102 protein-coding genes and 3 pseudogenes (2 of these 105 only partly in view) are annotated in these 115,343 nt (G+C 55.1%); 57 read left to right on the top strand and 48 right to left on the bottom strand.

Translation table 11 applies throughout. The features are described from left to right. The 10 genes from tssI to J9880_RS23470 all read left to right on the top strand — a co-directional run. On the top strand, window positions 1-364 hold the 3' portion of the coding sequence (gene tssI, locus J9880_RS23425; protein WP_232770544.1) for a type VI secretion system Vgr family protein. It extends 1,631 nt beyond the left edge of the window; the window shows 364 of its 1,995 coding nt (coding positions 1,632-1,995); its start codon lies off the left edge, out of view; it ends in the stop codon at window positions 362-364. A 12-nt stretch (window positions 365-376) separates the two neighbouring features. Next, window positions 377-1,618 carry a DUF2169 family type VI secretion system accessory protein gene (locus J9880_RS23430; RefSeq protein WP_232770545.1) on the top strand — a complete coding sequence of 414 codons (1,242 nt, stop codon included), beginning with the start codon at window positions 377-379 and terminating at the stop codon, window positions 1,616-1,618. A 1-nt stretch (window position 1,619) separates the two neighbouring features. After that, window positions 1,620-1,976 (top strand): DUF4150 domain-containing protein, encoded by a 357-nt coding sequence (locus J9880_RS23435; protein WP_232770546.1) that lies wholly within the window; start codon window positions 1,620-1,622, stop codon window positions 1,974-1,976. A 14-nt stretch (window positions 1,977-1,990) separates the two neighbouring features. Further along, on the top strand, window positions 1,991-6,247 hold the full coding sequence (locus J9880_RS23440; protein WP_232770547.1) for an RHS repeat-associated core domain-containing protein: 4,257 nt from the start codon (window positions 1,991-1,993) through the stop codon (window positions 6,245-6,247). Window positions 6,248-6,255: 8 nt separating this feature from the next. Then, on the top strand, window positions 6,256-6,615 hold the full coding sequence (locus tag J9880_RS23445) for a hypothetical protein (RefSeq protein WP_232770548.1): 360 nt from the start codon (window positions 6,256-6,258) through the stop codon (window positions 6,613-6,615). Window positions 6,616-6,693: 78 nt separating this feature from the next. Next, window positions 6,694-7,857, top strand: coding sequence for an RHS repeat domain-containing protein (locus tag J9880_RS23450; protein WP_232770549.1), 1,164 nt, complete (start codon window positions 6,694-6,696; stop codon window positions 7,855-7,857). Beyond that, window positions 7,838-8,065: a hypothetical protein gene (locus J9880_RS23455; protein WP_232770550.1), complete on the top strand. Its 228-nt coding sequence runs from the start codon at window positions 7,838-7,840 to the stop codon at window positions 8,063-8,065. The genes J9880_RS23450 and J9880_RS23455 overlap by 20 nt, the downstream gene beginning before the upstream one ends. Before the next feature lie 10 nt (window positions 8,066-8,075). After that, window positions 8,076-9,155, top strand: coding sequence for a PAAR domain-containing protein (locus tag J9880_RS23460; RefSeq protein WP_232770551.1), 1,080 nt, complete (start codon window positions 8,076-8,078; stop codon window positions 9,153-9,155). 401 nt (window positions 9,156-9,556) lie between these two features. Beyond that, window positions 9,557-9,970, top strand: coding sequence for a hypothetical protein (locus J9880_RS23465; protein ID WP_232770552.1), 414 nt, complete (start codon window positions 9,557-9,559; stop codon window positions 9,968-9,970). An 18-nt stretch (window positions 9,971-9,988) separates the two neighbouring features. Then, a complete protein-coding gene (locus tag J9880_RS23470) occupies window positions 9,989-10,651 on the top strand; it encodes a hypothetical protein (RefSeq protein ID WP_232770554.1) in 663 nt (220 codons plus the stop codon). Between the two features lie 135 nt (window positions 10,652-10,786). Here J9880_RS23470 and J9880_RS23475 read toward each other — a convergent pair. The 6 genes from J9880_RS23475 to rhaS (J9880_RS23500) form a co-directional block, all read right to left on the bottom strand. Next, window positions 10,787-11,898 (bottom strand): IS3 family transposase gene (locus J9880_RS23475; protein WP_232770556.1). Its coding sequence is split into 2 segments (ribosomal slippage): window positions 10,787-11,637 and window positions 11,637-11,898, totalling 1,113 coding nucleotides; the frame shifts between segments, so codons are not numbered across the junction. 260 nt (window positions 11,899-12,158) lie between these two features. Beyond that, a complete protein-coding gene (gene panE, locus J9880_RS23480) occupies window positions 12,159-13,082 on the bottom strand; it encodes a 2-dehydropantoate 2-reductase (protein ID WP_232770557.1) in 924 nt (307 codons plus the stop codon). Between the two features lie 189 nt (window positions 13,083-13,271). After that, window positions 13,272-14,294 (bottom strand): ABC transporter permease, encoded by a 1,023-nt coding sequence (locus J9880_RS23485; protein ID WP_095925443.1) that lies wholly within the window; start codon window positions 14,292-14,294, stop codon window positions 13,272-13,274. Continuing rightward, window positions 14,291-15,304: an ABC transporter permease gene (locus J9880_RS23490; protein WP_232770559.1), complete on the bottom strand. Its 1,014-nt coding sequence runs from the start codon at window positions 15,302-15,304 to the stop codon at window positions 14,291-14,293. Before J9880_RS23490 ends, J9880_RS23485 begins: the two co-directional genes overlap by 4 nt. Continuing rightward, window positions 15,301-16,815, bottom strand: coding sequence for a sugar ABC transporter ATP-binding protein (locus J9880_RS23495; RefSeq protein ID WP_232770561.1), 1,515 nt, complete (start codon window positions 16,813-16,815; stop codon window positions 15,301-15,303). Before J9880_RS23495 ends, J9880_RS23490 begins: the two co-directional genes overlap by 4 nt. Window positions 16,816-16,883: 68 nt before the next feature. Beyond that, window positions 16,884-17,876: a rhamnose ABC transporter substrate-binding protein gene (gene rhaS / locus J9880_RS23500; RefSeq protein ID WP_095925446.1), complete on the bottom strand. Its 993-nt coding sequence runs from the start codon at window positions 17,874-17,876 to the stop codon at window positions 16,884-16,886. Window positions 17,877-18,277: 401 nt separating this feature from the next. Between rhaS (J9880_RS23500) and rhaS (J9880_RS23505) the strand changes: the two genes are divergently transcribed. The 6 genes from rhaS (J9880_RS23505) (at window position 18,278) to J9880_RS23530 (ending at window position 28,166) form a co-directional block, all read left to right on the top strand. Further along, window positions 18,278-19,096: an HTH-type transcriptional activator RhaS gene (gene rhaS / locus J9880_RS23505; RefSeq protein WP_131693581.1), complete on the top strand. Its 819-nt coding sequence runs from the start codon at window positions 18,278-18,280 to the stop codon at window positions 19,094-19,096. A gap of 195 nt (window positions 19,097-19,291) precedes the next feature. Next, complete coding sequence (gene aldA, locus J9880_RS23510) at window positions 19,292-20,731, top strand: aldehyde dehydrogenase (protein ID WP_095925448.1); 1,440 nt, start codon at window positions 19,292-19,294, stop codon at window positions 20,729-20,731. Between the two features lie 55 nt (window positions 20,732-20,786). Beyond that, window positions 20,787-21,368, top strand: coding sequence for an LUD domain-containing protein (locus tag J9880_RS23515; RefSeq protein WP_131693580.1), 582 nt, complete (start codon window positions 20,787-20,789; stop codon window positions 21,366-21,368). Between the two features lie 141 nt (window positions 21,369-21,509). Next, the gene (locus tag J9880_RS23520; RefSeq protein ID WP_095925450.1) at window positions 21,510-22,586 is read left to right on the top strand and encodes a coiled-coil domain-containing protein; all 1,077 of its coding nucleotides are present in this window, start codon (window positions 21,510-21,512) and stop codon (window positions 22,584-22,586) included. A gap of 845 nt (window positions 22,587-23,431) precedes the next feature. Beyond that, window positions 23,432-25,585 carry a TonB-dependent receptor PqqU gene (gene pqqU / locus J9880_RS23525; protein ID WP_232770562.1) on the top strand — a complete coding sequence of 718 codons (2,154 nt, stop codon included), beginning with the start codon at window positions 23,432-23,434 and terminating at the stop codon, window positions 25,583-25,585. A gap of 181 nt (window positions 25,586-25,766) precedes the next feature. Further along, window positions 25,767-28,166, top strand: coding sequence for a glucose/quinate/shikimate family membrane-bound PQQ-dependent dehydrogenase (locus tag J9880_RS23530; protein WP_095925457.1), 2,400 nt, complete (start codon window positions 25,767-25,769; stop codon window positions 28,164-28,166). A 54-nt stretch (window positions 28,167-28,220) separates the two neighbouring features. On the opposite strand, the gene J9880_RS23535 is transcribed toward J9880_RS23530, so the two are convergent. Then, a complete protein-coding gene (locus J9880_RS23535) occupies window positions 28,221-28,679 on the bottom strand; it encodes an acyltransferase (protein WP_232770564.1) in 459 nt (152 codons plus the stop codon). A gap of 763 nt (window positions 28,680-29,442) precedes the next feature. Then, window positions 29,443-30,345 carry an AraC family transcriptional regulator gene (locus J9880_RS23540; protein ID WP_013578040.1) on the bottom strand — a complete coding sequence of 301 codons (903 nt, stop codon included), beginning with the start codon at window positions 30,343-30,345 and terminating at the stop codon, window positions 29,443-29,445. Between the two features lie 134 nt (window positions 30,346-30,479). Between J9880_RS23540 and J9880_RS23545 the strand changes: the two genes are divergently transcribed. Genes J9880_RS23545 through J9880_RS23560 form a run of 4 tightly spaced genes read left to right on the top strand, consistent with a single transcriptional unit; the run spans window position 30,480 to window position 32,741 of the window. Further along, window positions 30,480-30,947 carry an SDR family NAD(P)-dependent oxidoreductase gene (locus J9880_RS23545; protein WP_232770565.1) on the top strand — a complete coding sequence of 156 codons (468 nt, stop codon included), beginning with the start codon at window positions 30,480-30,482 and terminating at the stop codon, window positions 30,945-30,947. Window positions 30,948-30,964: 17 nt separating this feature from the next. Beyond that, a complete protein-coding gene (locus J9880_RS23550; RefSeq protein WP_013578042.1) occupies window positions 30,965-31,369 on the top strand; it encodes a VOC family protein in 405 nt (134 codons plus the stop codon). Further along, window positions 31,366-31,719, top strand: coding sequence for a saccharopine dehydrogenase NADP-binding domain-containing protein (locus J9880_RS23555; protein ID WP_232770566.1), 354 nt, complete (start codon window positions 31,366-31,368; stop codon window positions 31,717-31,719). Before J9880_RS23550 ends, J9880_RS23555 begins: the two co-directional genes overlap by 4 nt. Then, window positions 31,716-32,741 (top strand): saccharopine dehydrogenase family protein, encoded by a 1,026-nt coding sequence (locus J9880_RS23560; RefSeq protein WP_232770567.1) that lies wholly within the window; start codon window positions 31,716-31,718, stop codon window positions 32,739-32,741. Before J9880_RS23555 ends, J9880_RS23560 begins: the two co-directional genes overlap by 4 nt. Here J9880_RS23560 and J9880_RS23565 read toward each other — a convergent pair. Beyond that, window positions 32,714-33,649, bottom strand: coding sequence for a LysR family transcriptional regulator (locus J9880_RS23565; protein ID WP_095925462.1), 936 nt, complete (start codon window positions 33,647-33,649; stop codon window positions 32,714-32,716). The two genes, J9880_RS23560 and J9880_RS23565, sit on opposite strands and share 28 nt — an antisense overlap. A 111-nt stretch (window positions 33,650-33,760) precedes the next feature. Between J9880_RS23565 and J9880_RS23570 the strand changes: the two genes are divergently transcribed. Both J9880_RS23570 and J9880_RS23575 read left to right on the top strand, forming a co-directional pair. Further along, window positions 33,761-34,264 (top strand): GlcG/HbpS family heme-binding protein, encoded by a 504-nt coding sequence (locus J9880_RS23570; protein WP_037032748.1) that lies wholly within the window; start codon window positions 33,761-33,763, stop codon window positions 34,262-34,264. Window positions 34,265-34,328: 64 nt separating this feature from the next. Further along, window positions 34,329-35,009, top strand: coding sequence for an HAD-IA family hydrolase (locus J9880_RS23575; protein WP_232770568.1), 681 nt, complete (start codon window positions 34,329-34,331; stop codon window positions 35,007-35,009). 66 nt (window positions 35,010-35,075) lie between these two features. Here J9880_RS23575 and J9880_RS23580 read toward each other — a convergent pair whose 3' ends face one another. From J9880_RS23580 to J9880_RS23600, 5 genes are all read right to left on the bottom strand, one after another. Beyond that, window positions 35,076-35,720: a hypothetical protein gene (locus J9880_RS23580; RefSeq protein WP_232770569.1), complete on the bottom strand. Its 645-nt coding sequence runs from the start codon at window positions 35,718-35,720 to the stop codon at window positions 35,076-35,078. A 198-nt stretch (window positions 35,721-35,918) separates the two neighbouring features. Then, window positions 35,919-36,158 (bottom strand): DUF1272 domain-containing protein, encoded by a 240-nt coding sequence (locus tag J9880_RS23585; RefSeq protein ID WP_072012244.1) that lies wholly within the window; start codon window positions 36,156-36,158, stop codon window positions 35,919-35,921. Window positions 36,159-36,370: 212 nt separating this feature from the next. Next, window positions 36,371-36,742: a VOC family protein gene (locus J9880_RS23590; protein ID WP_232770577.1), complete on the bottom strand. Its 372-nt coding sequence runs from the start codon at window positions 36,740-36,742 to the stop codon at window positions 36,371-36,373. Between the two features lie 97 nt (window positions 36,743-36,839). Continuing rightward, window positions 36,840-37,529: a helix-turn-helix transcriptional regulator gene (locus J9880_RS23595; protein ID WP_013578048.1), complete on the bottom strand. Its 690-nt coding sequence runs from the start codon at window positions 37,527-37,529 to the stop codon at window positions 36,840-36,842. Window positions 37,530-37,568: 39 nt separating this feature from the next. Next, window positions 37,569-38,990 carry an MFS transporter gene (locus tag J9880_RS23600; protein WP_232770578.1) on the bottom strand — a complete coding sequence of 474 codons (1,422 nt, stop codon included), beginning with the start codon at window positions 38,988-38,990 and terminating at the stop codon, window positions 37,569-37,571. A gap of 134 nt (window positions 38,991-39,124) precedes the next feature. Here J9880_RS23600 and J9880_RS23605 point away from each other — a divergent pair, with 134 nt between their 5' ends. Beyond that, window positions 39,125-40,030 carry a LysR family transcriptional regulator gene (locus tag J9880_RS23605; RefSeq protein WP_232770580.1) on the top strand — a complete coding sequence of 302 codons (906 nt, stop codon included), beginning with the start codon at window positions 39,125-39,127 and terminating at the stop codon, window positions 40,028-40,030. Between the two features lie 4 nt (window positions 40,031-40,034). Here the strand turns inward: J9880_RS23605 and exoX are convergent, their stop codons facing one another. Further along, on the bottom strand, window positions 40,035-40,697 hold the full coding sequence (gene exoX / locus J9880_RS23610) for an exodeoxyribonuclease X (protein WP_095925467.1): 663 nt from the start codon (window positions 40,695-40,697) through the stop codon (window positions 40,035-40,037). Window positions 40,698-41,085: 388 nt separating this feature from the next. On the opposite strand from exoX, the gene J9880_RS23615 reads away from it, so the two are divergent. The 8 genes from J9880_RS23615 to J9880_RS23650 all read left to right on the top strand — a co-directional run bounded on the left by J9880_RS23615 (window position 41,086) and on the right by J9880_RS23650 (window position 48,470). After that, the gene (locus J9880_RS23615) at window positions 41,086-42,240 is read left to right on the top strand and encodes a mandelate racemase family protein (RefSeq protein WP_095925837.1); all 1,155 of its coding nucleotides are present in this window, start codon (window positions 41,086-41,088) and stop codon (window positions 42,238-42,240) included. Between the two features lie 99 nt (window positions 42,241-42,339). Continuing rightward, window positions 42,340-43,935 carry an ABC transporter substrate-binding protein gene (locus J9880_RS23620; protein ID WP_232770917.1) on the top strand — a complete coding sequence of 532 codons (1,596 nt, stop codon included), beginning with the start codon at window positions 42,340-42,342 and terminating at the stop codon, window positions 43,933-43,935. A 41-nt stretch (window positions 43,936-43,976) separates the two neighbouring features. Further along, the gene (locus tag J9880_RS23625) at window positions 43,977-44,993 is read left to right on the top strand and encodes an ABC transporter permease (RefSeq protein WP_232770918.1); all 1,017 of its coding nucleotides are present in this window, start codon (window positions 43,977-43,979) and stop codon (window positions 44,991-44,993) included. Continuing rightward, the gene (locus tag J9880_RS23630; RefSeq protein ID WP_095925468.1) at window positions 44,990-45,895 is read left to right on the top strand and encodes an ABC transporter permease; all 906 of its coding nucleotides are present in this window, start codon (window positions 44,990-44,992) and stop codon (window positions 45,893-45,895) included. The genes J9880_RS23625 and J9880_RS23630 overlap by 4 nt, the downstream gene beginning before the upstream one ends. Beyond that, window positions 45,867-46,733 carry an ABC transporter ATP-binding protein gene (locus tag J9880_RS23635; protein WP_095925840.1) on the top strand — a complete coding sequence of 289 codons (867 nt, stop codon included), beginning with the start codon at window positions 45,867-45,869 and terminating at the stop codon, window positions 46,731-46,733. Before J9880_RS23630 ends, J9880_RS23635 begins: the two co-directional genes overlap by 29 nt. 24 nt (window positions 46,734-46,757) lie before the next feature. Further along, window positions 46,758-47,528, top strand: a complete 771-nt coding sequence (locus J9880_RS23640; protein ID WP_232770919.1) for an ABC transporter ATP-binding protein — start codon at window positions 46,758-46,760, stop codon at window positions 47,526-47,528. Window positions 47,529-47,644: 116 nt separating this feature from the next. Beyond that, window positions 47,645-47,953, top strand: a complete 309-nt coding sequence (locus J9880_RS23645; RefSeq protein ID WP_131693634.1) for a type II toxin-antitoxin system TacA family antitoxin — start codon at window positions 47,645-47,647, stop codon at window positions 47,951-47,953. Continuing rightward, window positions 47,934-48,470 (top strand): GNAT family N-acetyltransferase, encoded by a 537-nt coding sequence (locus J9880_RS23650; RefSeq protein ID WP_131693572.1) that lies wholly within the window; start codon window positions 47,934-47,936, stop codon window positions 48,468-48,470. Before J9880_RS23645 ends, J9880_RS23650 begins: the two co-directional genes overlap by 20 nt. A gap of 32 nt (window positions 48,471-48,502) precedes the next feature. Here J9880_RS23650 and J9880_RS23655 read toward each other — a convergent pair whose 3' ends face one another. The 6 genes from J9880_RS23655 to J9880_RS23680 are packed head-to-tail and all read right to left on the bottom strand — an operon-like array spanning window position 48,503 to window position 55,637. Next, window positions 48,503-49,438: a DMT family transporter gene (locus J9880_RS23655; protein WP_232770582.1), complete on the bottom strand. Its 936-nt coding sequence runs from the start codon at window positions 49,436-49,438 to the stop codon at window positions 48,503-48,505. Further along, window positions 49,425-51,239, bottom strand: coding sequence for an ABC transporter permease subunit (locus J9880_RS23660; RefSeq protein WP_232770583.1), 1,815 nt, complete (start codon window positions 51,237-51,239; stop codon window positions 49,425-49,427). The genes J9880_RS23655 and J9880_RS23660 overlap by 14 nt, the downstream gene beginning before the upstream one ends. After that, on the bottom strand, window positions 51,239-52,747 hold the full coding sequence (locus tag J9880_RS23665; protein ID WP_232770584.1) for an ABC transporter substrate-binding protein: 1,509 nt from the start codon (window positions 52,745-52,747) through the stop codon (window positions 51,239-51,241). Before J9880_RS23665 ends, J9880_RS23660 begins: the two co-directional genes overlap by 1 nt. 13 nt (window positions 52,748-52,760) lie before the next feature. Beyond that, on the bottom strand, window positions 52,761-53,999 hold the full coding sequence (locus J9880_RS23670; RefSeq protein WP_095925472.1) for an MDR family MFS transporter: 1,239 nt from the start codon (window positions 53,997-53,999) through the stop codon (window positions 52,761-52,763). Window positions 54,000-54,003: 4 nt separating this feature from the next. Continuing rightward, a complete protein-coding gene (locus tag J9880_RS23675) occupies window positions 54,004-54,819 on the bottom strand; it encodes an ABC transporter ATP-binding protein (protein WP_095925842.1) in 816 nt (271 codons plus the stop codon). Then, window positions 54,819-55,637 (bottom strand): ATP-binding cassette domain-containing protein, encoded by an 819-nt coding sequence (locus J9880_RS23680; protein ID WP_133822478.1) that lies wholly within the window; start codon window positions 55,635-55,637, stop codon window positions 54,819-54,821. The genes J9880_RS23675 and J9880_RS23680 overlap by 1 nt, the downstream gene beginning before the upstream one ends. A gap of 271 nt (window positions 55,638-55,908) precedes the next feature. Between J9880_RS23680 and J9880_RS25155 the strand changes: the two are divergent. The 13 genes and pseudogenes from J9880_RS25155 to pduF form a co-directional block, all read left to right on the top strand. Beyond that, a pseudogene (locus J9880_RS25155) lies at window positions 55,909-57,024 on the top strand (1-propanol dehydrogenase PduQ); the annotation flags it as partial. Between the two features lie 90 nt (window positions 57,025-57,114). After that, window positions 57,115-57,630, top strand: a pseudogene (locus J9880_RS25160) (PduL/EutD family phosphate acyltransferase); the annotation flags it as partial. Further along, window positions 57,627-58,322 (top strand): flavoprotein, encoded by a 696-nt coding sequence (locus tag J9880_RS23695; protein WP_133822479.1) that lies wholly within the window; start codon window positions 57,627-57,629, stop codon window positions 58,320-58,322. The pseudogene J9880_RS25160 and the gene J9880_RS23695, both read left to right, overlap by 4 nt. Window positions 58,323-58,335: 13 nt before the next feature. Beyond that, complete coding sequence (locus tag J9880_RS23700; protein WP_095925475.1) at window positions 58,336-58,602, top strand: EutN/CcmL family microcompartment protein; 267 nt, start codon at window positions 58,336-58,338, stop codon at window positions 58,600-58,602. Between the two features lie 9 nt (window positions 58,603-58,611). Beyond that, complete coding sequence (locus J9880_RS23705; RefSeq protein WP_095925476.1) at window positions 58,612-59,103, top strand: GlcG/HbpS family heme-binding protein; 492 nt, start codon at window positions 58,612-58,614, stop codon at window positions 59,101-59,103. 11 nt (window positions 59,104-59,114) lie between these two features. Further along, a complete protein-coding gene (tdcD, locus tag J9880_RS23710; RefSeq protein WP_133822480.1) occupies window positions 59,115-60,329 on the top strand; it encodes a propionate kinase in 1,215 nt (404 codons plus the stop codon). A gap of 142 nt (window positions 60,330-60,471) precedes the next feature. Then, window positions 60,472-60,753, top strand: a complete 282-nt coding sequence (grpH, locus tag J9880_RS23715; RefSeq protein ID WP_095925478.1) for a propanediol utilization system shell hexameric protein GrpH — start codon at window positions 60,472-60,474, stop codon at window positions 60,751-60,753. A gap of 35 nt (window positions 60,754-60,788) precedes the next feature. Next, window positions 60,789-61,574 (top strand): propanediol utilization microcompartment protein PduB, encoded by a 786-nt coding sequence (gene pduB, locus J9880_RS23720; protein WP_131693563.1) that lies wholly within the window; start codon window positions 60,789-60,791, stop codon window positions 61,572-61,574. A gap of 42 nt (window positions 61,575-61,616) precedes the next feature. After that, entirely contained in the window at window positions 61,617-63,152 is a 1,536-nt protein-coding gene (locus J9880_RS23725) for an aldehyde dehydrogenase family protein (protein ID WP_131693562.1), read from the top strand. Between the two features lie 9 nt (window positions 63,153-63,161). Beyond that, window positions 63,162-63,467, top strand: a complete 306-nt coding sequence (locus J9880_RS23730; RefSeq protein WP_112289093.1) for a BMC domain-containing protein — start codon at window positions 63,162-63,164, stop codon at window positions 63,465-63,467. Between the two features lie 61 nt (window positions 63,468-63,528). Continuing rightward, a complete protein-coding gene (gene grpM / locus J9880_RS23735; RefSeq protein ID WP_232770586.1) occupies window positions 63,529-66,075 on the top strand; it encodes a glycyl radical protein in 2,547 nt (848 codons plus the stop codon). 77 nt (window positions 66,076-66,152) lie between these two features. Then, complete coding sequence (locus J9880_RS23740) at window positions 66,153-67,070, top strand: glycyl-radical enzyme activating protein (protein WP_095925483.1); 918 nt, start codon at window positions 66,153-66,155, stop codon at window positions 67,068-67,070. A 55-nt stretch (window positions 67,071-67,125) separates the two neighbouring features. Then, on the top strand, window positions 67,126-67,935 hold the full coding sequence (gene pduF, locus J9880_RS23745; protein WP_232770588.1) for a propanediol diffusion facilitator PduF: 810 nt from the start codon (window positions 67,126-67,128) through the stop codon (window positions 67,933-67,935). 66 nt (window positions 67,936-68,001) lie between these two features. Here the strand turns inward: pduF and J9880_RS23750 are convergent, their stop codons facing one another. From J9880_RS23750 to J9880_RS23785, 8 genes are all read right to left on the bottom strand, one after another. Further along, window positions 68,002-68,475 (bottom strand): BMC domain-containing protein, encoded by a 474-nt coding sequence (locus J9880_RS23750; protein WP_095925485.1) that lies wholly within the window; start codon window positions 68,473-68,475, stop codon window positions 68,002-68,004. A 47-nt stretch (window positions 68,476-68,522) separates the two neighbouring features. Continuing rightward, the gene (metK, locus tag J9880_RS23755; RefSeq protein WP_232770589.1) at window positions 68,523-69,668 is read right to left on the bottom strand and encodes a methionine adenosyltransferase; all 1,146 of its coding nucleotides are present in this window, start codon (window positions 69,666-69,668) and stop codon (window positions 68,523-68,525) included. A 134-nt stretch (window positions 69,669-69,802) separates the two neighbouring features. Further along, a complete protein-coding gene (locus tag J9880_RS23760) occupies window positions 69,803-70,840 on the bottom strand; it encodes a helix-turn-helix domain-containing protein (RefSeq protein WP_232770590.1) in 1,038 nt (345 codons plus the stop codon). A 17-nt stretch (window positions 70,841-70,857) separates the two neighbouring features. After that, window positions 70,858-72,087 (bottom strand): sensor histidine kinase, encoded by a 1,230-nt coding sequence (locus J9880_RS23765; protein WP_232770591.1) that lies wholly within the window; start codon window positions 72,085-72,087, stop codon window positions 70,858-70,860. Window positions 72,088-72,377: 290 nt separating this feature from the next. Further along, on the bottom strand, window positions 72,378-73,433 hold the full coding sequence (locus tag J9880_RS23770; protein WP_232770593.1) for a LacI family DNA-binding transcriptional regulator: 1,056 nt from the start codon (window positions 73,431-73,433) through the stop codon (window positions 72,378-72,380). Continuing rightward, window positions 73,434-74,843 (bottom strand): sucrose-6-phosphate hydrolase, encoded by a 1,410-nt coding sequence (locus tag J9880_RS23775; protein ID WP_095925490.1) that lies wholly within the window; start codon window positions 74,841-74,843, stop codon window positions 73,434-73,436. Further along, window positions 74,840-76,213, bottom strand: a complete 1,374-nt coding sequence (locus J9880_RS23780) for a sucrose-specific PTS transporter subunit IIBC (RefSeq protein ID WP_095925491.1) — start codon at window positions 76,211-76,213, stop codon at window positions 74,840-74,842. Before J9880_RS23780 ends, J9880_RS23775 begins: the two co-directional genes overlap by 4 nt. Before the next feature lie 72 nt (window positions 76,214-76,285). Beyond that, window positions 76,286-77,866, bottom strand: coding sequence for a carbohydrate porin (locus J9880_RS23785; protein ID WP_232770594.1), 1,581 nt, complete (start codon window positions 77,864-77,866; stop codon window positions 76,286-76,288). A 251-nt stretch (window positions 77,867-78,117) separates the two neighbouring features. On the opposite strand from J9880_RS23785, the gene J9880_RS23790 reads away from it, so the two are divergent. Beyond that, window positions 78,118-79,056, top strand: coding sequence for an aminoimidazole riboside kinase (locus J9880_RS23790; protein ID WP_131693553.1), 939 nt, complete (start codon window positions 78,118-78,120; stop codon window positions 79,054-79,056). A gap of 216 nt (window positions 79,057-79,272) precedes the next feature. Continuing rightward, window positions 79,273-81,696: an outer membrane protein assembly factor BamA gene (bamA, locus tag J9880_RS23795; protein ID WP_232770595.1), complete on the top strand. Its 2,424-nt coding sequence runs from the start codon at window positions 79,273-79,275 to the stop codon at window positions 81,694-81,696. Window positions 81,697-81,941: 245 nt separating this feature from the next. Here bamA and J9880_RS23800 read toward each other — a convergent pair. The 7 genes and pseudogenes from J9880_RS23800 to J9880_RS23830 all read right to left on the bottom strand — a co-directional run. Next, window positions 81,942-82,301, bottom strand: a pseudogene (locus tag J9880_RS23800) (methionine-R-sulfoxide reductase); the annotation flags it as partial. A 95-nt stretch (window positions 82,302-82,396) separates the two neighbouring features. After that, window positions 82,397-83,767, bottom strand: coding sequence for an efflux transporter outer membrane subunit (locus J9880_RS23805; RefSeq protein WP_232770920.1), 1,371 nt, complete (start codon window positions 83,765-83,767; stop codon window positions 82,397-82,399). A 5-nt stretch (window positions 83,768-83,772) separates the two neighbouring features. Then, a complete protein-coding gene (locus J9880_RS23810; protein ID WP_232770596.1) occupies window positions 83,773-86,883 on the bottom strand; it encodes an efflux RND transporter permease subunit in 3,111 nt (1,036 codons plus the stop codon). Next, window positions 86,883-88,022 (bottom strand): efflux RND transporter periplasmic adaptor subunit, encoded by a 1,140-nt coding sequence (locus tag J9880_RS23815; RefSeq protein ID WP_232770597.1) that lies wholly within the window; start codon window positions 88,020-88,022, stop codon window positions 86,883-86,885. The genes J9880_RS23810 and J9880_RS23815 overlap by 1 nt, the downstream gene beginning before the upstream one ends. 111 nt (window positions 88,023-88,133) lie before the next feature. After that, window positions 88,134-88,625 (bottom strand): PadR family transcriptional regulator, encoded by a 492-nt coding sequence (locus tag J9880_RS23820; protein WP_119824678.1) that lies wholly within the window; start codon window positions 88,623-88,625, stop codon window positions 88,134-88,136. A 288-nt stretch (window positions 88,626-88,913) separates the two neighbouring features. Continuing rightward, entirely contained in the window at window positions 88,914-89,951 is a 1,038-nt protein-coding gene (dctP, locus tag J9880_RS23825; protein ID WP_232770598.1) for a TRAP transporter substrate-binding protein DctP, read from the bottom strand. A 144-nt stretch (window positions 89,952-90,095) separates the two neighbouring features. Further along, window positions 90,096-92,513: a TonB-dependent receptor domain-containing protein gene (locus tag J9880_RS23830; RefSeq protein ID WP_131693550.1), complete on the bottom strand. Its 2,418-nt coding sequence runs from the start codon at window positions 92,511-92,513 to the stop codon at window positions 90,096-90,098. A gap of 370 nt (window positions 92,514-92,883) precedes the next feature. On the opposite strand from J9880_RS23830, the gene J9880_RS23835 reads away from it, so the two are divergent. From J9880_RS23835 to J9880_RS23845, 3 genes are all read left to right on the top strand, one after another. Next, window positions 92,884-93,696, top strand: coding sequence for a siderophore-interacting protein (locus tag J9880_RS23835; protein ID WP_133822493.1), 813 nt, complete (start codon window positions 92,884-92,886; stop codon window positions 93,694-93,696). A 192-nt stretch (window positions 93,697-93,888) separates the two neighbouring features. Continuing rightward, window positions 93,889-95,616 carry a tannase/feruloyl esterase family alpha/beta hydrolase gene (locus J9880_RS23840; protein WP_232770599.1) on the top strand — a complete coding sequence of 576 codons (1,728 nt, stop codon included), beginning with the start codon at window positions 93,889-93,891 and terminating at the stop codon, window positions 95,614-95,616. A 141-nt stretch (window positions 95,617-95,757) separates the two neighbouring features. Next, the gene (locus J9880_RS23845; protein WP_232770600.1) at window positions 95,758-96,303 is read left to right on the top strand and encodes a PadR family transcriptional regulator; all 546 of its coding nucleotides are present in this window, start codon (window positions 95,758-95,760) and stop codon (window positions 96,301-96,303) included. Window positions 96,304-96,370: 67 nt separating this feature from the next. Here the strand turns inward: J9880_RS23845 and map are convergent, their stop codons facing one another. From map to J9880_RS23870, 5 genes are all read right to left on the bottom strand, one after another. Further along, the gene (map, locus tag J9880_RS23850) at window positions 96,371-97,126 is read right to left on the bottom strand and encodes a type I methionyl aminopeptidase (protein WP_408637253.1); all 756 of its coding nucleotides are present in this window, start codon (window positions 97,124-97,126) and stop codon (window positions 96,371-96,373) included. A 37-nt stretch (window positions 97,127-97,163) separates the two neighbouring features. Further along, window positions 97,164-97,418, bottom strand: a complete 255-nt coding sequence (locus tag J9880_RS23855) for a ParD-like family protein (RefSeq protein ID WP_095925504.1) — start codon at window positions 97,416-97,418, stop codon at window positions 97,164-97,166. A 128-nt stretch (window positions 97,419-97,546) separates the two neighbouring features. Next, on the bottom strand, window positions 97,547-97,813 hold the full coding sequence (locus J9880_RS23860) for a pentapeptide MXKDX repeat protein (protein ID WP_095925505.1): 267 nt from the start codon (window positions 97,811-97,813) through the stop codon (window positions 97,547-97,549). 51 nt (window positions 97,814-97,864) lie between these two features. Next, on the bottom strand, window positions 97,865-98,668 hold the full coding sequence (locus tag J9880_RS23865; protein ID WP_095925506.1) for a molybdopterin-dependent oxidoreductase: 804 nt from the start codon (window positions 98,666-98,668) through the stop codon (window positions 97,865-97,867). 10 nt (window positions 98,669-98,678) lie between these two features. Continuing rightward, on the bottom strand, window positions 98,679-99,305 hold the full coding sequence (locus J9880_RS23870; protein WP_095925507.1) for a cytochrome b/b6 domain-containing protein: 627 nt from the start codon (window positions 99,303-99,305) through the stop codon (window positions 98,679-98,681). Between the two features lie 153 nt (window positions 99,306-99,458). On the opposite strand from J9880_RS23870, the gene J9880_RS23875 reads away from it, so the two are divergent. The 7 genes from J9880_RS23875 (at window position 99,459) to J9880_RS23905 (ending at window position 106,149) form a co-directional block, all read left to right on the top strand. Further along, complete coding sequence (locus J9880_RS23875) at window positions 99,459-100,181, top strand: response regulator transcription factor (protein WP_131693546.1); 723 nt, start codon at window positions 99,459-99,461, stop codon at window positions 100,179-100,181. Between the two features lie 3 nt (window positions 100,182-100,184). Next, complete coding sequence (locus tag J9880_RS23880; protein WP_119824666.1) at window positions 100,185-101,651, top strand: sensor histidine kinase; 1,467 nt, start codon at window positions 100,185-100,187, stop codon at window positions 101,649-101,651. A 246-nt stretch (window positions 101,652-101,897) separates the two neighbouring features. Continuing rightward, complete coding sequence (locus J9880_RS23885; RefSeq protein WP_232770601.1) at window positions 101,898-103,397, top strand: UbiD family decarboxylase; 1,500 nt, start codon at window positions 101,898-101,900, stop codon at window positions 103,395-103,397. Between the two features lie 53 nt (window positions 103,398-103,450). Further along, window positions 103,451-104,020, top strand: a complete 570-nt coding sequence (locus tag J9880_RS23890; RefSeq protein WP_131693544.1) for a UbiX family flavin prenyltransferase — start codon at window positions 103,451-103,453, stop codon at window positions 104,018-104,020. Between the two features lie 40 nt (window positions 104,021-104,060). Then, complete coding sequence (locus J9880_RS23895) at window positions 104,061-104,774, top strand: DUF554 domain-containing protein (RefSeq protein WP_131693543.1); 714 nt, start codon at window positions 104,061-104,063, stop codon at window positions 104,772-104,774. Between the two features lie 84 nt (window positions 104,775-104,858). After that, window positions 104,859-105,722 carry a LysR family transcriptional regulator gene (locus tag J9880_RS23900; RefSeq protein ID WP_095925513.1) on the top strand — a complete coding sequence of 288 codons (864 nt, stop codon included), beginning with the start codon at window positions 104,859-104,861 and terminating at the stop codon, window positions 105,720-105,722. Window positions 105,723-105,828: 106 nt separating this feature from the next. Further along, window positions 105,829-106,149 (top strand): DMT family transporter, encoded by a 321-nt coding sequence (locus J9880_RS23905; protein ID WP_119824660.1) that lies wholly within the window; start codon window positions 105,829-105,831, stop codon window positions 106,147-106,149. Window positions 106,150-106,224: 75 nt separating this feature from the next. On the opposite strand, the gene J9880_RS23910 is transcribed toward J9880_RS23905, so the two are convergent. The 5 genes from J9880_RS23910 to hutW form a co-directional block, all read right to left on the bottom strand. Beyond that, the gene (locus J9880_RS23910) at window positions 106,225-106,446 is read right to left on the bottom strand and encodes a YdgH/BhsA/McbA-like domain containing protein (protein WP_119824654.1); all 222 of its coding nucleotides are present in this window, start codon (window positions 106,444-106,446) and stop codon (window positions 106,225-106,227) included. A 195-nt stretch (window positions 106,447-106,641) separates the two neighbouring features. Then, a complete protein-coding gene (locus J9880_RS23915) occupies window positions 106,642-107,361 on the bottom strand; it encodes an HNH endonuclease (protein WP_232770602.1) in 720 nt (239 codons plus the stop codon). Between the two features lie 367 nt (window positions 107,362-107,728). After that, window positions 107,729-108,352 carry an NAD(P)-binding oxidoreductase gene (locus J9880_RS23920; protein ID WP_232770603.1) on the bottom strand — a complete coding sequence of 208 codons (624 nt, stop codon included), beginning with the start codon at window positions 108,350-108,352 and terminating at the stop codon, window positions 107,729-107,731. After that, window positions 108,349-108,861 carry a heme utilization cystosolic carrier protein HutX gene (gene hutX / locus J9880_RS23925; protein ID WP_095925517.1) on the bottom strand — a complete coding sequence of 171 codons (513 nt, stop codon included), beginning with the start codon at window positions 108,859-108,861 and terminating at the stop codon, window positions 108,349-108,351. Before hutX ends, J9880_RS23920 begins: the two co-directional genes overlap by 4 nt. Further along, entirely contained in the window at window positions 108,848-110,173 is a 1,326-nt protein-coding gene (gene hutW / locus J9880_RS23930; RefSeq protein WP_232770604.1) for a heme anaerobic degradation radical SAM methyltransferase ChuW/HutW, read from the bottom strand. Before hutW ends, hutX begins: the two co-directional genes overlap by 14 nt. A 235-nt stretch (window positions 110,174-110,408) precedes the next feature. Here hutW and J9880_RS23935 point away from each other — a divergent pair, with 235 nt between their 5' ends. After that, window positions 110,409-111,731, top strand: a complete 1,323-nt coding sequence (locus J9880_RS23935; RefSeq protein WP_232770606.1) for a HEAT repeat domain-containing protein — start codon at window positions 110,409-110,411, stop codon at window positions 111,729-111,731. A 1-nt stretch (window position 111,732) separates the two neighbouring features. Here J9880_RS23935 and J9880_RS23940 read toward each other — a convergent pair whose 3' ends face one another. Beyond that, complete coding sequence (locus J9880_RS23940; protein ID WP_232770607.1) at window positions 111,733-112,437, bottom strand: SDR family oxidoreductase; 705 nt, start codon at window positions 112,435-112,437, stop codon at window positions 111,733-111,735. Window positions 112,438-112,550: 113 nt separating this feature from the next. Next, window positions 112,551-115,343, bottom strand: the final stretch of a protein-coding gene (locus J9880_RS23945) for a GH36-type glycosyl hydrolase domain-containing protein (protein WP_408637243.1). It continues 5,748 nt past the right edge of the window; only the last 2,793 of its 8,541 coding nucleotides appear in the window; the start codon falls outside the window, past its right edge — the gene reads right to left on this strand; it ends in the stop codon at window positions 112,551-112,553.

Here is a 115,343-nt window from a genome sequence, read left to right on the forward strand (position 1 = left end):
TACGGTGATGCAGAATCAAAAAAATACCGTAAATCAGAACAAATTTGAATCCGTTACGTTAACCAGCACCGAGATGGTTGGCGGGGTTCGTACGCTGGGTGTAGTGGGAATGTATGACATCACGGTGGGCGCAGAAATGTTAACGGCAGTGGCTTTTGACCAGACGGAGATAGTCGGCATGAGTAAAAGCGTTGATGTCACCAATTCGCTGACTGTGAATGCAGGGGATGCGATAGCGCTGACCTGTGGAGCCAGCTCAATAACCATGGATAAAAGTGGGAAAGTGACGATCAAAGGGACTGAGTTCGTCTTTGAGGCCAGCGGGCCGGTACAAATCACCGGCAAAGATGTTGATCTGAACTGAAGGGAAACAGAAATGGAATTTCGTAATCTTACTCCCTTTGCTGCAATGCAGTACGCCATGGTTGATGTCAATGACGTTGAAAAAAACGCCGTTGTGATGAAAGTTGGCTATCAGTTACTGCCTGCAGATGGAGGCACTTATGTTGTCAGAGTCAGGGATGAGGATGCGGTACCCTTATGCCTTGAGGATGAATTTTCTGGCCAGTTGAATCTTTCATCGGTACTGCTTGAAAGTGATCTTGCGCCGTTCAAACCTGCCTGCGACGTTATTATTAATGCTTCGGCACAGACTCCCGGAGGGCAAGCCTGTACTGACCTCCCCGTCAGCGTCGTCATCAAGGATGCCAGCGGCGCGGTGGTATTCTCGAAAGAAGTATTGGTCACCGGCGAATGTTTCTTTCAACAGAATGCTGTGACACAGAAGTGGTCGTTAAGCGAACCTCAACCTTTTACGTCCTTGCCCCTGCGTTGGGAGAGCGCGTTTGGCGGTGAATGCCGGATCGAGGTGCACGAACAAACATCTCATTCCCTCCCTGACAAAAGCAAATTAACCCAACAACAGCGGGCTCAACATCCGCAGGCTCCGTATGCGCCTCTGGCACATGCTGTCGATGAAAATAACCCGCTGGGTATCGGTTTTATCACGCCATGGTATGCCAGAGCGAAGCAGCCTGAGCGTTATCCAGCCCCTCGTATCATCGACCCAAAACATCCCATCAGTGCAGACGATTTTGCCGCGCTCATCGCAGGTGATGCGGAAATGGCAGGGCCACAGTTTCGGCCAGCCGGATTGGGTTGTATAGGCAGAACATGGCTTCCACGTCGCGCCCTGGCGGGTTCTTATGATGAAGAATGGCTGGCGAAACGTCATCCCTATCTTCCTGCGGACTTTGATTTTGGATACTGGAATTGCGCGCCGGACGATCAGCAAATCGCCTATCCGAAACTTCCCCTCTCCGTGACCTTGCAGGGGCTTTCTTCGCAAGGTTTGCTGAGTTTCACCCTCCCGGACCATGTCGCCTTCATTCTGCTACGGATGGAAAATGGCATGTTGCTGCCACAGGGAATGCATCTGGATACGTTGCATATCGATGTTGACCACCTTGACGTCACCGTCTGCTGGCGCTGTCTGATTGCGACGTCAGCTCCTGTCCGGGTCATTGAGGCCCGCTACGAAACGGAACCTGCGCGTCTGCCAGAGAAAATTTACCCCATGATTACCCCTAAAACCTCTCCTGCAGTAAAGGCGATATGACATGGCTGAGAACTACATGGCACGGAAACAAAGCGACTGGATTGTCGTTGGCCTGGTTCCTGATGTATGCAAAACCCCGATAGGCCCGTCAATAGTGCCGGTACCTTATCCGGTGACGGCAAAACTTGGGAATGCAGTACAGGAAGTTCCCAATGTAAAAGCGAACAGTTGCCCTGTCGTGGTGCTGACGCAAAGTTTTATCCCTACAACAATCGGCGATAAACCGGGTGTGGCCAAAGGTGTCGGCAGCGCCACGGTTGAAGGAAATTGTTATCCGCTGGAACACAGTAATTCGGTACGCGCAGGTAAGCGCGCCGTATTGCGCCATGGCGATAAATTCTGGATGAACGGTAAATAAAACAAGGAGCGGTTATGTCAGAGGGAAGCGTAGAAATCATCGACGAGTCCGGCGACGGTGGCGGGGGGGCTGAACCCGCCACGCCCGCGACGACGGGCACCGGCAATACGATAGGCAAAATCACCCATGCCCCGAAGCCCGTGAATATTCCGGCCGCTGAGGCCAATCCCCCCGCCGTCCCCGAAACGCCGGCCGAGCAGGGGGTGTGGGATGAATTTACGGACTGGCTCAGCGAGGGTAAAGACGGCATACCCGACGCCATTGACCATCCGGAGATGGCGGCGCTGGGGGCGGGAAAAAGCCTGTGGAATACCGCCGTGGATTTAGGCGGGCTGATGGCGCAGGGCGCCTCTTATCAGGCGGCCGGGCAGATGATGCAAAATGCCGCCATTATGGGGGCCACGGGAAGCGCGGCGCAGGCGGAAGGGATGATGCAGGCGGCGCAGGATCTCAGTGACAGCGCCGCCGGCGTGAATTTCGATGCCGCGAAGGCCACCCTGAATACCCCCGCCGAGCATACCGGCGACGTGGCGATACAGCTGGCGATGACGGCAGCCGACGGTGTCGGCCTCGCCAGAGGGGCGGCCGCTTTGTTTGGCAGGCTTGCGGCGAAAAGGGCGGCCACGGTGGCGGTAAAGGGCGCGGAAAAAGAGGTCGCCCGTGTCGTGACGGAGCCCGGCGCCACGGTGACCACGCGAAAGGCTGAGGGCAAGACGGCGGCGGATAAGGATGCGGCCCCGTCGACCTCGGACAAAAAAGACGGCGATAACGCCGTGGAGAGCAGCACCTGTGAAGGCGACCCGGTTGACGTCGCCACCGGGGATTTACTGCAGATTTTACCGGTGACTGACCTGCCGGGCACGCTGCCGCTGACGCTGACCCGCGTGTACCGCTCGCGCTCGGAAGGGGGCGGCCTGTTTGGTGCCAAATGGCGGGATAACTGGTCGCAGTCGCTGCGCCTGGATGACGGTGAAATTCACTTCACCAACCATGAGGGCACGGTGCTGAGTTATTACGCGGCCGGGGATAAGGTGGACGCGCTCAATTTGCATCAGGCGCACTGCCGGTTATACGGCAGCCGTCAGGGCACGCTGTATATCCACGACCGCCATAGCGGGCAGACGCTGTGCTTTGCGCCGCAGCCGCAGGCCCTGCGTCCTCTCTCCGCCGTGCAGGACGCGGCCGGCAACCGCATTGTGTTTCACTACCGGGATGAGCGTCTGGTGCGTCTTGAGCACAGCGACGGCTATGACCTTACGCTGACGTATCAGGATAACCGCCTGCGCCATCTGCACCGGGTCGAAGGGGCGCAGCGGCAGTGGCTGGCGCACTGCGTTTACGATGAGGCGGGGATGCTGGCGGAGTGTGACACCTTCCAGTTCAGCCATCTGTGGCACGAATACGATGCGCAGGGGCACATGACCCGCTGGCACGACACCGATAAAAGCGATGTGCACTACCGCTATGACACCCGCGGGCGGGTCACGCAAACCCGGGGCGAAGGCGGCTACTTCTGCGACCGGTTTATCTATGACGACCTGCGCCGCACCACCACCTACCTCGACGGCGAGGGCGGACGCGCCGTGTTTGAATACAATACGGCGGGGCGCGTCACCCGGGCGACCGACGCGCTGGGGCGCGTGACGCAGACCCTGTGGGACCACGGCAACAGGGTGCGCGAGACCGACCCGCTCGGGCGTGAAACCCGCTACCGCTACAACGGGTTTGGCCAGGTGACGGAGGTCACCGGGGCGGCGGGGGATACGGTGCGCTATGACTACAACGACGCCGGTCAGGTTATCGCCCTCACGCAGCCCGGCGGCAAACGCTGGCAGTTTGTATGGAATGAACAGGGCCGGCTGCTGAGCCGGACCGACCCGCAGGGGCGGGTGCACCGCAGTGAATATGACGCCAGCGGGCAGTGCGTGAGTGAGCACCAGCCTGACGGCGCAACGTGGCGCTATGGTTACAACGCCCGGCATCAGCTGACCACGCTTATCTCCCCTGACGGGGCCACGACGCGGCTGGAGCAGGACCCGTTTGGCCGCGTGCAGAGCGTCACCGACCCGCTGGGCCATCTGACGCGGTACACCCATTCTGAGGCGCACGCCAGTGCGGCGGGCAGCGTGACGGCCATCGAGCTGCCGGACGGCGTGAGGCAGGAAGTCAGCTACGACGGCGAAAAGCGGCGGGCGACGACGACGGACGGCGGGGGCAAAACCACCCGTTATGTGTACGGGGCGTGTGACCTGCTGCTGGGGCTGACCCGTCCGGACGGTCAGACGCTGGGCTTTCAGTACGACTCCCTCACGCGGCTGAAGCAGGTCACACGCGCGGGCGGTGAGACGTATGAGCTTGAGCGGGACGCCGCGGGGCAGGTTATCCGCGAGACGGATTTTACCGGCCGCAGCGTGCAGTATGAGTACGATGCCGCGGGGCGGCGCACGGGGGCGCGGCATGCGGACGACCGGATTGTCCGCTGGCACTATTCCCTGCGCGACGAGCTGATACGTCAGGAGGTGTGGCAGGGCGGCGGGACGCAGTCCGCGCTGCTCGCCGTCACGCATTACGGGTATGACCGTCAGGGGCGGATGATACGGGCGCAGAACGATGACGCGCGGGTGGAGTTTGAGTTTGACGACGCGGGTCGTCTGGTGTGTGAGCGGCTGAACGGCGAGGCGGTGACGCACAGGTGGGACACGCGCAGCGACCGGCCGCTGTCGCGGGCGTTCCGGGGCCTGACGTTAGCCTTTGACTACGACATGGCCGGGCGGATAGCGCGGATGCAGGCGGGAGACCTGAGCCCGCTGGAGATAGAGTATGACGCGGGCGGTCGTGAACGCCTGCGCCACAGCGTGGCGGGTTTTGTGCAGTCGCAGGGGTATTCGGCGACGGGGATGTTACTGCAGCAGGCGGCGGGGCGCGACGGCGGGCAGTACCGGCACCTGCCGGGCGGCGACGGGGCGCAGATGAGCGGCAGCGCGGTGAACCGGCGCTGGGCCTATGACGGGGCGTACAACCTGCTGAGCCTGGGTGATGACCGCTGGGGGACGTCGCAGTTTGATTATGACAGTAACGACCAGATAACGCGGTCGGCGTCCGGCGGCATGATGGCGGTGGAGGAGCGGTTCCGTTACGACGCGAACCTGAACATCCGCGAGCAGAGCCGCCTGCCGCGCGGAGCGATGTCGTCGTTTGAGCAGGTGCAGCAGCGACAGGCGCAGGGTCGGGTGGTGAGCCGGGGAGAGGATGACTACCGGTACGACGCGGCGGGTAGGCTGACGGAGAAGTGCCGTTACCGCGACGGCTACCGGCCGCAGACGTGGCGCTACCGGTGGGATGCGCATGACCGGCTGAGTGAGCTGATGACGCCGTCGGGGGTGCGCTGGCGTTATAGCTACGACCCGTTCGGCCGCCGCATCCGCAAACAGAAGGTGGGTGCTGAAAACGCGGCTGACACGCGTCCCGCCGGGACGGAATACCGGTGGAGCGGGGACCAGATGATAGCGGAAACGCCGGTGTACGCGGACGGTACGGTGGCGTATGACGAAGGCATCCAGTGGCTGTACGCCCCGGGGTCGCTGACGCCGGCGGCGCGGTATCAAAAGGGTCAGCTTCACTACGTGGTGAGCGACCACATGGGGACGCCGCGCGAGCTGCTGACGGCGCAGGGCAAAGTGGCGTGGGCGGGCCGTCTGAGCACCTGGGGTGAGGTGACGGAGTGGCCGGTGGCGGCAAACGACGCGGACAAGCTGAGTTGCAACCTGCGCTTTGCGGGGCAGTACGCTGATGAAGAATCAGGGTTGCACTACAACCGTTTCCGTTACTATGATAACGGGGCGGGGCAATACCTGAGCCCGGACCCGATAGGGCTGGCGGGGGGAATTAATCCGTACGGGTATGTGCATAATCCGTTGAGTTGGGTTGATCCGCTGGGGTTGTGTAAAACTTCGGGAAGTGGTGGTCATTACTCAGGATCGGATAAACCTTGGACCAAGGGAGCTACACCAGACTCAATTTATACACACATCGATCCTAAAACAGGTAGAGCAGTTCAAAATGCAATATACGATTCAAATGGGAATGTAATTGGTCATGTTGATTTCAAAAATCATGGAATAGAATCTGGCCATTATCATGAATTTCCAATACCAGGAAATCCCGGATCCGGACATGGTGCAGGGAAACCGCATAATCCTCATTCAACTGTTCCACCTGGATGGGATACTCTTCCTCCAGGAATAGATCCGCAGACGCCAATAGGTCAGTGAGAAAATTTATGATCAATAATTTACTAAAAGAAATTACGAGCGGATATGATGGCCTTATTAGGAAGATTGAATTTCAATCTTTCAATAGCGTATCAGTCACTATTTCAGCAATGAAATTGAACAATGGTGAATGGATAAATATTGAGTTTCAGCTAGATAATCTAACGGAGTTCACCGTTAAACAAAAGGTTAACTGCTCAAATGTTGTTTTATCTGGTGGCATAGCATATATGAATATAAATAACATTCATTACATTGATTTCTCACCTTATTCTGAAGAGATGGAAGATGAGAACGACTTCAGGATGTCAGATCTATTTTTTGCTTCTGAATTTATATCTTATCAATTAGATTCTTATTCTGAATAAATAACATAGCCGAGTAAGATATTTATCTTCTCGGTTTATTTATTATTCAATTCCCGGGCGACCGACGCGCTGGGGCGCGTGACGCAGACCCTGTGGGACCACGGCAACAGGGTGCGCGAGACCGACCCGCTCGGACGCGAAACCCGCTACCGCTACAACGGGTTTGGCCAGGTGACGGAGGTCACCGGGGCGGCGGGGGATACGGTGCGCTATGACTACAACGACGCCGGTCAGGTTATCGCCCTCACGCAGCCCGGCGGCAAACGCTGGCAGTTTGTATGGAATGAACAGGGCCGGCTGCTGAGCCGGACCGACCCGCAGGGGCGGGTGCACCGCAGTGAATATGACGCCAGCGGGCAGTGCGTGAGTGAGCACCAGCCTGACGGCGCAACGTGGCGCTATGGTTACAACGCCCGGCATCAGCTGACCACGCTTATCTCCCCTGACGGGGCCACGACGCGGCTGGAGCAGGACCCGTTTGGCCGCGTGCAGAGCGTCACCGACCCGCTGGGCCATCTGACGCGGTACACCCATTCTGAGGCGCACGCCAGTGCGGCGGGCAGCGTGACGGCCATCGAGCTGCCGGACGGCGTGAGGCAGGAAGTCAGCTACGACGGCGAAAAGCGGCGGGCGACGACGACGGACGGCGGGGGCAAAACCACCCGTTATGTGTACGGGGCGTGTGACCTGCTGCTGGGGCTGACCCGTCCGGACGGACAGACGCTGGGCTTTCAGTATGACTCCCTCACGCGGCTGAAACAGGTCACCCGTGCGGGCGGTGAAACCTATAGCCTTGAGCGGGACGCCGCGGGGCAGGTTATCCGCGAGACGGATTTCACCGGGCGCAGCGTGCAGTATGAGTACGACGCCGCGGGGCGGCGCACGGGGGCACGGCATGCGGACGACCGGATTGTCCGCTGGCACTATTCCCTGCGCGACGAGCTGATACGTCAGGAGGTGTGGCAGGGCGGCGGGACGCAGCCGGCCCTGCTTGCCGTCACGCATTACGGGTATGACCGTCAGGGGCGGATGATACGGGCGCAGAACGATGACGCGCGGGTGGAGTTTGAGTTTGACGACGCGGTGACGCATCAGCGGGACACACGCAGCGACCGGCCGCTGTCGCGGGCGTTCCGGGGCCTGACGTTAGCCTTTGACTACGACATGGCTGGGCGGATAGCGCGGATGCAGGCGGGAGACCTGAGCCCGCTGGAGATAGAGTATGACTGTCAATGCCTGTAAAAATATTATTGAAACCGCAGGAGAAAAAATTGAGCTCATTTGCGGCAAAGCAAGTATCACCCTTACCAAGGATGGCAACATTGTATTGAAAGGTATCTCTATAAAAAATATTGCTGATACAGATTACGCAGTAGAGACGAAAACTCTCACTTCCGATGGTAGCATCGAACATGTTTTGACAGGTGCAATAGTAAAAATCAATCCATAAAAAGTATTTTATGGATTGGGAATTGGAATTTTTTTATAAAAGGATATTTATTTTAATGGGTAAACCCGCGGCTAGACAAACTATAGATATGGCGGCACATACCGGGCCGCTAAAAACAGGAAGTCACGACGTAACTATTGGGGGATTCCCTGCTGCCAGAGAAGGGGATGCTTTTATTTGTCATCTTCATGGGCCTGGAATTATCACTAAAGGTTCTCAAAGTGTAACAATTAATGGTGTGCCTGCGGCTCGAATGGGGGATAAAACAAGCTGTAATATAAAAGCACTACCACCGACAAAAGGTCGAAAACCACCTCAATACCATTATCTGACTCCAGCTAAAAAAGCTAATAAAGACGGCAGTATTAAAAACAGTTTACCCGATAACCTGTCCTTGCGAATACTGAGCGCATATTCAACACAATCCGACGAAGATTCTGATGGTTCCTTTGATCAAATCCGCGCGGGGCTTGTTCTCATGGAGTTTCAGATAAAAAATCATTGGGGTATTACTAAAGATGGAATCGATACAACGTGGGGAACATCTGTAGCAAAAGCAGAAGGGACTACAAATTACATTGATGAGGACGAAGTATATAGTGTATCGGCTAAAGGAAGAGCCACAGGTATATCAGGAAATGCAGGGATAAGTAGTGGTAAAGAAGGATCTGGAGATTATAGCAATGTAAAAGTTGAGGGTTCGGTAGGATACGCTGATGCGAAAGCAAGTGGCCAAATTATTACTGACCCTGCTCACCAAAAGTATGGGTACAGTTTTGTGGCCAGTGCAGAGGCTTCCGTCGCACATGGTGAAATCGAGGGGGGAGTAGAAACAAAATATTTTGCTGCGAAAGGAACTCTTGGTGGGTTGGCAGGTAGTATAGGGGCGGGGGGAGGCAGCACTATAATATTTGATTTTGATGATTTGATTTTTGAAGGAAGAGCTTCAGGAGAAATTGCCTTACTATTAGGTCTTAAAGGTGATGCGGAAATTAAGATTGGGCCTTTAAGAAATAAGGTTGATGTTGCTACGGTATCCTTAGCTGGTACAATATTATCAGGTTTGCCTAGTGTTATAATTGGAGGGTGATTAATATGTCTAAGATTAGAAATTGCATATTGGCGTTTAAGCCATTGTTAAATAATTTGATTTTTAGGTTTGTAATGGGTTTCCCATTAACTATTTTAGCGTTGAAAATATCTAGTGTATTTACTTCTGATGGGCATGATATTTTAGGGAAGATATTTTTAACTATTGGGGCTATTTTATTTTTGAATCTTATTATGTTGTCGTTAGTCAACCAAATGACAGATAGGGTCTATTCTTTTCATGAGGAACACAATTCAAATAATTTAGATAAAAACCCCATTAAATTCGCATTCAAGTATAGAAAAGTGATTTATCTTTACTTTAAGTGGTCGTTTATCATAAGTACTTCCATCGCTATTTTGTTGCTATGGTGTAACTAAATTTGCAAGTGGAGAGTTTTTGTGGAAAATAATAGTATTTTGAGTCAGCAACATATACACCCTTATCCGAAGAGCGTTTCTTACTCGTTAGAATATAAAAGAGACCACTTTTGGCGTTGTAGTTACACTTCTTCTATTTCCCAGGCGCAACATTATAAAATAGTACTTCCTTTGTACGTAAAACCCGTTTTTCTTAAACCAACTGCAATCCAGGGTTTGGGGCTAACCATGATTGGTTTATACAGAACAACCGAAGAAAAATCTTATCTGGAAGTGGTTGTGGCATATGAAAATTTAAGTAATGAGATTAATTGCAGTGACTGGCTTTATTACAAATTAGATTTAATGGGTGAGGAGGTTATCGATAAAAGGGAGTGGGTTGATGAGTCAGGTGGTTATAGTGATGTTTTGACGAAAAAAATATATAACAATTAAATAATGATCTCGCGTTTTATGGTTCAAAAAAATTATGATGTAGAAGAAAAAAGAGGGGTTTACTTGCTAATTAAAGCAACTTGCCATGAAAATAATTATACAGAACTAAATGAAGATATTCTGCAAAGTATTTCTTGGTTGTCTATTGAAGATGCCTATAATTGGAAAATGACAGAAACGCTAAAAAGTGTTAATGCTGAAATCCCTTCAAGAATTTATTTCTACTATCTCTCGTCTTGGGCCGTTCGGCGAGCAGAAGACCCTACAGTTAATCTTTCTCGTTATGTTATGTCCACTAACTTCAATGGTGATTTATTAAATGCCATGAATTTCTACTTTATGATATTGGATGATGATGTTACTCCACAGTTTGTAATGAATGCGTTATTTAATCGTTTGCGGAAAGGAATATCTACAAAATTTCCTGTTATTAAGCCAGTGGAAAAAATATTTAATGCAGAACTAGAAAGTCTATCGGAGGCAGAAGTTGATATTTTTGATAGTGATAGTCTACTTACTAGTCAAATAAAGATATATGTCGGAAATATTGGTGAGCTTTGGTTTTATTTTGAATCTATATCTCCTCCTTCAACACAGTACTTTTATCAATGGGCCGTTACTAAGCGAGCGTTGGAGATTGTCCTTCACTCATTCAATAACAGCAAGATGAGTTTAAATTAAGTGGAATAGTTTAGGCTGGTTGGTTTATGGCGGTTTGCCTCGAGGTCGCACCACCACCTACCTCGACGGCGAGGGCGGACGCGCCGTGTTTGAATACAATACGGCGGGGTGCGTCACCCTGTAAGCATACCCGTTTTAGTTCCACGCACTTTTTGAGACTTCCGTGTTTTCAGCCATCAGCCGGTACTCTTCCGGCGTCAGGTTGTTCAGCGATTCGTGAGGACGTTCGCTGTTATATTCCGTCAGCCAGCGCTCTGTGATTTCCCGGGCCTCATTCAGTGTTCTGAACAGGTAAAAATCCAGGATTTCTGTCCGGTACGTCCGGTTAAACCGTTCGATGAAGGCATTCTGTGTCGGCTTGCCAGGCTTGATAAATTCCAGCAACACACCATGTTCTTCAGCCCACTGTGCCAGCGTCAGTGAGACCAGTTCTGGTCCGTTGTCCATCCGCATTTTCAGCGGGTAGCCACGGTTTGCCACGATCCGCTCCAGTACCCGGACAACACGTTGAGCCGGGATATTCAGGTCGATTTCTATCGCCAGTACTTCCCGGTTAAAATCATCCACCACATTGAAGGTCCGGAAGCGTCTACCACAGACCAGCGCATCATGCATAAAGTCTATCGACCAGCTCTGGTTAAGTGCCTCAGGCGTCACCAGTGGCGACGGGTTGCGTACCGGCAGCCGCTGTTTTCCCTTACGACGAAAATTTAGTTTCAGCAGGCAGTAAATCCGGTGAACGCGTTTGTGGTTCCAGGTATTGCCCTGCCTGCGCAGCAGCTGGAACAGCTTCTTAAAACCGTAGCGCGGATAGCGTTCTGCCAGTTCAGTCAGCTCATGGATCACCAGTTCATCACGCCGGGTATCGGGCTGATAAAAATAGACCGTCCTGCTCAGCGATAACGTCCTGCAGGCCTGACGTAAACTCATGGCAAATTGCGCTGTCAGATAGCTGACGAGTTCACGCTTTATCGCTGGTTTTAAAGCTTTTTTTCGATGACGTCTTTAAGTGCCCGGCACTCAAGGCTGAGGTCAGCAAACATCTGTTTGAGCCTCCGGTTCTCGTCTTCCAGATCTTTGATTTTTTTAATATCGGCCGCTTCCATCCCGCCATACTTTGCCTTCCAGTTGTAATAGCTGGCTTCCGAAATAGCGGCTTCACGGCACACATCCTTGACGGTACGTCCGGCTTCGACGGACTTCAATACGGCGATGATCTGGTGTTCGGTGAATCGGATCTTACGCATAGCGATCTCCTCCGGGGACATAATCAGTATGTCGGAAGATCTCTAAAAGTGAATGGTTCGGATTACAGGGATGCTTACACTCCCTTAAAGAAATACTCTTGTTAATGTGCAGAGTAACCAAGCGAGTGTTGAAAGTCGCTGGCAGAAATTTAATAAAAGACGGGTGGCTTCATAACACTAAATCCTGAGATAACGTAGAACCGATACCTTGAAGTCAGGCAAAGAATCCACAGTATGAATAGCACCCGTCCAGAGAGAAATTATTCCTGCTTTAACTTTTCCTGATACACACACAGATGCGTATACGCCGCCTGCAACAACGGAATATTGATCCCGACACGCGTGGCGCGCTCGACCAGATCACCAATAATCTGATCGGCTTCAACCGGATTTCCCTGCGTCATATCGCGGTACATGGAGGAGGTCTGCGGCGAGTTTTTATCGGTTACCGATTCCCTGACTTTTGCCACGGCAGCGGCGCGTTCCGCGTAGCCAAAGGCTTTCATGGTGGTCAGTGCCTCGGTGACAATGGCCTGGGCGAACTCTGTGCCGCCCGGTGCAGAAGCCACCTGACCGATATTGCCACGCATGGAGCAGGTGATGGCGCCGAAGCTTGAGAGCAGCAGCCACTTCTCCCACAAATCCGTGATAATCGTTTCAGACAGCACGGCGTCGATATCGGCACGTTGAAATGCCTCGTCGACTTTCAGAATACGTTCGGTTTTTTCGCCGGACAGCTCGCCGTAAATAATCTGGTGCATTGGCGTCATCTGGTGAATATGCCCGTCGGCATCAAGCGTGGCGTTGATTTTACATAAGCCGCCGATCAGGGCGTGTTCACCGAAACGCAGACTCAGCGTCTCCATGTGTTTCATCCCGTTAAGTACCGGCATCACCATGGTGTTTTCACCGACAACCGGTGCGATATCTTTCATTGCCGCTTCCAGCCCGAAACTTTTTACCGTCAGCAAAATCAGGTCATAAGGCCCGGTCAGCTGCGATGCCTGTAAGACATTGGGCTGGAAATGGAAATCACCGTGCGGACTGTGAATGGTCAGCCCGTCCTGCTGAACGGCCTGCGCCCGTTTTTCACGTAAAAGAAACGTCACATCCTGCCCGGCCTGTGCCAGCCGCGCACCAAAATATCCGCCGGTCGCGCCAGCTCCCACCACCAGAATCCGCATATATTTTCCCCATTGTTCAAGACATTCAGAAATAAACCAGTAAGTTTTAAACTACGGGAGGAGGGCTGCGGGAAGCAAGCATTGCTGAAAAGAAATGAAATGTCAGTATGAATATGGCGGGTGTAAAGCCGGTACAAATGTGGGATGAGAATGTAACTCCCCCGCCCGAAGACGGGGGGAGTTACACCGCTATTTCCCCCGCGCCAGCACCTTGCGGTACAGCACCGGCAGTGAAATCACTACAATCAGCATCGCACCGACAATCACCGACATCACAATCCCCGGCACATTCAGCAGGCTGAGACCGAAGGTCAGCAGCCCCATCAGGAACGCTGCAATAATCACCCCGGTCATGCTGCCGGAACCGCCGAGCACGCTGACCCCGCCGAGCACCGCCATGGTGATCACGCTCAGTTCCCAGCCGAGCGCCAGCGTCGGACGCGTGCTGCCGAGCCGTGAAGTCAGCAGCACCGCTGCCAGTCCGGACATCACCCCGACCAGCACAAACAGCGTCAGGTTGTGGCGTTTCACATTAATACCGGAATACCATGCGGCGACCGGATTGTTGCCGATGGCATAGGTGCGACGGCCGAAGTTGGTTTTATGCAGCAGGAAATAGAACACTGCGCCGAGTACCAGGAACAGCGCGAACTCAAACGACAACGGCCCCCAGACATACCCCTGACCAAACCAGGCAAAACTGGCGGGATAGTGGTTAAGTGACTGGTCACCAAGCAACACATAGGTGATGCCGCGGAACAGGCTCATGGTCCCGATGGTAATGACGATAGAAGACAGATTCAGTCGTGTGACCAGCAGGCCGTTAATTAATCCGCACAGCAGCCCCACGCTCAGCCCGACGCCCACCAGTGCTGGCGTCGGTAACCCTGCCTGCGCGCAGAATCCCATAATGGTGGAACTCAGCGCCATGGTTGACGCGACCGACAAATCGATTTCGCGGGCGATAATCAGCATCGCCATCGGCAGGACGATGATGGCTTTTTCGGTGAAGTTAAAGGTCGCGTCCGACAGATTCCAGATATTGAGGAAATACGGCGAGGCGAAGGCGTTCACCACAAACACCAGCAGCGTCACCAGCAGCAGGAAACCTTCCCAGCACATCAGACGGCGGAAGAACGGCGTCACCGCCATCGGTGCGTTCCCGGCCGGAGAGGTCTGCGGCGTGTTGCGCGACGTTAAGGTCTTGTTCATGATCTTACCCCGGTATTAGTTCGCACAGGCTGGACGGCAGGGGAGTGGCGCAGGATCAGCCGTCCTTTACGTTTGTTGGCGCGTTCGTTGAGGATCACGGCGATGACAATCACGCCGCCGGAAATGGCCATCTGCCAGAACGGTGAGACTTCAATCACCGGCAGGGCGTTGTTGATGACGCCGAGGAACAGCGCGCCGAGCAGGCAGCCGACCACCGAGCCGATGCCGCCCATGGTGCTGATGCCGCCGATCACGCAGGCTGCGACGATCTGCAACTCGAAACCGTTGGCGACGTCTACGTAGGCGACGGCGAAACGTGAAATCCACAGATAGCCGCAGAATCCGGCCAGCGCGCCGGAAAGGCAGAAGCTGACGAACTGCATTTTGCCCGCGTTAATGCCGGTGTAATACGCTGCCGTGGCGTTACCGCCTGCGGTATATAAAGCGCGACCGGTGCGGCTGTAACGCAGGAAATAGGCCACCAGAATCAGAGCGGCAATCGCGCACCAGCCGAGCAGCGGCAGGCCGATAAAGGTGGCGCGCGGCAGACTGAGGAACTCCGGGCTCATCTGATGGGCGTTAATCCAGCCGCCGTTTGAGAGCAGGAAGATAATGCCGCGATAAATGCTCATGGTGCCGAGCGTCACCACAATCGGCGGAATACCGACTTTCCACACCAGCAACCCGTTAATCGCGCCCATCACCAGCCCGAGTACCGTCGCCAGTAAAATCAGCGACCACACCGGAATATGCGGATAGTGGAAGTTAAGCAGCGCGACGATCATCCCGGTCAGCGCCAGATTGGCGGCCATCGACAAATCGATCCCTTTGGTCAGCAACACCATCATCTGGCCGAGCGCCAGAATGATCAGAATCGAGGTGTCGTTAAACATCTCAAGCAGGTTGCCCGCGCCGACAAACTCCGGCGAACGCGCGCCGACGCCGAACACCATCAGCACGATGACCACCGCCAGCAGCAGCTCGCGGTATTTCAGCAGGTTTTTGATCATGCTGCCTCCTCGCCCGCGCCACTGGCCGCGCTGACAATCATTTCTGCGGTTGCCTCACCGGCATTGAATTCCGCCACCATCAGCCCTTCGTGCATCACGATGATGCGATCGGCCATGCCCATCACTTCCGGTAATTCTGACGACACCATAATCACTGCCAGCCCGCGCCCGACCAGTTCAGACATAAACTGATGTACCGCCGCTTTTGAGCCGATATCAATGCCTTTGGTCGGCTCATCGAGAATGATGATGTCCGGTCTGGTCGCCAGCCATTTGGCGATCACCACTTTTTGCTGATTGCCGCCCGACAGCGTGCCCACGGCCTGTTTCCAGCTGGAGGCTTTGACCTGCAACCGTCTGGCGTAATCATCGGCCAGCGCCCACTCTTTTTTGTCATTCAGCACGCCACGTGGATTGAGCTGGCTGAGCTGCGGCAGACTGATGTTCTGACTGATCGGCAAGTCAATGATTGCGCCTTGTTTCTGGCGCTCTTCCGGCACGTACACAATCCCCGCCCGGATGGCCTGAGAAGGGCGCGAAAAATGGTGTTCTTTGCCGTGGATCAGAATTTTTCCACCGGCGGGATGCGTGACGCCAAACAGCGCCTGCATCAGTTCGGTACGCCCCGCGCCGACCAGCCCGTAAAATCCGAGAATTTCGCCCTTGCGCAGCGAAAAATTAATGCCCGCAAACTCGGTCGGATGGCTGAGGTTTTGCACTTCCAGTACCGTCTCGCCCGGTTCACAGTTCACTTTCGGGTAAGCCTGACTGACTTCACGACCCACCATCATGGTCACCATCTGCTGTTCGCTGATGTCGCTGATTTTGCCGGAACCGACATAACTGCCGTCGCGCAAAACCGTGTAGTAATCGGAGATAGAGAAAATCTCGTCGAACTTGTGCGAGATAAACAGGATGGCTTTGCCTTCGCGTTTCAGGCGTTCAACTATCTGATAAAACTCAACGATTTCATGCTGAGAAAGTGCCGCCGTCGGCTCATCGAGGATCACCACCTGCGCATCAAATGACAGCGCACGGGCAATCGCCACCATATGGCGCTGCGCGATGCTTAACTCTTTCAGAATGGCGTGCGGATCAATATTCACTTCCAGGCGGGTCAGAATGTCGCGCGCCTGCTGATGCATCGCCGGCCAGTTCAGACGTCTGAACAGCCCGCGATAAAGATAATGGCCGACGAAAATATTCTCGGTGACGGAAAGCTCGTCAAACAGCACGGTTTCCTGATGGATCGCGGTGATCCCGACTTTATGCGCGGATTCCGGATTCGGCAGTTTGATCGGAATCGCTTTATAACGCAGTTCCCCTTCTTCCGGCTGATAAATGCCGGTCATGACTTTCACCAGCGTCGATTTTCCCGCGCCGTTTTCGCCAATCAGGGCGGTTACTTTCCCCGGATACAAATCCACGTGAACGTTATTTAACGCCCTGACACCCGGAAAGACTTTGCTGATGCCCTGTAAGGACAGCAGCGGCGTCGATGAATCAGTCATGTCGTTTCCCCTGTCTGGCTAAGCACAACAAAACGGCCAACCGGCGCACCGGTCAGCCGCATTCAGGATCAGAAGATTTTGGAGAATTTGTCGATGTTGCTGGCGTCATAAACAAAGGGTTCAGCCATGGCGCCGCTGCCGTCAGCATCCAGTTTCACCTTGCCTAAACGCCCCATGCTGGCTTCGGTTTTGGTGGCGGTGCCTTTGACCAGATCGTCGGCCAGATACGTTGCGGCGTAGCCCAGATCAATCGGGTTCCAGATGGCAAAGCTTTTAGTTGCGCCGGATTTCACCGCACCCGCCATTTCAGACGGCAGGCCCAGACCGGTCACGTACACTTTGCCGATTTTGCCCTGATCTTTCACCGCCTGCGCGGCCGCCACGATACCGACGGAAGAAGGGGAAATAATCACTTTCAGATCAGGATAGGATTTCAGCAGGCCAATGGTTTCACGGTAGCTTTTATCTGACAGATCATCGCCATAGGCGACGGTCACCAGATTGACGGAAGGATACTTAGGCAGCACCTTCTTCATCTCGGCAATCCACAGATTCTGGTTGGTGGAGGTCGGCGTGGCGCTGAGAATGGCCACATCGCCTTTCTCCACATTCAGGGCTTTCAGCGCGTCGGCGGCCAGTTTGACGTTGGTTTCACCAATCAGCGCGTTGTTAGACGGATTAAGGTGGATCTGGCGGCCGTCTTTGGCGACCCCGGAATCCCACGACACCACTTTGATGCCGCGCTGCATGGCTTTTTTCAGCACCGGCACCAGCGCATCCGGGTCATTGGCGGAGACCGCAATGGCATCGACGCCCTGCGCAATCAGGCCGTTCAGCACTTCGATCTGGGCTTCTGCGGTGGTGGTGGTCGGGCCGGTATAAATCACTTTTACATCGCCCAGTTCTTTGGCGGCCTGTTGTGCGCCGACGTTGGCCGCTTCAAAAAAACCGTTGCCCAGCGATTTTGCCACCAGCGCAATTTTCACTTCTGCCGATGCCGCGCCTGCCATAAGGATACTGCTCGCGATCAGGGTAAGGCTCAGTACGTGTTTTAATTTCATTGTGTGTACTCCGCATAAGTCCGCATAAAGTTTAACGACCAAAAAGTTGCCGACGCGCCAGGCGCATGATCACGACTCTAGGAGGTTGCTGACAGACTGACCTTTTCGCGAGTGCCAGTTGAGGGCGAACTATGGCAAAGAAGCAAAGGTTTAAGCGAACAACCTCACAAATTGATAACAATCTTGTTTCGGTCATGCCAAACGTTCCGAAAAACACAGATTACCGGTTTCTGAAAGCCGTACTGAAAACAGGCGTAAAGCTAAGCGGTACGCCGGATTGCGCCGGATTGCGTAAGGATATAAATGTTTTGTTCAAAAGCGGATGGCTGATCACAGTTTCAGCCCGATGGCTGCCCCGGTGCCGACTAAGATATTACGATAATGTTAATAAGGAGTCGGAAATGACCGTGTTACGCAGTAGTGAGTATTTTCCCTCAGGAGATTTCCCGGTCACCATTGAACCCCGTTATCCGCAGGAAACCTTTCCTGAACACCATCATCAGGATTTCAATGAAATCGTGCTGGTCGAGCGGGGAACGGGCACCCATGTGTTTAACGACCAGCCGCTGATCCTCAGCGCGGGCAGCGTGTGTTTTGTCCGCCACTGCGACCATCATCTTTATGAAGACACGGAAAACCTGCATCTGACCAATGTGCTGTACCGCAGCCCGAATGCCTTTCGCTTTCTGAACGGCGTCAGTGATCTGCTGCCTCAGGAAACCGATGGCATTTATCCGGCGCACTGGCGCATCAGCCCGAACCAGATTGTGCAGGCCAAAACGCTGATTGACCTGCTGGCGCGAAAACCTGCCACCCGGTTGCCGGAATCACAGGCGCAGCAGGAGTTGTATTTCATGCAGCTGTTATTGTTGCTGCGTAAAGGCAGCCGTGATGTCGGTTATCGTGGGCAGGGCGGCGATCTGAATAATGTGCTGGACTGGATGAACGAACATTACGATGAGGAAATCGACTGGCCGCAACTGGCGGCGCAGTTTTCCATGTCGCTGCGTACCTTGCACCGGCAGATGAAACAGCAAACCGGCTGTACGCCACTGAATTACCTTAACCGTCTGCGTCTCCTGAATGCCCGTAATATGCTGCGTTTCAGCGACAGCCCGATCACAGAAATCGCCCACAATTGCGGCTTCTGCGACAGCAATTACTTCTCCACCTTGTTCAAACGTGAATTTGGCTATGCGCCAAGAAGCGTTCGCCAGTAGCCCCTCCCCGTATTTTGCAAAATTGTTATGTCGGACAGTCCGAACATGACATTTTTGCCATTTCTCAAAATTAAATGGCAATCACGGAAAGGTAAAAACCAGACGGATAGAACAGGCTGTTAAAACTTCACAAAAAAGAACTTTTTTATTAACAACTCGTTCATCACCTCTATCCGTACCTGGGAGATCCTAGACATGAGCACAGTTCAGAAACGTATGTACATCAACGGCGAATTCGTTGAAAACACCGGCGGAAAGTGGATTGACGTTGTGAATCCGGCCACAGAACAGGTGATTTCACAAATCCCTGAAGGCTCAGCAGAAGACGCTAAAAAAGCCATTGATGCCGCCGAAGCGGCGCAACCCGGCTGGGAAGCGTTGCCAGCGGTTGAACGCGGCGTATGGCTGCACAAAATCGCCGCAGGCATCCGTGAGCGCGAAGCCGAACTGACCGAAACCATTATTGCGGAAGGCGGTAAAACCTACGGTCTGGCGCAAACCGAAGTGCTGTTCACCGCCGATTATCTCGATTACATGGCGGAATGGGCGCGCCGTTACGAAGGCGAAATCATTCAGAGCGACCGTCCGAACGAAAATATCTTTGTGTTCCGCAAAGCCATCGGCGTGACTACCGGTATTTTGCCGTGGAACTTCCCGTTCTTCCTGATTGCCCGCAAAGCCGCACCGGCGCTGATCACCGGTAACACCATCGTCATCAAACCGAGTGAAATCACACCGAACAATGCGGTGATCTTCGCAGAAATCATTCACAAAATCGGTCTGCCAAAAGGCGTGCTCAACATTGTCACCGGCTACGGCCCGACCGTCGGCCAGGAACTGGCAGCCAACCCGAAAGTCGGTATGGTCAGCCTGACCGGCAGCGTGGCCGCCGGTATCGCCACCATGACCGCCGCGGCGCAGAACGTCACCAAAGTCTCGCTGGAACTGGGCGGCAAAGCCCCGGCCATCGTGATGAATGACGCGGATCTGGATCTGGCGGTGAAAGCCATCGTCAGCTCCCGTGTGATCAACACCGGACAGGTGTGTAACTGTGCCGAACGTGTGTACGTGCAGGAAGGCGTCTACGACGAATTCATTTCCCGCATCAGCGAGGCGATGAAAAAAGTCACCTTCGGCAATACTGCCGAGCAAAAAGAACTGGATATGGGCCCGCTGATCAGCGGCGCAGCGTTACAGCGCGTGGAAGAGAAAGTGGCGAAAGCCGTGTCACAGGGTGCGAAAGTGCTGCTGGGCGGGAAACGTCACGGCGACAAAGGTTTCTTCTATCAGCCGACCGTGCTGGTGGATGTGAAACAGGATATGCCGATCATGCACGAAGAAGTGTTTGGCCCGGTGTTGCCGGTCGCCACCTTCAAAACGCTGGATGAAGCCATCGCGATGGCGAACGACAGCGAATATGGCCTGACGTCGTCGATTTACACCAGCAACATCAACACGGCGATGAAAGCCCTGAAACAGCTGAAATTCGGCGAAACCTACATCAACCGCGAAAACTTCGAGGCGATGCAGGGCTTCCATGCAGGCTGGCGTAAATCAGGCGTCGGCGGCGCAGACGGCAAACACGGCTTGCAGGAATACCTGCAAACGCATGTTGCCTACCTGCAATTCCATTAATCCGCAGTGACTGGCCGGAGCAGGGCAACCTGACTCCGGCCAGAAAGGACATATCATGAGCCGTCACGATTTCCTGACCGGTATTCGTCAGCATAAATTCATGCAAACGCTGTTCCCGCCACAGAGTGAAGAACCCCATCCTGTGGCGGATTTTGGCCGTGCGCTGACCCTGATGGGCGGCCTCTGGGATGAGACGTTTTTGCGGACACCCCGAAACGGTTACACCACCCTGAACGCCTATCTGCGCGGGTTGTATCCGGCCGATGCCCGGTTCTGTTCCGCCACGCCGGAAATCATTGCTGATGTGGATTTCAATGCGCGTAGCGATGCGGCATCGCTGAAAGAGGTGGATGTGGGGGTGGTACGCGCCTGCTTTGGCGTGGCAGAAACCGGCGCGGTGTTTCTCAGCGATCATCATTTATGCGTCAACACGCTCAGCGCGATGGCAAAAAATCTGGTGGTACTTCTCGACGTTAAACATATTATCGAACATCTGCATCTGGCCCACCGGCAGCCGCAACCTTTCAATGCCCGCTACACCATTATGATCACCGGCCCGGCGGCGATGGCCGACAGCGAAAGTGCGCTGATGCTGGGCGCCAAAGGCGTGAAAAGCCTGCGGGTGATCGCGATTTAAGTCCGAAAACCCATGGATCCTGCTGTACTCACTTCGTCTAAAATAACTCCTGTAAATAAAATAAATCCTATCTGATACAATCAGTAAATCGATGCATATCAGGCATATCCTGACTATTTTCTGTGAGTGAGCGCGACACCCATGAGCGTGATACAGAGCCTTATCAAACAAGCTTTTGGCACCGGTAACGGCCACGAAGCGGCGAGCTTTCTGGCCAGCGCATGTAACCGCATGAAGGCAATGGATAAAACGGCTATCGCCCGCGAAGTGGAAAGCGCGCTGAACGGCGTCAGTTTCAGCCGTCCTGATACAGAAAAGGCCAAAGTCAAAACGGTGTATAAAGACACCGCCGTCACCCTCGAAAAACTCGCTTCCCTGCAAAAACAGGTGCGCAGCCTGACGCATGAACTGGCCGTTGCGCGCAGTAAAACCGGTACGGGTCCCAATGAAGACACGGAGCGGATGAAAGACGAACTGTTCCGCCTGAACACGCGGATCAGCGACCTGCAACGTCAGTCAGAAATACAGAAAAAGCAGCATGCCGACGAACTGGCGCTGCTGCGCTCCCGCCAGCGGGCTACCGGAAATTCCAGCTCAGCCGAACTGGACGCCGCGAACCGCCTGATCGCCTATACCGGCAGCCAGATGGCCGCCATGGCTGCAGCACGCGATACTCTGCAACAGCGCGTCAGTGAGCTGGAAACCGAATATGACCGCCGGTTAAGTGAGGAAGAAGACAAACGCCACGCCGCCAACCGACGTGCCGACGGGAATTACGCTCTGCTCGGTCAGCAGAAAGAACTGACTGCAGAGGCAAACCGTAAAGTCACTCAGTTGCGGGCGAGCCTGAAACTGGAAGAGTACGAAGGGCAGTCGGTGAAGAGTGAAACGGCGAAACTGAAAAAACAGATCGCCGCACTGGAAGAGGAAAACAGCCGTCTGGCGGAACGCTCCCGTGATAACGAGGACGACTGTGAACGCCTGAGCAACGCACTCGAGCGTACCAGCAAGGAATTCGCCGCCTACAAGGCGCAAAAAGAACGCTTCTCCCGCTGGATCCACATTCCCAGCGCCATGATGGGCCTCGCCGTCGTTGCGCTGGTGATGTATACCGATGCCCAAACGGGACATTGGTTTGACAGCCTTACACCTGCCGCATTGCTGGGCACCGTCGTTTACGCGCTATCCCACACCATCGCCTGGAGCCGCAAGGCGTAGCGGGCGGCTGTCATTCCCTGCCTTTACTTCACGGCTACCGCAGCCGCCTGCTCGATCCGCATTGCCACATCCCGCCCCTGTGCTTCGAATTCCCCCCTGTTTGTGTGTCACTTGGGCGCGGCGCTCTGACAGAGGGATCACGTGACGATGACAAAACGTCATGATGCCTCTTGTCTGCCGGCGCTGTGAAAACGCTTTCCCGCCCGCTATTGTGGATATTTTGTACAGTCAGGTTATTTTCGGTTTAATATCTTTTGTAAAGACCGGGCAGTGGCAATACACAGAACTGATCGGATGAAAAAACAGCGTCGAATATTCCACTGTCTTAAAATTGTGGTCTATATTTATTCTGCAACCGGGGCTTTCGTCGGAGTTTCGAAAGTTGAAAGGGGAATGGAAAATCCGAAAGTCCGCCCTGGTAAATACGCAATTCTTGCCTGATGTGGTTTTTGTGAATACTTTGTTTATCAGTGCGTTAAATATTATGTAATCGCTTCCATTGTGCTGATGATAAAGCCTTGCCCGCAGGCGGGTGAAATTTCGAATGAAAGGCAGTTTTTATTTTATTGGTGAATAAAAACGTCGCATGAGGAATAAATCCACGGGTTTTGCGCGGAAATTAAAATTGAACGTGGCTTCCGATGCACACGAAGTGCGATATTTTGTTAAAAAGTTATATTTGTAAAGTTGCGTATGTACTAACAGGAAGAAAAAAACTATAGTGAGCCACCTCACGGCTCTCAATCAGATTGGTCGATTTATGTCTACTTCTAATGTCTAAAATTGAGAGATGCGTCGTCTTTTTTGACTCAACCTTTTAACGTAAAAACAAAAGAACTCATAAAGTGAACGCCAAAACCTCTGCTTTTATCATCACGTTTTTGTCATTTCTGAACCCTGTTTCAGTCAGTTACGCACAGTCAGCTACCGCGACGCCGAAAGGTGAGACGGGTGACGCATCCGATGCGTCGACGATGATGGTCATCAAACGGGCCAGCACCGGTGAGTTGTCTGAACTCGATACCCCGGCGGCCGTCAGCGTGATTGATGGTGAAGATTTCAGAAACAGCAAAGCGCAGGTCAATCTTTCCGAAAGCCTGGGCAGCGTCCCCGGTTTGCAGGTTCAGAACCGCCAGAACTATGCGCAGGACTTGCAGCTTTCCGTGCGCGGATTCGGCAGCCGTTCTATGTATGGCGTGCGCGGCGTGCGTATTTACGTTGATGGTATTCCGGCCACCATGCCGGACGGGCAGGGGCAGACCTCCAATATCGATCTCAACTCGGTGGAGCGCGTCGAAGTGCTGCGCGGGCCGTTCTCGGCGCTGTACGGCAATGCGTCCGGCGGCGTGGTGAACGTGGATACCCAGACCGGTTCTCAGCCTGCAAAACTGGAAGCAGGCACTTATTTTGGCAGTTACGGCTCGTTTCGTAACAGCGTGAAAGCCAGCGGCGCGACCGGCGACGGCACACACGCGGGTGATGTGAATTATCTGATTTCCGGCTTGCGCTTCACCACTGACGGCTACCGCGATCACAGCGGCACCCAGAAAAACCTCGGTAACGGCAAGCTCGGTGTGCGTATTGACGACGACAGCACCCTGACGCTGATGTTTAACAGCGTCTCCGTCGATGCCAACGATCCGGGCGGCCTGACAGAATCTGAATGGCATGATAACCCGACGCAGGCGAAACGCGCCGATCAGTACAACGCCCGTAAGAGTCTCGATCAGACACAAGTCGGCCTGCGCTATCAGCGTCAGATGGGCGAGAACGACGAGTTCAGCCTGATGACTTATCACGGCGAACGCCACACGACGCAGTACCAGACCATTCCGGCCGCGTCGCAGAAAAATCCGCTGAACGCAGGCGGCGTTATCGTTCTTGAACGTAAATATTCCGGCGTGGATACCCGCTGGACGCATCAGGGCGATCTCGGTTCTGTCCCGGTCACGCTGACCGGCGGGCTGGACTACGAAACCATGACCGAGCGCCGCTTCGGTTACGAAAACTTTAACAGCGAAGGCGATCTGGGCGTAAAAGGCGACGAACGCCGTAACGAAAAGAACGTGATGTGGAACCTCGATCCCTATCTGCAAACGACGTGGAACCTGACACCGCGCTGGACGCTGGATGTCGGTGCGCGTTACAGCACGGTCAGTTTCGATTCGCAGGATTACTACATCACCGGCAGCAACCCGGATGACAGCGGTTCGCGCCGTTATCACAAACTGCTGCCGATGGCCTCCCTGAACTACGCGGTGACGCCAGCGCTCAATACCTACATTTCTGCCGGTCGTGGATTTGAAACGCCGACCATCAATGAACTTTCTTACCGTACTGATGGCCAGTCCGGCCTGAATCTCGGTCTGGAACCGTCCACCAGCAATACCGTGGAACTGGGCAGCAAATGGCGCGTCGGCAATGGTCTGGTCACTGCGGCGGTCTTCCAGACCGATACCGACGACGAATTGATTGTTGCAGAAAGTGTCGGCGGACGTTCGAGTTATACCAACGCCGGCAAGACCCGCCGTCGCGGTCTGGAACTGTCGTTAGATCAGCAGATTGAAGAGAACTGGCGCGTGAAAATGGCCTGGACGTTGCTCGATGCCACCTTCCGTAATGAGACCTGTGGCGCGGGGGATTGCACGCCAGCGGGCAACCGTCTGCCGGGTATCGCCCGCAATATGGGCTACGCTTCCCTTGAGTGGGCACCGGTTGATGGCTGGCACGCCGGGGCAGATGTCCGTTACATGAGCGACATTGAAGTGAATGACGAAAACAGCGAACAGGCACCGGCGTATACCGTCGCCAGCGTGAACGCCGGTTACCGCTTCAACTGGGACAAAGTCACGCTCGACCTGTTTACCCGCGTCGACAACCTGTTCGACAGAAACTATGTCGGCTCGGTGATCGTCAACGAAGGCAACGGTCGTTATTTCGAACCGGCACCTGGCAGAAACTACGGTGGCGGCGCAACGCTTTCTTATAGTTTTGAGTAAATATCAGAAAGCCAGTTTTTCAGTCAGTAAGCACTATGAACCACGCGGTGTTGCCCGAACCTGCACGTTTTGAAACACGGCAACACATGCACGGAATGACACCCGGTGAGAACCGGATGTTCTTGAAGATTCGGGTCGTCCCTGAATCGACGATTATAAAAAATCAGTAAGGTCATCAACTATGGAAACGAAAGCCTCGTTATCACGCATCGTCGTCATAATTACCGCTTTGTTCGCCGCGTTAAGCGGGATTTATCTTCTTGTCGGCGGTATCTGGCTGGCAAAATTAGGTGGTTCTCTTTATTACATTATTGCCGGTGTTATCTCGCTGGTTACCGCGTGGCTGCTGTACCGCCGTCGCTCGTCTGCACTGCTGTTGTACGCAGTCTTCCTGCTCGGCACCACTATCTGGTCCGTATGGGAAGTGGGCACTGATTTCTGGGCACTGACGCCGCGTCTTGACGTCACCTTCTTCCTGGGCCTGTGGATCCTGCTGCCGGTTGTTTACAACCAGATGCTGGCGAAAAACGCGTTCGCGCGTGGCGCACTGGCCGTTTCCCTGCTGTTCACCGTGATTGTGCTGGCGTACTCCGTCTTCAACGATCCGCAGGAAATTAACGGCACTATCAAAGCTGCTGATGCGGCACCGGCTGCGACAGATTCCGGCGTTCCCGCCAGTGACTGGCCTGCCTATGGCCGTACTCAGGGCGGTACCCGTTACTCGCCACTGAACCAGATCAACGATAAAAACGTCAGCAAACTCGACGTGGCATGGACTTTCCGTACCGGTGACCTGAAGACCCCGAACGATCCGGGCGAAATCACCGACGAAGTCACGCCAATCAAAATCGGCGATATGCTGTACCTGTGTACGCCGCACCAGAAACTGTTTGCTCTGGATGCCGCGACCGGTAAAGAGAAGTGGAAATTCGATCCGCAGCTCAATTCTAACCCGACCTTCCAGCACGTGACCTGTCGTGGTGTGTCTTATCATGAGACAACGCCTGCGGCACAAGGTGATGCGGCTAACGGCGCGGCCCCTGCTGTCTGTGCACGTCGTATCATCCTGCCTGTCAACGATGGACGTTTGTTCGCACTCGACGCTGAAACCGGCGCACGTTGCCCGGCATTCGGTAACAACGGTGAGCTGAACCTGCAAGGCAACATGCCTTACGCAACGCCAGGCCACTACGAGCCAACCTCACCGCCAATCATCACCAAATCTGTGATTATCGTGGCCGGTGCGGTGACCGATAACTACTCAAACCGCGAGCCTTCCGGCGTGATCCGTGGCTTTGATGTGGAAACCGGTAAACTGCTGTGGGCCTTCGATCCGGGTGCGGCTGAGCCGAACAAAATCCCAGAAGATGGTCAGCACTTCACACCGAACTCTCCGAACTCATGGGCACCGGCGGCTTATGATGACAAACTGGATCTGGTTTACCTGCCAATCGGCGTGGCAACACCTGATATCTGGGGCGGCAACCGTACTCCGGAAATGGAACGTTACGCGAGCGGCCTGCTGGCGCTGAACGCGACCACCGGTAAACTGGCGTGGTTCTATCAGACGGTTCACCATGACCTGTGGGATATGGACGTGCCGGCGCAGCCAACACTGGCTGATATTACTGACAAGAATGGCAACAAAGTCCCTGCGATTTATGTTCCGACCAAAACCGGTAACATTTTCGTGCTGGATCGCCGTGACGGTAAGCTGATTGTTGATGCACCAGAAAAACCTGTACCGCAAGGCGCAGCGAAAGGTGACCACGTTTCTCCGACTCAGCCATTCTCCAAACTGACTTTCCGTCCGGAAGCCAAACTGACCGGTAAAGACATGTGGGGCGCAACGATCTACGACCAGCTGATGTGTCGTGTGATCTTCCACAAATTGCGTTATGAAGGCACCTTCACACCGCCATCCGAGCAGGGCACGCTGGTGTTCCCGGGCAACCTCGGTATGTTCGAGTGGGGCGGCATTTCAGTAGATACTGACCGTCAGGTGGCTATCGCTAACCCGATTGCCCTGCCATTCGTGTCTAAACTGATCCCACGCGGTCCGGGCAACCCGATGGAGCCGGATGAGAACGACAAAGGCGGTTCCGGTACTGAGACTGGCATTCAGCCGCAGTACGGCGTGCCATTTGGCGTGACGCTGAACCCGTTCCTGTCTCCGCTGGGCTTCCCTTGTAAACAGCCTTCATGGGGTTACATCTCAGGCGTAGACCTTAAAACCAACGATATCGTGTGGAAAAAACGTATCGGTACCGTGCGCGACAGCTCACCATTGCCGCTGCCGTTCAAAATGGGTATGCCAATGCTGGGCGCACCGATTTCTACCGCCGGTAACGTGTTCTTCATCGCCGCGACCGCAGATAACTACCTGCGTGCATTCGATATGAGCAACGGTGACAAACTGTGGGAAGCACGTCTGCCAGCAGGCGGCCAGGCGACCCCGATGACGTACTCTGTGAACGGTAAACAATACGTTGTTATCGCAGCAGGCGGTCACGGTTCGTTCGGCACCAAACTGGGCGATTACATCATCGCTTACGCACTGCCAGACGCTGACGCGAAATAATCCGCCGTCATAAGCTCTGAAATGTGAAAGGCCGCGCAAGCGGCCTTTTTTTCGTCACAATTTCCGCAGCCATCGTGCCGGATTTCCGGCGTAGACACCTTTCTCTGTGATGTCTTTCGTCACGACACTTCCTGCACCAATCACCACCCCGTCGCAAATGTTGACGCCCAGAATGGTCGCGCCACTGCCAACAGACACCTCGTTACCCACGCGGATCCTGGCCCATGAATCCCGGTCGGGATTGGGTTTTCCTGCCTCAAACATATCGTTCGCAAACATCACGCCATGGCCGATAAAGCAGTTTTCCCCGACAGTGACATATTCACAAATAAAGGTATGCGACTGGATTTTTGTCCCCCGTCCGATGCTGGTGTTGGCCTGAATTTCCACAAAGGGCCCGACAAAAACGTCATCACCGAGAATACAGTCATACACATTAGCGGGTTCGTAAATCACGACATTTTTCCCGGTGTTAACATTGCGGATTTGCACGTCGCGTGGGGTATGAGGCATTTTAATTCTCCTGTCCGAGGTTAAACGAACAATATCGCTGAATTTTTCTGGCGGAGTAATCGGTACTTTCTGGTATCACTCGGGAATGCAATTGCAGGATATGAGCGGACGAAAAGTCATGATACTGCCCTTTCTGTGTGCGGTAATCACATCCGGTCTTGGCCTCGGGGTTAAAAACCTCATGACCGATTCGCCTGAGGAAGCCTGGCATAATTTCAGTCAGCAAATCGACAGAGAACATGCGAAAGGCGTGTACCCGTTCAGACTGGATTTTTATACCGTTGTGCAAGATGCGAGAATAGATGGTCAGACACTTAACTACACCTACGCAATAGAAAATATCCGGCTGACAGATATCAGCTTGAAACGCAGAGCAGAGCACGTTTCATCCGGTTCTTTTGTACCACCGCGATGGTGCAGAAATATGGTTTGCGGGTGGAATATGACTATACGCAGGGGATGACTGAAAAAACGTATTCGTACAATAAAAGGGATTGCGTGGGCTGAGAAATCGCTCACCGTGAAGGGAACTCAAACAATAAAAATGCCATCTGCGAAGTTATGGAAAACAGTGCCTGCAGGCTTTCAGTGGGCGCTGTCTGGCCGTAATACCCCGTAATGTAATTCGTTGTCGCTATGCTGGCTTCGCCAAAATTCCCGTACTCACTCCATTTTTCAGACTCCAAAAAAATTTTCCATCCACCTGTTATTCTTATGTGTCGATTGTACACATCAAAGATCGCAAAGTTTTCCTGTGGTGTGGCTACGGATTGTCACGCACATTGATGACCTTTCGCAGATGGGCAACATCCTTTAGCGGTGGCAGACCAAAGATGCGGGCGTAATCCCTGTTAAACTGGGGCACACTCCTGTACCCCACTTCCTGGGCAACAAACGTCACGCTTTGTTGCCTGCCTAATAACATCGTTCTGGCATGAAGTAGCCTAACGCGCTTTTGATACTGTAAAGGACTCATGGCCGTGACGGCTTTAAAGTGACGATGAAAAGCCGATACGCTCATCGCCTCCCGTTCGGCCAATGATTCAACGACAAACTCTTCTGTAAAATTATGTCTTAACCAGCGAATGGCATTGCCGATTCGGGCCAACATCGTGCCCGGAGAGGCAATGTCCCTCAGCATCCAGCCATGCGGTCCTTTCAATACGTGATACAGAATTTCGCGCTCATAATTGGGCGCGAGGGCGGGGATATCGTCGGGGGTCTTCATCAGACGCAGCATTCTGACCCACGCATCAAGAAGTTCCGATGTCACTGAGGCAACAGAGAACGCGCCTTCCGGTCTGTTTTTCATGGCTGATTGAGGTAAATCGTCCAGCATAGCAGCCACCCGTTGAGGTTCCAGGGTCAGACTCACCGCCAGATACGGTTCTCCCGTCGCAGACGGATGAACAGCACCCACTGCAGGTAAATCAACCGACATCACAAAATACGAGGCTGGGTCATAGTTGAAAACCCGGTCTCCCACCGTCATCGACTTACTTCCCCTGAGGATCAGATTGATCATTGGCTCATAAACCGCAGCCAGTGCCGAAGCCGGAATATTTCCCTGAACCATCGCGACGCGTGGGATCCCCGTCTCCGTTCGCCAGTTGCTGGCGTGTGCGGCAAGACCACAAAGCTCATCAAGCTGGGATTGCATCATCATGTCTTACATCCTCGGTCTCATCGTTGAAAGGAGCATAAAGCAGAAACAGGCAAGAATCGAGCAGGAACACGGAAGCCCCTGTTTGACCCTTACCTTACTATTACTCCAACGCAAACACAGAGAAAGGAAACATCATGAAAGTTATTCTTGTAACAGGTGGAAGCAGTGGTATAGGAGCCAGTACGGCTATCCAGTGTGCCGCACGCGGTATGGGCGTGGTACTCACCTACCATAATCATCTTGCCGTCCTTGCTGATGGGGGGCACATCGTGAATGTGACCAGCGCAACGACACGCGTTGCGACTTCAGGTGTGGCGCCTTATGCCGCTTTCAAAGGAGGGCTCGAGGTACTGACACGCTATATGGCCAAGGAGTTTGGGCCACGCCGTATTCGCGCAAACGCTATTTCTCCAGGTGCAATTCGTACCGGCCTGGGCGGCGGCCTGAATGATGAGTTCGAAGCCTTACTCGCTTCACAAACAGCGCTTGGACGCGTTGGGGAGCCTGACGATGTAGGTAAGGCCATTGCGAGTCTGGTGTCGGATGAAAATGGCTGGGTTAATGCTCAGTCCATCGAAGTGGCTGGCGGCTATCACATTTAATGATGACAGGAGGCTCTATGATCGATCATATCTTTCTATCGGTGACTGAAATCGGGCGATCCGTTGCGTTTTACACCGCAGCCCTGGCGCCTCTCGGCGTCACCGTTCGCCTGGACTATGACGGAAATGATGGGCCGCCGGGGCATCCTGACCTCAAAGGCTTTGGTGCCAACGGCCGGATATTTTTCTGGCTGCGCGAGGGGGACGCTGCAGGTGGGGCCACGCACGTTGGCTTTGTCGCTAATAGCAAAGAAAGGGTTGATGAAGCCTATGCCGCAGCAATGAGTGCGGGAGCCGCTGACAATGGTGCGCCGGGCGCACGCCTTTATTATGATCCCCGTTATTACGCTGCCGGCGTTATCGATCCCGACGGCTACACCCTGGAATTCGTCTATAAAAGTTGGCAGCACACCTCATCATGAAAACATTACTTATTTACGGTGCCACCGGTTATACCGGACGCATGATTGCCAAACAGGCAAAAGACGCTGGTCTCAATTTCGTGATTGCCGGCAGAAATAGAGAAAAACTGGATGAACTGGCGAAAACATTGGACGTAAGGGCCCATGCTTTTGCGTTGGATGATGCCGGGGCTCTCCCTCGTCATTTAGACGGGATAACGGTTGTATTGAACTGCGCCGGTCCTTTTGCTCACCTCAGAATCACTGATGCGAGCCTGCATTATTCAGGTGTTCATTACCTGGATATTACTGCAGAAATCAACGTTTATCGGCTGGCAAACAGGCAAAAGACGCTGGTCTCAATTTCGTGATTGCCGGCAGAAATAGAGAAAAACTGGATGAACTGGCGAAAACATTGGACGTAAGGGCCCATGCTTTTGCGTTGGATGATGCCGGGGCTCTCCCTCGTCATTTAGACGGGATAACGGTTGTATTGAACTGCGCCGGTCCTTTTGCTCACACCTCAGAATCACTGATGCGAGCCTGCATTATTCAGGGTGTTCATTACCTGGATATTACTGCAGAAATCAACGTTTATCGGCTGGCGGAGTCACTGCATGATCTCGCCTCCACGGCCAGGGTCATGTTACTGCCTGGTGTGGGATGGGATGTTGTGCCAACGGATTGTCTCGCGGTGACGATAGCTGCAGAAATCAACGTTTATCGGCTGGCGGAGTCACTGCATGATCTCGCCTCCACGGCCAGGGTCATGTTACTGCCTGGTGTGGGATGGGATGTTGTGCCAACGGATTGTCTCGCGGTGACGATAGCTGAAAAGGTGCATGAGCCTGTACGCTTGAGAATTGCGCTGCAGGTTGCAGGCGCAATGTCACGGGGTTCGGCCTTCAGTGTGGGAGAGATTATCAGCGCGGGTCTGCTTGCCAGGGTCAATGGTGAACTGACGACGAAAACCGATGCCAAAACAGACTTTTTTGATTTTGGTGAAGGGAAAGTAGAATGTGCGCCACTCTCTTTCGGTGATCTTGTTACTGCATGGCATTCAACCGGCATTCCAAATATTGAAATGTATGTCCATGTGAGTGGCGATGCCTTTCCATCCGGAGATTTATCACGCTTGCCTGATGGCCCCTCTCAGGAAGAGCGCGCAGGTAATGTCGCTCGTGCAGTGGTAGAAATGACCGGGGTTGATGGTGACATTCACCATGCAGTCATTGAAACGGTCAACGGATATTCCTATACGCCACTCGCTGCGGTCGAAGCCGTCAGACGGGTGCTTAACGGAGTAAGCCAGCCTGGATTTCAGACGCCGGCTAAAGTATTTGGTGCAGATTTTGCGCTGAGTATTCAAGGGACGCGTATTTCCATACTTTGAGCCATAGGTGTGTAAAACCATGCTAAAGCTGCGCGGCAGTCAGTCTCGAGCATCTGTTCAATAAGATTGCGCACCGTTGGCAATCGCTCATGCCTTCGAAATAGTGCCGCCACCTCCGAAACAATAGCAGGGCCGGCAATTTCTCTGAAAACGACATTCGGCAATTGAATCGTGTTGATCAGCACACTGGGAATGATTGCGACACCCATACCCAGCGCTACTTGTGTCAACACCGCAACCAGAGTTCCGGGCGACGAGACGATATGTGGATCGAATTTTCCGCGCCTTGCGACCTCACGCAAGCCCAGACCTTGTTCTGGGATCACAAACGACTCATTGGAAAGCGCGCGCGGGAGAATGTCCGTCGACATCTTCGACAGAGCGTGGTCTGCCGGCAGAGCCACACAGAATCGGTCCCGTGCCATGACATGGCTGGAGACAGACAGAGGCAGATGCACGGGCGTTCGGACAAAAGCCAAATCTATCCTGCCTTCCTCCAGGAGTGGCAGGATCTGCTCGGTGGGTAATTCCTTCGTGTTAAGCATAACGTCGGGCCATTTATTGCGAAACCGCTGGACCTGTTCCTGGAGTACCCCAAAAAATGCCGCTGAACCAACATAACCTATCTCCACTCTTCCAACCTGACCACGCCCGGCGCGTCGGCCCACGTTGATCGCTCTCTCAAGCTGTTCGAGTGTTGCACGCGCTTCCGTCAAAAATATCTCTCCGGCTGGCGTCAGATGGACTGTTCGTTTTGTTCGGTTAAATAGACGCGCTTGCAGCATGCGCTCCACCTCCTGAATCTGTGCGGTGAGGGTGGGTGCAGACACGCCCAACTGCTCAGCTGATCGAGAGAAGTGCAGATTTTCAGCAACAGTGATGAATGAACGGAGATGACGTATATCCATGGTGGTCGAATTTCCTATTCACTTTTACTGAATTATAAGAACGAATCACTTTAATGAACTGAATTATTTTCTCTGTTTAAATCAATGAACCTTTCTTCTCAGGAGTTAACTATGTATCACCTTTCCAATCTCACCACATCCCTTGTACTTGCCGGGTCTCTTGCGCTGGCTTCACTGCCTGCAACGGCAATCGAGTTGCCGAGCCAGCCAGTGCTGACTCTCTCCGTCGCTCAGCAGGTACTCACCGCTGCACAAGACAAAGCGCAAACGTCCGGGTGGCCGTGCGTGATCGCAGTTGTCGATAGTGCTGGCTCGCCCATCGCTCTGGTACGCATGGATAACGCGGCTGTGCCGGCAGGCGTCGAACTTGCTCCAGGCAAGGCACGGACCGCAGCTCTTTTTCGTCGACCCAGCGGCGCATTAGAGGACGCAGTCAATGGTTCAAGACCGGCCGCCATTACCGCCCAGGGCTTCGTTCTGATGCGTGGTGGCCTTCCAATCGTCTTTAATGGTCACACTGTGGGAGCGATCGGGGTATCCGCAGACACGCCCCAACATGATGAAGAAATCGCTCAAGCCGGGTTAGCGGCTTTCAATAAAAAGCTCACACCGTGATGAATCATGCAGTTTCTGCACGGGAGAAAAGAGAGCCTTATCCACCACGTGAGGAATGTTCCCAATGACGATGCGTAACCGGAAACTTGCACAGACAGGAGAGGCGGGGGCTATCATTTTCGATCTGGATGGTACTCTTGTCGATTCAGTGAGCGATATGACAGCCGAAATAAACAAAATACTGGTCGAAAGAGAGCTTGAGCCTCTGCTCGTCAAAACTACTTCAAAATTTCTCGGTGACGGAATGAGGTCATTTGCCAGGCGAGCATTCAGCTTACGTGGCATGAATGACCGGGAAGACGCGCTGAATACCTTCGTCTCGCGCTACCGACGTTCGGCCCATTCGCTCACGACTTCTTATGAAGGTGTAAAGGAGACGCTTAGCGCCTTGCGCGAGAGGGGATGGCGGATATCCGTCTGTACAAATAAAGACGAATCGATTGCCACTGCTATTCTCAAAGAAACTGGCCTGTTGAAGTATATGGATGTTGTATGTGGTGGAGACACCGTCTCCTTTCAGAAACCTGACCCCAGACACCTACACGCAGTTGTAGCACGTGCCGATTACGGTAAGCTTCATAAGATAATGATCGGAGACAATAAGAATGATTTTGAGGCCGCCCAGGGATACGAAATGTCGTTTGCATTTGCAAATTGGGGTTATGGATCTCTGGTGGACGAGAGTGAAGCAGTCATTCTCAGAAAATTCATAGATATTCTCGACTTCGTAGATTTACCATCTTGATGAACCATCGTGTATTTGTTGACCACTTCAATGCCGGATGGCAGGGAAATCTGGACATAGGTTTCGCTATTTCCCGCAGCCTGTCACTTGCGGATAATTGCGGCAAACCAGCATGAGTTTATGTTTCGGTTCAAAACCTTTATCCAGCATGCATTGCTGAACTTTCGCGGCCTTAAGAATGGTCGGAACGAAAGGAACCGAGCCCAACGGTTTCGGATATCCGCATTCATACATCACTTCTAACGCGAGCTTATCGTTCTCAACAGCGTGCGAAAAATGCAGCGAGGCCCCCGCTTTACGCCAACTGATAAGCTGCGATTCAACCCGGCCCGAATCCGGCTTGATCGGATGAAAACCCTCATCGGCGACAAAAGGTAGTGCTTCAAGCTGCCGCTGACTCAGCGGATGTCCCTGTTGTTTCTCAATGCAGGCAGGGGTGTTTTTGTAGTAATCGCAAATATGGAAATCACCCTTATAGGTAAATCCTTTCCCCTCCATGCACTGATAATACAGCACCGTTTCATTGTCGGTAAAAGAAGGTTCCGGCCCCGGAAGCGGGACGCCGCATTGCCCCATCGCAACCCGCGCGTCATCTATGGTGCTGCCAGGGCGCTGCCACTGGGTTAAATCAGGCGGAGGCGGACATCCTGTGAGCAGAAAAACCGAACCGATCAGTGCAGATGAAGAAACCAGAGAAGTGATGCGGGGCATAAAAATCCTTTTTAATAATAATGTTATAGAATTCTTTGACTCCCTTTATGCAGCGGGAGTGGCAGGAGAAGGATAACTTTAGTTCAGTTTCAGGAAACAGAAGCGTTTATATGTCCTGAAGTAAGGAGAAGACAGATGACCGTTGTTTTGGATGAAGGCACGCCAGCGGCTGAAACTCTGGCGTGACACTGCGCGGAACTAAGAAGCACAGCCCTCTGGCTTAAATACCCGTGTTATGGACGCCGGATTATTCGCCAGTTTATTGGCCGGTCTGCGCGGACGGGCAACGAGTTCTCCGCCACAGTTGGGGCATATCCCGTGAAGTTTGTCTTCGGCACAGGTTACACAGAATGTGCATTCAAACGAGCAAATTCTGGCATCAGCAGCAGGGGGGAGATCGGTATTGCAACACTCGCAGTTGGGTCTCAGTTCCAGCATAGAATTTATCCTTCAACAGTATGACTTCAGGGATAACCATCAGACGTTCGCCGGTCTGTTTCGTCATAAACATATCCTGAAACAGGTGTTTGGGAAAGATCCGGCGCAAGGACTGACCGGAATAACGAAACATCTGCCGCAATCGCTGGAATGCGTATCAGAACCCGTTGATTTAAGCAGAGCGCCTGTGAGGGCGCTCCGGGTTGAGCTGTTTACTCTATCGACAACCGGTAAACCCGCAGGTGATACCCGTCAGGATCTAACGCGAGAAAGGTATAGCCGAAATCCATCTCAACAGGTTCCTGCATTATCTCAAGTCCCTTATCGCGCCAGAGAGAGCAGAGAGCATCGACCTGTTCATTGCTGTCAGCAGAAAAGACGATCTCACCATTTCCGGCATAACCTTCAGCGGCGGGTTCGACAGTATGCTTTGACCAAAGGCCCAGCCTCATCCCTGAGGGTAGAACAAACATGGCGAAAGTGGCTGAAGCCTCAACGGGTTGTTTTTCCAGAAGTTCTTCATAGAATCTGGCGCTGACCTGCGGATTGTTGACGTACAAAATAACGAAGTTTGAATCAATCATTAGTGGCCCCTCAGGAATGAAAAGACATCCGGTTTGATGTCTGTTACTGAGTATCTTAGTGGCCACCACTGCCAGTTTCTGTCAGGAGTGATTCGGGTTACTGAGGTGAGATTTGTTCCTTATCCTGCCACTCTTTCAGCAATCTCTGACGCCGCCTTGGGTAGCGCTCATCCGTTCGTTTGAGAGACATAATGCAGTCGGTGCGGAAATGACGAAAGCTCTGACGCGACTCGCACCATGCGATCAGTATCTGAACCTGATCGAAATAACCGAGGGCAAATGGCCAGATCACCCGGGAGGAACTTTCATTTTTCAGGCTGCGATAAACAATTTCAATTTTACGTTCGTCTTTAATTGCCTGACGGATTTGCGGCAACAAGGCTGCGTCTGCGCCAGAATTGTCTGCTGGGCCGATGAGTAAGGTTGTCGATTCCAAAGACATGCGCAGATCTTCGGGCAGCACCGCTGCAATTTTGGCAAGCGCGTTTTTTGCTGCCGCGCTCAGTTGCCCGTCGCTACGTCTGGATACCCAGCGGGAACCCAACACCAGTGCCTGGATTTCATCCTCGGAAAACATCAGAGGAGGAAGCATGAAACCGGGACGCAAAATATATCCCAGCCCCGGCTCGCCCTGAATATCGGCTCCCTGCTCCTGCAATGTTGCGATATCCCGGTAGAGCGTTCTGACGCTGATATTGAGTTCCGCAGCCAGCGTTAAGCCGGTCACCGGAAACCGGTGGCGGCGGAGGATCTGAATTAAATCAAGCAAACGCTGGGAACGGGACACGGTGTTACTCTCTTAGGTATCGGTTATCTATTATTTCCATTATTTCTCTGCCTGCAAGTGACCGCGCTGACCTCGCAGGCGGCTGATGCTTATCACACTCGCCAGCACCGTGGCCATCACCGCCACCCATAAACTGACCTGCACTGCCCGGGCCTCCTGCAACACACTACTGGCAGAATAAAGTGTCAGGATGACCCCGATGCACGCGGCACCGAGACACTGGCCGAAGGTGCGCATAATGGCCAGTACGCCGGAGGCATAACCGCTGTTTTCCCGCGACGCATTGGAGAGCATTTCACGGTTGTTCGGACTCTGGAAACAGCCGAAGCCCAGTCCGCAGATAAAGCTTCTCAGGCCGATATCCCAGACCTGGGGTTGCGCGGGGAGTTGCGCGAGTAACAGTAATCCCACCGCAAATACCGCCAGACCCACAGTAGAAATAATGGCGGCCGGATAACGGTCGGCAAGGCGTCCTGCATGCGGTGCCGCCAGAATAATCCCCAGCGGCCAGGGCGTGAAAAGTAATGCGGAAACAAAGGCGCTGTAACCGTAAACGCTCTGAAACAGGAACGGCAGCGCGACAAAGGTGATGCCCTGGCTGACGAATGAGGCCAGGGAGGTGAAGGCCGCCAGCGTGAACCGCGTGGAGGCAAACATGCCGAGCGGCAGCAGCGGTTTTGGCGCCCGACGCTGACGCCAGACAAAGGCCACGCCTGCAATTATCGCCGTCAGGCCATAGGTTATGGCGGTGGCAAGTTTGTCATTTCCCGGATGCGCAAAGGATTCTGCCGCCATAATCAGCGCGCCCAGTGCGACTGCCGATAAAATCGCCCCGGCAGTATCAAACGGCTGGCGCGTACTGGCGGGGTTTGATGGCACCACGCGCAGCGTAAGAATGACCGCAATAATGCCGAGCGGAATATTGATCGCGAACAGCCACTGCCAGCTCATCGCCGATAATATTGTCCCGCCCAGCACCGGCGCGACAGCGGTGCTGGTGGCGATCATCAGAGCATTCAGCCCCAGTATTCGTCCGAGAAGGCGGTTGGGGAAAACGGAGCGCAATATCGCCGGGCCAATACTCAGCGTGGCTGCTGCGCCAATTCCCTGAAGCACCCGCATGATAATCAACATGTCGAGCGATGATGACAGCGCACAACCCAAAGAGGCAAGGGTGAACACCGTCAGTCCGGCGGCAAACAGCGGACGGAAACCGATGCGGCTGGCCAGCGCGGCGAAGATTGCCAGTGTCATGGACGCCGACAGCAGATAACCGTTCGACACCCAGACCGCTGCACCTGCCGAGATATCCAGTGCATGTGCAATCTGTGGCAGTGCGATGTTGACCATCGAACCGTCGAATACCGCCATCGTTGCCATGATCATCACGGCGGCCATGGCAAATCCCCGTTCACGGCCGGGTAATCCTTCATCGCCTGGTTTGTCGGAAAATAATTCCATAACGCATTCGCCTTATTGATATTGAGTCAGGTAACTATACCGGCAGGTAATATAGTGCGGAAGACGCAGCATCTGCACTTAATACCTGCGTCAAACGCCTTCTCTCATTTTTACGGCTGCGCTACTATGGCGGGATGACTGAACCTGATCTGAACTTACTTATTGCGCTTGATGTGCTGCTGACGGAAGGCAGTGTCGCCGGTGCTGCCCGTCGTCTGGGATTAAGCGCGTCGGCCATGAGCCGCACATTAAGCCGCCTGCGTACCACCACCGGCGACCCGCTGCTGGTGCGCGCCGGGCGAAATATGGTGCTGACGCCTTACGCCGAAGAGATCCGCCAGCGTGCGCAGAACGCCGCCTTTGAGGCGCGCGCCCTGTTACGGCCTTCATCGGCAGATTTTAATCTGGCCACACTTGAACGTACTTTTCTGATCCGATCCAACGACGGTTTTGTGGTGGCTTTCGGCGCAGCGATGATTGCCGCCGCCGCGCAGGTAGCCCCTTCTGTGTGTCTGCGGTTTATGCCAAAACCGGAAAAAACCTCAAATGCGCTGCGGGAAGGGCGGGTCGATCTTGAGATCGGTGTTTTAGGCGATATGGGGCCGGAAATCCGCTTACAGACGTTGTTCCGCGACAGGTTTATGGGCGTGGTCAGAAAAGGCCATCCGCTGGCGGCGGAGAAAGAGCTTACCGCGAACGATTATGTGTCTTTCGGGCATGTGGTGGTGTCGCGCCGCAACAAAACCTACGGGCCGGTGGATGATGCGCTGGCCGAAGTCGGGTTGAAACGGAAAATCGCCGCCGTCGTGCCGGGGTTTTCTGCCGCGCTGGCGATTGCACAAAACTCCGATCTGGTGGCGCTGATCCCCGCCTCATTCCTGATTGCTGAGCCAGACCGGCTTTATGCCTTTGAACTGCCGGTAAAAACCCGCGAAATCACCATTTCCCAGATGTGGCATCCGCGTTCAGAAGTCGACCCCGCGCACCGCTGGCTGCGACAACTGGTGCTGAATGTGTGCCGGGAAAAAGGGCCGGGTTAACGATTTACTCCGCTTCCAGGTAATGCTTCAGCGTCATGCGCAAATCAGGTGTTAATTCCTTGATGTTGTTGAGCATCCAGCGCAGATACATCGGGTCGTCTTCGGCGATTTCGGCAATTTTCCGGCCGCGATATTTGCCGAACATCATGGTGCTGACTAACGCAGGTCGCCCGGTGATCGTCACCATTTCTTCCGGCGTCCAGCCTGATTCTTCCATGATACGGATCAGCAGCGCGGCGGTGATGTAGCAGTCAAACAGTGCGCGGTGATGATGCAGATCGGCTGGCGTGGCAACCTGCAATTTGAGGGATTTATAGAGCGCCATGTTGCTGTATTTGATCCCCGGCCATAAACGGCGGGAAAGTTTCACGGTGCAAATCCAGTCGCCCGGCATCTCAGGCAGCATACGCTGGTCAAAACTGGCGTTATGCGCCACATAATATTGACTGCCGTGGTAGCGGGGGATGATCTCTTCAATCCACGGTTTGTCGGCCACCATCGCCTCGGTGATTTTGTGGATTGCCATCGCCTGATGGCTGATCGGGCGGTCAGGGCGCACCAGATCGCTCATCGGATTGACGATTTTACCGTTTTCAATATCGACAGAGGCCACTTCCACCACGCCGCCTTGCAGTCCGCAGGTTTCCGTATCAATTACACGCAACATATTCCACTCCAGAGGCTCACCGGACTCTTTCTAAAAACGCTAGCCTAACGGATTGATTTCCTCATGCCCACTTTTCTCATCACAAAGTGCACGCACAAATATGTCCTCACAGTCGTTCCGTCTATTTCCTGTACAGATCACATTTCTTCCCGCTTTCGTGAAAATGCTCACATTCACCCGTGCAGATGCCCAAACAAACCCCAAAATTTTCGGCTTTTAGCCGTGGAAATGCGTCCGTAAACTGGCTAAGTTCAATAATGAAACGGTATTTTATTATTGTTGGATTGCGGTTTTAAAGAAGTGTGAGCGCGCTCACATGGCTGAATGAACAGGCAATTGCGGTGCGCTCTGAAGAGCGTCAACTCTCTCAGTAATGGCAGGTATCGCTGTGAAAATAAGTTCTGTTGAAGTTTCTGTTTTTACTTATCCGACCCGTCGCGTTTCTGACAGCGCGGGTCATTCTCATCCGGGTGAAGAAAGTCAGGCGAAAATGGCGATGTTAACCATCACCACCGATGAAGGCGATTGCGGCTATTCCTTTGCGCCGCCGGAAGTGGTGCGTCCGCATGTTGTGAACGCCTTTTTCAGAAAAGTGCTGATCGGCCAGAATCCGTTCGACCGCGAGCGTCTGTGGCAGGATCTGGTGCACTGGCAGCGTGGCAGCGCGCATCAGCTGACCGAACGGGCGCTGTCGTTTGTCGAGCAGGCGCTGTGGGATCTGATTGGCCGCAAACTGAACATGCCGGTGCACAAACTGCTGGGCGGATTCCGTGAAAAAGTCCCGGCGTACGGCAGCACCATGTGCGGCGATGAGCTGAAAGGCGGACTGTCGACGCCGGACGAGTTCGGCCAGTTCGCCGAGAAGCTGGTGGCACGCGGTTATCAGGCCATCAAGCTGCACACCTGGATGCCGCCGGTGGCGTTCGCGCCGGATCCGAAAATGGATATCAAAGCCTGCGCCGCCGTACGTGAAGCGGTCGGCCCGGATATCGACCTGATGCTCGACGGCTATCACTGGTACAGCCGCAGTCAGGCGCTGACGATTGGTAAGGCGCTGGAAAAACTCAACTTCGCGTGGTTCGAAGAACCGATGGAAGAAGAGAGCATGGCGTCGTACGCATGGCTGGCGGAAAACCTGTCTATCGACGTGATCGGGCCGGAAAGTCTCGGCGGTAAACATCACAGCCGTGCGGACTGGGTGAAAGCCGGTGCCTGCGACATTTTACGTGCCGGAGCCAATGGCGTCGGCGGCATCTCGCCGTGCATGAAAGTCGCCAGTCTGGCGGAAGCCTTCGGCATGGACTGCGAAGTGCACGGCAACGGCGCGGCCAGTCTGGCGGTGGTCGGTGCCATCCGCAACTGCCGCTGGTACGAACGCGGTCTGCTGCATCCGTTCCTCGAGTACGACGAACCGGCAGCGTATCTGAACAGCATTGTTGATCCGATGGATGAACAGGGCTTTGTGCATCTCTCTGACCGCCCTGGCCTGGGCGAGGACATCAATTTTGATTACATAGAAACCCATACCGTCAGCCGCGACTGACCTGCGGGCAGAAAAAATAATAAACCTCTGACTCTACCCGGAAGGTACATCATGAACTCTGGCAAAACATGGGGCGCGTGGCTTTTCGCGCTCCTGCTGATGACCGGTGGCTGGACGGCGCAGGCGAAAACGCCGCCCGACCAGCTGATCATCGGCATGAACATGAATAACCTGTTAACGCTCGATCCGGCAGCGATGACCGGCAATGACATTGTCGGCATCGTGGTCAATCTTTACGACCCGCTGATTGAACTGGATCCGCAACAACTGACCAATGTGCGCCCGGCGCTGGCGACCTCGTGGGAGGTCAATGCCGACCGCAACCTCATCACCTTTCACCTGCGCGACGGCGTGAAATTCCACTCCGGTAATCCGGTCACCGCCGACGATGTGGTGTGGTCGATGCGCCGGATCCTGCACCTCAATCTGGCGCAGGCGTCGGTGTGGAAATCCTACGGTTTCAGCAAAAAGAATGTCGATGAGATGGTGCGTTCGCCGTCTCCCGGTATCGTCGAAATTCAGCTGCCTAAACCGAATGACCCGAAACTGGTGATCTACTCGCTGGCCGCGCTCGGCAGCGTGGTGGCGCTGGACAGCAAAACCGTGCAGGCGCATGAAGTGAACGGCGACTGGGGCAACCGCTGGCTGACCACTAACGAAGCCGGTTCCGGCCCGTTCCGCCTCGATAACTGGCAGGCAAAAGACGTGCTGAACATGAGCCGTAATCCGCAGTACTGGCGCGGCGAGCCGAAACTTTCCCGCGTGGTGTTCCGTCATTTTCAGGAATCCCAGACATTGCGCCTGATGATTGAAAAAGGCGACCTGGATATTGCCAATAACATGGCGGTGTCCGACGTTAAGGCACTGAGTCACGACCCGGCCATGCAGGTCGATCAGGTGAAAAAAGGCACCATTTATTACGTGGCGATGAGCATGAAAGAGCCGCATTTCGCCAACCCGAAAGTACGCGAAGCGGTGCGCTATCTGATTGATTATCAGGGTATCGGCAAGGCGCTGATGAACGGCTATGGCATTGTGCATCAGCGGCCGATTCAGGTCGGTATGCCTGCCACGCTGCCGGATCCGGGTTATACGCTGGATATTCCGCGTGCTAAAACCCTGCTGGCGGAAGCCGGTTATCCCGACGGTTTTGATACCACGCTGCGGGTGCTGGCCGATCAGCCGTTCCTCAATATCGCCATTGCCGTGCAGTCGACGCTGATGCAGGCAGGCATTCGCGCCAAAATCGTCACCGGTACCGGCAACCAGATTTACGGCGCGATGCGTGAACGTAAGTTCGCGATGCTGGTCGGGCGTGGCGGCAGCGGCGTGGAACCGCATCCGCATTCCAGCCTGCGTGCGCTGGTCTATAACCCGGACAACAATGACGCGGCGCGGCTGACCAATTTTCAGGGCTGGCGCACCGGTTTTTACGACGAGCAGCTGAATGCGCAGATTGACCAGGCGCTGCTTGAACGCGATCCGGAAAAACAGAAACAGGATTACTTCGCCATTCAGCAACGCTACGACGCGCTGATCCCGGCGCTGGTGCCGGTTTCACAAATGGTGGATTCCATCGTGGTGCGCAGGGATGTCAAAAATTACCTGCCGCATCCTTCCGCAACCACCTTCCTGCGTGATGTCTGGAAAGACGAACCTGCCGACGTGCAGCCAACCGGAGGTAAAGGGTTATGACCATGCAAATCCCGGCTCCTGCAACAAAGCAAACGGCGCGGATGTCCTTCCCGGCCGGGCGCATCGGCAAAAGGCTGGTACAGGTGGCGATCACCCTGTTTGGCCTGTTGCTGCTGACGTTTTTCATCGGGCGTGTGATGCCGGTCGATCCGGTGCTGGCGATTGTCGGGCCGGACGCCGACCACAGCACCTATGAGCAGGTTTACCACCAGCTTGGCTTTGATAAACCGCTGTGGACGCAGTTCGGCATCTACCTTTACGGGCTGGCGCACGGCGATTTGGGCAATGCGCTGCTGACCGGTAAACCGGTGACGCAGGACATTTTGCGCGTCTTCCCGGCCACCATGGAACTGGCGACGCTGGCGATCATTCTTGGCGCGGGCGTCGGTATTCCGCTCGGCGTGCTGGCGGCGGCAAAACGCAACAGCATCGCCGATTACGTGGTGCGCATCATCAGTCTGGCCGGGTATTCCACCCCGATATTCTGGGTCGGCATGATGGGTTTACTGGTGTTTTACGCCTGGCTCGGCTGGGTCGGCGGTGCCGGTCGGGTGGATTTCAGTCTCGACGGGCAGGTCACGCGCCACAGCGGATTTATGCTGATTGACGCGCTGATCGCCGGAAACGGGGAAGTGTACCGCAACGCGCTCAATCACCTGATCCTGCCTGCGTCACTGCTCGGTTTTCACTCGCTGGCCTACATCAGCCGTATGACCCGCAGCTTTATGCTGGCGCAGCTTTCACAGGAATTCATCATCACTGCCCGCGTCAAAGGGCTGAGCGAATGGCATGTGCTGTGGAATCACGCGTTCCGCAACATTCTGGTCCAGTTGCTGACTGTGGTGGCGCTGGCGTACGGCTCGCTGCTGGAAGGCGCGGTGCTGATCGAAACCGTGTTTTCCTGGCCGGGCTTTGGTTCGTATCTCACCAGCAGCCTGATGCTGGGCGACATGAATGCGGTGATGGGCTGTGTGCTGGTGGTCGGCATGATTTTCGTGGTGCTGAATTTGCTCTCTGACCTGCTGTATCAGGTCTTTGATCCGAGGACAAAAGTATGACGATTTCCCTCGATTCCGTCACGCTCAGCGCGGGTGACGAAAAACGTCAGCGCGTGAAAAGGGCGGTTGGCCGTGTCGGCCATTTTCTGTGGCAGATGGCGTGTAATCCGCTGACGGCCATTGGTGGCGCGATTGTTCTGGTGCTGATGATTGTGGCGATATTTGCGCCGTGGATCGCGCCGTTCCACCCGCTGGTGCAGGATTTAAACAACGCGCTCAGCCCGCCGTCGGCCACGCACTGGTTCGGCACGGACGAGTTTGGCCGCGATATTTTCAGCCGTCTGGTGTACGGCTCGCGCATCACCTTGTATATCGTGCTGCTGGTGTCGGTGACCGTCGGGCCGCTCGGGTTACTGCTCGGCGTGACGGCCGGGTATTTCGGCGGCAAAACGGACATGGTGCTGATGCGCGTTACCGACATCTTCATCTCCTTCCCGAGTCTGGTGCTGGCGCTGGCGTTTGTCGCCGCGCTCGGGCCGGGTCTGGAACATGTGGTGATCGCCATTACGCTCACTGCCTGGCCGCCGATTGCGCGTCTGGCGCGTGCCGAAACGCTCTCGCTGCGACAGGCTGATTTTATCTCGGCGGTGCGGTTACAGGGCGCGAGTCCGCTGCGGGTTTTGTGGCGTCACATTGTGCCGCTGTGCCTGCCGTCGGTGATCATCCGAATCACCATGAACATGGCCGGTATCATTCTGACCGCTGCCGGTCTAGGCTTCCTCGGCCTCGGCGCACAGCCGCCGGATCCGGAGTGGGGCGCGATGATTTCCAGTGGTCGTACTTACATGATGGAGTGCTGGTGGGTGGCAACCATTCCCGGTCTGGCGATCCTGATTAACAGCCTGGCGTTCAACTTTTTAGGAGATGGCCTGCGTGACATCCTCGATCCCCGTAATGACTGACGCTCCGGCGTTACTCGATGTGCAGGATTTGCACGTCAGCTTTGTGAATGGCCGTCAGGTCACGCAGGCAGTACGCGGCGTGTCCTTCCAGCTTGGGCGTGAAAAACTGGCGATTGTCGGTGAATCAGGCTCGGGGAAATCCACCGTGGGCCGCGCGTTGCTGCATCTGCATCCGTCGAAAGCGCGCATCACCGCCAGCAAAATGCAGTTCGCCGACGTCGATTTGCTGCACGCCAGCCCGAAACAGATGCGTCAGGTGCGTGGCAAGCGGATTTCCATGATTATGCAGGACCCGAAATATTCGCTGAATCCGGTGCTGTGCGTCGGGGATCAGATCGCCGAGGCGTGGCGGTCGCACCACAAATGCTCCTATCACGAGGCCAAAAGCAAAGTGCTGAACATGCTCGATGTGGTGCGTATCCGCGACCCGGAACGGGTGTACGGCCTGTATCCGCACGAGATTTCCGGCGGACAGGGGCAGCGCATCATGATTGCGATGATGCTGATCACCGACCCGGAAATGGTGATCGCCGATGAGCCAACCTCGGCGCTCGATGTGTCGGTGCGTTTACAGGTGCTGGCGCTGCTCGACGATCTGGTGAAAACCCGCGGTCTGGGGCTGATTTTTATCAGTCACGACATCAATCTGGTGCGCAGTTTCTGCGACCGCGTGCTGGTGATGTACGCCGGACGCATCGTCGAATCTATCGCTGCCACCGATCTGGATAACGCGCAGCATCCGTACACGCGCGGCCTGCTCAATGCGCTGCCGGACATGGATAACCGCCGTTATCCGCTGCCGGTGATGCAGCGTCAGGCCAGTTGGCTGACCGATTAAGGAGCACCTATGCCACAGAAAACCATGATCGACGTGCGCAACCTGAACCTGACGTTTGGTGAAGGAGCGAAAACCACCCAGGTGCTGACCGATGTGAATATCGCCGTGCGTGAAGGCGAGATTTTCGGGCTGGTGGGCGAATCCGGCTCAGGCAAAACCACGGTGCTGAAATGCCTGGCGGGATTGTTTACCCACTGGCAGGGCGAACTGGAAATCGAGGGCCAGCAGCTCGAACACCGCATTGGCCGCGAGCGTTGCCGGCTGGTGCAGATGGTGTTTCAGGATCCGTACGCCTCGCTGCATCCGCGCCATACCATCGGCGATATTCTGGAAGAGCCGCTGCAAATTCACCGTATCGACCAGCGCGAACAGCGGATCAACACCATTCTGGAAAAAGTCGGCCTGAACCGGGCGTTCCGCAGCCGTTATCCGCATCAGCTTTCCGGCGGACAGCGCCAGCGCGTGGCCATTGCGCGGGCGCTGATCCTGAAACCGCGCGTGTTACTGCTCGACGAACCGACCTCCGCGCTGGATGTCTCCGTGCAGGCGGAAATCCTCAATTTGCTGTTCGATCTGCAAAAAGAGGAAGGACTGACCTATCTGATGGTCACCCACGATCTCGGTGTTATCGCTCATCTCTGCCAGCGCGTGGCGGTGATGAAATACGGCAAAATCCTCGAAACGCTGGACACCGATGCCCTGCTGCGCGGCGATATCACCGACGATTACACCCGCGTGCTGGTGGATGCCAGCCGCGATTACAGCCGGGAAATGGCGGCAAAAGTGATGTTGTGAGGGTAAGGGAACGGTCAACACCGTACGGTTATCACCCGTACAGTGTTGACCCCTGCGGGCAGCAGGCGTAGATTATTGCGTACGGCTGACAGCCGTATCTTAATCGAGAGGTCATGATGCCCAAAGTTGAAGTTTTTCCCTCTGACGCCCGCAATATCAAAAGCGCGAGAGTTGAATTAAAAACCAGCCCGGATTTGAAGGAAATGCTGCGTGAAGCGGCGGCGGCCGCCGGGCTGGATCTGAGTGCGTTTATCCTCAATGCCGCCATCGAACGTGCGGAAAGCGTGCTGGATAATCAGCGTCGTCGTGAACTGACGGCGCAAGGCTGGCAGCAAATCAATCAGCTTATCTCGGAACCGGCTGCGCCGACGCTGGCATTACAGGGATTAATGCGGAGAAAGAAAGATGGTCAATCTGCAGAGTAAAGCCACCGGCGTGATGGTGTGTCGCTATCAGGCGGACATCACTTATCCCGGCAACAAACATTTTGACTGCGGGAATCCGGTGCTGAATGCCTTTGTGCGCAATTCGCTAAAGAAAAGCGTACGGGACGGTAACTGTGCCGCCAAAGCCCTGATCGATGCACAGACCGGCGAGCTTTTCGGGGTATGCACTTTTTCTGCGTACTGGCTGGAGCGGGGGAAGTTAGCCGGGGCGGTAAGTGGCTCTCTTCCTCTCGAAGTCGGCGTTGTGCGGCTCATTATGCTGGGGGTCGCGACCAAAGTTCAGAACCGCGGTTACGGGCAGGATTTGCTGCTGGCGTTTTTTGAGCAGATCAAAATTATTCATGCCGCGTTACCGGTCAAAGGCGTTTATCTGGATGCCGCGCCCGCGGCAGTTAATTTCTATGTACGACTCGGATTTGTACAACTGGATGCGCCCGCCAATGCCTTTGGCGCCGTGCCCATGTTTCTGGGGATCCAGCATATTCTTGCCGCATGAAAAGCGTCCTCCCGCTACGGGAGGACCTGAACCTACACCGCCCGCCGCCGCTTTGCCACCCACTGGCGCAACAGACCTTCCGCGCTGACCGTCATAATCCCCAGCAGGATCAGTAAGGCGCCGAGGATAAAATTCCCTTTCAGCGGTTCATGCAGCAACACCACACCGGCGATGATGCCGAATACCGGCGTCATAAACGAGAGAATGCCCAGACGCGATGCCTGATAGCGACGTAACAGGCTGAACCAGGCGAGATAGCTGGCGAACGTCACAATCACCGTCTGGAACAGCATGCTGCTGACTGAAACCGGGGTGAAGCGCAATTGCGTCTGGCCGGTCAGCAGGGCCATTGCGCCGAGCAGGACAAACGCGCCTGCCAGTTGATAGAACAATGTCATGGTGGCGCTGCCCGACGATAATGCGCTGCGGCGAACCACAATCGTGGTCATGCCCCAGAAAGCGCCCGCCAGCAGACCGAAGAAGTCGCCGAGCAGCATATTGCTGGCCTGCGGAACCGCGCCGTTGTGACCGCCAAACATAAAGGCGACGATGACGCCGATAAAAGTCACGCCCACGCCGGCCCATTGCAGGGCGCTGAGACGTTCTTCCGGCACCAGAAAATGCAACCCGAGTGCCGCAAAGAGGGGGGCGGTATACAGAAACACCGCCATGTGCGCGGCGGTGGTGAACCGCAATCCTTCGGCGACAAACATAAACTCGACGGAAAACAGCAAGCCAACCAGCAATCCGGGGAGCAGGGTGGCTGCACTGAAGGGGATTTTCCGCTGACGTATCAGCATCAGCACCATCACGGCAAAACCCGCCAGCCCGGAACGCAATGCCACCTGCAACAGCGGCGCGATATCCGCAGCGGCGCTTTTGATCGCCACCTGCTGCACACCCCAGATAATACATAATCCAATCATCACGCTGCTGGCGAATCCGTCCAGCGGTTTACGCGGATCCATTTGCTGTCGTCCTGTTAAAAAAGCGAGGCGACAGCTTAACGCGAAAACTGCCTGCGGTCACCGCCATCACGGACAGCAACGCCAGCGCACCGGCCGGGGCAAGCACGCTCCACGGCGCGCGTTCGATATACGGCATTCCTTCCGCCAGCACGCGGCCCCACTCCGGTTCGGGCGGCGGTGCGCCAAGCCCGAGAAAACCCAACGACGCCAGTGCCAGCGCGATACCCGGCAGCCGCAACAAAGTATGGCGGATTAACGGCCCGGCCAGCGCCGGAAGCACATAAAACAGATTACGGCGCAACGCGCCAACGCCCACCACCGGCAGCATTTTCATGTAGGGTCTGGCACGTATTTCGGCCACCAGCGCGGCGGTATGCGCGGCAAGGGGTGCCCAGCTGACGGCGGTCACAGCGATGATGGCACCGGTCGCCGTCGGGCCATTGACGGCGGCAACCACCAGCCCGGCAATCACCGGTGGCAGGGCATTGGTGGTCTCAATGGGACCGGCCATGATGCGGGGAAACGCACCGGCGGATACGCCCGCCATCAGACACATCAGCGAAACGGCCAGCGCCTGTAAACAGGTATTAAGCGTGCCCTGCGCCACCCGAGCCAGCAGGTCACGCCCCATGGCATCGGCACCAAAAGGCAGGGCGAAGGAGGGCGGCTGCAAACGTAATGCGCCAGAGGTCAGCGGGTCACGCCATATTCCGGCGAGTACCATGATGATCAGCAGGGCCAGGCATAACAGTGGGATCCACGGCCGCGACGTGTTTGCGGCGCTGACCGGTTGCGGCACCGGCAATGCGCCCAGTGTCAGGGCGCGACCAAGTAATACACGCCGGACGGCACCGGTCATCATGCCCATAACGGAAGCCAGCAACAGCAGGATCAGCACGCCGGTCTGTAAGGCCGGTAAATCTCCCGCCGCCGCCGCGCCGAGTGTGGCACGCCCGAGGCCGGGAATGGCGAATACCTTTTCCACCGCAACAGCGCCGCCGGTCAGGGACACCAGCACCAGGCCGGTTAACGGCATCACGCCCGGCAAGGCGCGGCGGATAACCGCCAGGGCGGTATGGCGACGCGAAATCCCCAGCACGCTCCAGGTGGTCAGCCAGCTCTCATTAAATGCGCCGCTGAGGGCATCGGAATATAGCCGTCCCAGATATCCTCCCGCCGGGATCCCCAGCGCCAGCGAAGGCAGCACGGCGTAATGCCAGCCCAGCCAGCCATACGGCGGAAAGTATTGCAGCCAGACCGCGCCCGTAATCAGCAACACGGAGGCCAGCAAAAACTCCGGCAGCGCAGTCAGCAGCGCTGCCAGAAACCCCGCCGGACGCGGCGTGCCGCCCTGCAAACCCCGGATCATCGTACCCGCGCACAGCAGCATCGCGAGGATGAAAGCGACCAGCAGCGACGAGGCCATCAGCGTCAGGGAAACCCCGGCCGCCCGCAACATGCCCGGCAACACCGGCAGACCGGATACCCAGGACACACCGGCATCGCCCTGCAGTAATCCGCCCAGCCAGTGAACCAGCGCGTGCCACGGTCCCTGATCCAGTCCGAGCGACAGGCGGATGGCATTCAGGGTTTCTGCCGTGGCTTCCTGATCTGCGGAGCGGGCGCGCAACAAGGTCAGCGCCGGATCACTGCCGGACAGCCACGGCAGCAGGCCGATCAGCATGACAATGGCGGCCAGTGTCAGCAGCCGCGAAATCAGCGGCAGCCATGCGCCCCGGTGCTGGCCGGTACGCAGACGGCTGACGCCCGCGCAGGTGCGGCAGTAAAGAGACTCACTCATCAGTCAACCTGAACCACACGTTGTGTTGCGGAGTTGATTAAGGTGCGTTCACGCGGGTCGCGCACGGCGTCACGCAGGTCTGCCGCTTCGCCCTGAATAACACGCTCATGCAGCATCGGGATCGCGGCGTCGGTGGCGAGGATCAGGTTTTCCGCGTGCATAATGGCCTGACGACGTTCCGCACCCGCCGGGATCGCGGACGCCTGTTGCAGCGCCTGATCGATATCCGGGCGGCAAAGTTGCGCGATGTTAAACGAGCCCTTGCAGGCAAAATCGCTGTACATGTAGGCCACCGGATCACCGGAATCCAGCACCGTGGCGCGCGATAAAATAAAGGCATCAAACTTGCCCGCCAGCGCGTCCGTTTCGATTTGCGAGTACTCACGCACCACCTGTTTCACGCTAAATCCGGCGGTTGTCAGTTGCTGCGCCAGATACACCGCCACTTCCGGCAATTCAGCGCGATCGCTGAAAGTGGCAAGCGTAATGGTTTGACCGGCGGGTTTAGCGGCGGCAAGCGGATGACTCACCGGCTGGCGCAGTTCTGCCGCCCACGGCAGCGCAGGGCCGAGCAGCCCCTGTGCCACATCCGCCCGTTTTTCGTAGACGTTATCCACCAGTTGCTGACGGTTGATGGCATCGCGAACGGCGGCACGCAGCGCCGGATCCTGCATCACGCCGAGACGCGTATTGAGGTACAACGTGTTGGTGCGTGGCATCGGCACTTCATGAATTAAAGTCTGATCCAGCAATGGTGCCTGAGAGACGGGGATTGCCTCGACAATATCCGCCGAACCGGTGCGCAATGCCGCGCCACGCGCGGTGCCGTCCGGCACGAAACTGACATCGATACCGCTGGCCCTGGCCTTTTCACCCCAGTAACCGTCGAAACGCTCCAGCCTTGCGCTGCTGGTGCCGTTCACCTGCACCAGTTCGAACGGGCCGGAACCGGCATGACGCGGATCCACCACGCCGTTGTCGCGGTAGGCTTTTTGCGAAAGAATCGCCAGTTGCGGGCTGGAAAGACGCTGCGGCAGCAACGGATCCGGCTGTGCGGTGGTCACGATCACCGCCCGTTCACCGTCGGCGACAGCGGTCAGCTGGACGCCATCGAGAATGCGTGGTTTCGGTGTGGCGTGCGCGGCCACCGTCAGGGCATTGACCACGGTGGCGGCATCCAGCACGCTGCCGTCATGGAATGTCACGTCCGGGCGCAACGCAAAGCGCCAGCTTCTGTCGCCGGTTTGCTGCCAGTCTGTCGCCAGCGCCGGTTGCGCTTCTCCGAGTTTATCCAGCACCACCAGCGTTTCGGCGGTACTCCAGCGCGAAAGCTTAAAGGCATCATCGCTGAGCGGTGTCAGGCCGGAACGTGGCGGCTGCAACATCGCCAGCCGCAGACGCGGGTCGGCGCTTTTCGGGGTGGCATTATCGGCTTCATTGAAGCAACCGGTCAGCAAAAGGGCAGCAGAAAGCAGCCCGGCCAGCGGGCTTAACAGTTTCAGGGGCATCAGAAATTCCTTGTCAGATAACAGGAGGAGGCAACTGGCGGCAGATCCGCCACATTGCCAGCGCACTTAAAAAGGGAACGGCGGCCAGCGCCAGCCAGGGAATGACCGCACCGGGGGAGGGCGTCAGGGCGTTATCGAGCAGGCCGCCGAGCAGGAAGTTGCCCGCCAGCACCGCGACGCCACCCATTGACGAGAGCGCCCCGTAATGCGCGCCGAGATTATGCTCCCCGGCAAAACGCGGGATCAGATCCATCCCGACCGGCACAATCAGCATCTGACCTATCGTCAGCAGGGTGATCAGCAATACTGACGGCATCAGCCGCAGCCAGCCTTCCGGCGGAATCGTCCAGGCGAACAGCGCCACGGCGACAAACGCCGAAGACAGCAAGCCGAAGCCCGCAGGTAAAATCCGCGCGGCTCCGATGCGGCGGGCAAATCGCGCCAGTGGCATTTGCAGAACGATCACCAGAACCGAGGCCAGCACAAACAGCGGCCCGAGATCTTTTTCGCTGCCGCCCGCCCGGCGCAGTTCCACCGGCAACGCCAGATACAGCTGGTTATAACTGAACAGATAGGCGCTGTAAGCGATGATAAAGGCCACAAAGCGCGGCTGACGGAAGGTCTGCCACCAGGGCACAATTTTCAGTTCAGCGGCGCGTTTTGGCGAGGCGGGCAGGGTGAAAAACAGCACCAGCAGCGCAATCAGAAACAGGCCGGAACCGGCCAGCGCCACCGGCTGAAAGCCGTAACCGGAGAGCAAAGAACCGAGCAGCGGCCCGAGTACCGCACCCAGTTCGGCGCAGACCGCTGACAGCGCAAACCATTCCGCACGGCTGCGCTTGCCGGCTTTTTCACTGTGCGTTCCGGCCTGTGCCAGCAGGGCTTCAATCGACGGAGAAAACAACGCGCCACCGACACCGGTCAGACAGGCACCGAGGATCACCGGTGCCAGCGTGTCGGAAAGACCGAGCAGCAGAAAACCGGCGATACGCACCACACAACCCAGCAGAATGATGACCCGCGCGCCGTAACGATCGGACAGCGCACCGCCGAGCAAAAACATGCCCTGTTGCGAAAACGTCCGCAGCCCGAGCACCAGACCGATCGCCCAGCCGGAAAGCAATAAATCGTCGCGCAAAAAAATCGCCAGAAACGGCACAACAGCATAAAAGCCAATGTTAAACACCAGACTGCTGGCGAGCAGCAGCGGCGGTTTGGGCGCAGAAGGGCGCGCAATAAAACGGGTCAGCATCCGGTTATCCGTTAACGGTCAAAGGTAAATGAGGAATGGCCTGCAGCAACTGCCGCGTATGAGTATGGTCCGGCGCACGCAACACGGCCTGCGTGGCGCGGTCTTCCACAATCTCACCGTCGTGCATCACCAGCAAGCGGTCGCACAATCCGGCGACCATCGAAATATCGTGCGTGACCATCAGCAGCCCCATGCCGTTTTGGTGCGTCACCTGTTGCAGCAGCTGTTTCACCTGTTCACGCAGCGGCAAATCCAGCCCGCTGACCGGTTCGTCCGCCACCAGAAAATCCGGCCGGATCGCCAGTGCGCGGGCGATAGCCACCCGCTGCGCCTGTCCGCCGGAAAGTTCGCCTGCCGCGCGTGCTGTCAGCGTGTCGCTCAGGCTGACCTGCGCCATCACATCGGCCACGCGCAGACGGATATCGCCGGTATATCCGAGCCGTTTCAGCGGTTCGGCAATGATGTGTCCCACGCGCTGACCGGGCGGCAGCGAACCGGCCGGATCCTGCGCGATGTACTGCACGCGCCGCCGGTAGTTGCGCAAGGCGCGCACGGAACCGGGGCGGATCAGACGGCCTTCGCAATACACCTCACCGCTGTCCGGCGCATCCAGCGCCAGTAATATTTTCAGCAACGAGGATTTTCCGCAGCCGGACGCCCCCACCAGACCGATGCGTTCATGGCGGCCGATGTGCAGCGAAAGCCCGGAAAACAGCGCGTTATGTTGCCTGTGCCAGAACCCGCCCGGCAGGGCAATACGGCGGCTGATATTGTGCAGATGCAAAAAAGGTTCCGTGACCAGATGTAATGCCGCGTCCATCAGACCGCCACCCCGCACCATGACGCAGTATCCTGATGCACTAAGGCAGACTGCCGGGCGGCATGCACCAGACGTTTGGTATAGGGATGCTGCGGATGGCTGAGCAGTTGCGTCATGCGGGCAGATTCCACCAGCACGCCGTTTTCCATCACCAGCGCGCGTTCGCATAACTGCGCGGCGACGGCAATATCATGGGTGATAAACAGCAGCGCACGCGGCGGTTGCGGACCGGCGCAGGCATCGCGCATCACCTGTAAAACCTGTTGCTGCGTAATCACGTCGAGCGCGGTGGTCGGTTCGTCAGCGAGCAACAGCGGGGAAGAAGAGCGCATCGCCAGCGCCACGCACAGACGCTGGCGCTGGCCGCCGGAAAGCTCCGCCGGATAACGGGCAGCAAACTGCGGAATATCCCCCAGTCCGACGGCATCCAGCATGGCGTGAATATCTTGTGCGCTGGCGGCGGGCAGGGCGAGACGCAACTGTTTGCCCAGTGTCATCAGCGGATTGAGGGCCGTGGAGGTATCCTGAAACACCGTCGCGACGCGGCTGGCTGCACCGCGTGAAACCGGATGTTTGCCGCACACTTCCACGCCATTGACGCGGATATGGCCGCTGAGTTCTGCCCCCGCCGGCGGCGTACCGGTGATGGCTCTGGCGGTCAGGGATTTACCGGAGCCGGAAGCGCCGAGCAGACAAACGCGCTCGCCCGCGTTGAGGCTGAAACTCAGATTACGGATGCGTGCTGTACCGGCGAGACGGAGAGTGAGGTTTTCCACCGCGAGAACGGGGCCGTTATGTTGCGTCCTGTCTTCTGTCATTCCCTAACCCTGTCCGTCGCTGTGATTCACTTGATATGTGATAACATAACAAAACGAATCAATTTGATGCAAAACATTTCTGCTTTTTCTCTCCTTCCCCGTCGTTGATCGCTTTCACCGTCCTGCATTTTTTTGCCCGGGATGAAAAGAACAGGGCAAAAAAGTCCTCCACCTGCACAACCCTGAGCAACGGCCTTTACGCCACTGAATGATAGGTTAAATGCATCTTTTTACGGCCGCATGTCGGTAAACGAGTAAGGGTGTTGTACTCATGGCGAGTTATTTTTTCTCCAGCCCGCGCGTGTATTTTGGCGACGGGGCCATCACTGCATTAAACAGCCTGAATAATAAGAAAGTCGCGATCGTCACGGATGAGTTTATGGTGACGTCCGGCAAGACCGCGTACCTGACGGAACACATGCCGCAGGCGACGGTATCGGTGTACAGCAAGGTCAGGCCGGATCCGGGTACCGACATTTTGCAGGAGGGCGCGGCGCAGTTTAAAACCTTCAGGCCGGATGTGATTATTGCGCTGGGCGGCGGTTCGTCGCTGGATGCGGCCAAAGGCATCAAGGTCACGCTGGAAGACCATTATCAGCAACAGGCCATCGAGCTGATCGCCATTCCCACCACCAGCGGTTCCGGCTCGGAAGTGACCTCTTACGCGATCATTTCCGACCCGCAAAACGGCCGTAAATACCCGCTGGTGTCGCAGGCGCTGGTGCCGGATACCGCCATTCTTGACCCGCAACTGGTGCTGAGCGTGCCGCGCCATATCGCGGTCGATACCGGTATGGACGTCCTGACCCACGCCATCGAAGCACGGGTATCAACGGGCGCGAATGATTTCAGCGATGCGCTGGCTGAAAAAGCCATTGCCCTGACCTGGCAGTATTTACCCCAGGTTTATGCCGATGAGAAAGACGTCGCGGCGCGCACCCATATGCACAACGCCTCCTGCATGGCGGGCATGGCGTTCAACTCCGCAGGACTGGGGCTGGTGCATGGTATGGCGCACGCCATCGGCGGGATGTTGCACATTCCCCACGGCAAAATTAACGCCATGCTGCTGCCGTTAATCATCGAATTCAACGCCGCGCACGCCGCTTCCGACACCCTCGGCCGTTACAGCCAGTGTGCCGCCATTCTGGGGATCGCACCGGCGGAACCGCAACCGATGATCGCCCGGCTGGCAGAGAAAATCCGCCAGCTCAATCTGCAGTTTGGTATTCCCCGCAGCTTAAAAGAACTCGGTACGGATCTGGCGGCATTTGACGCCCTGCGTCCGGCACTGGCCGATGCCGCGCTGGCGGATGGTTGCACGGTCACTAATCCCTGCCAGCCTTCTGCGGCGGATGTGGAGCGGCTGCTTTCCTGCCTCGCCGGAGGCGACGAATACCGCGCACCTGCGTTCGCCGTGCCGGTCGGCATCTCCAACCGCCATGTGCATTTGTGCCGCGAAGATATGGACGCCCTGTTCGGTTACGGCTCGACACTGACTCACCTGAAAGCGGTAAAACAGCCCGGCCAGTTTGCCGCCGAAGAGACCGTCACCTTGCGCACGCCGAAAGGCGATATCCCCAATGTGCGGGTGCTCGGCCCGCTGCGCAGCACGACGCAGATTGAAATTTCGGTGGCCGACAGTTTTGTGCTGGGCGTAAAAGCGCCGGTCAGGATGTCGGGGGATCTGGAAAACTCGCCGGGGATTGAGCTGGTCGGGCCGCAAGGGCGGGTCAGTAAACCGCACGGAACCATTGTGGCCTGGCGGCATATCCATATTTCGCCGCAGGACGCGGAACGCCACGGTTTGCGCAACGGCATGGAAATCGATTTGCAGGCGCAGGGGCAGCGCGCGGGCATTCTCAGTCATGTGCTGGTGCGGGTCAGCGCCGGTGCGGTGGCGGAACTGCATATCGATGTGGAAGAAGCCAACGGCCTTGGCCTGCGCAACGGCGATTTGCTGTTCCGCACCGGCAGCGGATCGCGCCCATGAACACCACGGAACATCAGCGTCTGTCGCGGCTGATTGATAAGTCGATCGCCGATCTGCTGGTACGACAACGCACGGCGCGCCATGACGCAGGCAAAACCGTGCGCGTGGTGATCACCGGCAGTGACCTGACAACGTTGCCGATGACGCTGCAAAGCCTGCGCGCGCTGAGCAGCGCCGGTTATCCGTTGCAGGTCGCCTTTTCGCACAGCGCCGGTGAGAGCGGTCTGAAAGCCGCGTTACTGCCAGAACTTGCAGGATTGTGCACGGCGGCCGAGCCGTCAGAGCTGCCCGCCGGTGCCGATGACAGCCTGTATTTACCGGCGCTGTCCACCAACAGCCTGAGCAAAATCGCGCTGGGTTTGCGCGACAACCTCGCGACAACGCAGGTGTTCCACGCCTTACGCAACCAGACGCCGGTGATTGTCACCCTCAACCCTGAACTGCTGCATCTCAGTGAAAGCGGTTTTGCGCCGCCATTACAGGCGCGGCTGAAGGCGTACATCGATGCCCTCGGGCAATACGGCATCAGGGTTGATGGTCGCAAAGACACTCACGGACAGAAACGGCTGATCACCCTGAAGGATATCCGCCTGTATCAGGCAAACGACACATTACGCATCGGCAGCAACACGCTGATCACGCCAGCTGCGCAGGATGAAATCCGGCGGCAGCACATCACCGTGATCCGCTGAAACGGGAGGAGTTATGTATCTGGCAAAAGTGACGGGTGCGCTGGTCTCCACCACCAAACACGTCTCATTAAACGGGGCCAAGTTACTGATGGTGGCACGTCTCGATGAAAATTATCAGCCCACCGGCAGCGCGCAGGTGGCGGTGGACTTTGTCGGCGCAGGAAATGGCGACATCGTCATTATTTCCACCGGCAGTTCAGCGCGCATGAGCAACAGCAAAGAACATTCGGTGATTGATGCGGCCGTGGTCGGCATTGTCGATCCGCAGGATCTCTCATAAGGAGCCGCTATGAATGACCCTCTCGACGGCTGGATTTGCGCGGCGATTTCCCGTCAGCAAAGCGGGCAACACCCTGCGCTGAGTCTCGACGACTGCGCCCTGCTGGCAGGGTTTGCCGCCGCAGAAGCGCAGGCTATCGGTGTACCCATGGTGTTCAGCCTGGCCGATGCCAGCGGGCATCAGCGTTACTACTTCAGTATGGAAAATGCGTTGCTGATCAGCCATCAGTTGGCACCGCAAAAGGCGCGCACCGCCGTGGCGCTGAAAATGCCGACTCACCGGCTCGCGGCGCTGATCCAGCCCGGTGCCGCGCTTTACGGCCTGCAACATCAGGACGGCATTTGCTGCATCGGCGGTGGTTTGCCTTGCTGGTCGCAGGGCGTGTTACTTGGCGGGATTGGCCTCAGCGGCGGCACCGTGGAACAGGATCTGACCGTGGCGCGCAACACACTGAGCCGTTTCAGCGCCGCCCGTTTCGTACTCACAACAGGCAATAATTAACAGGGGTCAACATGTCCTTCGGTTCTTTGGTTTTGGTGATTAACTGCGGATCCTCCTCGCTGAAATTCTCGCTGGTTCCTTCTGATACCGGCGCGCCGGTGCTGTCGGGTCTGGCCGAAAGGTTAGGGCTGGATAACGCCAGCATGACGTTGAAAGACAACCACGGGCAGAAAACCACGGTGGCGCTGAGTGAGGCCAGCCATGTCTGTGCGCTGAAAGTGCTGTTCAGGGAACTGGCGGAGCGCCAGTGGCTGCCTGCGGTGCAGGCCATCGGTCACCGTGTCGCTCACGGCGGCAGCGAGTTTACGCAATCGGTGCGGCTGACACCTGAAGTGACTGAGAAAATCCGCGCGCTGTCGGCGCTGGCACCGCTGCATAACCCGGCCAATCTGACCGGCATCGATGCGGCCATTGCCCTGTTACCGCAGGTGCCGCAGGTCGCCGTGTTCGATACCGCTTTCCATCAGACGCTGCCTGCGGCGGCGTACACCTACGCGATCCCGCTGGAATACCAGCAGCGTTATCAGGTGCGGCGTTACGGTTTTCACGGCACCTCGCACCGCTATATAGCGGGTGAAGCGGTGACCTTGCTCGGTCTCGACCCGGATGATCACGGCATCCTGATCGCCCACCTTGGCAACGGTTCTTCGGTGTGTGCGGTACAAAACGGACGCAGCGTGGATACCTCGATGGGCATGACGCCGCTGGAAGGGCTGGTGATGGGCACGCGCTGTGGCGATCTGGATTTCGGTGCGGCGGCACACATCGCGGCCTGCACCGGCCAGAGTCTCGATGCGATGTACAAAATGATGAATAGTCAGGCCGGGCTGCTCGGCATATCAGGCACGTCCAGCGACTGCCGCACGCTTCAGGAGGCACGCAGTCAGGGTGATGCGCGGGCGACGCTGGCGATTGATGTGATGGTACACCGGCTGGCGCGCCATCTGGGAGGGCATCTGACCTCGCTGAAACGTCTGGATGCCCTGATTTTCACCGGCGGCATCGGCGAGAATTCTGCGCTGGTGCGCGAACTGACGCTGGCACGCCTTGGCGTGCTGGGGCTGACGCTGGATGCGCAGAAAAATCAGCGCACCTGCGGCGGTCGTGCGGGGGTGATTTCCCGCCCCGGTTCACCGCGTGTGATGGTGATCCCGACCAATGAAGAAAAAATGATTGCGCTGGATGCGCTGGCGACAGGTACCGCGCAGATGGTGCATGAAGAATGAACCAGAAAACAGAGAGATTTTATTGTCCGTAAGCCGTGCGGAATAACAAGAAAGTCCGGCTGACGGGCAAAACATTTTGTCCTGAGGCTCTTATTATCATCGTGCGTTAATTGTCTTCCCCTACTCACTATCAGAGGTCGTTATGCAACAAGAAGCGTTAGGTATGGTTGAAACAAAAGGTCTGGTTTCTGCAATTGAAGCCGCAGATACCATGGTGAAATCCGCCAATGTCACGCTGGTGGGTTATGAAAAAATTGGGTCCGGGCTGGTCACCGTTATGGTGCGCGGCGACGTTGGCGCGGTAAAGGCCGCCACGGATGCCGGGTCTGCTGCCGCGCTGAAAGTCGGCGAACTGGTGTCTGTGCATGTTATTCCGCGTCCGCATATCGAAGTGGAAAAAATTCTGCCAAAAGCCGTCGGCTAATAACGGTCGGTCAATAAACCCGGAGGATACTGACCATGAGAGATAATCTTGTTGAGCAGATTATATCTGAAGTAGTGAATAAGCAGACCGGTGAACATGCCAGGGATAAAAAAGCCGCCAGTATTACCGGTTGTGGTTTAACCGAATTTGTCGGCACCGCCCTCGGACATACTATTGGTCTGGTTATTGCCAATGTCGATCATCAATTACATGACGTCATGAATATCGACAAGAAATATCGCTCTATCGGTATTCTTGGGGCGCGCACCGGTGCGGGTCCGCATATATTTGCGGCCGATGAAGCGGTGAAAGCCACCAACAGCGAAATATTATCGGTGGAACTGGCGCGTGATACGGAAGGCGGCGGCGGACACGGATGTTTAATTATTTTCGGTGCTTCTGATGTGTCCGACGTCCGCCGTGCCATTGAAGTGGCGCTGTCTGAAATTGAACGCACCATGGGCGATGTTTACGGCTCCCCGGCCGGGCATCTTGAATTCCAGTACACCGCCCGCGCCAGCTTTGCGCTGAATAAAGCCTTCGGTGCGCCGGTCGGTAAAGCCTTCGGCATGACCTGCGCCTCCCCCGCAGCTATCGGCGTGGTGATTGCCGATGTGGCGGCGAAATCGGCAGTGATCGAGCCGGTGGGGTACGCCAGTCCGTCGAAAGGCACCAGCTTCAGTAACGAAGTTATTTTCACCTTTGCCGGTGATTCCGGTGCGGTGCGTCAGGCGGTGATCGCGGCGCGTGAAGTGGGGCTGCAACTGCTTGCCACGTTGGATCCGGCACCCATCAGCTCCACCACCAAACCTTATATTTGATGGTTAACCTTGCGAAGCGATGTGAAGTAAGGAATTAACAGCATGAATGATATTGAAATTGCTCAGGCGGTCTCCAACGTGCTGAGCCGGTTTAGCAAAACCACACCGCAGCCGGTTGCCGGAAACGCGCCGCAGCCTGTACCGGTGGAACCTCAGGGGCCGCTCAGCGTTTCTCTCGACGCCATTGTCGCCAGGGCGCTGGCACAGACGCCCCGTCAGACCCCGGCCATCGCGGTGCAGTCTCCGGCCTGTGACGCGGGTAACGGTGCATTTGCCTCGATGGACGAGGCGATCGCTGCCGCGGTGCTGGCGCAGGTGCAGTATCGCCACTGTTCCATGCAGGATCGGGCGGCCTTTGTTCAGGGCATCCGAGAAGTTTTCTTACAGAACAGTGTATTAGAGGATATTTCCCGCATGGCGGTGGAAGAAACCGGTATGGGCAATTATGCCGACAAGCTGACTAAAAACCGCGTGGCGGCGCAGAAAACACCGGGGCTGGAAGATCTGATCACCGGTGCGCTGAGCGGCGACAGTGGCCTGACGCTGACCGAGTTTTCAGCTTACGGCGTGATTGGCTCGATTACGCCGACCACCAATCCGACGGAAACCATCATTAACAACAGCATCGGTATGCTGGCGGCGGGAAATTCCGTGGTGTTCAGCCCGCATCCGCGCTCACGCAAGGTCTCTTTATATTGCGTGGAACTGATCAACCAAAAGCTTGCCAGCCTGGGCGCACCGGCCAATCTGGTCGTCACGGTGACTCAGCCTTCCATCGACAACACCAGTGCCCTGATTAATGACCCGCGCATCAATATGCTGGTGGCGACCGGCGGTCCGGCGATTGTGAAAACGGTGATGTCCTCCGGCAAAAAAGCCATTGGCGCGGGGGCGGGCAATCCGCCTGCGGTGGTGGACGAAACCGCTGATATCGAAAAGGCCGCCCGCGACATCATTCGCGGATGCAGTTTCGATAACAACCTGCCGTGTGTGGCGGAAAAAGAAGTGATCGTCGTCAATCAGGTGGCGGATTATCTGATCCATTGCATGAAGAAAAGCGGCGGTTATCTGCTGTGTGACAAAGCCCTTCTTCGCCAGCTGGAATCGCTGATACTGAACGAAAAAGGCAGCGGGCCGGACACGGCGTTTGTCGGCAAAGACGCGCGCTACATCCTGCAACAACTGGGTATCAGTGCGCCGGAAGACACCAAAGTGATCCTGGTGGAAACCGAGAAAAATCATCCGTTTGTGGTGCATGAACTGATGATGCCGGTGCTGCCGATCGTCCGGGTCGATAACGTGGATGAAGCCATTGAGCTGGCGGTGCAGGTCGAGCATGGCAACCGGCATACCGCCATCATGCATTCCACCAATGTCGAAAAACTCACCAAGATGGCGCGCCAGATCCAGACCACGATTTTCGTGAAAAACGGGCCTTCCTATGCCGGACTGGGTGTCGGCGGCGAAGGGCATGCCACGTTCACCATCGCCGGACCGACCGGAGAAGGGCTGACGTCGGCGCGTTCATTCGCCAGAATCCGTCGCTGCGTGATGGTCGAGGCCCTTAACGTCAGATAAGGGGCGGCGATGAAAAAACGCATCATTAACGCACCAACGCCGGACATCGTGGCAATGATAAAACGCAGGATGCCCGGGGAATTCCGTTCACGGCTTGATCTTATCCGTATCGATGCCATTGGCATGATTATGTTGCCGGTGCCGGATCTCTATTTCTATGCCGATGCCGCCAGTAAAAGTGCCAATGTGGTGGTCTCGGAAATATTCGGCAGTTGTCCGCAACATATCACGACGCTGGCCATATTTGGCGAAGTTGCCGCCGTGAATGAAGCCATGCGAATAATAGAAGACGACAATAATAATAGCGCTTTCTGATTATCCGCAGATAAAACGATTACTGCCGCAAGGTGAAATCATAAATTTCGGGAGTTATTCTATGTTAGAGAAAGGCTTTTCTAATCCGACCGAACGTGTTGTAAGACTCAAAAATATGATCCTGCATGCGAAACCTTATGTGGAATCTGAGCGCGCAGTATTAGCGACGCAGGCTTATAAAGAAAACGAACAACTGCCCGCTATTATGCGCCGGGCGCGCGTGGTCGAAAAAATATTTAATGAGCTGCCGGTCACCATTCGTCCTGACGAACTGATTGTCGGTGCCGTGACCATTAATCCGCGCTCCACCGAAATATGCCCTGAATTCTCTTACGACTGGGTCGAAAAAGAATTTAATACCATGGAACACCGGGTGGCGGACCCGTTTATTATCGCAAAAAAAACCGCTGACGATCTGCACGAAGCGTTTAAATACTGGCCGGGTAAAACCACCAGTTCGCTGGCGGCGTCTTATATGTCAGAAGGCACCAAAGAAAGTATGGCCAGCGGCGTGTTTACCGTCGGCAACTATTTCTATGGCGGTGTCGGGCATGTCAGTGTGGATTACGGCAAAATCCTGAAAATCGGTTTTCGCGGCATTATTAATCTGGTGACGCACGAACTGGACAATCTGGATCGTTCAGAGCCGGGATATATTAAAAAAGAGCAATTCTATAACGCCGTGATTATCAGCTGCCAGGCGGCCATCAACTTTGCCCACCGCTACGCGCAGGAAGCCACGCGGCTGGCGCAGCTGGAAAGCAATCCGGTGCGTAAACGCGAGCTGGAACAGATTGCCCAAAACTGTCACCGTGTGCCGGAAAACGGTGCCAGCACCTTCTGGGAAGCCTGTCAGACCTTCTGGTTCCTGCAAAGCATGTTGCAGATTGAATCCAGCGGTCACTCTATTTCACCGGGGCGTTTCGACCAGTACATGTATCCGTATCTGGCCGCCGATACCGGCATTTCTCAGGAGTTTGCTCAGGAACTGGTGGACTGCTGCTGGATCAAGCTTAACGACATCAACAAAACCCGCGATGAAATCTCCGCGCAGGCGTTTGCCGGTTACGCGGTGTTCCAGAACCTGTGCGTCGGCGGTCAGACCGAAGATGGCCGCGATGCCACCAACCCGCTGACCTATATGTGCATGGAAGCCACCGCGCATGTGCGCCTGCCGCAGCCGTCATTCTCCATCCGCGTCTGGCAGGGCACACCGGATGAATTCCTGTTCCGCGCCTGTGAACTGGTGCGTATGGGGCTGGGCGTTCCGGCGATGTACAACGACGAAGTGATTATTCCGGCGTTGCAAAACCGTGGCGTCTCGCTGCACGACGCCCGTGATTACTGCATCATCGGCTGCGTGGAACCTCAGGCCCCGCACCGTACGGAAGGCTGGCACGATGCTGCTTTCTTCAACGTGGCGAAAGTGCTGGAAATCACCCTTAACAATGGCCGCGCGGGCAACAAACAGTTAGGGCCGGTGACCGGCGAAATGACCGGATACGCCAGCATTGATGATTTCTTTGCGGCCTTCAAAAAACAGATGGCGCATTTTGTTCATCAGCTGGTGGAAGCCTGTAACAGTGTCGATATCGCCCACGGCGAACGTTGCCCGTTACCGTTCCTTTCCGCGCTGGTGGATGACTGTATCGGTCGCGGTAAATCGTTACAGGAAGGCGGCGCGATCTACAACTTCACTGGCCCGCAGGCCTTTGGTATTGCTGACACCGGGGATTCCGTTTACGCCATCCAGAAACAAGTGTTTGAAGATCGCAAACTGTCTCTCACTGAACTGAAAAGCGCGCTGGACGCCAACTTCGGTCATGCCATTGGCAGCGCACCTCACGCGGCAGGCGGCAAGTCATCGCTGGGAGAACAGGAAATTCATGAGATGGTGAAACGCATCATCGAACAGCATGGTTCTCTGGATCCGGCCGCCATCAAAAATGAAGTGTACCGTCAGTTGGCCAGCGGTAACTCTGCGGCTCCGGCAGGGAATAACTCCCGTTTCGAAGAGATCCGCCACATTCTGGAAAACTCACCGTGCTTTGGTAATGACCTCGACGAAGTGGATCTGGTGGCGCGTCAGTGCGCGCTGATTTACTGCCAGGAAGTCGAAAAATACACCAACCCGCGCGGCGGTCAGTTCCAGGCCGGGATCTATCCGGTATCGGCCAACGTGCTGTTTGGTAAAGACGTGGCTGCACTGCCGGACGGTCGCATGGCGAAAGAACCGCTGGCCGACGGGGTATCGCCGCGTCAGGGCAAGGATACGCAGGGGCCAACGGCGGCAGCTAACTCGGTGGCCAAACTCGATCACTTTATTGCCTCCAACGGCACACTCTACAACCAGAAATTCCTGCCGTCTTCACTGGCCGGAGAACAGGGGCTGCGTCATTTCAGCGGTCTGGTGCGTAACTACTTTGATAAGAAAGGGATGCATGTCCAGTTCAATGTCATCGACCGCAAAACGCTGATCGAAGCGCAGAACAATCCTCAGCAACATCAGGATCTGGTCGTGCGCGTCGCCGGTTACAGTGCGCAGTTTGTGGTGCTGGCGAAAGAAGTGCAGGACGACATTATCAGCCGGACAGAACAACAATTCTGATCAGCAACCTTCACGGGCTATGTAGCAATACATAGCCCGTTTTTTAAATAACCTGTGGCGCGGATGGCGGGTCAAGTATGAATAAAGTCGATTACCAAACTGAAGGCGTGCTGTTTAATATCCAGCGCTATTCTTTGCACGACGGACCGGGGATCCGCACCATTCCTTTTTTTAAAGGCTGCCCGCTATCATGCAAATGGTGCAGTAATCCGGAATCGCAACGTCCGCAGCCGGAATTATTGTTTAAGAAAAGTGAGTGTATTCGTTGCGGTAAATGTCTTGAGGTGTGTAAACACCAGGCATTATCGGTCAGCAACGCGTTCTTTATAGATCGCGAGCGGTGTATTCAGTGCGGCGAATGTACGCAGGTGTGCCCGACGCAGGCGCTGGAAATGAAAGGCAAACGCATGACGGTGGCGGAAGTCATGCGCGAATTACAAAAAGAAGAAAACCTGTACCGGCGTTCCGGTGGCGGCATCACGCTTTCCGGCGGGGAACCGCTGGCCCAGCCGGTGTTCGCCCGTGAACTGCTGAAAGCCTGTAAGGAGAAAGGCTGGCATACCGCAATGGAAACCACCGGCTTCACCACGCCTGAGGTGATTGCGGATGTGTTCCCTTATGTCGATCTGGCGCTGACGGATATCAAGGCGGTCAATCCGGCGGTGCATTTCGCCAATACCGGGGTGGATAACAGCCTGATCCTGGAAAATTTATTGCGTATTTCGTTTCTGACCAAAGTGATTGTGCGTATTCCCGTGATCCCCGGCGTTAACGATAATACGGAAGAAATTCACCATATCGCGGAATTTGCGCGGCTGATGTCCAATGTCGACACCCTGCATTTATTGCCTTATCACGCTTTTGGTGAAAATAAATATGGCCTGCTCGGGCGTATTTATCCGATGGGTGAGGCAGAAAGTATTGCGGAATCAAAAATGGAAATATTAAAAAAAGAAGTCGAGTCATCAGGTTTTCATTGCCATATCGGCGGCTGAGTTTCCGGTCAGGACATCCAGCCTCGTATAACAATAATCACAAAAGGGTCGTTGTATGCATGATTCAGTAAAGACGCAGTGCATTGCAGAATTTCTCGGTACCGGCTTATTTTTGTTTTTCGGCATCAGTTGTCTCTGTGCAGTGAAAGTGGCCGGAGCTAGTTTCGGCCTGTGGGAAATCTGCATTGTCTGGGGGCTGGGGATCTCGCTGGCTGTTTATCTCACCGCCGGGATTTCCGGCGCACATCTGAACCCGGCGATCACCATCGCCTTGTGGCTGTTCGCCCGTTTCCCCGCGCGCAAGGTGGTGCCTTACATTATTGCGCAGGTGGCGGGTGCATTCGGCGGCGCGCTGCTGGCGTACATGTTCTACCACAACCTGTTTATCAATTTTGAAACCGCCAACCACATGGTGCGCGGCAGTGCGGAAAGCCTGCAACTGGCCAGCATTTTCAGTACCTATCCGTCATCCGCGATCAGCGTGTGGCAGGCGGCATTTATTGAAATTGTTATCACGTCGATTCTGATGGGGCTGATCATGGCGCTGACCGACGACGGTAACGGCGTGCCGCGTGGCCCGCTTGGCCCCTTATTGATCGGCATTCTGGTGGCGGTTCTCGGTGCCTCGACCGGCCCGCTGACCGGGTTTGCCATGAATCCGGCGCGTGATTTTGGCCCGAAATTATTCACCTTCTTTGCCGGCTGGGGCGACATCGCCATGACCGGTGGCCGCGACATTCCTTACTTCCTGATCCCGGTTATTGCGCCGGTGATCGGTGCCTGTCTGGGGGCGGCGGTGTATCGCCTGTGTATCGGTAAAAACCTGCCGGGCAGTGCGCCGGTGGCGGAGGTCGCCAAACCGTAGCTTTCTTTCAACCAATAAAAAACGGCGGTGCCTGTGCATCGCCGTTTTTTATGGTGCGGGTTACGCTTATTTTCGACGGTTAGCGCCACGGGGCTTTGGTTTTTTGTTCTCCCTAGCCGGCGGTACATCTTCCTGTTTCGCGGCTTCAGGAAAATCCATACATGTGGAGACATCCGGTGTTTCTTCCACATTCACCACCGGGATGGTGTGCGGATTTTCCTGCGGCGTAATCTCAGGTTCCGCAGGGGTGAGGCCTGTCGTGTCTGCGGAATAAATCATGCTTTCGATGTATTGCGCGGTGCGGGCAATCACCTTGTGTGCCACCACGGTACTGACCTTGCTGGCGGCCAGCACACCTGCCGCGACGGCGGCGTTGATGGCACCGACTTCGCCTTCCAGTTTGACGGTGACCATGCCGCCGCCCTGCGTCAGTTCATAGCCGACCAGCGTGACATGTGCGGATTTCATCGCAGCGTCTGCGGCTTCCACCGCCGCGGCCAGACCGACGGTTTCTATTAATCCCAAACTTTGTCCGGGCATAAGTCGCTCCTGTTATCAGATTCATGGTGAAGTGCGTCGTGCACTGTTTAGGTGTTATCGCGCAGTGCCGGGGCTTTGTCGGTTTTTTCCCACGGGAACATGTCACGTCCAAAGTGGCCGTAACAGGCGGTCTGACGATAACGGGGAACAAGTAAATCCAGCATGGCGATAATCCCGCCGACGCTGAGATCAAAATGACGGTTAACCCGCTGTACAAGTTGTTGCTCTGTCAGCGGACTGCTGCCGAAGGTATCAATACGGATGGCAACCGGACGGGGCAGGCCGATGGCCCAGGCGAACTGGACCTCACAGCGTTCCGCCAGTCCGGCTGCGACGATGTTTTTCGCCACATAACGCGCCGCATAAGCCGCAGAGCGATCCACTTTCGACGGGTCTTTACCTGAAAAGGCACCGCCGCCGTGACGTGCTGCGCCGCCGTAGGTATCCACGATGATTTTTCTGCCGGTCAGGCCGCAATCGGCTGCCGGACCGCCGGTGACAAAGCGTTCGGCGGGGTTAATCAGAAAGCGGGTTTGCGGCGTGATCCAGCGGGCAGGCATAACCGGTTTGATGATCTCTTCCAGCACCGCTTCGCGCAGGTCGGTAAGGGAAATCTCCGGGCAATGCTGTGTGGAAATGACCAACGTATCAGCGGCGATCACCTGATGCTGGCGATAGCGTAATGTGACCTGACTTTTGGCGTCAGGACGCAGGAAGGGAAGCTGTCCTGACTGGCGTAACGCGGCCTGACGCATCATCAGCCGGTGCGCATACACCAGCGTGGCGGGCAGGTATTCCGGCGTTTCGTTGCAGGCATATCCGAACGTGATGCCCTGATCGCCCGCGCCCAACGATTCAGGATCCGCGCCGCCAATGCCTTGTGCAATATCGGCAGACTGTTTGCCCAGCATATTGAGTACGCCACAGGTCGCGCCATCAAACCCCAGCCGTGAATGGTCATAGCCGATTTCCCGCACGGTCTGGCGGACAACAGATTCGATATCGACGCTGGCGGTGGTGCTGATTTCGCCCGCCACAATGACAATGCCGGTTTTGACCAGACATTCACAGGCCACTCTGGCCTGCGGATCCTGCAAAAGACAGGCATCCAGAATGGCATCCGCTATCTGGTCGGCCATTTTGTCCGGATGCCCGGCTGCAACCGATTCAGAGGTAAAAAGGATATCGTCCAAAGCTGTGCCACATTGTTCAAAGGTTCCCCCATGGTAGGGGGCGACCGGTGAAAGCGGCGTACATTATCTTGCGGGCAGGGTGGACTTTTTTGCCCTCGCGCGACGGCGGCGCACAAAATTAACCTGCCGGCGGTTTAACAGGTTTCCGGCGCGACGATTTTGCGGTAATCCGACGGCGCCATGCCGGTCTCTTTTTTAAAGATCCGGCAGAAATAGTTGGCGTCCTGCCAGGACAATTCCAGCGCGATGGTGTTGATTTTCAGGTCACTGAACTGCAACAGCGATTTGGCAACGCTTAACTTGCGGCTGGCAATGTAGTTTGAGAAACCGGCACCGGTCATTTTCTTAAACGCCCGGCTGAGATAACAGGAACTGACGAAAGATCGCGCAGCAATCTCGTCGAGGGTCAGATTATGGAGGATGTTTTTCTCAATGTGGAAGCGGGCGCGGTCGATAAAACTCATCGTGCCGCTGAAGTGTTTCAGCGCATGGTCTAACAGGGTTTCGCTGATGCTCAGCAGGGCAGACATAATGCGGTAATAGGAGCGGGCAGAAACGCCGGACTGGCTGATCTCCTGCATCAGCGCCGTCAATTTTTGCGCGGCGGGCTGACCTTTTTCCCCCGTTGCCAGAAGATGCTGATGCACGATGCCGAGCACATCGGTCAGTAATTCGCACCGGCCGCTGGCGCAGGCGTCATCCAGGGCGTCAAACAGAAACCTGTGCCACTGAGGATAGTCGCACTGCCCGATCATCGTATCGACGTTCTGTTTCAGTGCGCGTGACGCGGCGATATCCACGTCGCTGACATCGAGGGTTTTCCTGATGGCGTCGGTCAGGGTACTTTTCTTCACCGGTTTGAGCAGATAATCATCCACTTTCAGATTGAGCATGCTGCGCACGATATCAAAATCGTCATTGGCGGTGGTGACAATCACTTTGGTGCTGGTGCTTTTACGGCGCAGATATTCAATCACCTGATTGCCGTTAGGCAGCGGAATATTAATATCGACAAACATCATGTCGATTTGATCGAGATTGTCGATCAGCTGGATGGCTTTTTTCCCGGTATTGGCTTCATGTACCACAGAATTATCGACATACTGAGAGACAATCCGCCGTAAAGATTCAGATTCAATGAGTTCGTCTTCAACAATCACAATATTGTACATGCTCAGATCTCCGTTTTTCAGGCTTGCAGCATCGGGAATTTCAGGGTGATGGTGGTGCCCATTCGTGGCTGATGGGCGCTGGAAATATCCAGGCCATAGCTTTCCCCAAATAACAGCTGAAGCCGGTTTTTTATATTATTAATGCCGATACCGCCTTTCTGACGGTTTTCGTCACCGGATAAAATACTGGCAATGTCGGCCTGAGAAATGCCGTCGCCGTTGTCGGTTACCTCCAGAATGACATCGTGCCCGTCGTCCGTGGCGCAGATGCGCAGCAGGCTGGGCGTGTCGCGCGGCTCTACGACGTAGTTGAAAAAGTTCTCCACCAGCGGCTGCAAAATCAGAAACGGGCAGACGACATCAAAATACTTTTCGGGAATGTCGCACTGATAATCGAACCGGTCATTCATTCTGACTTTCTGGATGGACATATAACTGGTGACATAATTAATTTCATGGCTCAGCGTAATCAGCCCATGATTATTTTTACGCAGTAAATAACGCATCATATCGGAGAAATCATGCACCATGGTTTCCGTGCGTTGGGCATCTTCCAGATAGGCCAGACGGCCGATGGTATTTAAGACATTAAATAAAAAGTGCGGGTTAATCTGATAAGACAGGGCTTTAAATTCCGCCTCATGCAATGAACGTTCTATTTCCACTCTTTTGCGCAATTCATCGGTGAGTTCGAGATCTTTTCTGTGCAGTTCCCGCTGAATATTATTGGTATGCGCCTGTTCCACCAGATAAGACGAAACATGCAATAAGGTGGAGGCGGTCGATTCAAAACGATCGTAAGGCATGCGTTTGGCATCATGATGTAAATCGATCAGCCATTCGTTTTCTTTCCATATTTCGTTGTTATCGAGAATATAAGGAATGGTGCGCTCTTTTTCTTCCTCGACTTTTACCTGCCCGGAAATAAACGCGCCCAGATAATGATCGTTGATCATGATCGGCACGGCGAATTCCACAAAGCCGCAGTAACAGCGGTAAACCACCGGCTTTCCCGCCTCCATGGCGGCGCGGCCCCCGGCATTATCACTTTCATAACAATGCGTTGCCAGCGATGCGTTAAGCCGTGAGCGGGCGCAGAAATCGGAAAACCCGCTGGCCTGTGTCACCGGCACGCCATCGTGATCGACCACCACTAAGGCAATCATCATCGATTTACTGAAATTATCCTGGAGGGTTTGAAGTCTTTTTACATCAAGAAATTCATGCAATTTATATTTTTTATTCATTACGATTACCTGCATTGGTAATTGAAAGCATTCACCATATAAATATACAGGAAGGCACCTTTATGTATTTTGAAACCCGTCACAGCGGGCCAGTTTAGTTAATGCTGAATATTAATTTATATGCGCGGATGTTAATTATAAGTGTGAAAATCAGTCAGGTATTTACCGTTCAGAGGCAAAATGATTAACGTGCTATGCCCCATGCAGGACCCGCGGGGGCAGCGCAGGCGGAATCCGTCAGATGATGCGAAAGAAGTATCACATCATCTTGTGGCGGCCGTATTTGATATTTATTTGTTCTGCGAGAAGTGTTGGGAACGCCAATGCAATTTTGGGGTGAGAAAGCATTGGGTTTGTGCGATGGGTTGGTCGTTCATCAGATCACTGATCATGCTGAAGCAGTGCATGGCCAGCTCTCCGCAGTCCTGCGCAACCGTGTCAATTTTCACGGACAGGGAATCGTACAGATAGTGGTCGTCAAAACTGCACAGATGGATATCGCTCTCGAGCAACTGATGCTGGCTCATATAGCGCAAAACCCCTTCCATCAGGCCACAGGAAGCCACGAAAAGTGCTTTGGGCGGACGCCCGAGTCGGGCGCACAGTTGCGCGAAAATTTCATAGCCGGAGCTCGGGTGGTAGTTGCCGTACATCACCCAGTCGGGATTCAGAGTGATACCCGCCCGCTGCAGGCCAAGCTGATAGCCCGCGAGGCGATCCCGGGTCGGAGAAATACGTGGCTGGCCGCCGAGAAAATAAAACTCATCACGCCGGGTCTGAGCGATACGTGAGACCAGTTCTGCTGAGGATTCGATGGCTTCACACACCACAATAGGTAACTGCGTGTCCTGCATATGGCGGTCGAACAAGACGACAGGTAATTGCTGGCTGATTTTTACGTATTCCGCATCATTGAGCATACTGGACGCGACAATCAGTCCGTCGACCTGACGCTGAATGAGATTGTTGACCACCATGGTTTCCTGGCTGGTGTTTTCGTCCGTACAGGCAATCAGCAACTGCATGCCGTTTTCACGACACAGCGTTTCAAGTTCGTTAGAGCAGACGGCAAAGCCATAGTTGGTCATTTCCGGCACCACCAGTCCCAGCGTGAAACTGCGGGTGACATTCAGCGAACGGGCGTGAATGCTGGGCTGATAATGATGTTCAGCCGCCACGGCGAGTACCCGATCCCGGGTGAGATCGGAGATCCGAAATTTCTTGCTGTGTCCGTTGAGTACCTGGCTGGCAGTCGATTTGGAGACGCCAGCCAGTTCGGCTATGCCACTGATAGTGATGCGTTTGGTCTTTTTCACTGCGCCATATTCTGTTGTCCGGAAAGACATTTATTCTATCACGCATTCCGCCAACGACCAGTGGCGCAGCGTAATCTGATGAGAACCCTGCAAGTTCAATTGTGCCGGTAAAACAGGGAAATAGCGTGAAGACATTACCGCTTCTCCGTCATTAATAAAAATCTCAAGGCTTGATGCGTCGCTTAACACCGTCAGCTTGTGCAACGGGCCGCGCCAGATACGCTGTTCCGGCAAGCCAGTACGCCGGTTTTTTCGCGTTAAACGCAGCCATTCGCCGTCAAAGCTGAGTGTCATGTCGCCACCTAAATCCGCGCTGAAAGCCTGTTCAGTGACAATTTCCGTCTCGGCTTTTGTGATGTCCAGAGGAGGGCAATCGCCGGCAATCCCCTGCCATTCTTTCGGGTCACGACGAAGCTTTTGCAGTTCACGTGCCGGTTTTTGCATGATTTTACCCGCCACCAGCGTCAGTTCGCGCGGGCAGGTCATGGTATGCAGCCAGCCGTTTTTCACCGTCGGCTGGAAAAATTCATCGCCGTCCGGGATACCCATCCATCCCATCAGCAGACGCCGTCCGTCATCCGTTTGCGTGGTTTGCGGCGCATAAAATTCGAATCCCAGATCCAGCTCAGTGAATTCGCCGTGCTCAAGGGTCGCATTGTCGTAATCCAGTTTTCCGACAAAATAACCGGACTGGAACGTATTCAGATACCGGTCAGATCCCGCTGCCAGACCTTGCGGACAGCAAATCAGAATCTCGTTATCTGCCAGCCGGAATAAATCCGGGCATTCCCACATGTAGCCGAATTCGCCCAGCCCGTGTAACCCTGAACCGGCAATTTCGCCCAGAAGATCCCAGGCTGATAAATCGTCAGAACGCAGCAATAACACTTTGCCCTGAAGGCTCAGGTCCTGAGCGCCCAGCACCATGTACCAGTGGTTTTCATGCCGCCAGACTTTCGGATCACGCACATGTCCGGTATAGCCTTCAGGCAGATTAAATACCGGCCCGGTTTTATCAAATTCGCCGTCTGCATTTTCGCGCGCCAGACACTGAAATGCTGTACGACTGCCATCGGGATATTTCACGTTACCGGTATAAATCAGCGTGAGCTGGCCGTTGTCTGTCACGGCTGAGCCGGAATAACAGCCGTGGGTTTCGTAGTCCTCTGAAGGTGCCAGCGCCAGCGGCTCATGCTGCCAGTGGAGTAAATCCGCCGTGCTCCAGTGTCCCCAGAATTTAGCGCCGTGCGCGCAGGCCAGCGGGTTCCATTGATAGAACAAATGGAAACGGCCGTTATGCTGAATAAATCCATTCGGGTCATTGAGCAGCCCGACCGGCGGCGCGAGATGCCAGCCGGGGCGGTACGGGTCTGCCGCCGCGTTAACCTGACCGGCTACCACGCTGCGCAGTGCTTTTTTCAGCAAACTGACTTCTGTCATTTTTCACTCTCCGTGTTGTATTTCAGCAGCAATGACAGCAGGAATGCGCTGCCGAAGGCAATCACTAAACCGATCAGGTAGCTGAGAATAGAGCTGGCCTGCACGATTGCCAGCCCCGGAATACCGGTCAGACCGACCGCCGTCATATTGACGTGCATCGCCACTACCCAGGCACCGCCGAGCGCACCACCTGCCAGTGCCGCCAGAAAAGGCTTCATGAAGCGCAGGTTGATCCCGAAGATTGCGGCTTCCGTAATACCCAGCATGGCGGAGAACGCCGAAGGCACCGCAATGGCTTTAATTTTCGCATCACGTGTTTTGAAGTAAACCGCCAGACAGGCACCGCCCTGCGCGATGTTGGCCATCGACCAGATCGGCAGCAGGAAATTCACGCCGATATTCGGGTTACCCAGTAAACCCGCTTCGATCGCATGGAAGCTGTGGTGAATACCGGTGATGACGATCACCGAATACAATCCGCCAAATATCAGCCCTGCGAACCAGCCTGCATGGGTGATCAGGGTGCTGAGAATGAAGGAGATACCGTCACCGAGCGCGCGTCCGGCCGGACCGATGATCAGGAAAGCGATAAAACCGGAAATAATCACCGTCAGGAAAGGTGTCAGGATCAGATCCAAGGCATCCGGGATCACTTTACGCAGGCGTTTTTCGATGAAACTCATGAACCACACCGCCAGCAACACCGGAAATACCGTGCCCTGATAGCCGATCATCGCAATCTCAAGACCAAAGAAATTCATGGTGTGGAAACCGCTGGCAACGCCCCAGGCGTTAGTCAGCGCCGGATGCGTCAGGATGCCGCCCAGCGTGGCACCGAGGAACGGGTTGCCGCCAAATTCCCGCGCGGCGGTGAAACCAATCAGAATTGGCAGAATGATAAACGCCGCTGAACTGAACATATCGAGCATGATAAAAATCGCGCTCTCCGGGTTGGCCCAGCCGTAGGTTTTCACCATGCCGAGCAGCCCCATCAGCAGGCCGGATGCCACAATCGCAGGAATAATCGGCACGAAAATATTCGACAACACGCGGGCGATGCGCTGGAACGGATTCAGCTTTTGCGCCGCAATATCCGCGGCTTCAGATTTACTGGATTCGCTGATACCGGCCACTTTAATGAATTCGGCGTAGACCTTGTTCACCAGCCCCGTACCAAAAATGATCTGAATCTGTCCGGCATTACTGAAACAGCCCTTAACGCCTTCAACCTGTTCGATAGCACTTTTGTTGATCAGACTGTCGTCCGCCAGCACCAGCCGCAAACGGGTGGCACAGTGTGCCGCGCTGGCAATATTGTCCTTTCCGCCCAACAGCGGAAGCAATTCAGTCGCGATTGCATTGATATTCATAGAATCCCTTAGTTTTTCATTATCATTTACGCCCGGTCTGGCCGGGCGCTTTTTTAAATCAGACCCTGCTGTTTAGAACCAAGTTTCCATCTGGATGCCGAAGTTCCACTGGCCGCCTGCCGTGAATCCGTCAGTACCAAATGAATCTGCGGAAGAATAACTGTCGAGCTCTTTGCTCCAGTCCATGTAAGTGGCGAAGAAGCGGATTTCCGGACGGCTCAGCATGTCGCTGATATCGCCGACCTTGAAGGTCGGTGCGAAGGTCAGTTTGTAGAAACCGCCTTTCACTTTGTTGTAATCGCTGTAACCCTGTGGATTGAGATCCATATACTGATAGCTGCCTTCATACGCCAGCTCGAAGTTTTCGGTAATTTGCTGGATAAGACGGGTGTTAAAGGTCAGCCATTTGTAATCATCGCCAGAGACATAACGGTCTTTGCTCTGCTGCGCCAGAACCGCCGGGGCAATACTCCAGTTTTTGCTGATCGGCGTGATGCCATACGTTGCCACACGCAGCGTACTGGCATCGTCCGTCAGCCGTCCGTCAGAGCCAAGTGCTTTCACTTCTGCTCCCAGCCCGTGCCCGTAAAGCAAGGCTGTTTTCGATGTCCCCTCGCGCAGACCGTAGAAACTGTCGCCGTGATACGCCAGCATCGTGTGGAAGCCAGTGTCCGCCGCGGTGCTGATCCCCCGGTTGCCGGTATTTTCACGATCCTGATTATTTTTGGCACGCAGGCCGCTCAGCATCCACTGGAATGGCCCGGCATAGTTGTTGGCCGTGACAATGTAGTTTTCGATGCGGGTGTCGTCGTTATTGTCGTCTTTCAGATCGTCAAAGTTTCTTCCGTAAAGCGAGAAGTTACTTTTCAGGTTATCGCCCCATTTGACGTCGTAGATCCCGCCGCCGGTACCCGCCAGGAAGATAATGTCCGAATCCAGCCAGTGAATATCGAAGTTATCGCGGTCAAAACGTTTACCCGCCCACAGTGTGGAATCTTTCCAGACCCCGGTGAACGTCGGCAGTGACCCCAGTTCGACAAACGCCTGACGGATATTTAAGTCGCTGGTCGCGCCGGTCCAGTCGTTGTAGCTGCGCTGACCATCAGCCAGCATGACTTTGTAGCGGGAGGTCGCGCCGCTGGCCATCGTCTGGTTGTGCTCCAGATTCAGTTCGACGTAGGTGTTATTTTCGTTACCCAGACGCCCGACTGCACCGCCTGTTTGTCCGGCTGGCGTGACGTACGGGCCACTTTCCGTTGAGGTGCCAGAATCATTCATGATCACGCCGGAACGGGCATAACCACTGAATTTAAACCCGCTGTTATCACTGCTGTTGCTTTTGGCATTGCCGGCTAACGTTTCGGTGCGTTTAGCCACATCGGCAGTTTGCTGCTGGTTGATTTCAGCCGTCTTCGCCACCTGACGGGTTTGCTGTTCGTTGCTGGCGGTGCGTGTCTCAAGTTGTTTAACCTGGTGTTCTGCCTGCGTAGCACGGGCTTCGGCCTTAGCGGCGCGGCTTTCGGCGAGTTGTAGTCGTTTTTCCATCGCCGCAAAGCGGGCTTCAATTGCACTGGAAGAAAGATCGGCTCCCTGGGCGGCAGAAGAAAGAATAAGTCCAATAGCAACAGCAAGATAGCGAGGTTTGATCATCATTTTTATCCCTTCAGAGGAAGTTTAATTATTATGGGAAAACCATTTTGCTAAATTGCTAAACTGGTTTTCCTGAGCACAATAAGCACTCCGCCTGTGTTTAGGCAACGAAGTTCACCAGTCTTGTCGTGAAATTGTGATCCTGTTGGCAATTCGATCTTTGATTCCGAAAATTCATTTGCGCTTGATTAGCTAAACCGGTTCTTCTATTTTATCCACAGACGATTTATCAGGATTTATAAAAGGGAATGAAGATGAATAACCGGATTTGGGTGTTGGGCGATGCCGTGGTGGATTTGATCGCCGAAGAAGATGGCCGCTTATTAAAATGCCCGGGAGGGGCACCCGCCAACGTTGCCGTCGGTGTTTGCCGTCTCGGTGGCGACAGCGCCTTTATCGGCCGCGTGGGGGATGATCCGTTCGGCAGGTTCCTGATGAAAACGCTCCGCGATGAAGGAGTCAATACTGATTGCATGATGTCTGACCCGCATCACCGCACTTCCACGGTGGTGGTGGAAAACGACGCTGACGGCGAGCGTTCCTTCACATTTATGGTGCGTCCGGGCGCGGATTTATTCCTCCAGGCCACCGACATTCCGGCGTTTAGCGCAGGACAGTTTTTACACTTGTGTTCGATTGCGCTCTCCGCAGAACCGTCACGGTCTTCCGCCTTTCTGGCAATGGCAAAAATAAAAGCGGCAGGCGGTTATGTCTGTTTTGATCCCAATATCCGCCATGACGTGTGGCCTGATGAAGCGCAATTGCGCGAAAACCTTGCCCGCGCCTTGTCGCTGGCGGATGTCATTAAAATCTCGGAGGATGAACTGGAATTTCTGACCGGTGAATCGCTGCTGTCGGAAGGAATGCTGCGCCTGTGCGATCGCTATAATCCCGAAATGTTGCTGGTCACACAGGGTAAACATGGCGTGTCGGTTTACCGGAAGAAAAATGCCAGCCTGAAGCATTATCCGGCACCCGAAGTGCGGGCGGTGGATACTACCGGGGCAGGAGATGCCTTTGTCGCCGGGTTGCTGACCGGACTGGCGCAGCACTGGCCGCTGGCGTCGGACAACATTTGTCACCCCATCATTCATCAGGCGCTGGCCTGCGGGGCGCTTGCCACTACCGCCAGAGGCGCAATGACCGCATTACCTGACAGCGCGACCTTAAAGGCGTTTTCCTCTCACGGGTAACCGGGTCCGACGACGTTGCCCGTACTGCAACTGTTCATCCGCCGAAAATAACGTAAGTAATGCGTAACAGAACGTCCTGTTTTACGAAAATCAAATCTGTGCCGCTGAACCTCCTATATTGCCGGCAGTCTGTTAGCGAGGTTATTTCTTCTGATAGCAGAATCTTTCCGTTAACAGACACTTTTTGTTAGTAGTAAAACGGCGAGCACGGATCACATGACAATGAAAAAATTACTCCTGGCGTCACTGCTGTTCAGCAGCACCTCGGTTTTCGCTGCTGACAGCTTTGTTGTCAGGGATATCCACGTTGAAGGGCTACAGCGGGTCACGGTGGGCGCGGCGTTACTAAGCATTCCCGTCCGGGTGGGCGATTCGGTCTCCGATGACGATATCAGCCAGACCATCCGCGCGCTGTTCGCGACCGGCAACTTTGATGATGTGAAGGTGCTGCAGGACGGTAATACCCTGATTGTTCAGGTGAAAGAGCGGCCAACCATCGCGAGCATTACCTTCTCCGGCAACAAAGCCATCAAAGACGAGATGTTGCAGCAAAACCTGGAAGCCTCAGGGATCCGCGTCGGCGACGCGCTGGACCGCACCACCATTTCGTCGATTGAGAAGGGGCTGGAGGATTTCTACTACAGCGTGGGCAAGTACAGTGCCAGCGTAAAAGCCGTGGTCACGCCGCTGCCGCGTAACCGTGTGGATGTAAAACTGGTCTTTACCGAAGGCATGTCGGCCAAAATTCAGCAAATTAATATCGTGGGGAATAGAGCCTTCACCACTGACGATTTAATCGCCCATTTTCAGCTGCGCGATGAAGTGCCGTGGTGGAATGTGATTGGCGATAAGAAATATGAAAAACAAAAACTGTCCGGCGATTTAGAAACGCTGCGCAGTTTTTATCTCGATCGCGGTTATGCCCGTTTTAATATTGATTCCACGCAGGTCAGTTTAACGCCGGATAAGAAAGGCATTTATATTACCGTCAATATGACGGAGGGTGAGCAATATAAAATTTCCGGCGTGGTGGTCAGCGGCAGCATGGCCGGTCATACGTCAGAAATCGAAGCGCTGGCCGCCATTCCTGCCGGGGAGTTGTACAACGGCGCGAAGATCACCAAAGTTGAAGGCGATATTAAAAATCTGCTGGGGCGCTACGGTTATGCCTATCCGCACGTCACCACACAAAGCGACATCAATGACGCGGATAAAACCGTGAAACTGAGGATCAGTGTGGACACCGGCAACCGGTATTCGGTGCGCCGCATCCGTTTTGAAGGCAATGACACGTCTAAAGATGAAGTGCTGCGCCGCGAAATGCGTCAGATGGAAGGCGCGTGGCTGGGCAACGATCTGGTGCAGAAAGGCAAAGACCGCCTCAACCGCACCGGCTATTTCGACACGGTGGATGTGGATACGCAGCCGGTGCCGGGATCTTCCGATCAGGTTGATGTGGTGTACAAAGTGAAAGAGCGTAACACCGGCACTTTCAACGTGGGCGTGGGGTACGGCACCGACAGCGGAATCAGTTATCAGTTGGGCGTGACGCAGGATAACTGGCTCGGCAGCGGTAACACGGTCAGTTTCAGCGGTACGCGTAACTCGTACCAGACCTATGTCGAAGTCTCGGCGACCAACCCGTATTACACGGTCGATGGCGTCAGTCTTGGCGGCAAAGTGTTCTACAACCACTACGACGCGGAAGACGACGATCTGGCGGCGTACAACCTGCAAAGTTACGGCGCAGGCATGAATCTGGGGCTGCCGGTCAGCGAAAACAATACGCTGAATCTGGGGCTGGATTACGTCCACAGCACGCTCACTGACATGGAGCCACAGGTGGCGGTCTGGCGCTATCTTAATGCCAGCGGCGTCAAGCCGGGGCTGGTCACCACCTCCACCAACAGCGATGCCGAGCTGCGCACCAACGATTTCTTCGCCAGCGTCGGCTGGGCGTATAACGACCTGAACCGTGGCTTCTTCCCGTCTTCCGGTACCCGCGCCAGCCTGGCCGCCAAAGTGACCACGCCTGGCTCGGACGACAGTTATTACAAAATCACTTTCGATGCTAACCACTACATTTCGCTGAGTGACACATCAGACTGGGTGCTGATGGGCCGTGCCAAAGCCGGTTATGCGGCAGGCATCGGCAGCAACGAGGTGCCGTTCTACGATAACTTCTATGCGGGCGGTTCCAGCTCGGTGCGCGGCTTCTCGTCCAACACCATCGGGCCGAAAGCGGCGTATTACAAATGCAGCAGCGCAGACAGTTCGTATTCCACCTGTCCGGTGAGCAAATCCACCGATGCGGTGGGCGGGAATGCGATGGCGATCGCCAGTGCGGAATTGTATGTGCCGACACCGTTTATCAGCGAGAAATACGCCAGTTCGGTGCGGACGTCATTGTTTGTTGATTCCGGCACTGTCTGGGACACCAAATGGCAAAACACGGCGGCCACCGAGGCGGCGGGTATTCCGGATTACAGTGATCCGATGCATATCCGTGTTTCCAGCGGTATTGCATTGCAATGGCAATCACCACTCGGCCCGCTGGTATTTTCTTATGCCCAGCCGCTGGTGAAATATGAAGGCGACAGCGCGGAACAGTTCCAGTTTAATATTGGTAAAACGTGGTAATACTATACGGGACTTACGAAGTTATTACTTTATACAGACGTAATGAGAATAGAAACAAAATCTGATCTCATTATAATACCGGCATGATGTTTAAGAGCAACCCGTAACGGGTAAACATCATGCCATTATAATATACTGTTGGAATTCTTCCTTTTAAGGGCTGTCCCTGTACGGCCCTTTTTTTTTATTTGTTTTTTACCACAAATAAAATATCGTGTTTATTCCACCGGATGATAATTCCCTTGTTCATCGGCACTTTCAAATATCATGGAGACGGAATTCACACAGTGACGCAAATTCTTCTCGGTTAAATATTCCCCCTCAAACACATGTCCCAGATGTGCCTTGCAGTTAGCACAGACAATTTCCGTTCTGCGGCCATCGGCATCCGGCACACGTTCTACCGCGCCCGGAATTTCATCGTCGAAAGCGGGCCAGCCGCAATGGGATTCAAATTTATGTTCTGAAGAATACAGCGGGGCGGAACATCGTTTGCAGACATAACGGCCCGGTGAAAAATGGTCGTTATACTCGCCGGTATTCGGGCGTTCTGTCCCTTTGTTTTCAATGACAAAACGTTCAAAATCATTCAGTTCTCTGTTCATTATATTCGCTCCTGGCAGGTGACATTGCAGCTCTATAGTGTAGCGCTATATTGGCGCGACACATAAAGCTGCAAGTGCCCTCAGGCCCTCCGGTGCTATTTCACGCCGCCCCCCAATGATTGCCACAGGGTAATGCGGTTCTCAAAATCCGTCTGTTGCAGGGCGATCAGATCGGTCTGCGCCGACCACAGCGAACGCTGGTCAGTCAGCACCGTCAGATAATCTCCCGCGCCGGTTTCATAACTGCGGCGCGCCAGATCGTAACTGCGCTGTGCTGACGCGACGTACTGCTGCTGGGCATCCATCTGCTCGCTGAGTGTGGCGCGGCGGGCGAGGGCGTTGGCGACATCCTTAAAGGCGCTCTGAATGGCTTTTTCATAGGCGGCAATCAGCCCCTTTCTCTGGGCTTCGGCGTAGCGCAACTGCGCGGTATTACTGCCACCGGTAAACAGGGGCAGCGTCAGGCTGGGGGCGAATGACCAGACGTTGGTGCCGTGACTGAACAGGTTCGACAGCGAGGTGCTGCCGACGCCTGCGCTGGCAGTCAGCGACAGCGTCGGGAAGAAATTCGCCCGCGCCGCGCCGATATCTGCATTTGCACCTTTCAGGTTGTGCTCCGCTTCCTGCACGTCAGGACGGCGCAACAATAAGGAGGAAGACACCCCGGCGGGCACCAGCGCGATGGCCTGCGGAGTGAGTTCCTCCAGCGTACTCGGCAGCAGGTTTTGCGGCACAGTGTCACCCACCAGCAGATTCAGGGCGTTGATGTCCTGTGCAACCAGAGTCTGATAGCTGGCAACACTGGCGCGCGCCTGCTGATAAATCGCCATCGAAGAACTGACATCCGGCCCCGAGGCGACGCCTTCTTTCTGGCGCAGTTGCGTGATGCGCAGCGAATCCGCCGCACTTTTCAGGGTGTCCTGCGCCAGTTTAAGATTGCTGTTGTCCGCCGCCAGCGTGATCCACGCGGTGCTGGTTTCTGAAATCAGCGTCAGGCGGGTGTTCTGTGCGGTCGATTCGCTGGCAAGCCAGGTTTCTTTGGTCGCCGTGCTCAGGCTGCGGTTACGGCCAAACAGATCGATTTCAAAACTGCTCACCGCGCCGTCAGCGGTGGCCGTACTGCTGACCCCCGCATCCTGCGTCCGGCTGCGGGTTTGCGTCAGATCGGCGTCCAGCGTCGGGAACAGACTGGCGCGTTGTTCGCCATACAGGGCTTTGGCGGATTCGATATCGGCGATGGCTTCCTGCATGTCGCGGTTGCTGGTCAGCGCCTTCGCGACCACGGCGTTGAGACGCGCATCGGTCATGATGTGCTGCCAGTCGCTCAGCACCGTGGTGGCCGCAGGCTGCGTGCCCTGCGCAGGCCAGACGGCAGGCACCGGCGCGGAAGGGCGCTGATAATCAGGATCCAGCGAAATACAGCCCGCCAGTAACAGTGACAGCGAAATAATACTCAGACGAAAAATCATGCTTACTCCTGCGCGTCTTTATGACCGGTGAAGACTTTCTTCACCAGCACGAAGAACAGCGGAACAAAGAAAATAGCCAGTAAGGTGGCCGTCACGGTGCCACCAATAATGCCGGTACCGATGGCGATGCGGCTGTTCGCCCCTGCACCGGTCGCGACCGCCAGCGGCAGCACCCCGGCGATAAAGGCCAGCGAGGTCATCAGGATCGGGCGCAAACGGGTGCGGGCGGCGGAAAGCGCGGCGGCGGTAAGGGTGCTGCCTTGTTTCAATGCCGCTTCGGCGAACTCAACAATCAGAATGGCGTTCTTCGACGACAGGCCGATGGTGGTCAGTAGCGCCACCTGGAAATAGACGTCGTTATTCAGCCCGCGCAGTTCGGCGGCAAGGGAGGCGCCAAGCAGGCCGAGCGGGATCACCAGGATCACCGAGAACGGCACGGACCAGCTTTCGTACAGCGCGGCGAGACACAGGAAGACCACCAGAATCGAGATGGCATACAGGCTGAGTGCCTGCCCGCTGGCGAGCTTTTCCTGCAGGGACAATCCGCTCCACGCCCAGGTTGAACCGGTGGGTAATTTATCCGCCAGCGCTTCCATTTTTGCCATGGCCGCACCGGAACTGTAACCGTCGGTGTTTTCGCCCTGAATTTCGTAGGAGGTCGAACCGTTATAGCGTGCGAGGCTTTCCGGGCCGTAGGTCCAGTGCGTGGTGGCGAAGGCGGAGAACGGCGTCATGCTGGTGCCGTCGCTGGTGCGCACAAACCATTTATTCAGATCCGCCGGTTTGGATCGGAACTGGCTGTCGCCCTGGATATACACTTCCTTGACGCGGCCGCGATCGACGAAATCATTGACGTAGGTGCCGCCCCACGCGCTGCTCAGGGTGGCGGTGACGTCGCTGAGCGTCAGCCCGAGCGCCACGGCTTTGTTGTTGTCGATATCAACCTGAAGCTGTGGCATCTGCGGCAGATCGTTGGCGCGAACCGATTGCAGTTCCGGACTGTTTGCCGCCATGGCCAGCAGTTCGGTGCGCAGTTTCAACAGGTCGGCACGGCTGGTGCCGCCGGTGGACATCAGTTCAAAGGTGAAGCCGTTGCTTTGCCCGAGACCGTCGACGGAAGGCGGCGTCATGGCAATCACGTTGGCATCGCGGATCACGGACAGATCCTGCATTGCGCGACCGGCGACGGCCTGCGCGGTGTTGGCGCTACCCGGTCTGTCATCCCAGTTTTTCAGCGACACAAACGCCATCCCGGCATTCTGCCCGCTGCCGCTGAAGTTAAAGCCGGTGATGGTGAAAATGACGTTGGTATTGGCTTTTTCGTTGTCGAGGAACCACTGCGTTACGCGTGAGTTGACGGCCTGCGTGCGGTTAGCGGTGGCTCCGGCGGGCAGGGTGTATTGCACCATCACTTCGCCCTGATCTTCTGACGGCAGGAAGCTGGTCGGCAGTTGCCACATCAGCACGCCCATCAGCGCCGCCATCGCACCGTAAATCAGCACCATCACCACCGGACGGCGCTGCACATGGGTGACACCGTTTTCGTAACGTTGTTCGGTGCGTGAATACAGACGGTTGAAGCCGCCGAAGAAACCGGTCGTCGCCTGCGGTTTATGACGCAGGAACGCGCCGCACAGCGCCGGAGTCAGGGTCAGCGCCACCACCACCGAGAGCATCATGGCGGAAATAATGGTGACCGAGAACTGGCGGTAGATCACGCCGGTGGAACCGCCGAAAAACGCCATTGGCAGGAACACGGCGGAGAGCACCAGCGCAATTGCCACCAGCGCACCGGAGATTTCCCCCATCGATTTTTCGGTGGCGTCGCGGGCGGAAAGCCCTTCATCACGCATGATGCGCTCGACATTTTCCACCACCACGATGGCATCATCCACCAGCAGCCCGATCGCCAGCACCATGGCAAACAGCGTCAGGGTGTTTATCGAATAGCCGAACAGCGCCAGCACGCCGAATGTGCCGAGCAGCACCACCGGCACCGCCAGCGCCGGGATCAGCGTGGCGCGCAGATTCTGCATAAACAGGTACATCACCACGATCACCAGCACGATGGCTTCGATCAGCGTTTTGATCACGTCTTCGACTGAGACTTTGATGAATTCGGTGCTGTCTTTCGGGTAGGCGACATCGTAGCCTTTCGGCATGCTGCGCTGGTATTCGCTGATGGTGTTTTTCACCAGCGTGGCGGTGTCGAGCGCATTGGCACCCGGCGATAACATCACCGCCATGCCCGCTGCCGGATGGCCGTTCAGCTGAGAGGCGGCGGTGTAATCTTCGCTGCCCATTTCGACGCGGGCGATATCACTGATGCGCACCACCGCGCCGCCGCTGTTACCTTTGACGATGATATTGCGGAACTGCTCCGGCGTTTGCAGACGTGATTGCGCACGCACGGTGGCGGTCAGTTGCTGGGAATCTGAAGAGGGCAGGCCGCCAATTTTACCGGCGGAGATCTGCACGTTCTGCGCTTCGATGGCGGTTTCCACATCTGACGGCATCAGGTCATAGGCCGCCAGTTTGGTCGGATCCATCCAGATGCGCATGGCGTATTCCGCGCCAAACACCTGCAAACTGCCGACGCCGCTGACGCGCGCCAGCGGATCCTGCATATTACTCACCAGCCAGTCGGCGATATCCGAACTGCTGGCCTTGTCGGTTTTGTCGTACACCGCCATGATCAGCAGGAAGCTGGACTGCGATTTAGTGACCGTTACCCCGGCTTCCTGCACTTCTGTCGGCAGACGCGATTCCGCCTGCTGAACTTTGTTCTGCACCTGCACCTGTGCGGTATCGGCATTCGTGCCCTGTTTGAAGGTGACGGTGATATCCACCGAGCCGTCGGAACTGCTGCTGGAGCTGAAATAAAGCAGATTATCCAGCCCGGTCAGCTGTTGTTCGATGACCTGCGTGACGCTGTTTTCCAGGGTTTCGGCATTCGCACCGGAGTAGGTGGCTTTGATTTTGACTGACGGCGGCGCGACGTCCGGATACTGCGCCACCGGCAGGGTGCGGATCGCCATAATCCCGGCCATCATGATCAGAATGGCAATCACCCAGGCAAACACCGGGCGACGCACAAAGAAGCGGGAGAACATCAGGCAGCTCCTTCTGTGCTTTTGGTGGCGGTATTCTTCACTTCAACCGCTTTCACCGTATCGCCCACGGTGACCTTGTCGTTGCCTTCCACCAGCACGCGGTCACCGGCCTGCAAGCCTTTGACGATCAGCCAGTTTGTGCCGGTGGCTTCACCGGTTTCCACATCACGTTGTTCGACTTTACCGGCGGCGGTGACCACCAGCGCGGTGGCATCACCTTTGGCATCCCGCGTGATGCCCTGCTGCGGCGCGAGTATGGCGTTTTCAATCACGCCTTCATCCACGTCGGCGCGGATAAACATGCCCGGCAGCAACACGTGTTTCGGATTGGGGAACACGGCGCGCAGGGTGACGGAACCGGTGGCTTCATCTACCGCCACTTCAGTCAGTTCGAGACGGCCTTTTTCCGGGTACACCGAGCCGTCTTCTAATGTGAGCGTGACACCCAGCGCCTCGCTGTTTGCGGCCACCGCACGTTTACGCAGGCTGAGCAAATCCGCGCTGGAGCGGGTGAGATCGACATACATCGAATCGAGATTGCGTACCGTTGCCAGCGCGGTGTCCTGCGCGGCGGACACCAGTGCGCCCGGCGTGACCGAAGAGATCCCGATACGCCCGGCAATCGGCGAGGTGACCCGCGTCCAGTCGAGATTGATTTTTGCCGCTTCCAGCGCGGCGACTTTTTCATCGACGCTGGCGCGGTCTTCGGCACAGGCCGACTGCGCGTCTTCCGCATCCTGTTGTGACACGCCTTGCTCTTTCACCAGCACCGCATACCGGCGCGCTTTCTGGCAATCAGAGAGCACCAGCGCATTGGCACTTTTCAGCGCGGCCGCCGCCTGATCGTAAGTGGCTTTGTACGACGACGGATCAATCTGATACAACGCCTGACCGGCTTTCACCGTATCGCCTTCCATGAATAAGCGTTTCTGAATAATGCCGCCGACCTGCGGGCGGACATCCGCCGTCAGCGTGGCGGTGGTGCGTCCGGTTAATTCGCTCACCAGATTGAAAGGCTGTGCTTTTAAGGTGACGACGCCCACTTCAGTGGGCGCGGCGGCAGGTGGAGCGGCTGGTGAATTATCACAACCGCTCAGTGCGAAAAGCATAATTAAGCAGGAAGGTCTTAATAAAGGCATTTTGGTGTCCGTAAATAATAACAAGAGAATAAAAGGCAAAAGGCGTCCCGGCTGTTTTATCGAAATAAAACAGTCAGGTTGTCGTCAGGTTTATTTAAAGAATCAGCTTATTTATAAGTCATGAATTTTCTTCGTGACCTCGTTGATATAGTGAATGATCAGATCATATTTTTCCGGCGTAATATCACCGTTATAGTCTTTGGTCCGTACGGTAATTTTTAAATTCTCGATGGCATAAATCATTTCAGGCGCAGGGGGCGGGTTATTCTCAATCACGCGGGTTTTCATTTTTTCTTCTATATCGCGGATTTCGTTTCTTCTGGCTGCCAGAAATTCAGAACCGGCAGAGGTCATGGAAAATTGTTTTTTTCCGCCTTCGATTTCCGCCGCCGTGGCAAAACCGCGTTCGACAATCTGCGACAGGATCGGGTAAATCACGCCGGGGCTGGGGATATAAGCCCCCATCGAATAGCCTTCAATCGTTTTGATGATTTCATAGCCGTGCGCCGGGTTTATCTGGATCAGATGCAAAACGAACAGCGTCAGTTCCTGACGGGTGAACAGTTTGCTTTTACGCCGTGCGGCAGGTGCAGTTCCGCTCATGTTTTCTCTCCTTCCGTTATTCCCGATGGCCTCAAGATATATCTTGTGGGTTTTCGGGGCAAGCCGGTGTCAGGGCGGGAAAATTACGTAAGGATAGTGTTAACCGGTTGTTTTACATCGACTAAATAGCCACTGCGTGGGTAAGGGGAAACGGCCTGCTGACACTTCTTAACACTCGGGAAGGCGGCTAACTCCCTGATTTACCGATGAACGGCAAAAAGATGCCCTCCTGCTCTTTTTGCCGTGTAAGCATTGCGAAAAAGTCATAGTATTGTGACGGTGTCACGTTTATTTCATCACGTCTGCCATGATTTTACTGACTTGTTGCAGGGCGGGGGCGGCATCCTCAACGCCAGCGGCTTGCTGCTCCTTCACCCAACGGGCCTGACTTTCCTGATAGCGCGTCACTTTCTGCCAGTGCATGATCTCGCTGTGTTGCAGGATGCGGACCTTTGCGCCGTCTTTTCGCAGGGCGGCCAGCTGGGGTTCAAAATGCTTATCCATCACCGAACCGGCCGTTTTACGGGCGATGTCAGCGGCGCGGGTGATGGCGTCTTTATCTTCCTGCGCCAGTCCGTTCCAGACCTTCTGATTCATCACCAGCAGGTAAACATGACCGAGCCATAGCTCTTTCGAGACTAAGACGTCGGGGGCCATTTTGTGGACTTTGAGGTCGTAACCGCTGTCGACATTAACCATGATGCCGTCGAGTTGTCCGGTCTTAAACGCATTGACCGTTTGCTTGCCCCACGGCATGGTCACCGGCGTCGCGCCCGCATTACGCAGGAAATCCTGATGCCAGAAACTGGCTGAACGCCAGGTGGTGCCTTTAATATCCTGAAGGTTTTTTAGCGGATGCGTGCTGAAAAAGGCCACCGGATAACCGGTAGCGGGAAAGAGATTTACCACACCGTTTTGTTTCAGCTCAGCGGAGAAGGCCGGGATTTCCGCATAAACGCGGCGGAAGAATTCTATCTGTTTGTCACCGGACGGGCCGACCGGAAAACTTTTGAAAACCTGATGCAGCGGCAGATCTTTGGCCGCATATTCCGGCACCACAATGCCGATATCGGCGGTGTTGCCCTCACGTATCGTGCGAAGTGCGTCGTAGCCGGTGGAGAGTTCACCGTTCCAGTGGTCTTCAATTTTCAGGCGACCCTGGGATTCTTTTTCAATCGCGGGGAAAAATACGTCCTTTATAAAGCGGGTGCGCATGGCCCCCAGAGGTTCGTGATCGGTGTAGCGCAGGGTTGTGGTGGCGCAGACGCCTGCCGGTAACAACAGCAGCGCCAGTGCGAGGGTCAGGGGCTTTCTGATTAATTCCATGTAATCTCTCGTTAAAAGGGGAAATACCGGTGCTCATTCTAACGACAGGGCGAAAGGTGAACCGTGCGGACGGACAGGAAGGTGCAAAAAAAAAGCGCCATGTTTGCACATGACGCCTGTGGTGTTGCGGGGGGTTAACGAAGATTAGAAATCGACGTTCACGCCCAGCTGGAAGCTGCGACCCGGCATCACGGCCAGAGCTTTGTTATAAGCATCCTGGTTGGTGGTGTCGGTCAGTGTGCGGCTGCTCAGATAATCCCAGTATTTGCGGTCGGTGATGTTATAGACGCCACCGCTGAGTTTGACGTTCTTAGCGACTTTCCAGTACGCCGTCGCATCCACCATGCCATAACCCGGCACGTTCATGTATTCGGTGGTGGAGCTGGTCAGTGCGGTACCGCTGTTGGTGTAGCTCTGGCGGCTGGTCGCTTCGGCTTTTTTGCCTTTCACGAAGGTGGCTGTCAGTGCGGTTCCGTAAATTCCTGATGGATCATCCCATGCCACGCCGGCCACAAATTTCATTGGCGGTACGCTGTCGAGGTCAACGTATTTGTCGCCTTCGTAGCTGGATTTAGACTCACCTTTGGCATAGCCCAGTGCGAAGCTGGTGCTCAGGCCGTCGACGCTGCTGAACCAGGTACCGTAGTTGATTTTGGTACTCAGATCGCCCCCGTAGATAAAGGCTTCATCGCGGTTTTCTGCCTGATAAATCGTATAAATATTGGAAGGCACGTTGGTGAACATGCCCGGGCTGCCCGCACGGGTGTAACGGGTGTTAGCAATGAAGTTTTTGTAGGTGTTGTAGAACACCGACGTCTTGAAGGTCACGCCTTCCGTCGCTTCACCCTTCATGCCCCACTCGAAGTTATTGCTGGTTTCGGTCTTCAGGTTGGTATTACCGATCAGCGCATATTGCTGGGAACCGGCGTAAGAAGAGCCAAGGTTCCATGAGCCATAAAGCTGGCTGGCATCCGGGAACTGGGCGCCACGACGGTATTGCAGGTAAGTCATCAGCTTAGGCGTGATGTCATAGGTAAATGCCAGAGACGGCAGAACCTGCGTATCCGTGTTGGCTTTCCCGTACAAAGTGGAAACCTGATCTTCAGATACCGTGCTGTTCGACAAATCGGACAGGTCTTTGGCTTTGGTGTTCTGATAGGCCACACGCACCGCCGGAACGATGGAGAAGTTATGGCCATCGAGGTCAAACTTCATGGTGTCCTGCAGGAAGCCGCCGAGAGTATAAGAACGGCTGTTCGCTTCCGGCTGCATGATGGTGGTGTAAACACTCTGATCCGGGCTTTCGCGGAACGGACGTTCCGTATTCGACATACGGGCGTTGAGACCGGCGCTCAGTTCATGACGACCCAGCGTTTTCAGCCAGCTGGTTTCCCCGCCGAAGGTGTTGACGTCATAGTTGGAGTAGACGTTCATCATCTCGCCGCTGGAATTCGGCATGTAGGTGTTGTCGTGCGCCTGGGTGTACTGGTAATACACTTTGGACACCACGGCATCCGCGTAATCGTTGAACGGCGTCCATTCGTCTTTCAGGCTCGCGCCCCAGCGGCGGGTGTTACTTTGCTGCTGTGCGGTGCCGATAATGCTACTGCCCGCGCTGTTCCAGGTGTCGTAATGGGTGTGGTTCACTTTTTCGTAGTAATCCAGCGTGCCGGTGACTTTATGTTCGTCATTTGGCTGCCAGATCACAGAGGTCATGATGGCGTCAGAGTGCCAGTTTGCCGGGTAGGCGTCGTGCGTACCGCTGTTATTTTCGGTTTCCTGTCCGTCGCGGCGGCTGATGGCAATCAGGCCACGCAGGGTTTCGTCACCGGCAGCGGCAGTGATGCCGTTGTGCCAGGAACGGTCGGAAGAATCATAATCTGACTGGTAACCGAAATAGGTTTCCTTGCCCGGACGCAGGTAATCGTCGGCGGATTTTGGCAGGAAGGAAACGGCACCGCCGATGGAGGAATTGGCGCGATCGGCAGAGGTGGCGCCGGATTCGATATCGACCTGACCGTAAATGTACGGGTCGATGTAATCACGGCCAATGCCGGATGTCCCCAGACCTGCGCGGCTGGCATAGCTGCGGCCGGTGGCATTGGGTTGCGGGATGCCGTCAACGTCAATGCCGACGCGGTTGCTTTCCAGACCACGAATGTTGTAGCCGGTGTAACCGTTGCGGTCGAAACCGCTTTTGCCGTTGCCGGAGCCGCCGCTGGAGCCGGTCGCGGTGATCAGCGGCTCATAACGCATAATGGTGCCGAAATCATTCCCGCCACGTTTTTGCATATCGGCGGCCGTGATGGTGGTTTTCGAGCCCGGTTTTTTATCCGGCATCGTTTCCGTGACGGTCATGACTTCTTCATTGTTCTGCGCCAGATCCTGTGCAGTACGCACCGGCTTTTTCTTGATGGCCTCAGAAGATGGCGTGTTGCTGGCGGTAAGATCGGTGTTGTTTTTAACTGCGTCCGCTGCATTAACGTTGAAGGTGGTGGTGAGGATCGTCCCCATGAAAATGACGTTTTTCACCAAACCCTGCTGTGTAAAGGATTTGAACATTTGTTATGTGTCCTGCACTGATTTTTTAAGTTCTGCTCGCATGTACTGCCTTTCGACAAATCAGACGCGCTGGTCATCTGTTTAAAATCTTCCATGAAAAAGCCCTATTCCTTATAAATTATGGGTTTATTTTAATGCATTACCCATTTGAGCTTTGTGCGAATGATAATGATACTGATAATTGTTATCAACAAAATGATAAAGAAAAATGCGTTCCTTAACGAAATCTTTGCACTACGTTCTGAGAAATGGGCTATAGCGGCAGGCCGTTGAGGTAAATTCCGCGTGTTTTACTTACGCTTTTCGGGGTTGCGTAAAACATGACTAAGATATATCTTTCAGAAAATCCTATTTCATAAGAGAGAGTCTGATGGAACAACATCGCCCCGAAACCCCTGCCGCAAACCTGGCTGTCCGGGTAAAAAATGAACTGGTTTTTCGTCATATCACGGTAAAAAGCAGCGAAACCATCGCCGGTTGTTTTAAACGCATCGTGTTAACCGGCGACGAGCTGAAGGGCTTTACCTCGCGCGGCTTCGACGACCATATCAAATTGTTTTTCCCGGCCAATCCCGGTGATGTGATCACGCCACCGGCCGCGACAGAAGAAGGTATTGTCTGGGGCGAAGGGCCGCGTCCGCTGAACCGCGAATACACGCCGCTGCATTTTGATGCGCAAGCCCATGAACTCACGCTGGATTTCTATCTTCACGACGGCGGCGTAGCCAGTGAATGGGCGGCTGGCGCGAAGCCGGGCGATAAACTGATTATCGGCGGGCCGCGTGGTTCCCTGATCATCCCGACCACTTACGCCTGGCAGTTGTATGTGTGCGACGAAACCGGTCTTCCGGCGGTAAAACGCCGTCTGCGCGAGCTGAAACAGGCCGGATCCGACGCTAAGATTACCGTGCTGGTGAAAGTGAAAGACGCCTCTTGTATCAGCTACTTAGATGACGAAAAAGAGTTCAACATTGAGTGGATTGTCAGTGACGTGCACCACGGTTATCAGGAGGATGACGCCGTGGTGAAGAAACTGAAAAGCCTGTTCCTGCCGGAAAGCGATTATTACATCTGGGCAACCGGCGAAGGGAAATTCGCCAAAGGGCTGAATGATTATTTCGTGGAAAATCGCGGGCTGGACGCGAATTTTGTTCGCTGCGTGGCTTACTGGCATAACAAATAACGTCCCTGTTTTTTTACCGCAGAGAATGAAAGGGTTATTTCCCCTTTGTTGTCTGCGGTTTTTCTCATTCATGCTTTGTTGCAACTGCCGCCGGAATCATTACACCGGGTGCGGTAAACGCCATTATTTATTATTTCTGCCATCATTATAATTCTTATGACAAATTCTGAATTTTTATTCAAAGGAATGGTTATGAAATTAATAAGCCTCAAACGACACTGGCGCGCGCTGTGCCTGTTTCCTCTTTTATTCGCGGGATATTCTTCTTTAAGTTCAGCGGCTGAAAATACAGCGGCTCCGTCGCTGGATATTGTTAAACCGGTAAAAGCCTGCGCCGATCTCAGCAAGGTGTCGCTGACTGACATCGGCGGCGAGGGCAGCCGCATCACCTCAGCGAAAGAAATCACCGTCAACGGCGCACCGGCCTGCGAGGTGGACGGCAATCTGCATCCGGCCATCGGCTTTAAAGTGATTTTGCCGGTGTCTTCCTGGCAGCAACGTTATATGCAAATCGGTTGCGGGGGCTTGTGCGGCAATATCTCGCTGCAAATCGGCGCGGCAGCCGGTTGTACGCCATTGCAAACCAACGGTTTCGTGATGGCCGCCACCGACATGGGGCATTCCATGCAGGAAGTGGATTTCGGTAAAGATCCGCAAAAGCGCAAAGATTTCGCCTACCGCAGCCAGCATCTGACGGCTCAGGTGTCGAAGAAACTGATCGCGGAATACTACGGGCGTGCGCCGGCGTATTCCTATTTCAACGGCTGTTCTGATGGCGGTCGCGAAGCCCTGATGGAAGCGCAACGTTTTCCGCATGATTTCAACGGTGTGATTGCCGGTGCGGCGGCGATGAACTTCCAGTCGCAAAACGCCGTCTATCACGCGTGGCAGGCGCTGGCGAATACCGGGCCGGATGGCAACGCGGTGATTGTGGCTTCCCGTTTGCCGCTGATCCATAACGCGGTATTGAAACAATGTGACGCCCTGGACGGCCAGACCGACGGCCTGATTGCCGATCCGCAAAGCTGTCATGTGGATATTGCCGCGATGGCCTGCAAAACGGATGCTGCGCAGGAAAACTGCCTGTCAGCCGCTGAAATCTCGACATTAACCAAATTGTACGCCGGACCGGTTGATCCGAAGACCGGTGCGAAACTGACCGTTGGCGGACCGCAACCGGGTTCAGAACTGGCGTGGGAAGGCGTGTTTGTGCCGGAAAAAGCCAGCGATCCGATTTTCAGCTCGTTTATCGCGCTGCCATCGCTGAAATTTCTGAGTTATGAAAAAAATCCGGCTGAACATTTTACGCTGAAAGACGTGAAATTCACCGAAGCCGGATTTGACGAACTGCGTAAAATGCACCCCCTTTACGATGCCACCAATCCGGATCTCTCGGCATTCAAGGCGGCGGGCGGCAAGCTGATTATCTGGCATGGTTGGGCAGATCCGCATATCTCCCCGCTCAATTCCGTGGCGTATCATCAGGCGGTAGGCCATGTGATGGGCGCGACGAGCCGCGATCAGTTTGAGCGTCTGTATCTGTTGCCGGGCGTGCATCACTGCTCAGGCGGTGAAGGCCCGAGTCTGGTGGATTTCCTCACGCCGATGATGAACTGGGTGGAGAAAGGCATCGCGCCGGACAGCATTACCACGTATCAGGCAGCGAAAGAGCAGAAGATCCAGTTCGGCCAGCCGATGCCAGAGCGCGGCAAACAGCCAGCGACCGATATCCGTCTGGAGAAAATCCCGGCCGGGGCGGCTTCCCGTCCGGTCTTCCCGTATCCGGATTACGCGGTGTACAGCGGAAAGGGCGATGTGAATACAGCGGCCAGTTATCTTCGTAAACCGCTGGCGACGCAGCCTGCGGCCTATCACTGGCTGGGCGAGGATTTCTATCAGCCGTATACGTTTATGAATTAACCGTCCATGGTGCGGTAAAGGCATAAAATCAGGCAGGCTGCGGCTTGCCTGATGTTTTACAGCATTGTGAAAGAAGGCTTAACCCGTTATCTTTAAGGGATATCTGTACGCACTTTTTACGCAATCCTGACTATGGTTCTGATGAAAAATAATCCTTTGGGTAATGACCGTCCTCCTGCCACATCCGGCAAAAAAGCGCACTGTATTACGGCGAAAAAACATCGCCGTGAGCGCATGTTCGAAACGGGTGATATCCGTGTGCTGATGCTGCATTTCTTACAGCAACGTGCCGCCCACGGGTATGAGCTGATCAAAGCCATTGAAGAATTAGCCAAAGGGGAATACACCCCGAGCGCCAGCATTATTTATCCGAACCTGACCTTCCTGGAAGAACAGGGTCTGGTAACGGCGAAGCAGGAAGAGGCCGGTAAGAAACAATATTCAATTACGCCGGAAGGCACGCAGTCGCTGGCAGAGCAGGGTGATTTGCTCGGTTCAGTAACAGAGAAACTGCATTCGCTGGCGATTCTGTCGAATAACCGCAGTATTCCGGAAATGCAGCGCGCGATTAACAATATGCGCATGGCGCTCAATTTGCGCCTCGCCAAAGGGCCGATCGAACAGGAAACGCTGTATAAAATCACCGATGCGTTAGATCGCGCGACCAAAGAAATCGAGCGCAGCTGAGCCGTATCACAGAAAGTTAAAAGCCTCCGGACGGAGGCTTTTACATTCAGGAAATATAACAGGAAAATCAGTTCTCTTCAGGCCATGGGGTCAATATTTCATAGCCCGTTTTCGTCACCGCAATCATATGTTCCCATTGTGCGGACAACGAATGATCTTTAGTCACCACCGTCCAGCCGTCGGGCAGGACTTTGTTTTGCTTCTTACCGGCGTTGAGCATCGGTTCGATGGTGAATAACATGCCTTCCTGTAACACCAGACCGCGGCCTTTCTCGCCGTAATGCAGCACCTGCGGATCCTCATGGTAGCCCATGCCGATGCCGTGTCCGCAGTACTCTTCCACAATGGAAAACCCTTCGCGTTTCGCGACGGCGGCAATGGCGTAACCCACATCGCCTAAGGTGGCGCCCGGACGCACCACGTCAATCCCGGCCATCATCGCTTCAAAGGTGGTATCCACCAGACGGCGCGCCATAATGCCAGGCTCTCCGGCGTAATACATGCGGCTGGTGTCGCCATACCAGCCGTCTTTGATCAGCGCCACGTCGATGTTGACGATGTCGCCTTTCTTCAGCGCCTTGTCGGAAGGAATGCCGTGGCAGATCACATGGTTGACGGAGGTGCAGGTGGTTTTTTGATAACCGTGATACCCGATGTTGGCCGGGATCGCCTGTAACTCGTTGACGATAAAATCGTGGCAGAGACGGTCCAGTTCGTTGGTGGTGACACCGGGCACGACGTGTGGCGTGATCATATGCAACACACGGGCGGCCAGTTTCCCGGCGATGCGGGCTTTGTCGATGCCTTCCGGCGTTTTGACCATGCGGTTGTTATTCACAAAATACCGTTCGTCTAAACCATTATTCATTGCTTGCCTTCCTGTGTGTGCCGCCCACGTTTAACAGCGTGCGGATGCTGTCACTGTTCTCGTCCGATTCCACGCTGCAACGCACCAGCAGTTGCGAAATTTCACTGTGTGTCATGTCGGGATGCGTTTCCATCAGCATGCCGATTTTCATCCAATGTTCGGCCTGGGCGTTAATGGACCGGGTGTAGGCCATGCTGGCGATGCGCAGATTCTCGTGCATCAGTTCTGAAATCTTGATGATACCCATCGGGTCACCTCGCAGTATATGAATCGTATATGTTTTATATACTACGCAGGTTGCCGCGGATTTTCCAATAAAAACGCCTCCGCTGAACAGGCGGAGGCGTTTTTGCTACATGGCGGGAATGAATGCGGTTACTGGCTCATCGCGCCTTTTTTCATGCCGTCTTTGGACATGGAATCTTTCGACATACTGTCTTTCTTCATATGATCTTTCGACATGCAGTCTTTGCCCATGCTGTCTTTTGCCATGGTATTTTTGCTCATGCTGTCTTTCTTCGTGCAGTCTTTCGACATGTGGCCCATGGTGTCTTTTTTCGCCATCGCGTCAGCGGCATAGGTGGTGCTCACGGCACCCATCATCAGGCAGGCAGACATCATCATTACGGTTAACTTTTTCATGGTAATTCCTTCTTCTGAGTTTTGAGATACAAAGGTTTTTGTGGAGGTTGTTCAGCTTCCGCCGAACCAGTTGTAGCCCTGATCTTCCCAGTAGCCACCGGTAAACTTATTGGTAATTTCAATCACTTCGATGTGTTTCGGGTTCTTGTAACCCAGTTTGGTCGGCATTCTGAGTTTCATCGGAAAGCCGTACTTACGCGGCAAAATCTGGCCGTCGTAGGTCAGCGCCAGCAGGGTCTGCGGATGCAGCGCCGTCGCCATATCAATGCTGGTGTAATATTCGTCAGCGCATTTAAAGCTGACGTATTCCGCCGTGAGATCTGCGCCAATCAGGCGCAGAAAATCCCCGAACGGCACGCCGCCCCATTTACCGATTGCGCTCCAGCCCTCGACACAAATGTGCCGCGTCACCTGACTGACCTGCGCCATGTTGTACAGCGCCGGTAATGACCATTCGCGTTTATCCAGCGCCAGACCGGCGATTTTCAGGCGGTAGGCGTTGCCGTCAACGTCCGGTGCATCGTCTTCGGCATAGAAAGCATTGAACGGGAAAGGGCGGGTGATCATCGATTCGGCATACACCGGCGCAAGGCGCGTCGAGCCAAACAGCCAGCCTTGTACGCGGTCGTTAAAGCCGGAGATTTTACCCAGCGCATTTTCCACGCTGGCGTTATCGCTGATGTCACAACCGGTCAGCATCGCCACGCCGCCAAGCGTCAGGCCGCGTTGTAAAAACAGGCGGCGGGAAGGCGCATCCAGTTCGCGGATAATCTGTTTTTTAGCTTCCTGCACAATCGCCTCGCTGTCGGCGGTGCTGAAAATCTGGCTGATACTTTTTTTGATGAGGTTCTTCATCGGATCTTCCTTAACGTCCGCGGATCATGGCAATCAGGGTTTTCGGCACCAGCGCCACCATCACGATATGCAGCACCACAAATGCCACCAGTGACGCCATCGCCAGAAAATGCACGTAACGCGCGGTATCGAAGCCGCCCATCAGTTCGCGCAGCAGCGGAAACTGCACCGATTTCCACACCACCAGCCCGGAAAGCACCAGCACGATGCCGTCGAACATCACGAACACGTAGGCAGCGCGCTGCACCATGTTGTAGTGACGCAAATCGTCGTGTTTCAGCTTGCCGCGCAATGCCGCCCGCAAATCATTGAAGATGCCACGCGGCGTCAGCGGCCAGAATTTTTGCTTCATCCGGCCGGTAAAAATGTTCATCAGCAGATAAAACAGGCCGTTAAAACCGAACAGCCACATGCCAGCGAAATGCCACTGGATCGCGCCGCCCAGCCAGCCACCCAGCGTCATCGTGGTGGGGAAATCAAAATCAAACAGCGGCGACGCGTTATAAATCTGCCAGCCGCTGGTCACCATAATCAGCACCGCCAGCGCGTTCAGCCAGTGGGTCAGACGCAGCCATAACGGATGCACGATGGCGGGTTTTTGTTTTGCCTGATGGGGTAAGTCCGTATGTATTGTCATGATGAAGTCCGGCTGTCCGCCCTGTGATGCAGCGAGTATTGAGCGGATTTGTTCCCCGAGACCTCACGCAAAGTTAAATAAAATGTGATAACTCCGGGGCGGTGGCTTGTGTAGACTCAAATCATTGGGAAACGCCACGTTTTGGGATAACACATGGATAAGCCGAAGAAGATCCTGATCGTTGAAGATGACGGGGATATCGCTGAACTGCTCAGCCTGCATCTGCGCGATGAAGGCTATGAAATTACCCACGCCGCCGACGGCAATCTGGGCGTGGCGCATCTGGAAAAAGGAGGCTGGGACGCGCTGATCCTCGACCTGATGCTGCCGGGCGTCGATGGTCTGGAAATCTGCCGGCGCGCACGCAACATGACGCGGTATACGCCGATCATTATTATCAGCGCGCGTTCCAGCGAAGTGCACCGCGTGCTCGGGCTGGAACTGGGCGCGGACGATTATCTGGCGAAACCGTTCTCTATGCTGGAGCTGGTGGCGCGGGTCAAGGCCCTGTTCCGGCGGCAGGAAGCGATGAGCCGTAACCTGAAAATGGATGCCGGCACGCTGAGTTTTGCCGGGCTGGTGATCGACCCCATCGCCCGTGACGTCACGCTCAGTCATCAGCCGGTCGAGCTGACGCCGCGTGAGTTTGACCTGCTGTACTTCTTTGCCAAAAATCCCGGCAAAGTGTTCTCGCGCCTCAGCCTGTTAAATCAGGTCTGGGGCTATGAACACGAAGGGTATGAACATACGGTGAACACCCATATCAACCGGCTGCGCATCAAGATAGAAGCCAATCCGGCTGAGCCGGAACGCATTCTGACCGTGTGGGGAAAAGGCTATAAATTCGTGTCTTCCGCTGAAGAGACGCAAGGGTAAATCATGAAAAATCTCACGCTGGCGCAAAGACTGACTCTGGTGTTTATGGTGCTGCTGATCGCCTGCTGTGCGCTTTCCGGCTATATGCAGGTGCGCTCGAGCAATCAGTACAGCCAGTCAGTGATCCAGCGTCTGTCGGCCAATCTGGCGACGCAGATCGCGGCGAACAATCCGCTGCTCAGCCAGGGCGACTGGGATCCGCAAGCGGTGCATTCGCTGTTTAATCAGCTGATGGCGGTGAACCCGAGTGTCGAGGTGTATCTGCTGGATAAAGACGGCAATATCGTCGGCAACGCTGCCCCTCCGGGGCGTTTGCAACGGCAAAAAATCGATTTATCGCCAGTGAATGCGCTGCTAAATGGCGCGAAAATGCCGGTATATGGCGACAATCCGCGCGATCCGCAAACCCGTCAGGTGTTCAGCGCCGCGCCATTGCGGGTCGATGGCGTGACCAAAGGCTATGTGTATATCGTGCTGCTGGGTGATGAATACACCGCGCTGACCAGCGACGCGCAATATCAGTCGGCAATCTCTCTGGCGTGGCGCTCGATGGGGCTGGTGGCGCTGTTCGGCCTGCTGGCCGGTGCGCTGGCGTTCCGCTGGGTAACGCGGCCGGTGCGTAAACTGACGGCGCAGATTGCACAACTCGATTCCGGCGGAATGGACGCCATTCAGGCGCTGGCGAAAACCGATACGCCAGCCGGTGCTGCGCGCGATGAAGTGACACAACTGCAACAGGCGTTTGTCGCGCTGGCAAAACGCATCGACCAGCAATGGCAAAGCCTGATGGTGCAGGATCAGCAACGCCGCGAATTTATCGCCAATATTTCCCATGACCTGCGCACGCCGCTGACCTCATTGCACGGGTATCTGGAAACCCTGTCGGTGAAATCAGATCATCTGAGTAACGAAGACCGGCAGCGTTATCTGAATATCGCCCTGACGCAGAGTAAAAAAGTCGGCCGTCTGGCGCAGGAATTATTTGAGCTGGCGCGGCTGGAATATGGCGTGGTGAAACCGCAGAAAGAACCGTTTTCGCTGAGCGAACTGGTGCAGGATGTGTTCCAGAAATTTGAACTGGCGACCGAAACGCGCGGGCAGAAATTACTTGCCGATATCACGCCGGGCATTCCGCTGGTGAACGCGGACTTAGGCATGATTGAAAGGGTGCTGACCAATCTGCTGGATAATGCCATTCGTTTTACGCCGGAAGGCGGCACGATAGAAATCAAATTGTGGCCGCACGAAGGGCAGGTGATGGTGCAACTGAAAGACAGCGGGCCGGGAATTGCGCCGGAACTGAAGGACAACCTGTTCGTGCGTCCGTCGATCCTCAGCACCAATAAACACCGCGCAGGCGGGCTGGGCCTGATGATTGTGCGCCGTATTCTGCAACTTCATGGCAGTGATATCCGCCTGATTGAACAGTCAAAACAGGGTGCCTGTTTTCAATTTTCAGTGCCGGTCTAAATTCCAATTTATTAATTTGCGTTACGGTGTGATGGCCGTAACGTAAATAGCGTAAAATGATGTCGGAAAGTTATTATTCTGTATTAATAAGTGTTAAATAATAATTATATTTTTGATATAAACCAAAAAGGTTTAGCGCCTGTATTTAAACGGTACTTTTTGAATGACGGCAGTAAATATATATTTAATCCGGCGATGAAATAATTTTCTCATTATGTGGAATATTAATTTACCTGGATAAAAAATATGTCTAAGAAAGAAACCCACCCTCAAAATAATAACGTGCATGACCTCCGGTCTGCGATTGAATTTTTAGAAAGCCTGCCAGGCGAAATGGTCAGTACCGATGTGGAAGTCGATCCGCATGCGGAGCTTTCCGGCGTATACCGTTACGTCGGTGCCGGGGGCACCTGTGAACGTCCGACCCGCAAAGGCCCGGCGATGATGTTTAATACCATTAAAGGTTTTCCGGGCGTGCGCGTGGTCACCGGTCTGATGTCGACCCGTGAACGTGCGGGCTACCTGCTGAACTGTGCGCCGGAAAAACTCGGTTTTCTGCTGAGGGATTCGGTGAAAAATGCCATCGCGCCGGTGGTGGTCGATCGCGGTCCGGCGCCCTGTCAGGAAGTCACCTACCTAGCCGATGACCCGAATTTTGACCTGCGCACCTTGCTGCCTGCACCGACCAACACCGAAGAAGATGCCGGTCCGTATTTCACCATGGGCATGTGCTATGCCTCTGATCCTGAAACCAAAGAATCCGATATCACCATTCACCGCCTGTGCATACAAAGCCGCGACGAACTGTCAATGTGGCTGACGCCGGGCCGTCATATCGATGCCTTCCGTGAAAAAGCGGAACGTGCGGGCAAACCGCTGCCGATTTCAATCAGCATCGGTGTCGATCCGGCGATTGAAATTGCCGCCTGCTTCGAGCCGCCAACCACGCCGCTGGGCTTCAATGAACTGAGCATCGCCGGTGCGTTGCGCGGTAAAGCTGTCGAGCTGACCCACTGTGTGTCCATCGATGAAAAAGCCATTGCCCACGCCGAAATCGTCATTGAAGGTGAGTTGCTGCCGAACGTCCGTGTGCGCGAAGATCAGAACACCAATACCGGCAAAGCAATGCCGGAATTCCCGGGCTACACCGGTGAAGCCAAAGCCGAACTGCCGGTGATCAAAGTGAAAGCCGTCACGCACCGCAGAAATCCGATCCTGCAAACCACGCTTGGCCCGAGCGGCGAGCACGTCAGCATGGCGGGTATTCCGACCGAAGCCAGTATTCTGGATATGATCGACCGCGCCATGCCGGGCCGCGTGCTGAATGTGCATGCCCACACCTCCGGCGGCGGTAAGTTACTGGCGGTATTGCAGTTTAAAAAATCCTCCCCGGTGGATGAAGGCCGTCAGAGACAAGCGGCGCTGCTGGCGTTTGCGGCATTCTCCGAGCTGAAACATGTGATTCTGGTGGATGAAGACGTGGATATTTTCGATACCGACGACATCCTGTGGGCGATGCAAACCCGCTATCAGGGCGACGTGGATACCGTCACCATTCCGGGCGTCCGCTGTCATCCGCTCGATCCTTCGCAAAATCCGGCCTACAGCCCGAGCATTTTGCAGGAAGGCATGTCATGTAAAACCATCTTCGACTGCACGGTGCCGTTCCACCTGAAAGCGCATTTCGAACGTTCCAAATTTAAAGAAGTCGATGTGAAGAAATTCTTACCTGACTTTAAATACTAACAGCAATAAGCCAGCGCATCTGCGGTGCGACGTTTCAAAGGCGGAGAGGTGAAATGAAGAGAAGGCGGATAATTGTCGGAATAAGCGGTGCTTCCGGGTTTCAGTATGGAATGAAGGCGCTGGAAATATTGCGCGATATCGATATCGACGTGCACCTGATTATCAGTAAAGGTGCCGAAGTGACGCGCAGTCTCGAAACCGATATCGAACGGCAGGAAGTGATCCGGCTGGCCGATGAAGTGCATTCCATTAATAACCTCGGGGCATCGGTTTCCAGTGGTTCTTTTAAAACCATCGGGATGATTATTGCGCCGTGTTCGATGAATACGTTGGGTTCTGTTGCTCACGGACTGACCAACAACTTACTGACCCGCGCCGCAGATGTGGTTTTAAAAGAGCGGCGCAGGTTAGTATTAATGGTCAGGGAAACACCGCTGAATCTTTCGCATCTGAAAAATATGCAGTCGGTGACGGAAATGGGCGGGATTATTTTCCCGCCGGTTCCGGCCCTTTACCATAAACCCGGCAGCGTGGATGACATTATTCACCACAGCGTGGCACGCGCGCTGGATTTATTTGACCTGGATGTCGCCAATATTAAACGCTGGGGCGAAGATTTATAGCGGAATATTTAAAACAATATCTCAAAATAGCGGAGTAGAAATGTTAATTGGACCTATCGTTAACAGCGGCGCCATTATACTTGGCGGCCTGTTAGGGGGCTTTCTTGGCGTAAAAATGCCAGAGCGGTTACGAACCTCGCTGCCCCAGACTTTTGGTTTGTGTTCCATGGCGCTGGGCGTCGTGCTGCTGGTTAAAATGCACAGCATGCCGGTGGTGATTTTGTCGGTGATCCTCGGTGCCGCCATCGGCGAATTGTTTTATCTCGAACGTTACATTGCCCGTCTGGGAAATATGGCGCGCGGTATCGCCGCAAAATTTGCGCCGGATACCGGCATGGATCAGAACGTCTTCACCGAGAAGTTCGTGGCCATCATTGTGCTGTTCTGCGCCAGCGGCACCGGGATTATCGGGGCGATGACCGAAGGCATGACGCACGACCCGAACATTCTGTTCGTCAAAGCCATTATGGATCTGTTCACCGCCGCGATTTTCGCCACCGTGCTCGGTTATGCCGTCGCCCTGATCTTTATTCCTCAGTGGATTGTGCAGTTTCTGATCGCCTCGGCCGCGGTCGTTATTCTGCCGCTGACCAATCCGCAAATGATGGGGGATTTCACTGCCGCAGGCGGCTTTATTATGCTGGCCGCCGGTTTCCGTATCAGCGGTATAAAATCCATCGCGGTTGGCAATTTATTACCGGCGTTAATTCTGGTCATGCCCATCTCGCATTACTGGAGCCTGTTCATCCACTGACGGATGTCCGCAAAAAGCCACTTCTGTGCGAAGTGGCTTTTTGTATACTGGGCATGACGCAGCCAGACTGACAGGAAGGGAAAGATGGATCTCAAAAGAATGCGCTACTTCTGTACCATCGCCGAGCAGGGTTCCATCAGCAAGGCGGCGAAGGTGCTGAATATCGCGCAACCCCCGCTCGGCAAACGCCTGCACGAGCTTGAAGAAGAAATCGGTTCGCCGCTGTTTATCCGCACCAGCAAACAAATGGTGCTCACCGAGGCCGGACGTTTTCTGTATCGCAAAACCAGTGAAATTCTCAATCAGGTGAACAGCGTCACTAAACAGGCGATTGATATCGCGTCGCAAAAAAAACGCACGGTGCGTATCGGCGTTTCCTACCTGTATCTGCGCTATTTCAACACCGTTTTTCTCGAGCTGTACCGCAAAAACCCGGACTGGGATCCGAACCTGTTAGTGTCCGAATCCACTTATCTGGAAGAACTGGTGATGAACAAAACGCTGGATATGGCGATGATCCAGACGCCCGCCGACGTGCGCTCGTTCTATGTGCGGGAATTCGAGCCAATCAAACTGGTGGCGGTGGTGACCAGTGAACTGGCCGACACCCTGCCGGATCGCACACTGACGTTTGCTGATCTCTCCGGTTTTCCGCTGGTGATGCTGCACCGCATGGGCGGCGAGGGGACCTATGAAATGCTGCTCAACCGGCTGTATGAAGAAGTGAAAGACGTGAATGTGATCATGAAAGTGTCCGAACCGCGGCTGGTGATCGAGATGTTCCGCGACGGGCTGGTCGGCGCGGCGCTGATGCCGGCATCTGAAGTCGGCGAAAGCCGGCATTTTCGCACCTTTGAAATCGAACAGAAAGGCAAACTGTTCCGTCCGGCGATCATTACGCTGCATACCGAAAAGGATTCGTTTCTACCCGCAGACCAGACACTGTAAAGGCATGAAAGAGTGAACTATACTCCTTCACTCTTCATGCTGACTGGACGACCAGAGACTCAGCCATCTTATACAGGGACGACCCTGAAGATATTAAGGAAACACCATGGCCTGGGTTTACCTGTTTTTAGCTGGCATTTTTGAAGTTGTCTGGTCTACCGCCATGAAAGAATCCCACGGATTCACCCGCCTGATCCCCAGCATCATCACCGCCGTTTTTATGCTGCTCAGCGTAGTTTTACTGGCGATTTCCATGAAAACTCTGCCGCTCGGCACCTCTTACACCGTCTGGGTCGGCATCGGCGCCATCGGTGCTTTTATTCTCGGCGTAGTGATGTTTGGCGAAAGCCTCAACCCGCTGCGTGTCATCGCCGTGCTGCTGATTTTCTCCGGCGTAATTTTGCTGAAAGTGGCAACGAAAGGGTAAAAGCCGGACGCTGAACACGACAAAGCCGCTCTGTAAAAGGAGCGGCTTTTGTTTTGAATCACAAACTTCAGCAAATCATTTGTACAACACAGCGGTGCCGTGAATGCGGTTCTGACCACCGGCTTCGATGATTTTATAAGAACTGGCACCGGCAGCAGCGGCTTTGGCGGCGAAAGTGGATTCCAGACCCTCTAAGGTATTGTCAGAGGCCGAAACGGTGCCGATTTCAGCCGCGAAGCTACCGAAAGAAACCGTGGCGAGTGCAGCAGCGATAACGAAAGTTTTGATAGATTTCATGATGTCATTCCTTCTCAATGTTTGTTTGGGGAAGGCCGTGTGCCTTCGATGAGAAGAAGAATAACGCCGTGCGACCGGAAGGGATAGCGGAGTGATTTGCTTATGTTATTCGAAAAAATTGAATTAACTATTGCATGTTAAGACGCCTCTGTATCACGTCACTTCCTTCATTGTCACTTGAAGTTTTTCACTTATCTAAGAAGTGATTGGACCAAAATGGGCTTTGCGATGACAATTTGGACAAATCGCTTGAGCATTTTCAACTACATCCATTCCTCCCTCAGATAAAGGTTGAATATGATGTACTTCCAGATAGGGTCTCCCGTCCTTAGCGCGGAGAAAAGGTGCTTTAAGTTTACAGATTTCACATATCCCTTTTGCTCTTTCCAGCACTTCAACAACGACATAAGGATTGCGGAGAAATACTTTGGTCATAACGTATCTAATTTGGGGGTGTTTCTCATAGGAAATTAAACGTAACTTTCTCTCTTCTAATGCTAATTTTTCAGCTGATTCTATTTGGATTTCAAGTTCCCTTTCTAAGTAGCGAGCTTCATCACTATCATCGATTATGCGGGTATGCCATTTACTATGTTCATCGCAATATATTTCCCATACACCATGTATTTCAGGTTTATACAGCTCGTATATATCCCCCCGTTTGAAGAGCTGATCATATTTATTACGAGGGTTTTGGTAATCATCCGAACGTCTTTGATACTTATTAAAACTGTGACTTCCAGGAGAGTTACGATTAACTGAACAGGCATTAAGGTTAGTGTATGTGTTGTTTTTATAATTGGGATATTCTTTTTTTAAATAAGTGTCGACATCGACTTGGGTTGCAGAGCCGCCGAGACTTTTAACCGCTTCAACAACAAGAGTGACTGTAGGTTTACCATACTTAAATCCCATAATATCTCCATAAATTATGCAGCTGTGTTCGATGACATTTCACTTTCAGAAAAGTTGAATTATAGTTACTTGATTGACTATAATTTAAATATATTTCCTGTCAAATAACATTCATAAAATAAAGTTGACTGGTTTTTCTAAATACTTTTCGTGTCAACTATAACCCTAGCTTCCATAGTAAGCATGGCTGCTCGTTGGCGATTGTATCTGCTCGCCTATGATGCGGTCTTACGCTAAGTTCCCTAATGTCACTTAAATCACACATTAACCCACTGATTAGATTCTAATGTGTCATATACCACTCATAAAAATTCCTACGTAATAAAAAGGTCGTCAATAGACGACCTCAGCAATTACATAACCTCAACTAAAACCGTTCACCTTCCAGCGTCGAATCGCATAACGCGAAAATCTCGCCCCAGCCCTGGCCGTTTGCCAGTAACTGACGGATATGCAGGGCGACATCGCTGCGGCGCACGCGGCCGTGGGCTTCGGTTTGGATCAGGTGCGCCTGTCCGGTGGCCTCACCGTTCATCAGGCCGCCGGGGCGCAGGATGCACCACTCCAGCGAGCTGGTTTGCAGCCAGCTTTCCGCCAGTGATTTCTCGCGTACCGCCTGACCGAACGCCTGTTTCGCCCGTGCGGAGAGGGTCGGCCAGCTGTCACCGCAGCCGATGGACGTCACCAGCAGCATCTGGCGGATGCCGGTGTGTTCCGCAGTATCGGTGATCAGCCGGTTGGCGGTGTAATCAGAAAGCTTTCCGCCCAGCGTGGAGACGATCTGCGCTTTATCGCCCGCCATCTCGCAGGCCTGCAACACGTCGGCAGGGTTAAGTGCATCGCCTTCAATCACGGTGACGCCCAGTGCGCGCACGCTTTGTGCCTGTTCAGGATTGCGGATCAGCGCCACGACCGGGCGTTCCTGCGCCGTCAGGGTGATCAGTTCTGCACCGACACCGCTGCCTGCGCCAAAAATCAGCAAAGTATTCAAGGTTGTTTCTCTCTCTCAGCCAGCAAGGCGGGAAGGGCACGAAACGCCGCCAGCTGACCGGTAAGAAGCTGGCGATGGCTGTCGCGCCCGACGAAAACCTTGAGCATCGCATAACCGGAAGCATTTAAAAACCAGACACTTGCTGTGCTCATCCCCATAAATGGCCGTTCAATCAGGGCAATATGCCGGCAGTGTGTGGCGCGGATATGGCCGCTCATTCCCTGTTTGCCGCGCAGGTTAAAATAGCCGTGACGGTGCGTGCCGGTGGGTAATTCGCCATGGAACTCGAGGATCAGATCCTCATTGTTCACCAGTGTGGTGACCTCGCCCCAGCCGGTGATATTGTCCCAGACGTCATCAAACCGGCTGCCGTCAAACAGGTGGCTTGCCGGTAGATGCTCAATGACGGTCAGCGGCGTGACGCCATATTCGCGGGCAATATCTTCGACGGTGCCGTCGGGCTGCGTGGCTAAAAAAGTGATCAGGTTTTGCGGATTATCCGTTGGCATGAGCAGTATTCCGTAAGGTCAGTTGAGGGATCAGAGTTTGCAGCGCCTGCAACAAATTGCTGGCCCAGAATCGTCCGGCAGGCGTGAGGTTAAAACGCGGGCCATCACTGTGCATCAGGCCGCACTGTTGCCATTGTTGTAACAGCGGTTCGAGCGGGAAGGGGTCTTCGATAATGCGGCTCAGATCATAGCGCCCGGCTTCGATACCGCCCTGTAAATCCAGGCGCCAGCGGTGTTCACTGGCCGTCGCGGCCGTCATCATCATGATCGGTTTCAGTCCGGCGTCCAGTTGCTGGTAATACGCTTCCAGACTGCGCGCCGTCATATAGGATTGCCCGCCCAGATTGCCGCCCGCGCCGCTGCCAAAGGCCAGACAGTCCGCGCCTTTTTTGATCAGCAGGTTGTAGAGGTTACGCTCGCGGGTATTGCGCGCCCAGTGACTGTTGCTGATCTGATGCCAGCCGTCGCGCGCCAGAAACGCCTCGCCGTCGAGATAACAATCACGGCGCATACTGACATCCGGCAGGGTCACGCGGTGATTTTCAACCGCCTTGCCCAGCGGCGTGGAGGGCAACAGGTTCAGCGCATAAAGATCAACGCCATCGAGTGGCAGGTCGCGGACAATCTGCAAATCCTCCTGCCAGGATGCGCGGGTCTGCTCCGGCAATCCGAACATCAGATCACACACCACCGCAGCGCGGTCGCGTTCACCCAGTTTGCGCAAAAAATGTATCGCCTCGTCGCGGTTGGCACGACGCCCCATCCGCTGACGGATGCGCGTGTCGAACGTCTGAATGCCTATGGAAAAACGGTTCGCACCCGCGTCGAGGCAGGCGTCGATGCGCTCATCATCAAAATTGAGAATGCGTCCTTCGACGGTGATTTCACAGTCCGGGGCCAGCGGTAAACTGCGCCGCAAGGTGACGATAATCCGGTGCAGCTGCTTCGCGCTGAGCGCCGTCGGCGTGCCGCCACCAAAATAGACCGCGTGGATCGGCGCAGACTGATGCAGCGGCGAACTGGCTTCCTGTTCAATTTCGCGGATCAGATAGTCGCAGTATTGTTCCGTGGCTTCCGCTTCCAGCTTGTTCTGGTAGAAACCACAGAATTTGCAGTGTGTTGCACAAAAAGGGATGTGCAGATAGACCAGACGCTTATTAGCGGGAAGTGTGCGCAGACACAGCGCCCGCCATTGTGCAGGCACATCCTGCGCGGCGACCGGTTGCTGAGGCCGCCAGGGCATCACCGCCCAGCGATCGGGAAACGGCAGCCCGTCTGCGGCAGCATAAAAGCGCGTGAGGTCTAAACTCATAGGGTTCTTCTTCTCCTGAAGAATCAATCATTACCGCGCATTAAACGATAATGATTATCATTCGATCAAACCCAACCCGCGCTTTCGATGATCTGTATCAAGTTAAAAAATGTCAGGATTTTGTGAGAAAAAACCGCATAGCCCGCCGGATCCCGTTCGGCTCTCCGGTTTGCCGGACGGGATGATTATGATAGAAGGGTTAGCGTATTTTTTATTTCAAAAAGACAGGGCAGTCATGGCAGCAGAATATTTTCTCTTCCGGCAAATAAAACAAAGGCTCAATAACGGTGCGGCGTATGACTGCTTTCCTGCGCCTGATCTGAGTGAAACAGATCAACTTAAAACGCTGAGCCGCCACTACAACGGTCATATCCGCCAGCGCGCTGTTCTGTGCCTCGGCCTGAGACGTGACATCTCTGCATTGCCGGACCTGGTGGAACGGGTGAATGACTGGGTCGGGCAGGTCGCGCGGTCGGCGCGAAGCAGCCTGCGACGCTGGATGCGTCCGCACTATGCCGCTGATTTTGTCGCTCACTTGCCGGCGCTGTTCTGGCTGCTGCAATGCACCCGAGCCGATCACCGTGAATTTGTCGCCGACGTGGTTGCATATCTCTCGCGTGACGAAAACAAACACACCTTACTGGCGGGATGCGGCGCGGATGACCGGCATGTCGCCCGGCTTTGCCTGCGCATTTTGCTGAAAAATCATTTGTTCCCGTGGCCACAGGTTTTCCAGTGCGCGATGCGTCAGCGCGATCCGCTGGTCAGATATACCGCTGCACAGTTTGCACTGAACTCGCCAGAGACGATCTCTTATGACGTTTTTCATCAGCTGCTTCAGGATCGTTTTGCGCCGGTAAAACAGCAGGTATTGCAGTATGCACAAGACCATCAGTTCCGCATTGAGAAACCGCTTTCAGAAACGTTGCTGACCGATAATAACGGGCTGGTGCGTCAGCGTGCCTGCCGTTTGTATCAGAAGGCGTATGGCGATCCGCTGGCGTTTTACCTTGAGACCTTCCGCGACGAGGCCGCCCGTCCGGCAATCCGCAAGGCAGCACTGCTCGGGCTGGATGAATTGCGCTATCCGCAGGTAATGACGCTGGCAGACAACGTACCGGCGGCGTCGCCGTTCGGGTTGTATTTCGCTGCACTGAACATTGTTGTTAAACATAAAGGCGACGACGCGGGGGAAGGACTCATCCGCCTGCTGAGCCATCCTGAACTGGCCGTGGCCAGAACGGCCCGGCGGCTCCTGTTACGGCACAAATTGCTGATCACATTGTCCGCTCTTCAAACCTGCTACTCCACGGCACTGACGGCGGAACACGGGCTGCTGGCGTATTCGCTGGCTCACCGGCTGAATAAATGGGACGGGCTGATTTTCCTGCTCCGGAATGCGAATGGTGACAATCAGGCGCTGACGCAACGGGAAATCGCCGGATGGCAGCAATGCGTTAACCGTTCGGCGATACCACCTTCAGCAGCACAACGTGAACAACTCGCGGTGCTGCTGACGGATAGCCCGTATACACAACTGCAATTCTATTTATGCTGATTTACCGCTTCGCTTTATCACGGCGTGGCCTGACGGCGATATCGGTAATCTGGGTATCGTCGCTGGCGCTGATCACCAGACGCACGGCCGCCGCGACAGATCCCGGCGTGCTGTATTCCCGCGAATCGATCGCCTCAAAGTTGCCCTGACTTTCACGGGTTTTGCGGTTCATCGGTGTATCCGTAGGTCCCGGTGCAACCGTGGAGACCCGGACTCCGTATTCGCTTTCTTCCTGCCGCAGAGCATGGGCGAGGGCGTTCAGGGCAAATTTCGACGCACAATACACCGTATTGCCGCCCTCGGCTTTGGTGCCTGATCCCGAACCGATAAAGATAATCTGGCCTTCCTGCTTTCGCAGCGCAGGAAGCGCCAGACGGGTTAACTGCGCCGGTGCAAATACATTAATGGAAAACTGCTGCAGCCAGTCTTCCGGCGTCGCCTGCTCAAGCCGCAAGGGTCTGGAAACTGCCGCCGAATGCACCAGCACATCAATTCCCGGTATCTCGCGGATAAAACGCTCTGCCGCCGCAAAATCCAGCAAATCGAGTTCCACCGCCTCGATATTTTCACGCTGCCGCAGCGCGGTCAGGCTGTCTTTATTACGGCCAAGGGCATAGACCTGATGGTCGCGCGCCAGATCCTGAACAATCGCCAGCCCGATACCACTGGTGCCGCCGGTTACCACCGCAACAGGACGTAAACTCATGATGTTTTCCTTATGTTTTTTATCACGCTAACAGCTGAGCGATGGCAGGACGACTGCGTTTATTGGATTAGCTTTTGTGCTGGCTGGGAAAGCCAGCACCCGCCTCTCCGGCTTTACGCATTCCCCCCCAGTTCCACCTCCACCCGATGTTCCGCGCCATCGTCGGTCAGCGGGATCTTGTCATCGGCCAGCACGATGCCGTCGAGGGTCAGGCGGTATTCGCCCGCGCTTTTCCGGACCGTGATCAGGTAGCGGCTGCTGCCTTGCTGACAGGTGACGGTGATTTCCGGCCAGCTGTCCGGTAACTGGCTGTGGATGGAAATGGCGTCACCGTGCCGCGTGATACCGAGCAGGGATTCGGTGATCAGGCGATATGTCCAGCCTGCGGATCCGGTGTACCAGCTCCAGCCGCCGCGGCCGCTGTGCGGCTCTACCGAGTAAATATCGGCAGAAATCACGTAAGGTTCGGCTTTGTAGCGGCTGACATCCGCAGGCGTCAGGCTGTGATTCACCGGGTTGATCATCGACATCAGTTCCCAGGCGCGACCGGTATTGCCGAGTTTCGCAAAAGCCATCACCGCCCAGATTGCGCCGTGGGTGTATTGCCCGCCGTTTTCGCGCACGCCGGGCAGGTAACCGCGAATGTAGCCGGGGTTCGGGCCGTTGCCGTCAAACGGTGGCGTCAGTAATTTGATTAACCCCGCGTCGTTATCCACCAGCCGCTGACCGGCCGCCTGCATCGCGCTGGCGGTGCGTTCCGGCGTGCCTGCACCGGAAAGTACCGACCAGCTCTGGGCGATGGCGTCTATCTGGCATTCCGCATTCAGGTGCGAACCGAGCGTGTCACCGTTGTCGAAATACCCGCGCAGATACCATTCGCCATCCCAGGCGTGATCGTGAAGATTTTGTCTGAGCAGCGCGGCCTGTTCGCGACATAATGCGGCGGTGGCATCGTCCTGCCGGATGTCTGCCAGCGCCCCATAACGTTGGAGCACGTCAAAGAGGAAGAAGCCCAGCCAGACGCTTTCCCCGCGTCCGCCCAGCCCGACCAGGTTCATGCCGTCATTCCAGTCCCCCGCACCCATCAGCGGCAGGCCGTGTTCGCCCATCCTCAGGCCATGTTTCAGCGCGCGGATCCCATGCTGCCACAGGCTTTCCTGCGTGGTGCTGATGGTCGGTTGTTCGTAGACCGATTCCTCGCCCGGTGTCAGTAAACGTCCCTCGAGATACGGCACGCGTTCTTCTGCGATGGCGTGATCGCCGGTGACAGAAATGTAATGGCTGATCGCCAGCGGCAGCCACAGATAATCATCCGAACAGCGGGTGCGCACGCCGTTGCCGGTCGGCGGATGCCACCAGTGCTGGACGTCGCCTTCAATGAATTGTCGTGAGGCACACAACAGGATTTGTTCGCGCATACGCTGCGGGGCGGCATGCGTCAGCGCCAGCGTATCCTGCAACTGGTCGCGGAAACCAAACGCGCCGCCGGACTGATAATAGCCGCTGCGTGCGAGGATCCGGCTGGCGAGCGTCTGATAAATCAGCCAGCCGTTAGTCAGCAAGTCCACCGATTTATCCGGCGTGGTGATCTGAATTTTATCCAGCACCTGATGCCAGTGATGATGAACGCGATCCAGCTCGGCCTGCGCCGCGCCTTCCTCAAAATACTGATGAATGATCGCTTCGGCATCGCCTGCGTTTTGCCCCAGTCCCAGTGCAAAAATAAAGGTGCGCTGGTCGCCGTCGATCAGGGTGGTCGCCGACTGCACCGCACCGCAAGGATCCAGCGTCGCCCCGGTTTTATCGGAAAGCCGCTGATTTTTCATGGCGGCCGGAGAAGCTGCGGATCCGTTGCGGCCAAGGAACTCGCGGCGGTCGCCGGTCACTGAGCAGTGTGCGCCGGTGACGGCAAAGAAGGCGGTGCGCGGCGAGCCACTACTGGTGTAATGATTGGTCGCCAGCACGCCGCAGCCTTTTGCTACCTGCGCGGCAGAGGTGACAATGTGCATCGCGGATTTGGCGCGCAGATCGGCCAGCACCCATTCGGCGTATCCGGTGACGGAGAGCCTGCGCGGGCGGCCTGAGAGATTGGTCAGCGTCAGCATCACCAGTTTGACCGGCGCATGTTCGGCGACTAACACCGTCATTTCACTGCTGATGCCGTGTCCGGTGTGTTCAAACACGCTGTAGCCGAAACCGTGGCGTGTGACGTATCCGCCGCTGTCGCGAACCGGCAACGGCGCCGGTGACCAGACGCTGCCGGTCTCCTCGTCACGCAGATAAAATGCTTCACCGGAACTGTCGCTGACCGGATCATTTTCCCACGGTGTCAGGCGGTATTCGTGGGCATTTTCATACCAGGTATACGCCTGACCGCTTTCTGAAATCACCGAGCCAAAACCGGCATTCGCCAGCACGTTGGACCACGGTGCAGGCGTCGTCTGGCCATCGTTAAGCAGGATCTGGTATTCCCGTCCGTCCGGCGAAAAACCGCCGAGGCCGTTGAAATACGTCAGATCACGCGGCAGGGCAGGCACCGGCGGGCTGTTGTCCACCGACCGCACCGGCAGCAGGGCGGGCAGGGAGACGTGCGGCTGCTGCATCCGCTGATTCAGCTGATCTTCCAGCGCGCCGCGACGGTCGTCGATCACCACGCGCGCGACGCTCATCAGCAGGGTGCGGTCTTCCTGCGTCAGTTGTTCGCCGTTACGCACGAAAATACCGCCCGGAATATCGGTCTGGCTGGATCCCGCGCCGGACGCCACCAGCCCGAGGATCTGATTTTGTAACGCCTGCTGATAGCCGCCGGGGTCATTGGACAGCACCACCAGATCCACTTTCAGCCCTTTCAGCCGCCAGTAGTTGTGGGCGCGGATCAGCTGTTTCACCAGCCCGATATTCTCGCT

Origin of the sequence: Rahnella victoriana, assembly GCF_021276285.1 — a bacterium.
GTDB classification, from domain to species: domain Bacteria; phylum Pseudomonadota; class Gammaproteobacteria; order Enterobacterales; family Enterobacteriaceae; genus Rahnella; species Rahnella victoriana.

Bases quoted from the DNA above. Each gene is read 5' to 3' on its own strand.
- J9880_RS23430 (WP_232770545.1), top strand. From the start codon at position 377: ATGGAATTTCGTAATCTTACTCCCTTTGCTGCAATGCAGTACGCCATG.
- J9880_RS23435 (WP_232770546.1), top strand. From the start codon at position 1,620: ATGGCTGAGAACTACATGGCACGGAAACAAAGCGACTGGATTGTCGTT.
- J9880_RS23440 (WP_232770547.1), top strand. From the start codon at position 1,991: ATGTCAGAGGGAAGCGTAGAAATCATCGACGAGTCCGGCGACGGTGGC.
- J9880_RS23445 (WP_232770548.1), top strand. From the start codon at position 6,256: ATGATCAATAATTTACTAAAAGAAATTACGAGCGGATATGATGGCCTT.
- J9880_RS23455 (WP_232770550.1), top strand. From the start codon at position 7,838: ATGACTGTCAATGCCTGTAAAAATATTATTGAAACCGCAGGAGAAAAA.
- J9880_RS23460 (WP_232770551.1), top strand. From the start codon at position 8,076: ATGGATTGGGAATTGGAATTTTTTTATAAAAGGATATTTATTTTAATG.
- J9880_RS23470 (WP_232770554.1), top strand. From the start codon at position 9,989: ATGGTTCAAAAAAATTATGATGTAGAAGAAAAAAGAGGGGTTTACTTG.
- panE (WP_232770557.1), bottom strand. From the start codon at position 13,082: ATGCGGATTCTGGTGGTGGGAGCTGGCGCGACCGGCGGATATTTTGGT.
- J9880_RS23485 (WP_095925443.1), bottom strand. From the start codon at position 14,294: ATGAACAAGACCTTAACGTCGCGCAACACGCCGCAGACCTCTCCGGCC.
- J9880_RS23490 (WP_232770559.1), bottom strand. From the start codon at position 15,304: ATGATCAAAAACCTGCTGAAATACCGCGAGCTGCTGCTGGCGGTGGTC.
- J9880_RS23495 (WP_232770561.1), bottom strand. From the start codon at position 16,815: ATGACTGATTCATCGACGCCGCTGCTGTCCTTACAGGGCATCAGCAAA.
- rhaS (WP_095925446.1), bottom strand. From the start codon at position 17,876: ATGAAATTAAAACACGTACTGAGCCTTACCCTGATCGCGAGCAGTATC.
- rhaS (WP_131693581.1), top strand. From the start codon at position 18,278: ATGACCGTGTTACGCAGTAGTGAGTATTTTCCCTCAGGAGATTTCCCG.
- aldA (WP_095925448.1), top strand. From the start codon at position 19,292: ATGAGCACAGTTCAGAAACGTATGTACATCAACGGCGAATTCGTTGAA.
- J9880_RS23515 (WP_131693580.1), top strand. From the start codon at position 20,787: ATGAGCCGTCACGATTTCCTGACCGGTATTCGTCAGCATAAATTCATG.
- J9880_RS23520 (WP_095925450.1), top strand. From the start codon at position 21,510: ATGAGCGTGATACAGAGCCTTATCAAACAAGCTTTTGGCACCGGTAAC.
- J9880_RS23530 (WP_095925457.1), top strand. From the start codon at position 25,767: ATGGAAACGAAAGCCTCGTTATCACGCATCGTCGTCATAATTACCGCT.
- J9880_RS23535 (WP_232770564.1), bottom strand. From the start codon at position 28,679: ATGCCTCATACCCCACGCGACGTGCAAATCCGCAATGTTAACACCGGG.
- J9880_RS23540 (WP_013578040.1), bottom strand. From the start codon at position 30,345: ATGATGATGCAATCCCAGCTTGATGAGCTTTGTGGTCTTGCCGCACAC.
- J9880_RS23545 (WP_232770565.1), top strand. From the start codon at position 30,480: ATGAAAGTTATTCTTGTAACAGGTGGAAGCAGTGGTATAGGAGCCAGT.
- J9880_RS23550 (WP_013578042.1), top strand. From the start codon at position 30,965: ATGATCGATCATATCTTTCTATCGGTGACTGAAATCGGGCGATCCGTT.
- J9880_RS23555 (WP_232770566.1), top strand. From the start codon at position 31,366: ATGAAAACATTACTTATTTACGGTGCCACCGGTTATACCGGACGCATG.
- J9880_RS23565 (WP_095925462.1), bottom strand. From the start codon at position 33,649: ATGGATATACGTCATCTCCGTTCATTCATCACTGTTGCTGAAAATCTG.
- J9880_RS23570 (WP_037032748.1), top strand. From the start codon at position 33,761: ATGTATCACCTTTCCAATCTCACCACATCCCTTGTACTTGCCGGGTCT.
- J9880_RS23575 (WP_232770568.1), top strand. From the start codon at position 34,329: ATGACGATGCGTAACCGGAAACTTGCACAGACAGGAGAGGCGGGGGCT.
- J9880_RS23580 (WP_232770569.1), bottom strand. From the start codon at position 35,720: ATGCCCCGCATCACTTCTCTGGTTTCTTCATCTGCACTGATCGGTTCG.
- J9880_RS23585 (WP_072012244.1), bottom strand. From the start codon at position 36,158: ATGCTGGAACTGAGACCCAACTGCGAGTGTTGCAATACCGATCTCCCC.
- J9880_RS23590 (WP_232770577.1), bottom strand. From the start codon at position 36,742: ATGATTGATTCAAACTTCGTTATTTTGTACGTCAACAATCCGCAGGTC.
- J9880_RS23600 (WP_232770578.1), bottom strand. From the start codon at position 38,990: ATGGAATTATTTTCCGACAAACCAGGCGATGAAGGATTACCCGGCCGT.
- J9880_RS23605 (WP_232770580.1), top strand. From the start codon at position 39,125: ATGACTGAACCTGATCTGAACTTACTTATTGCGCTTGATGTGCTGCTG.
- exoX (WP_095925467.1), bottom strand. From the start codon at position 40,697: ATGTTGCGTGTAATTGATACGGAAACCTGCGGACTGCAAGGCGGCGTG.
- J9880_RS23620 (WP_232770917.1), top strand. From the start codon at position 42,340: ATGACCGGTGGCTGGACGGCGCAGGCGAAAACGCCGCCCGACCAGCTG.
- J9880_RS23625 (WP_232770918.1), top strand. From the start codon at position 43,977: ATGTCCTTCCCGGCCGGGCGCATCGGCAAAAGGCTGGTACAGGTGGCG.
- J9880_RS23630 (WP_095925468.1), top strand. From the start codon at position 44,990: ATGACGATTTCCCTCGATTCCGTCACGCTCAGCGCGGGTGACGAAAAA.
- J9880_RS23640 (WP_232770919.1), top strand. From the start codon at position 46,758: ATGATCGACGTGCGCAACCTGAACCTGACGTTTGGTGAAGGAGCGAAA.
- J9880_RS23645 (WP_131693634.1), top strand. From the start codon at position 47,645: ATGCCCAAAGTTGAAGTTTTTCCCTCTGACGCCCGCAATATCAAAAGC.
- J9880_RS23650 (WP_131693572.1), top strand. From the start codon at position 47,934: ATGGTCAATCTGCAGAGTAAAGCCACCGGCGTGATGGTGTGTCGCTAT.
- J9880_RS23655 (WP_232770582.1), bottom strand. From the start codon at position 49,438: ATGGATCCGCGTAAACCGCTGGACGGATTCGCCAGCAGCGTGATGATT.
- J9880_RS23660 (WP_232770583.1), bottom strand. From the start codon at position 51,239: ATGAGTGAGTCTCTTTACTGCCGCACCTGCGCGGGCGTCAGCCGTCTG.
- J9880_RS23665 (WP_232770584.1), bottom strand. From the start codon at position 52,747: ATGCCCCTGAAACTGTTAAGCCCGCTGGCCGGGCTGCTTTCTGCTGCC.
- J9880_RS23670 (WP_095925472.1), bottom strand. From the start codon at position 53,999: ATGCTGACCCGTTTTATTGCGCGCCCTTCTGCGCCCAAACCGCCGCTG.
- J9880_RS23675 (WP_095925842.1), bottom strand. From the start codon at position 54,819: ATGGACGCGGCATTACATCTGGTCACGGAACCTTTTTTGCATCTGCAC.
- J9880_RS23680 (WP_133822478.1), bottom strand. From the start codon at position 55,637: ATGACAGAAGACAGGACGCAACATAACGGCCCCGTTCTCGCGGTGGAA.
- J9880_RS23695 (WP_133822479.1), top strand. From the start codon at position 57,627: ATGAACACCACGGAACATCAGCGTCTGTCGCGGCTGATTGATAAGTCG.
- J9880_RS23700 (WP_095925475.1), top strand. From the start codon at position 58,336: ATGTATCTGGCAAAAGTGACGGGTGCGCTGGTCTCCACCACCAAACAC.
- J9880_RS23705 (WP_095925476.1), top strand. From the start codon at position 58,612: ATGAATGACCCTCTCGACGGCTGGATTTGCGCGGCGATTTCCCGTCAG.
- tdcD (WP_133822480.1), top strand. From the start codon at position 59,115: ATGTCCTTCGGTTCTTTGGTTTTGGTGATTAACTGCGGATCCTCCTCG.
- grpH (WP_095925478.1), top strand. From the start codon at position 60,472: ATGCAACAAGAAGCGTTAGGTATGGTTGAAACAAAAGGTCTGGTTTCT.
- pduB (WP_131693563.1), top strand. From the start codon at position 60,789: ATGAGAGATAATCTTGTTGAGCAGATTATATCTGAAGTAGTGAATAAG.
- J9880_RS23725 (WP_131693562.1), top strand. From the start codon at position 61,617: ATGAATGATATTGAAATTGCTCAGGCGGTCTCCAACGTGCTGAGCCGG.
- J9880_RS23730 (WP_112289093.1), top strand. From the start codon at position 63,162: ATGAAAAAACGCATCATTAACGCACCAACGCCGGACATCGTGGCAATG.
- grpM (WP_232770586.1), top strand. From the start codon at position 63,529: ATGTTAGAGAAAGGCTTTTCTAATCCGACCGAACGTGTTGTAAGACTC.
- J9880_RS23740 (WP_095925483.1), top strand. From the start codon at position 66,153: ATGAATAAAGTCGATTACCAAACTGAAGGCGTGCTGTTTAATATCCAG.
- pduF (WP_232770588.1), top strand. From the start codon at position 67,126: ATGCATGATTCAGTAAAGACGCAGTGCATTGCAGAATTTCTCGGTACC.
- J9880_RS23750 (WP_095925485.1), bottom strand. From the start codon at position 68,475: ATGCCCGGACAAAGTTTGGGATTAATAGAAACCGTCGGTCTGGCCGCG.
- J9880_RS23760 (WP_232770590.1), bottom strand. From the start codon at position 70,840: ATGTACAATATTGTGATTGTTGAAGACGAACTCATTGAATCTGAATCT.
- J9880_RS23765 (WP_232770591.1), bottom strand. From the start codon at position 72,087: ATGAATAAAAAATATAAATTGCATGAATTTCTTGATGTAAAAAGACTT.
- J9880_RS23770 (WP_232770593.1), bottom strand. From the start codon at position 73,433: ATGTCTTTCCGGACAACAGAATATGGCGCAGTGAAAAAGACCAAACGC.
- J9880_RS23775 (WP_095925490.1), bottom strand. From the start codon at position 74,843: ATGACAGAAGTCAGTTTGCTGAAAAAAGCACTGCGCAGCGTGGTAGCC.
- J9880_RS23780 (WP_095925491.1), bottom strand. From the start codon at position 76,213: ATGAATATCAATGCAATCGCGACTGAATTGCTTCCGCTGTTGGGCGGA.
- J9880_RS23785 (WP_232770594.1), bottom strand. From the start codon at position 77,866: ATGATGATCAAACCTCGCTATCTTGCTGTTGCTATTGGACTTATTCTT.
- J9880_RS23790 (WP_131693553.1), top strand. From the start codon at position 78,118: ATGAATAACCGGATTTGGGTGTTGGGCGATGCCGTGGTGGATTTGATC.
- bamA (WP_232770595.1), top strand. From the start codon at position 79,273: ATGACAATGAAAAAATTACTCCTGGCGTCACTGCTGTTCAGCAGCACC.
- J9880_RS23810 (WP_232770596.1), bottom strand. From the start codon at position 86,883: ATGTTCTCCCGCTTCTTTGTGCGTCGCCCGGTGTTTGCCTGGGTGATT.
- J9880_RS23815 (WP_232770597.1), bottom strand. From the start codon at position 88,022: ATGCCTTTATTAAGACCTTCCTGCTTAATTATGCTTTTCGCACTGAGC.
- J9880_RS23820 (WP_119824678.1), bottom strand. From the start codon at position 88,625: ATGAGCGGAACTGCACCTGCCGCACGGCGTAAAAGCAAACTGTTCACC.
- dctP (WP_232770598.1), bottom strand. From the start codon at position 89,951: ATGGAATTAATCAGAAAGCCCCTGACCCTCGCACTGGCGCTGCTGTTG.
- J9880_RS23830 (WP_131693550.1), bottom strand. From the start codon at position 92,513: ATGTTCAAATCCTTTACACAGCAGGGTTTGGTGAAAAACGTCATTTTC.
- J9880_RS23835 (WP_133822493.1), top strand. From the start codon at position 92,884: ATGGAACAACATCGCCCCGAAACCCCTGCCGCAAACCTGGCTGTCCGG.
- J9880_RS23840 (WP_232770599.1), top strand. From the start codon at position 93,889: ATGAAATTAATAAGCCTCAAACGACACTGGCGCGCGCTGTGCCTGTTT.
- J9880_RS23845 (WP_232770600.1), top strand. From the start codon at position 95,758: ATGAAAAATAATCCTTTGGGTAATGACCGTCCTCCTGCCACATCCGGC.
- map (WP_408637253.1), bottom strand. From the start codon at position 97,126: ATGGTCAAAACGCCGGAAGGCATCGACAAAGCCCGCATCGCCGGGAAA.
- J9880_RS23855 (WP_095925504.1), bottom strand. From the start codon at position 97,418: ATGGGTATCATCAAGATTTCAGAACTGATGCACGAGAATCTGCGCATC.
- J9880_RS23860 (WP_095925505.1), bottom strand. From the start codon at position 97,813: ATGAAAAAGTTAACCGTAATGATGATGTCTGCCTGCCTGATGATGGGT.
- J9880_RS23865 (WP_095925506.1), bottom strand. From the start codon at position 98,668: ATGAAGAACCTCATCAAAAAAAGTATCAGCCAGATTTTCAGCACCGCC.
- J9880_RS23870 (WP_095925507.1), bottom strand. From the start codon at position 99,305: ATGACAATACATACGGACTTACCCCATCAGGCAAAACAAAAACCCGCC.
- J9880_RS23875 (WP_131693546.1), top strand. From the start codon at position 99,459: ATGGATAAGCCGAAGAAGATCCTGATCGTTGAAGATGACGGGGATATC.
- J9880_RS23880 (WP_119824666.1), top strand. From the start codon at position 100,185: ATGAAAAATCTCACGCTGGCGCAAAGACTGACTCTGGTGTTTATGGTG.
- J9880_RS23885 (WP_232770601.1), top strand. From the start codon at position 101,898: ATGTCTAAGAAAGAAACCCACCCTCAAAATAATAACGTGCATGACCTC.
- J9880_RS23890 (WP_131693544.1), top strand. From the start codon at position 103,451: ATGAAGAGAAGGCGGATAATTGTCGGAATAAGCGGTGCTTCCGGGTTT.
- J9880_RS23895 (WP_131693543.1), top strand. From the start codon at position 104,061: ATGTTAATTGGACCTATCGTTAACAGCGGCGCCATTATACTTGGCGGC.
- J9880_RS23900 (WP_095925513.1), top strand. From the start codon at position 104,859: ATGGATCTCAAAAGAATGCGCTACTTCTGTACCATCGCCGAGCAGGGT.
- J9880_RS23905 (WP_119824660.1), top strand. From the start codon at position 105,829: ATGGCCTGGGTTTACCTGTTTTTAGCTGGCATTTTTGAAGTTGTCTGG.
- J9880_RS23910 (WP_119824654.1), bottom strand. From the start codon at position 106,446: ATGAAATCTATCAAAACTTTCGTTATCGCTGCTGCACTCGCCACGGTT.
- J9880_RS23915 (WP_232770602.1), bottom strand. From the start codon at position 107,361: ATGGGATTTAAGTATGGTAAACCTACAGTCACTCTTGTTGTTGAAGCG.
- hutX (WP_095925517.1), bottom strand. From the start codon at position 108,861: ATGCCAACGGATAATCCGCAAAACCTGATCACTTTTTTAGCCACGCAG.
- hutW (WP_232770604.1), bottom strand. From the start codon at position 110,173: ATGAGTTTAGACCTCACGCGCTTTTATGCTGCCGCAGACGGGCTGCCG.
- J9880_RS23935 (WP_232770606.1), top strand. From the start codon at position 110,409: ATGGCAGCAGAATATTTTCTCTTCCGGCAAATAAAACAAAGGCTCAAT.
- J9880_RS23940 (WP_232770607.1), bottom strand. From the start codon at position 112,437: ATGAGTTTACGTCCTGTTGCGGTGGTAACCGGCGGCACCAGTGGTATC.